General features: G+C 70.5%; 99 protein-coding genes and 4 tRNA genes. 50 read left to right on the top strand and 53 right to left on the bottom strand.

Annotated elements, in window-relative coordinates:
- On the top strand, positions 1 to 506 hold a 506-nt coding region (rsmD, locus tag ME121_RS13835; protein WP_491892837.1), incomplete at its 5' end, for a 16S rRNA (guanine(966)-N(2))-methyltransferase RsmD.
- 7 nt (positions 507 to 513) lie between these two features.
- Here rsmD and ME121_RS13830 read toward each other — a convergent pair.
- From ME121_RS13830 to ME121_RS13815, 4 genes are all read right to left on the bottom strand, one after another.
- Positions 514 to 888 carry a cupin domain-containing protein gene (locus ME121_RS13830; protein ID WP_059409014.1) on the bottom strand — a complete coding sequence of 125 codons (375 nt, stop codon included), beginning with the start codon at positions 886 to 888 and terminating at the stop codon, positions 514 to 516.
- Positions 889 to 943: 55 nt separating this feature from the next.
- A complete protein-coding gene (locus ME121_RS13825) occupies positions 944 to 1,384 on the bottom strand; it encodes a helix-turn-helix domain-containing protein (protein WP_012317093.1) in 441 nt (146 codons plus the stop codon).
- A 396-nt stretch (positions 1,385 to 1,780) separates the two neighbouring features.
- Positions 1,781 to 2,719, bottom strand: coding sequence for an alpha/beta fold hydrolase (locus ME121_RS13820; protein ID WP_043072898.1), 939 nt, complete (start codon positions 2,717 to 2,719; stop codon positions 1,781 to 1,783).
- Complete coding sequence (locus tag ME121_RS13815) at positions 2,716 to 3,255, bottom strand: phasin family protein (protein WP_012317091.1); 540 nt, start codon at positions 3,253 to 3,255, stop codon at positions 2,716 to 2,718. The genes ME121_RS13820 and ME121_RS13815 overlap by 4 nt, the downstream gene beginning before the upstream one ends.
- Before the next feature lie 218 nt (positions 3,256 to 3,473).
- Here ME121_RS13815 and ME121_RS13810 point away from each other — a divergent pair, with 218 nt between their 5' ends.
- Positions 3,474 to 5,126: an AMP-binding protein gene (locus tag ME121_RS13810; protein WP_059409013.1), complete on the top strand. Its 1,653-nt coding sequence runs from the start codon at positions 3,474 to 3,476 to the stop codon at positions 5,124 to 5,126.
- Positions 5,127 to 5,166: 40 nt separating this feature from the next.
- Here ME121_RS13810 and ME121_RS13805 read toward each other — a convergent pair whose 3' ends face one another.
- From ME121_RS13805 to ME121_RS13770, 8 genes are all read right to left on the bottom strand, one after another.
- A complete protein-coding gene (locus ME121_RS13805) occupies positions 5,167 to 5,934 on the bottom strand; it encodes an SDR family NAD(P)-dependent oxidoreductase (RefSeq protein WP_059409012.1) in 768 nt (255 codons plus the stop codon).
- 186 nt (positions 5,935 to 6,120) lie between these two features.
- Positions 6,121 to 8,067 carry a DNA mismatch repair endonuclease MutL gene (mutL, locus tag ME121_RS13800; protein WP_059409011.1) on the bottom strand — a complete coding sequence of 649 codons (1,947 nt, stop codon included), beginning with the start codon at positions 8,065 to 8,067 and terminating at the stop codon, positions 6,121 to 6,123.
- A 59-nt stretch (positions 8,068 to 8,126) separates the two neighbouring features.
- On the bottom strand, positions 8,127 to 8,480 hold the full coding sequence (locus tag ME121_RS13795; protein WP_012317087.1) for a hypothetical protein: 354 nt from the start codon (positions 8,478 to 8,480) through the stop codon (positions 8,127 to 8,129).
- A gap of 145 nt (positions 8,481 to 8,625) precedes the next feature.
- Positions 8,626 to 9,612 carry a branched-chain amino acid ABC transporter permease gene (locus tag ME121_RS13790; RefSeq protein ID WP_024827894.1) on the bottom strand — a complete coding sequence of 329 codons (987 nt, stop codon included), beginning with the start codon at positions 9,610 to 9,612 and terminating at the stop codon, positions 8,626 to 8,628.
- Positions 9,613 to 9,632: 20 nt separating this feature from the next.
- A complete protein-coding gene (locus ME121_RS13785) occupies positions 9,633 to 10,520 on the bottom strand; it encodes a branched-chain amino acid ABC transporter permease (RefSeq protein ID WP_024827895.1) in 888 nt (295 codons plus the stop codon).
- A gap of 28 nt (positions 10,521 to 10,548) precedes the next feature.
- Positions 10,549 to 11,766: an ABC transporter substrate-binding protein gene (locus tag ME121_RS13780; protein WP_043072895.1), complete on the bottom strand. Its 1,218-nt coding sequence runs from the start codon at positions 11,764 to 11,766 to the stop codon at positions 10,549 to 10,551.
- 93 nt (positions 11,767 to 11,859) lie between these two features.
- Positions 11,860 to 12,600, bottom strand: coding sequence for an ABC transporter ATP-binding protein (locus ME121_RS13775; protein ID WP_012317083.1), 741 nt, complete (start codon positions 12,598 to 12,600; stop codon positions 11,860 to 11,862).
- Positions 12,593 to 13,312 carry an ABC transporter ATP-binding protein gene (locus ME121_RS13770; RefSeq protein ID WP_373866298.1) on the bottom strand — a complete coding sequence of 240 codons (720 nt, stop codon included), beginning with the start codon at positions 13,310 to 13,312 and terminating at the stop codon, positions 12,593 to 12,595. The genes ME121_RS13775 and ME121_RS13770 overlap by 8 nt, the downstream gene beginning before the upstream one ends.
- Positions 13,313 to 13,562: 250 nt before the next feature.
- On the opposite strand from ME121_RS13770, the gene ME121_RS13765 reads away from it, so the two are divergent.
- Both ME121_RS13765 and ME121_RS13760 read left to right on the top strand, forming a co-directional pair.
- Entirely contained in the window at positions 13,563 to 14,441 is an 879-nt protein-coding gene (locus tag ME121_RS13765) for a 2-dehydro-3-deoxygalactonokinase (protein WP_059409010.1), read from the top strand.
- Positions 14,438 to 15,073, top strand: coding sequence for a 2-dehydro-3-deoxy-6-phosphogalactonate aldolase (locus ME121_RS13760; RefSeq protein WP_029359143.1), 636 nt, complete (start codon positions 14,438 to 14,440; stop codon positions 15,071 to 15,073). The genes ME121_RS13765 and ME121_RS13760 overlap by 4 nt, the downstream gene beginning before the upstream one ends.
- A gap of 136 nt (positions 15,074 to 15,209) precedes the next feature.
- Here ME121_RS13760 and ME121_RS13755 read toward each other — a convergent pair whose 3' ends face one another.
- The 5 genes from ME121_RS13755 to ME121_RS13740 all read right to left on the bottom strand — a co-directional run bounded on the left by ME121_RS13755 (position 15,210) and on the right by ME121_RS13740 (position 18,069).
- Entirely contained in the window at positions 15,210 to 15,452 is a 243-nt protein-coding gene (locus ME121_RS13755) for a hypothetical protein (protein WP_012317079.1), read from the bottom strand.
- A gap of 143 nt (positions 15,453 to 15,595) precedes the next feature.
- The gene (locus ME121_RS33635; RefSeq protein ID WP_012317078.1) at positions 15,596 to 15,769 is read right to left on the bottom strand and encodes a hypothetical protein; all 174 of its coding nucleotides are present in this window, start codon (positions 15,767 to 15,769) and stop codon (positions 15,596 to 15,598) included.
- Positions 15,770 to 15,953: 184 nt separating this feature from the next.
- Positions 15,954 to 16,874, bottom strand: coding sequence for a histone deacetylase family protein (locus ME121_RS13750; RefSeq protein WP_179239926.1), 921 nt, complete (start codon positions 16,872 to 16,874; stop codon positions 15,954 to 15,956).
- On the bottom strand, positions 16,871 to 17,773 hold the full coding sequence (locus tag ME121_RS13745) for an NAD(P)/FAD-dependent oxidoreductase (protein ID WP_059409016.1): 903 nt from the start codon (positions 17,771 to 17,773) through the stop codon (positions 16,871 to 16,873). The genes ME121_RS13750 and ME121_RS13745 overlap by 4 nt, the downstream gene beginning before the upstream one ends.
- Before the next feature lie 211 nt (positions 17,774 to 17,984).
- Positions 17,985 to 18,069 (bottom strand) — tRNA-Leu (locus tag ME121_RS13740).
- 126 nt (positions 18,070 to 18,195) lie between these two features.
- On the opposite strand from ME121_RS13740, the gene ME121_RS13735 reads away from it, so the two are divergent.
- Together ME121_RS13735 and ME121_RS13730 are read left to right on the top strand one after the other, a co-directional pair.
- Positions 18,196 to 18,777 carry a YqaA family protein gene (locus ME121_RS13735; protein ID WP_012317075.1) on the top strand — a complete coding sequence of 194 codons (582 nt, stop codon included), beginning with the start codon at positions 18,196 to 18,198 and terminating at the stop codon, positions 18,775 to 18,777.
- A 2-nt stretch (positions 18,778 to 18,779) separates the two neighbouring features.
- A complete protein-coding gene (locus ME121_RS13730; RefSeq protein WP_012317074.1) occupies positions 18,780 to 19,268 on the top strand; it encodes a disulfide bond formation protein B in 489 nt (162 codons plus the stop codon).
- A gap of 23 nt (positions 19,269 to 19,291) precedes the next feature.
- On the opposite strand, the gene ME121_RS13725 is transcribed toward ME121_RS13730, so the two are convergent.
- The 4 genes from ME121_RS13725 to cpdR all read right to left on the bottom strand — a co-directional run bounded on the left by ME121_RS13725 (position 19,292) and on the right by cpdR (position 21,355).
- On the bottom strand, positions 19,292 to 19,744 hold the full coding sequence (locus tag ME121_RS13725) for a DUF1178 family protein (protein ID WP_012317073.1): 453 nt from the start codon (positions 19,742 to 19,744) through the stop codon (positions 19,292 to 19,294).
- Between the two features lie 20 nt (positions 19,745 to 19,764).
- A complete protein-coding gene (locus tag ME121_RS13720) occupies positions 19,765 to 20,622 on the bottom strand; it encodes a carbon-nitrogen hydrolase family protein (protein ID WP_012317072.1) in 858 nt (285 codons plus the stop codon).
- Positions 20,615 to 20,884, bottom strand: coding sequence for a glutaredoxin 3 (gene grxC / locus ME121_RS13715; RefSeq protein ID WP_012317071.1), 270 nt, complete (start codon positions 20,882 to 20,884; stop codon positions 20,615 to 20,617). Before grxC ends, ME121_RS13720 begins: the two co-directional genes overlap by 8 nt.
- Before the next feature lie 114 nt (positions 20,885 to 20,998).
- Positions 20,999 to 21,355 (bottom strand): cell cycle two-component system response regulator CpdR, encoded by a 357-nt coding sequence (gene cpdR / locus ME121_RS13710; protein WP_003603128.1) that lies wholly within the window; start codon positions 21,353 to 21,355, stop codon positions 20,999 to 21,001.
- Between the two features lie 206 nt (positions 21,356 to 21,561).
- On the opposite strand from cpdR, the gene ME121_RS13705 reads away from it, so the two are divergent.
- Entirely contained in the window at positions 21,562 to 22,464 is a 903-nt protein-coding gene (locus ME121_RS13705) for an N-formylglutamate amidohydrolase (protein ID WP_012317070.1), read from the top strand.
- A 391-nt stretch (positions 22,465 to 22,855) separates the two neighbouring features.
- Here ME121_RS13705 and galU read toward each other — a convergent pair whose 3' ends face one another.
- Complete coding sequence (galU, locus tag ME121_RS13700; protein WP_024827903.1) at positions 22,856 to 23,725, bottom strand: UTP--glucose-1-phosphate uridylyltransferase GalU; 870 nt, start codon at positions 23,723 to 23,725, stop codon at positions 22,856 to 22,858.
- A gap of 171 nt (positions 23,726 to 23,896) precedes the next feature.
- On the opposite strand from galU, the gene galE reads away from it, so the two are divergent.
- From galE to ME121_RS13685, 3 genes are all read left to right on the top strand, one after another.
- Complete coding sequence (gene galE, locus ME121_RS13695) at positions 23,897 to 24,889, top strand: UDP-glucose 4-epimerase GalE (protein WP_012317068.1); 993 nt, start codon at positions 23,897 to 23,899, stop codon at positions 24,887 to 24,889.
- Positions 24,890 to 24,893: 4 nt separating this feature from the next.
- Positions 24,894 to 26,084, top strand: a complete 1,191-nt coding sequence (locus tag ME121_RS13690; protein WP_059409009.1) for a lytic murein transglycosylase — start codon at positions 24,894 to 24,896, stop codon at positions 26,082 to 26,084.
- Between the two features lie 87 nt (positions 26,085 to 26,171).
- Positions 26,172 to 27,602: an SGNH/GDSL hydrolase family protein gene (locus ME121_RS13685; RefSeq protein WP_029359140.1), complete on the top strand. Its 1,431-nt coding sequence runs from the start codon at positions 26,172 to 26,174 to the stop codon at positions 27,600 to 27,602.
- A gap of 24 nt (positions 27,603 to 27,626) precedes the next feature.
- Here ME121_RS13685 and ME121_RS13680 read toward each other — a convergent pair whose 3' ends face one another.
- Together ME121_RS13680 and gltB are read right to left on the bottom strand one after the other, a co-directional pair.
- Positions 27,627 to 29,060, bottom strand: a complete 1,434-nt coding sequence (locus ME121_RS13680; RefSeq protein WP_012317065.1) for a glutamate synthase subunit beta — start codon at positions 29,058 to 29,060, stop codon at positions 27,627 to 27,629.
- A 102-nt stretch (positions 29,061 to 29,162) separates the two neighbouring features.
- Positions 29,163 to 33,878, bottom strand: coding sequence for a glutamate synthase large subunit (gene gltB, locus ME121_RS13675; RefSeq protein WP_059409008.1), 4,716 nt, complete (start codon positions 33,876 to 33,878; stop codon positions 29,163 to 29,165).
- Positions 33,879 to 34,452: 574 nt separating this feature from the next.
- Here gltB and ME121_RS13670 point away from each other — a divergent pair.
- The gene (locus tag ME121_RS13670) at positions 34,453 to 35,265 is read left to right on the top strand and encodes a hypothetical protein (RefSeq protein WP_059409007.1); all 813 of its coding nucleotides are present in this window, start codon (positions 34,453 to 34,455) and stop codon (positions 35,263 to 35,265) included.
- A gap of 23 nt (positions 35,266 to 35,288) precedes the next feature.
- On the opposite strand, the gene fdhD is transcribed toward ME121_RS13670, so the two are convergent.
- Positions 35,289 to 36,062, bottom strand: a complete 774-nt coding sequence (fdhD, locus tag ME121_RS13665; RefSeq protein ID WP_244632920.1) for a formate dehydrogenase accessory sulfurtransferase FdhD — start codon at positions 36,060 to 36,062, stop codon at positions 35,289 to 35,291.
- Positions 36,063 to 36,431: 369 nt separating this feature from the next.
- On the opposite strand from fdhD, the gene coxB reads away from it, so the two are divergent.
- The 10 genes from coxB to ME121_RS13615 all read left to right on the top strand — a co-directional run bounded on the left by coxB (position 36,432) and on the right by ME121_RS13615 (position 45,830).
- Positions 36,432 to 37,271, top strand: coding sequence for a cytochrome c oxidase subunit II (gene coxB, locus ME121_RS13660; RefSeq protein WP_012317061.1), 840 nt, complete (start codon positions 36,432 to 36,434; stop codon positions 37,269 to 37,271).
- A 50-nt stretch (positions 37,272 to 37,321) separates the two neighbouring features.
- Positions 37,322 to 38,950 (top strand): cytochrome c oxidase subunit I, encoded by a 1,629-nt coding sequence (ctaD, locus tag ME121_RS13655; protein WP_012317060.1) that lies wholly within the window; start codon positions 37,322 to 37,324, stop codon positions 38,948 to 38,950.
- 215 nt (positions 38,951 to 39,165) lie between these two features.
- Entirely contained in the window at positions 39,166 to 40,116 is a 951-nt protein-coding gene (locus ME121_RS13650; protein ID WP_059409006.1) for a heme o synthase, read from the top strand.
- A gap of 5 nt (positions 40,117 to 40,121) precedes the next feature.
- Entirely contained in the window at positions 40,122 to 40,286 is a 165-nt protein-coding gene (locus tag ME121_RS13645; protein WP_012317058.1) for a cytochrome c oxidase system small membrane protein, read from the top strand.
- A gap of 10 nt (positions 40,287 to 40,296) precedes the next feature.
- A complete protein-coding gene (locus tag ME121_RS13640; protein WP_012317057.1) occupies positions 40,297 to 40,908 on the top strand; it encodes a cytochrome c oxidase assembly protein in 612 nt (203 codons plus the stop codon).
- 147 nt (positions 40,909 to 41,055) lie between these two features.
- Positions 41,056 to 41,919 carry a cytochrome c oxidase subunit 3 gene (locus ME121_RS13635; RefSeq protein WP_012317056.1) on the top strand — a complete coding sequence of 288 codons (864 nt, stop codon included), beginning with the start codon at positions 41,056 to 41,058 and terminating at the stop codon, positions 41,917 to 41,919.
- 148 nt (positions 41,920 to 42,067) lie between these two features.
- Complete coding sequence (locus ME121_RS13630; protein WP_012317055.1) at positions 42,068 to 42,442, top strand: DUF983 domain-containing protein; 375 nt, start codon at positions 42,068 to 42,070, stop codon at positions 42,440 to 42,442.
- Complete coding sequence (locus tag ME121_RS13625; RefSeq protein ID WP_012317054.1) at positions 42,439 to 43,203, top strand: SURF1 family protein; 765 nt, start codon at positions 42,439 to 42,441, stop codon at positions 43,201 to 43,203. The genes ME121_RS13630 and ME121_RS13625 overlap by 4 nt, the downstream gene beginning before the upstream one ends.
- 212 nt (positions 43,204 to 43,415) lie before the next feature.
- Positions 43,416 to 44,531 carry a dimethylsulfone monooxygenase SfnG gene (gene sfnG / locus ME121_RS13620; RefSeq protein ID WP_059409005.1) on the top strand — a complete coding sequence of 372 codons (1,116 nt, stop codon included), beginning with the start codon at positions 43,416 to 43,418 and terminating at the stop codon, positions 44,529 to 44,531.
- A 42-nt stretch (positions 44,532 to 44,573) separates the two neighbouring features.
- Entirely contained in the window at positions 44,574 to 45,830 is a 1,257-nt protein-coding gene (locus tag ME121_RS13615) for an SfnB family sulfur acquisition oxidoreductase (protein WP_029359133.1), read from the top strand.
- Positions 45,831 to 45,838: 8 nt separating this feature from the next.
- Here ME121_RS13615 and ME121_RS13610 read toward each other — a convergent pair whose 3' ends face one another.
- The 3 genes from ME121_RS13610 to ME121_RS13600 form a co-directional block, all read right to left on the bottom strand.
- Entirely contained in the window at positions 45,839 to 46,726 is an 888-nt protein-coding gene (locus tag ME121_RS13610; protein ID WP_012317051.1) for a cation diffusion facilitator family transporter, read from the bottom strand.
- Positions 46,727 to 46,823: 97 nt separating this feature from the next.
- A complete protein-coding gene (locus ME121_RS13605) occupies positions 46,824 to 47,042 on the bottom strand; it encodes a hypothetical protein (protein ID WP_012317050.1) in 219 nt (72 codons plus the stop codon).
- Positions 47,039 to 47,296 (bottom strand): hypothetical protein, encoded by a 258-nt coding sequence (locus ME121_RS13600; RefSeq protein ID WP_024827911.1) that lies wholly within the window; start codon positions 47,294 to 47,296, stop codon positions 47,039 to 47,041. The genes ME121_RS13605 and ME121_RS13600 overlap by 4 nt, the downstream gene beginning before the upstream one ends.
- A 98-nt stretch (positions 47,297 to 47,394) precedes the next feature.
- Here ME121_RS13600 and queA point away from each other — a divergent pair, with 98 nt between their 5' ends.
- Together queA and tgt are read left to right on the top strand one after the other, a co-directional pair.
- Positions 47,395 to 48,459, top strand: coding sequence for a tRNA preQ1(34) S-adenosylmethionine ribosyltransferase-isomerase QueA (queA, locus tag ME121_RS13595; protein ID WP_059409004.1), 1,065 nt, complete (start codon positions 47,395 to 47,397; stop codon positions 48,457 to 48,459).
- Positions 48,456 to 49,592 carry a tRNA guanosine(34) transglycosylase Tgt gene (gene tgt / locus ME121_RS13590; protein WP_059409003.1) on the top strand — a complete coding sequence of 379 codons (1,137 nt, stop codon included), beginning with the start codon at positions 48,456 to 48,458 and terminating at the stop codon, positions 49,590 to 49,592. Before queA ends, tgt begins: the two co-directional genes overlap by 4 nt.
- A 7-nt stretch (positions 49,593 to 49,599) precedes the next feature.
- Here the strand turns inward: tgt and ME121_RS13585 are convergent, their stop codons facing one another.
- On the bottom strand, positions 49,600 to 50,643 hold the full coding sequence (locus tag ME121_RS13585; protein WP_059409002.1) for a hypothetical protein: 1,044 nt from the start codon (positions 50,641 to 50,643) through the stop codon (positions 49,600 to 49,602).
- A 291-nt stretch (positions 50,644 to 50,934) separates the two neighbouring features.
- On the opposite strand from ME121_RS13585, the gene ME121_RS13580 reads away from it, so the two are divergent.
- From ME121_RS13580 to ME121_RS33630, 5 genes are all read left to right on the top strand, one after another.
- The gene (locus ME121_RS13580; protein ID WP_083374250.1) at positions 50,935 to 51,813 is read left to right on the top strand and encodes a methionyl-tRNA formyltransferase; all 879 of its coding nucleotides are present in this window, start codon (positions 50,935 to 50,937) and stop codon (positions 51,811 to 51,813) included.
- 4 nt (positions 51,814 to 51,817) lie between these two features.
- Positions 51,818 to 53,119 (top strand): glycosyltransferase family protein, encoded by a 1,302-nt coding sequence (locus tag ME121_RS13575; RefSeq protein WP_179240046.1) that lies wholly within the window; start codon positions 51,818 to 51,820, stop codon positions 53,117 to 53,119.
- A gap of 145 nt (positions 53,120 to 53,264) precedes the next feature.
- A complete protein-coding gene (locus tag ME121_RS13570; RefSeq protein WP_043072881.1) occupies positions 53,265 to 54,017 on the top strand; it encodes a class I SAM-dependent methyltransferase in 753 nt (250 codons plus the stop codon).
- Between the two features lie 514 nt (positions 54,018 to 54,531).
- Entirely contained in the window at positions 54,532 to 54,876 is a 345-nt protein-coding gene (locus tag ME121_RS13560) for a hypothetical protein (protein WP_143739318.1), read from the top strand.
- A gap of 298 nt (positions 54,877 to 55,174) precedes the next feature.
- Positions 55,175 to 55,456, top strand: a complete 282-nt coding sequence (locus ME121_RS33630; protein ID WP_024827918.1) for a hypothetical protein — start codon at positions 55,175 to 55,177, stop codon at positions 55,454 to 55,456.
- Between the two features lie 219 nt (positions 55,457 to 55,675).
- Here ME121_RS33630 and ME121_RS13550 read toward each other — a convergent pair.
- Positions 55,676 to 55,752, bottom strand: a tRNA-Pro gene (locus ME121_RS13550).
- A gap of 85 nt (positions 55,753 to 55,837) precedes the next feature.
- Complete coding sequence (locus ME121_RS13545) at positions 55,838 to 56,554, bottom strand: 4'-phosphopantetheinyl transferase family protein (RefSeq protein ID WP_012317041.1); 717 nt, start codon at positions 56,552 to 56,554, stop codon at positions 55,838 to 55,840.
- Between the two features lie 128 nt (positions 56,555 to 56,682).
- Between ME121_RS13545 and ME121_RS13540 the strand changes: the two genes are divergently transcribed.
- From ME121_RS13540 to ME121_RS13530, 3 genes are all read left to right on the top strand, one after another.
- On the top strand, positions 56,683 to 57,975 hold the full coding sequence (locus ME121_RS13540) for an MFS transporter (protein ID WP_059408999.1): 1,293 nt from the start codon (positions 56,683 to 56,685) through the stop codon (positions 57,973 to 57,975).
- A 64-nt stretch (positions 57,976 to 58,039) separates the two neighbouring features.
- Positions 58,040 to 60,472: an NAD-dependent DNA ligase LigA gene (gene ligA, locus ME121_RS13535; RefSeq protein ID WP_059408998.1), complete on the top strand. Its 2,433-nt coding sequence runs from the start codon at positions 58,040 to 58,042 to the stop codon at positions 60,470 to 60,472.
- Positions 60,473 to 60,544: 72 nt separating this feature from the next.
- The gene (locus tag ME121_RS13530; RefSeq protein ID WP_059408997.1) at positions 60,545 to 61,414 is read left to right on the top strand and encodes a 3'-5' exonuclease; all 870 of its coding nucleotides are present in this window, start codon (positions 60,545 to 60,547) and stop codon (positions 61,412 to 61,414) included.
- Between the two features lie 6 nt (positions 61,415 to 61,420).
- Here ME121_RS13530 and ME121_RS13525 read toward each other — a convergent pair whose 3' ends face one another.
- Positions 61,421 to 62,479, bottom strand: a complete 1,059-nt coding sequence (locus tag ME121_RS13525) for a GntG family PLP-dependent aldolase (protein WP_059408996.1) — start codon at positions 62,477 to 62,479, stop codon at positions 61,421 to 61,423.
- Between the two features lie 15 nt (positions 62,480 to 62,494).
- Positions 62,495 to 63,379 carry an amino acid ABC transporter substrate-binding protein gene (locus tag ME121_RS13520; RefSeq protein ID WP_059408995.1) on the bottom strand — a complete coding sequence of 295 codons (885 nt, stop codon included), beginning with the start codon at positions 63,377 to 63,379 and terminating at the stop codon, positions 62,495 to 62,497.
- 185 nt (positions 63,380 to 63,564) lie between these two features.
- Here ME121_RS13520 and ME121_RS13515 point away from each other — a divergent pair, with 185 nt between their 5' ends.
- The gene (locus ME121_RS13515) at positions 63,565 to 64,527 is read left to right on the top strand and encodes a LysR substrate-binding domain-containing protein (protein ID WP_245297693.1); all 963 of its coding nucleotides are present in this window, start codon (positions 63,565 to 63,567) and stop codon (positions 64,525 to 64,527) included.
- Here ME121_RS13515 and ME121_RS13510 read toward each other — a convergent pair.
- Complete coding sequence (locus tag ME121_RS13510; RefSeq protein ID WP_029359121.1) at positions 64,497 to 66,698, bottom strand: 3-hydroxyacyl-CoA dehydrogenase NAD-binding domain-containing protein; 2,202 nt, start codon at positions 66,696 to 66,698, stop codon at positions 64,497 to 64,499. The genes ME121_RS13515 and ME121_RS13510 overlap by 31 nt on opposite strands.
- Before the next feature lie 113 nt (positions 66,699 to 66,811).
- Here ME121_RS13510 and ME121_RS13505 point away from each other — a divergent pair, with 113 nt between their 5' ends.
- On the top strand, positions 66,812 to 67,591 hold the full coding sequence (locus ME121_RS13505) for an EAL domain-containing protein (protein WP_059408993.1): 780 nt from the start codon (positions 66,812 to 66,814) through the stop codon (positions 67,589 to 67,591).
- 30 nt (positions 67,592 to 67,621) lie between these two features.
- On the opposite strand, the gene ME121_RS13500 is transcribed toward ME121_RS13505, so the two are convergent.
- The 6 genes from ME121_RS13500 to ccmA form a co-directional block, all read right to left on the bottom strand.
- Complete coding sequence (locus ME121_RS13500; RefSeq protein ID WP_053620406.1) at positions 67,622 to 68,137, bottom strand: hypothetical protein; 516 nt, start codon at positions 68,135 to 68,137, stop codon at positions 67,622 to 67,624.
- A 120-nt stretch (positions 68,138 to 68,257) separates the two neighbouring features.
- Entirely contained in the window at positions 68,258 to 69,466 is a 1,209-nt protein-coding gene (locus tag ME121_RS13495) for an acetyl-CoA C-acetyltransferase (RefSeq protein ID WP_024827925.1), read from the bottom strand.
- 269 nt (positions 69,467 to 69,735) lie between these two features.
- Positions 69,736 to 71,232 carry a chromosomal replication initiator protein DnaA gene (gene dnaA, locus ME121_RS13490; RefSeq protein ID WP_024827926.1) on the bottom strand — a complete coding sequence of 499 codons (1,497 nt, stop codon included), beginning with the start codon at positions 71,230 to 71,232 and terminating at the stop codon, positions 69,736 to 69,738.
- 477 nt (positions 71,233 to 71,709) lie between these two features.
- Entirely contained in the window at positions 71,710 to 71,976 is a 267-nt protein-coding gene (rpsT, locus tag ME121_RS13485) for a 30S ribosomal protein S20 (protein ID WP_012317029.1), read from the bottom strand.
- A gap of 311 nt (positions 71,977 to 72,287) precedes the next feature.
- On the bottom strand, positions 72,288 to 72,956 hold the full coding sequence (gene ccmB / locus ME121_RS13480) for a heme exporter protein CcmB (RefSeq protein WP_012322650.1): 669 nt from the start codon (positions 72,954 to 72,956) through the stop codon (positions 72,288 to 72,290).
- Positions 72,953 to 73,591, bottom strand: a complete 639-nt coding sequence (gene ccmA / locus ME121_RS13475; protein ID WP_059408992.1) for a heme ABC exporter ATP-binding protein CcmA — start codon at positions 73,589 to 73,591, stop codon at positions 72,953 to 72,955. Before ccmA ends, ccmB begins: the two co-directional genes overlap by 4 nt.
- Positions 73,592 to 73,718: 127 nt before the next feature.
- Between ccmA and ME121_RS13470 the strand changes: the two genes are divergently transcribed.
- The gene (locus tag ME121_RS13470; protein ID WP_053620404.1) at positions 73,719 to 73,904 is read left to right on the top strand and encodes a hypothetical protein; all 186 of its coding nucleotides are present in this window, start codon (positions 73,719 to 73,721) and stop codon (positions 73,902 to 73,904) included.
- Here the strand turns inward: ME121_RS13470 and ME121_RS13465 are convergent, their stop codons facing one another.
- Positions 73,905 to 74,690 carry an RNA methyltransferase gene (locus ME121_RS13465; protein WP_059408991.1) on the bottom strand — a complete coding sequence of 262 codons (786 nt, stop codon included), beginning with the start codon at positions 74,688 to 74,690 and terminating at the stop codon, positions 73,905 to 73,907.
- A 206-nt stretch (positions 74,691 to 74,896) separates the two neighbouring features.
- Between ME121_RS13465 and ME121_RS13460 the strand changes: the two genes are divergently transcribed.
- Positions 74,897 to 76,111, top strand: coding sequence for an NADP-dependent isocitrate dehydrogenase (locus tag ME121_RS13460; protein ID WP_012322646.1), 1,215 nt, complete (start codon positions 74,897 to 74,899; stop codon positions 76,109 to 76,111).
- A 78-nt stretch (positions 76,112 to 76,189) separates the two neighbouring features.
- Here the strand turns inward: ME121_RS13460 and ME121_RS13455 are convergent, their stop codons facing one another.
- The 3 genes from ME121_RS13455 to ME121_RS13445 form a co-directional block, all read right to left on the bottom strand.
- Complete coding sequence (locus tag ME121_RS13455) at positions 76,190 to 76,369, bottom strand: hypothetical protein (protein ID WP_024827929.1); 180 nt, start codon at positions 76,367 to 76,369, stop codon at positions 76,190 to 76,192.
- A gap of 2 nt (positions 76,370 to 76,371) precedes the next feature.
- Positions 76,372 to 76,995: an acyl-homoserine-lactone synthase gene (locus ME121_RS13450; protein WP_012322644.1), complete on the bottom strand. Its 624-nt coding sequence runs from the start codon at positions 76,993 to 76,995 to the stop codon at positions 76,372 to 76,374.
- 174 nt (positions 76,996 to 77,169) lie between these two features.
- A complete protein-coding gene (locus ME121_RS13445; RefSeq protein WP_234741185.1) occupies positions 77,170 to 77,862 on the bottom strand; it encodes a LuxR family transcriptional regulator in 693 nt (230 codons plus the stop codon).
- A 186-nt stretch (positions 77,863 to 78,048) separates the two neighbouring features.
- On the opposite strand from ME121_RS13445, the gene ME121_RS13440 reads away from it, so the two are divergent.
- Positions 78,049 to 78,279 carry a hypothetical protein gene (locus ME121_RS13440; protein ID WP_012322642.1) on the top strand — a complete coding sequence of 77 codons (231 nt, stop codon included), beginning with the start codon at positions 78,049 to 78,051 and terminating at the stop codon, positions 78,277 to 78,279.
- A gap of 37 nt (positions 78,280 to 78,316) precedes the next feature.
- On the opposite strand, the gene ME121_RS13435 is transcribed toward ME121_RS13440, so the two are convergent.
- Positions 78,317 to 78,754: a DUF3429 domain-containing protein gene (locus ME121_RS13435; RefSeq protein WP_012322641.1), complete on the bottom strand. Its 438-nt coding sequence runs from the start codon at positions 78,752 to 78,754 to the stop codon at positions 78,317 to 78,319.
- Between the two features lie 139 nt (positions 78,755 to 78,893).
- Positions 78,894 to 82,139 (bottom strand): SEL1-like repeat protein, encoded by a 3,246-nt coding sequence (locus ME121_RS13430; protein ID WP_059408990.1) that lies wholly within the window; start codon positions 82,137 to 82,139, stop codon positions 78,894 to 78,896.
- A gap of 300 nt (positions 82,140 to 82,439) precedes the next feature.
- Between ME121_RS13430 and ME121_RS13425 the strand changes: the two genes are divergently transcribed.
- On the top strand, positions 82,440 to 84,227 hold the full coding sequence (locus ME121_RS13425; protein WP_059408989.1) for an acyl-CoA dehydrogenase C-terminal domain-containing protein: 1,788 nt from the start codon (positions 82,440 to 82,442) through the stop codon (positions 84,225 to 84,227).
- Between the two features lie 203 nt (positions 84,228 to 84,430).
- Here the strand turns inward: ME121_RS13425 and ME121_RS13420 are convergent, their stop codons facing one another.
- From ME121_RS13420 to ME121_RS13410, 3 genes are all read right to left on the bottom strand, one after another.
- Positions 84,431 to 85,711, bottom strand: coding sequence for an O-acetylhomoserine aminocarboxypropyltransferase (locus tag ME121_RS13420; protein ID WP_012322638.1), 1,281 nt, complete (start codon positions 85,709 to 85,711; stop codon positions 84,431 to 84,433).
- Positions 85,712 to 85,798: 87 nt separating this feature from the next.
- On the bottom strand, positions 85,799 to 86,014 hold the full coding sequence (locus ME121_RS13415) for a hypothetical protein (RefSeq protein ID WP_012322637.1): 216 nt from the start codon (positions 86,012 to 86,014) through the stop codon (positions 85,799 to 85,801).
- A gap of 35 nt (positions 86,015 to 86,049) precedes the next feature.
- Entirely contained in the window at positions 86,050 to 86,292 is a 243-nt protein-coding gene (locus ME121_RS13410; RefSeq protein ID WP_029361116.1) for a hypothetical protein, read from the bottom strand.
- A 191-nt stretch (positions 86,293 to 86,483) separates the two neighbouring features.
- Between ME121_RS13410 and ME121_RS13405 the strand changes: the two genes are divergently transcribed.
- From ME121_RS13405 to ME121_RS13395, 3 genes are all read left to right on the top strand, one after another.
- Positions 86,484 to 86,684, top strand: a complete 201-nt coding sequence (locus ME121_RS13405) for a hypothetical protein (RefSeq protein ID WP_012322635.1) — start codon at positions 86,484 to 86,486, stop codon at positions 86,682 to 86,684.
- Positions 86,685 to 86,938: 254 nt separating this feature from the next.
- Complete coding sequence (locus ME121_RS13400) at positions 86,939 to 88,777, top strand: ATP-binding protein (protein ID WP_059408988.1); 1,839 nt, start codon at positions 86,939 to 86,941, stop codon at positions 88,775 to 88,777.
- Positions 88,774 to 90,447 (top strand): putative bifunctional diguanylate cyclase/phosphodiesterase, encoded by a 1,674-nt coding sequence (locus ME121_RS13395; protein WP_012322633.1) that lies wholly within the window; start codon positions 88,774 to 88,776, stop codon positions 90,445 to 90,447. Before ME121_RS13400 ends, ME121_RS13395 begins: the two co-directional genes overlap by 4 nt.
- Positions 90,448 to 90,517: 70 nt before the next feature.
- Here ME121_RS13395 and ME121_RS13390 read toward each other — a convergent pair whose 3' ends face one another.
- The gene (locus ME121_RS13390; protein ID WP_059408987.1) at positions 90,518 to 92,389 is read right to left on the bottom strand and encodes a Hint domain-containing protein; all 1,872 of its coding nucleotides are present in this window, start codon (positions 92,387 to 92,389) and stop codon (positions 90,518 to 90,520) included.
- 493 nt (positions 92,390 to 92,882) lie between these two features.
- A tRNA-Ser gene (locus tag ME121_RS13385) sits at positions 92,883 to 92,969 on the bottom strand.
- A 178-nt stretch (positions 92,970 to 93,147) separates the two neighbouring features.
- Here ME121_RS13385 and ME121_RS13380 point away from each other — a divergent pair.
- The 10 genes from ME121_RS13380 to ME121_RS13335 all read left to right on the top strand — a co-directional run bounded on the left by ME121_RS13380 (position 93,148) and on the right by ME121_RS13335 (position 103,888).
- Positions 93,148 to 93,221, top strand: a tRNA-Gln gene (locus ME121_RS13380).
- 211 nt (positions 93,222 to 93,432) lie between these two features.
- Positions 93,433 to 93,744 carry a hypothetical protein gene (locus tag ME121_RS13375; protein ID WP_106427884.1) on the top strand — a complete coding sequence of 104 codons (312 nt, stop codon included), beginning with the start codon at positions 93,433 to 93,435 and terminating at the stop codon, positions 93,742 to 93,744.
- A gap of 39 nt (positions 93,745 to 93,783) precedes the next feature.
- Complete coding sequence (locus ME121_RS13370) at positions 93,784 to 95,163, top strand: PepSY-associated TM helix domain-containing protein (protein ID WP_059408986.1); 1,380 nt, start codon at positions 93,784 to 93,786, stop codon at positions 95,161 to 95,163.
- A 19-nt stretch (positions 95,164 to 95,182) separates the two neighbouring features.
- The gene (locus ME121_RS13365) at positions 95,183 to 95,581 is read left to right on the top strand and encodes a DUF2946 family protein (RefSeq protein ID WP_012322544.1); all 399 of its coding nucleotides are present in this window, start codon (positions 95,183 to 95,185) and stop codon (positions 95,579 to 95,581) included.
- A gap of 56 nt (positions 95,582 to 95,637) precedes the next feature.
- Complete coding sequence (locus tag ME121_RS13360; RefSeq protein ID WP_059408985.1) at positions 95,638 to 97,947, top strand: TonB-dependent receptor family protein; 2,310 nt, start codon at positions 95,638 to 95,640, stop codon at positions 97,945 to 97,947.
- 137 nt (positions 97,948 to 98,084) lie between these two features.
- Positions 98,085 to 99,062 carry an ABC transporter substrate-binding protein gene (locus ME121_RS13355; protein ID WP_012322542.1) on the top strand — a complete coding sequence of 326 codons (978 nt, stop codon included), beginning with the start codon at positions 98,085 to 98,087 and terminating at the stop codon, positions 99,060 to 99,062.
- Positions 99,059 to 101,101, top strand: coding sequence for a sensor histidine kinase (locus ME121_RS13350; RefSeq protein ID WP_029359684.1), 2,043 nt, complete (start codon positions 99,059 to 99,061; stop codon positions 101,099 to 101,101). The genes ME121_RS13355 and ME121_RS13350 overlap by 4 nt, the downstream gene beginning before the upstream one ends.
- Positions 101,098 to 101,496 (top strand): response regulator, encoded by a 399-nt coding sequence (locus tag ME121_RS13345; protein WP_012322540.1) that lies wholly within the window; start codon positions 101,098 to 101,100, stop codon positions 101,494 to 101,496. The genes ME121_RS13350 and ME121_RS13345 overlap by 4 nt, the downstream gene beginning before the upstream one ends.
- Positions 101,493 to 102,758: an adenylate/guanylate cyclase domain-containing protein gene (locus ME121_RS13340; protein WP_012322539.1), complete on the top strand. Its 1,266-nt coding sequence runs from the start codon at positions 101,493 to 101,495 to the stop codon at positions 102,756 to 102,758. The genes ME121_RS13345 and ME121_RS13340 overlap by 4 nt, the downstream gene beginning before the upstream one ends.
- 143 nt (positions 102,759 to 102,901) lie before the next feature.
- A complete protein-coding gene (locus tag ME121_RS13335) occupies positions 102,902 to 103,888 on the top strand; it encodes an ABC transporter substrate-binding protein (protein ID WP_012322538.1) in 987 nt (328 codons plus the stop codon).
- 47 nt (positions 103,889 to 103,935) lie between these two features.
- Here ME121_RS13335 and ME121_RS13330 read toward each other — a convergent pair whose 3' ends face one another.
- On the bottom strand, positions 103,936 to 104,412 hold the full coding sequence (locus tag ME121_RS13330) for a YidB family protein (RefSeq protein WP_012322537.1): 477 nt from the start codon (positions 104,410 to 104,412) through the stop codon (positions 103,936 to 103,938).
- A gap of 64 nt (positions 104,413 to 104,476) precedes the next feature.
- A complete protein-coding gene (locus tag ME121_RS13325) occupies positions 104,477 to 105,892 on the bottom strand; it encodes a TAXI family TRAP transporter solute-binding subunit (protein ID WP_012322536.1) in 1,416 nt (471 codons plus the stop codon).
- Positions 105,893 to 105,949 lie beyond the last annotated feature (57 nt).

Here is a 105,949-nt window from a genome sequence, read left to right as displayed (position 1 = left end):
CCGACGCCATCCGGCCGACCTCGGACCGGCTGCGCGAGTCGGTGTTCAACGTGCTCGCGCACGCCTATGACGACGCCGTGGCCGGCGCCCGGGTCCTCGACCTGTTCGCCGGCACGGGCGCCCTCGGCTTCGAGGCGCTGTCGCGGGGCGCGACCTACGCCCTCCTCGTCGACGAGGGCGCCGAGTCGCGCGCGGTGATCCGCGAGAATATCGAGGCCCTCGGTGCCGAAGGCGTGACGCGCCTGTTCCGGCGGGACGCGACCCGCCTCGGCCCGGCTTCCACAGCGGGCACCTTCTCGCTGGTCTTCTGCGATCCGCCCTACGGCCGCGATCTCGCGCCCCGCGCCCTGAGAAGCGCCGCCGAGGGCGCGTGGCTCGCGCCGGGGGCTCTCATCGTCGTCGAGGAAGTCGAGGCCGCTCAGCTCGTCTGGCCGGCCGGCTTCGCGGAGCTGGAGCGGCGCGTCTACGGCGACACGGCCGTAGCGATCGCCCGATACGCCGCCTGAATTGCCCCTAGTCCCGAATGCTCGGGGTCGGATCGGCAGCGCCGACCTGGGGCCCGAAATGGATCGCCAGCCAGACGGTGGGCGAGTCGGTCCATTCGACACGGTGCCGACGATGGGGCGCGATCAGCACGGCGTCGCCCGCGACCAGGCGACGGGCCTGAGCTTCATCGGCGAACCGCAAGTCGGCCGCGCCCGTCAGGACAGCGACCCATTCGGCATGCGGCTGGTCGTAGTAGAAGCCCGGCGGGCTCGCCTGACCGGTTGAGACGATGCGCTCCACCCGCAGGCCCGCATCCGAGACCAGGACCGACACGATCTCGTCGTCCGCCCGGAGCGGCAGATCGGCGAGCAGACGGGTCACGCGTGTCGGGAGTGGATCCATGACCCCGCCTGGAGGGCGCGCGTGACGCCGGTTCGGCGCCAGGCGACGCCGCATGTCATGCGTTGCGCGACGGGCCGGGCGCCTGCGCTGCCGCCTCGTCCGCCGACCGGGTATGGCCGATCCGCGCCGCGGACTTCACGAGCGAGAGCACGTCGCGGCGCATCTGATCGTCGGCGATCTGATTGTACGCCCGGAGCAATTCGACGGCGCCGGCAACGCGCAGGAGCGCGGGACCGCTATCGGTCGTCGCCTCGGGCTCCGGCTCGAAGAAGCTCGAGACCGGAACCCCGAGCCGCTCGGCGATGGCCTGGAGGCGACCGGCACCGACACGATTCTTACCGGTCTCGTATTTCTGGACCTGCTGGAAGCTGACGCCCAGCGCGCTGGCCAGCGCGGACTGGCTCAGCCCGTTCGCCGCCCGAAGGAACGCGATGCGGCTGCCGACCCCGTGATCGATGGCTGTGGTCTGCTTCGGCTTGGGGGTTGGGTTCGCCATAGTTGGTAGTCCGGATGTTCTTGCTGTTGGCAGGCTTGCTCGCCCGGATCCGGGGCGCCAATCACAACCGACAGGTGCAACATTGCGCGGCCAAGATCCAGACCTGACATCTGTTAGTGCCACAGGTCAGCCGCGCGCGCAACGAATGGTTACGCTTTCGAAATCTTAGGTCCGGAAGACCGCGATCCGGGCCCTCCAATGCCCGCCAGCGGAACAACTCAAATACCATGCCTAGTCAAATATAAGTGAGTGGGATCGGCCAAAAAATCACTTTCTAAGACTGTAGGGCGCGATCGGGTTGCCTACGCCGCGCTCGCCCATGGCGACGATCCCTTCGAAGCCTGCGTGATGGGAAACGGTCGATTCACGGCGCGACGCCGCGCGATGCCGGCGGACTTACGCCGCCGGGCCGAGCCAGTCGGCGACGATTCGCAACTGCTCGTCGTCGAGCAGTGCCGGCGCGTGGCCGCAATCGGGGATCTCGACACGCCGCGTCGGCGGTCCCCGCCGGGTCATCTCGTCGGCGGTCGAGGCGAGGAGCAGTTCCGAGTGCGCACCGCGCAGGAGCAGGACCGGACAGGTGATCGCGTCCCAGTCGCGCCACATGCTCACGCTGTAGACGCGGCCCGGACGGAACGCGTCGCCGATACCGGGATCGTAGTGGGGTCGCCAGCCGCCGTTCGGCTCCTGGAAGAAGCTGTGCTTGGCGATGTGTCGCCACTGCTCGTCGGTGAGCGGCCCGAAGGCACCCAGCACCGTGCGCAGGCGCGACTCGCCCGATGCGAGGTTGTGGTGGAGCCGGGGCGCGTCGCGCAGGCGCGATCCGATCTCGCGGATCGGCGCCCAGGGCAGGAACGGGCCGATATCGTTGATCACCATGCGGCGGATCGGGGACCGGGCGGCGGCGGCCAGGACCATACCGGTCAGGCCACCGAGGGAGGTGCCGACCCAGTCGATCTTCCCGGGAACCCGGAGATGGGCGATGAGCGCGGCCATGTCGGCGGCGTATTGCGGCAGGCCGTAGAGTTCCGGATCCTTCAACCAGCCGCTCAGGCCGCGCCCGGGCAGGTCCGGGCAGATCACCCGGTAGCCGAGCTTCGCCAGCCGGTAGCCCAGGGCGTCGAAATCGCGGCCCTGGCGACTGAGGCCGTGGACGCAGACGACGACGTGCGGGCTGTCCGGGTCGCCCCACTCCACGTAGGCGATGCGGTGGAAATCGTGGGGTGCGTAGGCCTGGAAATGGCCGGTCCGGAACGGCACGTCGGCGCGGCATAGGTCGTCGAGCCGCGGCATGGTCTCGGGTCCGGTATCCGGCGCCGCGGTGCCGGCGGTCACGGGGTCTCCGTGCGCGCGGCAGCCTCGCGGGCGAGACGGCCGGTCGTCTGGTGGAGGTCGACCATCTGGTCGGTCAGCCGACGGGCCTGCTCCTGCAGGAACGCGATGTTCAGCGCCGCGACCTCGCGGGCGTCGGCCGCCTTGGCGACGCGGTCCGCGAAGTCCAGACTCGCGCGGACATTGGTGTCGGACGCGACGAGCATCCGGTGACCGATCTCGCGCATCGCCGCCATGGCATGGACGGCGTTGTCCTCGAAGGCGTTGTAGAGCCGGGCGCCGGCGGCATCCCACTGCTCGCGCATCCGGCGAGCACCCGCCACGTTGCTGTCGGTGAGCTGGTGCGCGGTCTCGCGGCTGGATCCCATCACCGAGCGCCAGCCCTCGAAGCTCTGCGCCATCGACGCCTCGAAGGCATTCAGAGCCATCTCGCCCGCCTCGGCGAAGCGCTCGTACGCCTCGCGCGCGCGGGCGACGCCGCTCTCGGCCACGGCGCGGCCGGTCTCCCCGGAAATCGTCGGCAGGTTGTCGTTCCCCACAATGGTCTCCCGGATGGGCCGGTCGCACGCGGCCTCGACGACGCATGGCTGGGATACGGGCATCCGCCAGCGCCGTTCCCCCGTCAACCGGGCCCTGTAACAGAATCCGCCCCCGGCCCACATCGTCCCGGCGACCGCGATTGACAGGCGGGGCGGCCGCGAAATCATCGTCGCGCGGAGCGCACGCCACGCCCGCCGCCCGATCAGAAGGCTGCACGATGACGGGAACCCGTCCGACCCGAGCCGAACTCCGTGAGAACGGCTCCCACCCGTTCGAGGCCGGGCTCGCGCGCCGGGCGGCCAACTACGTGCCCCTGACCCCCGTGAGCCTGCTGGCGCGGGCCGCCGCCGCGGCGGGCGCGCGGACCGCCGTGATCGACGGCGACCGGCGCCTCACCTACGCGGACCTCTACGCGCGCTGCCGGCGCCTGGCCGCGGGCCTCGCGGCCCGGGGGATCGGGCCGCTCGACACCGTGGCGATCCTTGCGCCGAACGTCCCGGAGATGATCGAGGCGCATTTCGCCGTGCCGATGCTCGGCGCGGTACTGAACCCGCTCAACACCCGCCTCGACGCAGCGACGATCGCGTTCTCGCTGCGGCACGGGGGCGCCCGGGCGCTCCTCGTCGAGGCCGAGTATGCCGGTCTGGCCGCGCGCGCCCTGGCGGATCTCGCCGAGCCGATCCTCGTCGTGGCGATCGGCGATTCCGGGATCGACGGGGCGCTGTCCTACGGGGATCTGCTGGCGGAGGGCGATCCGGACTACGCCTGGGCCGGCCCCGAGGACGAGTGGCAGTCGCTCTGCCTGCTCTACACGTCGGGGACGACCGGCGACCCGAAAGGCGCCGTCTACAGCCATCGCGGCGGCTATCTTCAGGCCCTGGGCAACGCCGTGACCTTCGGCCTGACCGGCGAGAGCGTGTATCTCTGGACGCTGCCGATGTTCCACTGCAGCGGCTGGTCCTACCCCTGGGCGAGCGTCGCGGCCTGCGCCACGCAGGTTTGCCTCCGCAAGGTCGAGCCGGCGGCGATCTTCCGGCTGATCGCCGAGCACGGGGTGACGCATCTGTGCGGGGCGCCGATCGTCCTCTCGATGATCGCGCACGCCCCGGCCCAGGACCGGGTGCCGTTCCCACAGCGGGTGCGCTGCGCGGTCGGCGGCGCGGCGCCGTCCTCCACGATCATCCGCACCATGGAGGAGCTGGGCTTCCAGGTGACTCATCTCTACGGCGCCACCGAGAGTTACGGTCCCGCGACGGTCTGCCTGGCGCAGCCGGACTGGACCGATCTCCCCGATACCGAGCGCTACGCCCGCATGGCCCGGCAGGGCGTGCCCCTGGCGACGCTCGAGGCGGTGAGCGTGGCCGACACCGCGACCGACGCGCCGGTGCCCCGGGACGGCACGACGGTCGGCGAGATCCGCCTGCGCGGCAACACGGTGATGAAGGGCTACCTCGGCAACCCGGGGGCGACCGAGGCGGCCCTCGCCGACGGCTGGTACCGGACCGGCGACCTCGCGGTGTGGCATCCCGACGGGTCGGTGGAGATCAAGGACCGGGCGAAGGACATCATCATCTCGGGCGGCGAGAATATCTCCAGCCTGGAGGTGGAGGAGGTGCTCATGCGCCACCCCGCAGTGATGCTGGCGGCCGTCGTGGCGCGGCCGGATCCGACCTGGGGCGAGAGCCCGTGCGCGTTCCTGGAGGTGAAGCCCGGCACGAGCGTGCCGAGCGAGCAGGAGTTGATCGCGTTCTGTCGCGAGCACATGGCGCGGTTCAAGGTGCCGAAGACGGTCGTGTTCGGGCCTTTGCCGAAGACCTCGACCGGCAAGATCCAGAAATTCGTCCTGCGCGAGCAGGCGCGGGATCTCTGACCCGCGTCGGACCCGAGGACGAGCTCGTCCGGGGCGATCGCTACAGGCCGGAGACGAGGTGGCCGCCGTCGACCGCCAGGACGCTGCCGGTCATGTAGGCGCCGGCCTCCGAGGCCAGGAGCAGGAGCGGTCCGTCGAGCTCGGCCGCCTCCCCGAGCCGGCGCTGCGGGATGCGCCTGATCAGCGCCCGGCCGGCATCGGACTCGAAGAAGGCGTCGTTCAGCTCGGTCTTGATGTAGCCCGGCGCGAGGGCGTTCACCCGGATTTTGTAGCGGGCCCATTCGAGCGCGAGGCTCTTGGTGAGCTGGACCACCGCCGCCTTCGACGTGGCGTAGGGCGCGAGCCCGCCGGTGACGCGCAGCCCGAGGATCGACGCGATGTTGACGATGCTGCCGCCCGCGCCGTGCCGGACCATGCGCCGGCCGGTGGCCTGGGCGACCTGCCACACGCCCTTGAGGTTGGTGTCGAGCACCGCGTCCCAGTCGGACTCGGCAAGGTCGAGGGCCGGCTTCGTCGCCGTCACGCCGGCATTGTTCACCAGCACCGCCACCGGTCCGAACCGTTCCTCGGCGGCGCCGAGCGCGCGCTCGACGCTCGCGGCGTCGGTGACGTCCATGACGACGGCGTGGACTTCACCGCCCGCCGACGCGACGCGGGCGACGGTCTCGGCGAGGGCATCGGCCCGGCGGGCGCCGAGCGACAGGCGCGCACCGGCGCGTGCCAGGGTGCCTGCGAAGTGACGGCCGAGGCCGCTGGAGGCGCCGGTGACGAGGACGTGGCGGCCGGCGAGATCGAACGGGCCCGCCATCTCAGCGCACCGCGGCGAGGGCCGAGGCGACGCGCCGCGTGGCGGCCCGGCACGCGCCGGTGATGACGGGATCGGTCATGGCTCTGCGCCTCCCCTGAACGCGCCGCCTCCCTTGGACTGCGGCGTCGAAACCTGTTGTGGACCGGCGCCGTCCAGTCCGCCAGCCGGGCCGGTGCGCCCGCCCGCTCAACGACGTCCGAACAGCCGCTCGATGTCAGCGAGCTTCAGCTCGATCGAGGTCGGGCGCCCGTGATTGCACTGTCCGGAATTGGGCGTCGCCTCCATCTCGCGCAGGAGGGCGTTCATCTCCTCCGGCCGGAGGCGGCGCCCGGCCCGGATCGAGCCGTGGCAGCTCATGCGCGACAGGATCGCGTCGAGACGCCGCCCGAGCGGGCCGCCCTCCGTCGCGGCGACGCCGCTCTCCTCGTCGCCGCTGGCCTGCAGGGCGTCGAGAATGTCTGTGACGAGATCGCGCGTCGAGGCACCGATCAGCGCGGCCGGCACCTCGCGCACGAGCACCGCCCCCGGCCCGAACGCCTCGATGGACAGGCCCAGCCGGTCGAGATCCGGGGCGGCCGCGACGAGCCGGTCGGCCTCCTCGGGGCTCATCTCGACGACGTCCGGGATCAGGAGCCCCTGCCGGGCGATGCCGCCGGCTTCCCGCTCAGTCTTCATCCGCTCGTAGACGAGGCGCTCGTGGGCGGCGTGCTGATCGACGATCACGAGGCCGTCGCGGGTCTGGGCGAGGATGTAGGTCTCGTGGATCTGCGCGCGGGCGGCGCCCAGTGGATGATCGAGCGCCTCCGCGACCTCGTCGGCGACGCGGGTATCGGCCTGGGGCGGGGCCGCCACGGCGACGGACTCAGGCCCGCTCCAGACGGCCTGAGCGGACTCGCCGAAGCCGGCCGGCTCGACCCGCGCCGGCTGCGGCGCCGGCCGCCACGCTGTGGACGGACGGTAACCGGACGGCGCCGCGACCGAGGGCGCGCCGCTGGGGAACGGGCCGGGACGGGTCGGCCGGAACAGGCTCGGTGCGGTGGCGCCGCTGTGGGTCGCGAGCGGTGGGCCGGCCGGCCGCAGGGCGTCGAGTGTCCGCGCGGCGCCCGTGGTGGCCGAGCGGGCACCACCGCGGCGCAGGGCGTCGTGGATCGCGCTCACGATCAGCGCCCGCACGAGGCCCGGCTCGCGGAAACGCACCTCGGTCTTGGCCGGGTGGACGTTGACGTCGACGAGGCCCGGGTCGCACGCGACGGTCAGGCCGAGGACCGGGTGCCGGTCGGACGCCAGGGTATCGGCGTAGGCGCCGCGGATCGCCCCGAGCAGGAGCCGGTCGCGCACCGGGCGGCCGTTCACCGCGAGGTGGACGTGGGTCGCCGCGCCGCGGTGGTAGGTCGGCAGGCCGACATGGCCGGTCACCGCGAAGCCCTCCCGGGTCAGGGAAACCGGCAGGGCGTTGGCGAGGAAGTCCTGTCCCAGCACCGCGGCGAGCCGGCGCAGCTCCGCTTCGGCTCCGGTCTCGGCCGGCAGGACCAGGGGCTGCCCGGCATCCGCCCTCAGGGTAAAGCGGATTCCGGGCTGCGTCGCGGCGAGGCGGCGCAGCGTCTCGGCGATGGCGGCGTTCTCGGCCCGGTCCGACTTGAGGAACTTGAGCCGCGCCGGGGTGGCGGCGAAGAGTTCGGTCACCTCGATCCGGGTGCCGCGCTGGGCCGGCGCCGGGCGGACCTGACCCTTCAGCCCCGCCTCGACCGTCAGGCTCGCCCCCGCCTCGGCCTCCGGCGTCCGCGTGACGATAGCGAGCCGCGACACCGCGCCGATCGACGGCAGGGCCTCGCCGCGGAAACCGAGGGTGTCGATCGCCGTGAGGTCGCCGCCCGGAAGCTTGGAGGTGGCGTGCCGCTCGACCGCGAGGTCGAGATCGTCCGGGGTCATGCCGCGGCCGTCGTCGACGACCCGGATCAGCCGGCGCCCTCCGGCCTCGACGGTGACCTCGATCGCCCGGGCCCCGGCATCGATCGCGTTCTCGACCAGCTCCTTCACGGCCGAGGCCGGGCGCTCGACCACTTCGCCCGCGGCGATGCGGTCGACGAGCACGGGATCGAGGCGGCGGACGGACGGCGCGGACAGGGATGTCATCGGCGCGCAGGATAGTCCCTGCGCGGCGACGATCCAATCGCGGCGGCCGAGCCGTCTATTCAGGCGCGGCGCTGCGACCCGCCCAGGGAGATGCGGCCGGTGCCGCCGCGCGCGCCGCGGCTCGCCGCCGCCACGGGACGGCGGGACAGGTCGTAGAGGACGTTTCCGACGAGGCCCGCGGTCCGCCGCAGGGTCGCGCCCTCGCAGGTCGCGGCGACGCGGACGCCGATCGCGTGGGTGTGGCTGCGGCCGTAGAGCCAGACGGCGAGTCGGGCGCGGGTCGCCTCCGGGATCCCGTCGAGCAGGAACGCGGCCCCCTCCGGATCGGCCTTGATCAGGCGGCCCACCACGTCCGGCTCGACCGGACAGTCGAGGGCGGGATCGTCGATGCTGAGCGTTCGATCCTGGTTCATGGCAGCCCCTGACAGTGCGGAGCCGTCAGGGTGGGCAGTCTTGGTTAACGAAAGCTCACCAGGGGTTGTGAGCCTTCATACCCTGGTGCAAGTCTCGACAGTGGCGTTGCGGCGGTGCAACCGGCACCTGCCCGGAAGCCCGACCCTAGAGCGGCCGGCGGATCATCCGGGCGATCAGTCCGACGATGCCCTCGCGGAACAGCAGCACGCAGAGCACGAAGACGCAGCCCTGGATGATCGTCACCCAGGCCCCGAACTGCGCGAGGTACGTCTCCATCGTGACGATCACCAGCGCACCGACGATCGGACCGAACACCGTCCCCATGCCACCGACGAGGGTCATGAGCACCACCTCGCCCGACATCGACCAGTGCACGTCGGTGAGCGAGGCGAGCTGGAAGACGATCGCCTTGGTGGAGCCCGCGAGCCCGGCGAGCGTCGCCGAGAGGACGAACACGGCGAGCTTGTACTGGCTGGCGCGGTAGCCCAGCGAGATCGCCCTCGGCTCGTTGTCGCGGATCGCCTTCAGCACCTGCCCGAAGGGCGAGTGGATGATCCGGTAGATCAGCAGCATCCCGGCCATGAACACCACGGCCACGACCGCGTACATCACCCGGTCGTCCGCGAGGCTGATCGCGCCGAACAGGTTGCCGCGCGGCACCGCCTGGATGCCGTCCTCGCCGCCGGTGAACTTCGCCTGCAGGGAGAAGAAGAACACCATCTGGGCGAGCGCCAGGGTGATCATCGAGAAGTAGATGCCCTGCCGGCGGATCGCCAGGGCGCCGAAGACCAGCCCCAGCAGCGCGGCCGTGACCGTGCCGGCGAGGATCGCCAGCTCGGGCGTGAAGCCCAGGCTCTTGGCCGTGTAGGCGCAGAGGTAGCTCGCCATGCCGAAATAGGCGGCGTGGCCGAAGGAGAGCAGGCCGCCGTAGCCGAGCAGCAGGTTGAAGGCGAGCGCGAACAGCGCGAAGCACAGCACCTTCATCAGGTAGACGGGGTAGAGGACCAGCGGTGCTACGACGAGCAGCACGGCGATACCGACGAAGATGAGGCGGTGGAGCGCCTTGTCGTCCCGGCTCGTCGGCAAGGCGGCGGCGATCGGGGCGGCGTCGAGGGCGGCGGTGTCGGCCATGGGGGTGCCTCAGATCGCGATCAGGCCGTGCGCCCGAACAGGCCGGCGGGTTTGACGAGCAGCACCAGCACCATGATCACGAAGATCACGGTGGCCGACGCCTCCGGATAGAACACCTTGGTGAGCCCCTCGACGAGGCCCAGGGTGAAGCCCGTGATCACCGAGCCGATGATCGAGCCCATGCCGCCGATCACCACCACGGCGAAGACCACGATGATGATGTCGGCGCCCATGTTGGGATTGACCGAGTAGATCGGCGCCGCCAGCACCCCGGCGAAGCCCGCAAGCGCGACGCCGAACCCGTAGGTCAGCGTCAGGAACAGCGGCACGTTCACCCCGAAGGCCTGGACCAGGGTCGGGTTCTCAGTGGCGGCCCGGAGGTAGGCGCCCAGCTTGGTCTTCTCGATGACGAGCCAGGTGGCGATGCAGACGGTGAGCGACGCCACCACCACCCAGGCCCGGTAGTTCGGCAGGAACATGAAGGGCAGGCGCTGACCGCCGGATAGCTCGGCCGGGATCGCGTAGGGCAGACCCGAGACGCCGTACTGGTTGCGGAAGAGGCCCTGGATGATCAGCGCGAGACCGAAGGTGAGCAGCAGGCCGTAGAGGTGATCGAGCTTGTAGAGCCGGGCGATGAGCACCCGCTCCAGCACGATGCCGAACGCGCCCACCACGAGCGGGGCGAGCCCCAGCGCCCACCAGTAGCCGAGTCCCACGTAGGTGAGCAGCATCCAGGCCACGAACGCGCCCATCATGTAGAGCGCGCCGTGGGCGAAGTTGATGATGTTCAGGAGCCCGAAGATGATCGCGAGCCCCAGCGACAGGATCGCGTAGAACGAGCCGTTGATCAGGCCGAGCAGCAATTGCCCGAAGAGGGCCTGCGTCGGCACACCGAAGATCGTGGTCATGGCCGTTCTCCGCGCCCCGATCCCACCGTCAGCCCTTCACCAGCGGGCAGTTGCCCTCGTTGAGCGGCCGGAAGACCTGGTCGCCCGGGATGGTCTCGAGCTTCTTGTAGAGGTCCCATTCGCCCTTCGACTCGGCGGGCTTCTTGACCTCGAACAGGTACATGTCGTGGATCTTGCGGCCGTCCGCGCGGATCACGCCCTTGCCGAAGAGCGGGTCGTCGGTCGGCATCGCCTTCATCTTGGCGACCGTGGCGGCCCCGTCGGCGGTCGACTTCAGCTCGGCCACCGCTTTCAGGTAATGGAGCACGTCCGAGTAGACGCCCGCGTGGTTCGCGGTCGGCTTCGAGGCGTTCTTCATCTGCTTGGCGAACCGGTCCGAGAAGGCGCGGGTCTGATCGTTCAGGTCCCAGTAGAACGGCTCCGTCAGGACCAAACCCTGGGCGACCTTGGTACCCAGCGAGTGCACATCCGACGAGAAGACCAGGAGGCCGGCGAGTGCCTGCCCGCCCTCGGTGATGCCGAACTCACCCGCCTGCTTGATCGCGTTGATCGTGTCGGTACCGGCATTCGCCAGCCCGATCACCTTGGCGCCCGACCCCTGCGCCTGCAGCAGGAAGGACGAGAAGTCGGAGGTCGGGAAGGGCGTCTTCACCGAGCCGACGACCTTGCCGCCGTTCTTGGTGATCACCGCGCTGGTGTCGCGCTGAAGGGTCTGGCCGAAGACGTAGTCGGCGGTGAGGAAGAACCACGTGTTGCCGCCGCGCTTGACCATCGCGCCGCCGGTGCCGTTGGCGAGCGCCACGGTGTCGTAGACCCAGTGGACCGTGTTCGGCGTGCATTGCGGCCCGGTGAGATCCGCCGTGCCGGCGCCGGTGTCGATGAAGACCTTGTTCTTCTCCTTGGTGACCTGGCTGATCGCCAGCGCCACCGAGGAGGTCACCCCGTCGGTGATCATGTCGACGGCGTCGCGGTCGTACCATTGGCGGGCGATCGCCGCGCCGACATCCGGCTTGTTCTGGTGGTCGGCGGAGACGATCTCGACCTTCAGACCGTGCTGCTCCGGCTTGAAATCCTCGACGGCCAGCTTCGCGGCGACCACCGAGCCCTCGCCGCTGATGTCCGAATAGGCGCCCGAGCGGTCGCCCAGGATGCCGATCTTCACGTTCGTCTGCGCGGCCGCAGTACCCATCATCAGGGCACCTGCGAGGGCAGCGAGGGTCACGGGCCGGGCGATGCGTCCGAACATTTCGTTTCCATCCTCCAGCGGCGCGGCGGATCTCCGCCGGCCGAGTATCGGGGCGCCGTTTTCTGGCGCTTCTACGGTTTTCGCGTACGGGATTCAGACGCCGAGATAGGCGTGCAGCTTGTCGATATTGGCGTCAAGCTCGGCATTGGGGATCATGTCGACCACCCGTCCCTGCTCGATCACGAAATGCCGGTCCGCCAAAGTCTGGGCGAAGCGGAAATTCTGCTCCACCAGAACGATGGTATAGCCCTGGGCCTTCAATTGCTGGATGGTCCGGCCGATCTGCTGGACGATGACCGGCGCCAGACCTTCCGTCGGCTCGTCGAGCAGGATCAGCTTGGCGCCGGTGCGCAGGATGCGTCCGATCGCCAGCATCTGCTGCTCGCCGCCCGAGAGCTTGGTGCCCTGGCTGCCGGCGCGCTCCTTGAGATTCGGGAACAGCGTGTGGATCTCCGCCACCGACATGCCGCCGGGCTTCACCCGCGGCGGCAGCATCAGGTTCTCGTGGACCGTCAGGCTCGCGAAGATGCCGCGCTCCTCCGGCACGTAACCGATTCCGAGCCGCGCGATGTTGCGCGAGGCCATTCGGACCGTCTCGACGCCGTCGTAGACGATCGAGCCCGAACGCTTGCCGAGGATGCCGATGATCGCCCGCAGGGTCGTGGTCTTGCCGGCGCCGTTGCGGCCGAGCAGCGTGATCACCTCCCCTGCGCGCACGTCGATGTCGATGCCGTGGAGGACGTGGCTTTCGCCGTACCAGCCTTCGAGGCCGCGGACGGTCAGCAGCGCGCCGGTCGCGGCCGCCGGAGGTACCTTGAGAGCCGCCTCAGGCATGTCCCGCCCCGATATATGCTTCGACCACGCGCGGGTCCTTCGAGACCGTGGCGTAGTCGCCCTCGGCCAGCACCTGGCCGCGGGCCAGCACGGTGATCCGATCCGACAGGGAGGCGACTACGGAGAGGTTGTGCTCCACCATCAGGATCGTCCGATCCTTCGAGACCCGGCGGATGAGGGCCGCGGTCCGGTCAACGTCCTCGTGGCCCATGCCGGCCATCGGCTCGTCGAGCAGCAGCATCTCGGGATCGAGGGCGAGCGTCGTGGCGATCTCCAGCGCGCGCTTGCGCCCGTAGGAGAGTTCGACCGCCAGCACGTCGGCGAAGTCCGAGAGGCCCACCGCCTCGACGAGGGCGAGCGCCTCGCCGTTCAGCGCGCGCAGGACCCGCTCGGCCCGCCAGAAGTCGAAGGAATCGCCGCGCCGCCGCCGCTGCAGGGCGATGCGGACATTCTCCATCACCGTCAGGTGCGGGAACACCGCCGAGATCTGGAAGGAACGCACGAGACCGAGACGGGCGACGTCGGCCGCCTTCAGACCGGTGATGTCGCGATCCTTGTAGCGGATCGTGCCCGCGGTGGGGATCAGGAACTTGGTCAGCAAGTTGAAGCAGGTGGTCTTGCCGGCGCCGTTCGGCCCGATGAGGGCGTGGATGGTGCCGCGTTCCACTTGCAACGCCACGCCGTTGACGGCCCGGAATCCGCGGAATTCCATCGTCAGGCCATCGGTCGCCAGGATTACATCCCGTGCCAAGCGTGTCCCTCCCGGGTTTGATTTCTTGCCGCCATATCGCCGATCCGCGACGGCACAGTCCATCGCAAACGCTCGTGGCGGCGCGACAATCCCCCGGGAGTGATATCAGTCGCGGCCCGTGTCATGCGGGCGGCGGGACCGTGCTTGACCGCGCCGCGGGTCCCACTTAACTCAGACAATTCGAGACCATGGTCGTTAGAGGGATTTCAGCATGGTCGGTCGCGCGGCCTACATCGCCGTCGACTGGGGCACGACGAACCGGCGGGCCTTCGCCATGTCGGAAGCGGGAACCGTCCTCGACAGTTTGGGCGACGACCGCGGCATCCTTGCCCTGACGCCCGACGCGTATCCGGGGGAGATCGCGGCCCTGCGCGCGCGGTTCGGGGCGCTTCCCATCATCGCCGTCGGCATGGTCGGCTCCAACCGCGGCTGGCAGGCGGCGCCCTACGTGGCCGCGCCGGCGACCCTGGCCGCCCTGGTCGATGCCTGCCTGGAGCCCGCCCCCGACGTCCGGATCGTTCCGGGGGTGGCCCTGCGGGACGGTGCGCGTCCCGACGTCATGCGGGGCGAGGAGATCCAGGTCTTCGGAGCGATCGGAGCGGGGGCGGCGCCCGCGACGGCCCTGTTCTGCCAGCCCGGCACGCACAACAAGTGGATCGAGACGGTCGACGGGGCCATCACCGATTTCACCACCGTGATGACCGGGGAATTCTTCGCCCTCCTCCGGACACGCGGCATCCTGGCGGGAACCCTCGACGGCGCCGTCGAGGACGGGACGAGCTTCCGCGCGGGCGTCCGCCGCGGTCTCGCGTCCCGGAACCTCGCCGCTACCCTGTTCGAGGTCCGCTCGGGCCTGCTGCTCGAACGGCTCGGGCCCGGCGATGCCGCCGCCCATGCCAGCGGCATCCTGATCGGCGCCGATCTCGGCACCCGGGACGACCTGCAGCGGCGCCCGGTCCACCTGCTGGGCGGCGGCCACCTCGCGGCGCTCTACGCGGCCGCCATCACCGAAGCGAATGGGGATCCGGTGATCGTCCCCGACGGTTCAACCACGGCCGGTATCCACGCCATCTGGAGTCTGCGGGCATGACGATCCTCGAGCGGTTCGAGGCGGCCTTCGTGGCCTGCCCGCTCGTCGCGATCCTGCGAGGCCTCACGCCGGACGAGGCACCGGATGTCGGCGAGGCCCTGGTCGGAGCCGGGTTCACCCTCGTCGAGGTGCCCCTCAACTCGCCCGACCCGCTGCGGAGCATCGCCGTGCTCGCCGAGCGCCTGCACGGGCGGGCGCTGGTCGGGGCCGGCACGGTCCTGACCCCGTCGCAGATCGGCGAGGTCGCCGCCGCCGGCGGGACCCTCGTGGTGTCGCCGAACGTCGATCCGGCCGTCATCGGCGCGACGGTCGCGGCGGGACTCGTCTCGCTACCGGGCTATCAGACCCCCACCGAGGCCTTCGCGGCCCTGGCGGCCGGCGCCACCGCGCTGAAACTGTTTCCGGCGGACGTCGCGACGCCGCTGGCGCTCAAGGCGCATCGCGCGGTCCTGCCGCCGGACACGCGGGTCCTGGCCGTCGGCGGGGTGATGCCCGAGAGCATCGCGGGCTGGCGGCAGGCGGGTGCCGACGGATTCGGGCTCGGGTCCAATCTGTACCGGCCCGGCAAAGCGGCGGCCGACGTCGCCCGCGACGCCGCGACCTACGTGGCGGCGTTCGAGCGCTCGATCTGAGAACACGGTCGGCTGTCCGCCCGAAGGTCGGCTCGTACGGTCGCAGCCGCCCGAACACGCCTGCGCGACGGGTCTATCGAAGGATCAGTGATAACCGGTCGCGGTCGGCCACGTCGCCGGCAGGAGAGGCGCCGCGCTATCGGCGATTCGCGATCTCGCGTGCCGGCCGCTCGGACCGGTCGACGACCGTCCGGCAGGCACCGCTCAGCGCCCCCCGCTTCTCGCGCAGGCAGAGGGTGATCGCTCCCGCGTTCGGGATCTGTGCCGCGCACAGGCGCATCACGTCCGGCGTGCAGGCAGCCCGGTCGGCGCTCGTCTCCGCCAGCGTCGGTGACGCGCCGACGAGGACGGCGACCAGAGCGAAGGGGGCAGATTTCATCGCGGTAGGTCTCCTGAGCGGATCGGGTGCAGCGAGCGGCCAAGCCTCGGCGTCCGGCGAGAACGCCGAGGCCGGAGAAGATATCCCGTCGCGCTTGTTTCAATCTGACGCAGGGCGTCGCCAGCGGCCCGGGACCGGCACCCTCAAGGCCGTCCGGCCGGTAGGATCGCTCCGGTCGTCGCGGGCTCGACCAAAGCTGCGCCGACGACCGCCTGTGTTTTCTGACGATCGAGCTTGTCCGCCGAGACGAGCGCGGCAGCGATCAGGGCCGACACTGCCAGCGTCGCCTTCACCACATCCCAGACCCGCGCCAGCATGGTCGAACCTCAACGGCGTCATCGAATGCGAGCGGCGGATCCGCCTCATCTATCCGCCCGACCTGCATCCTCGAACGCAGCCCTTCCCAAAACCTTTCTCGCGGAGCCGGAGACTGCATATCGACCATCGCGTGATGCAATCAGGTCTCACTCCACATCTCACGCAGGCGCCAGGCGCGGGGTCTCACCCGACCGTCGACTCCGCGGCCGCCTCGGCGGCCAGAGCCTCGAAGACCAGGGCGTGGCGTCGCGCCAGGGCATCGACATCGTGCGTGTAACCGCCGCCGATCACCGCGGCGAGGGCGATCCCGCGGGCACGAGCCTGGGCCACGACGAACCGATCGCGGGCGAGCAGGCCGTCATCGGTGAGGCAGAGACGGCCGAGGCGGTCGTCGCGATGGGGATCGACGCCCGCATTGTAGAAGACGAGATCCGGCGCGAACGCGTCGAGGAGCGGCGGCAGTCGGGCGCGCAGGACATCGAGGTAGCCGGCATCGTCGAGCCGGTCGGGCAGACCGATGTCGAGGTCGCCGGCGATCTTCTGGGCGGGATAATTGTTCTCGCAATGGATCGAGAGCGTGAACAGGTCGGGACTGAGCGCGAGGCAATCCGCGGTCCCATCGCCCTGATGCACGTCCAGATCCACCACGAGGACGCGCCGGACCAGACCTTCGGCCTGGAGGGTGCGGGCCGCCACCGCGACATCGTTCAGCACGCAGAAGCCGGCGCCCTGCTGGCGCCGCGCGTGGTGGCTGCCGCCGGCGGCGCTGCCCGCCAGCCCTTCCGCGAGGGCGAGGCGCCCGGCCAGGAGTGTGCCGCCCACCGACGCGCGCGAGCGACGGACCAGGGCGGCGTCGACCGGCAGGCCGATGGCCCGTTCGATCTCGCGGCCGACATCGCAGGCGAGCACCGCGTCCACGTAGGCGGGATCGTGCGCGCGCAGCAGGATGTCCGCGCTGGCCGGCTCCGGCGTGACGAAGCCCAGGGGTGCCAGGCCCTTGGCGACCAGCGTCTCGGCGAGCAGACCGTACTTGCGCATCGGGAAGCGGTGGCCGGACGGGAGCGGCGCCTCGTAGGCCGGGTGAAAGGTGATCGGCGGAATCACGCGGGGCAGCCCAGATCGGCCATGAGGCCCCGGGCCAGCGCCTCGCCGCTGTCGTAGGCCGCCTCGATCCGGGCTCCGAGGCACCAATCCCCGGCCGCGCCGACGCGCAGGTCCGGATCGTACAGGCAGGGCTTCTGGAGCGCCGTCTCGACCTGGGCGTAGCGCCAGCGATGCGCCTCCGCGTGCGACGGCCGGAGCCCGGTACCGAGAACGTCCTCGGCCGCCTCGAGAAGTTCGGCGACGACCGCCTCGCGCGCGGCCTCGAGGTGTCGGCGGGACCATTCCGGCGTCGCGTGCACCGTCAGCCGGCAACCGGCAGGTCGCCCGGGCTTCGAGGCATCGTGCGCGATCAGGCCGATCGGATCTGTCCGGGGCTCGATCAGGACATCCGGCGGCGACGCGTCCGTTGCCACCATGAGGGACCAGCAAGGCGCGTAGGAGGCGCGGCCGATGCCGGGCAAGGCGACACCCGACGCGTCGAGCAGCGTCGCGACCTGAGGGGCCGGGAAGGTGATCGCGATGCCGTCGAACGGGCCGTGGACGGTGCCGGACGCGTCCTCGACGTGCCAGCGCGGGCCCGCGCGTCGAAGCCGCACGACGGTCGTGGCGCTCGAGACCGGAAGCCCCCTGAGCAGGGCGTGGACGGGCTCGGTCATACCGGGCACACCCACATACCGGTCGGCGCCGGCCCAGGGCTTGACGATGCCCCGCTGCGCCCAGCATTCGAGCTGAGCCGCGAAGGCGGGACCGCGCGCCCGCATGAACTGCGCGCCATGATCGAACTGCATGTCACCGGCCCGCCGGGTCGCCATGCGCCCCCCGACCCCGCGCCCTTTATCGAGGACCTGGACGCGGAGCCCTGCCTGAGAGAGCCGGCGCGCTGCGGCCGCGCCGGCCATGCCGGCGCCGAGGACCGCGACAATTCCGTGCTGGTTCACGCCCTGCCCCGCCTCGCCGAACGGCCCTGACGACCGCGCGGCGGCGAAGATAGAGGACGCGATGCGCGACGTCAGAGCGACGGAATCGCGCCGCACGACGGATCGATCGATGCGTCGCGACGCGGATCCGGTCGAGAAGTCCGACAGCGTCCCGCGTCGATCGGTGGCGCTCTGGTGCGGGTAGAGGGAATCGAACCCCCACGCCTTGCGGCTGGCGATTTTGAGTCGCCCGCGTCTACCAATTCCGCCATACCCGCGTGCCAGGGGCTCTTCGCATAGGTCGGCAGCTCCGGCCAAGTGTTGTTTTTGCGCGGGTCGTCGATCTGGCCAAGGTCTCGCACCTATGCTCAAAGGGCGGCCGATCGCTCAAATCGGGACCTTGAATGCTCCGCCGGCTCTACGCGTGGATCCTGGCCCTCAGTGACCGGCCGTCCGCGCCCTACGCGCTCGGCGCCGTGGCCTTCGCAGAAAGCTCCTTCTTCCCGGTTCCGCCGGACGTGATGCTGGTGCCGATGGCGGTTGCCCGGCCGGACCGGGTCTGGCTCTACGCCACGATCACGACGGTCGCCTCGGTCCTCGGCGGCCTCGTCGGCTACGCCATCGGGGCCCTGCTGTTCGACTCCGTCGGCGAGTGGCTCATCCGCCTCTACGGCCTGCAGAACTCGGCCGCGACGTTCCAGGATTCCTACGCGCGCTACGGCCACTGGGTGATCCTGCTGAAGGGACTCACGCCGATCCCCTACAAGCTCGTCACGATCACGTCGGGCTTCGCGCACTACAGCCTGTTCTGGTTCACGATCCTGTCGATCGTGACCCGCGGCGCCCGCTTCTTCATTCTCGCCGGATTGCTCGGGCGCTACGGTGTGCAGATCCGCGGCGTGCTCGACCGACACCTGAACGCGGTCGCGGCGATCTCCGTCGCCGTCATCGTCCTCGGCTTCCTGCTCTTTAAGGTAATCCTGTAGCGATGAACACGGCGGCTGCCCTGCGCCTCAAGACCGCTGGCCTCTGGCTCGCGATCGCCTCCGCCCTCACGGTCGGGGCCGCGCTCGTGCTCCAGTACGGATACGGCTACGCGCCGTGCAAGCTCTGCCTGACCGAGCGTCTGCCCTACTACGCCGCCGTACCGCTGGGCCTGCTGGCCCTGTTCCTGCCGGAGCGTCTGGCGCGGATCGCCCTCGGGCTCGCCGCTCTCGGCCTCCTCTACGGGGCCGGGATCGGGGTCTACCACGCCGGCGCGGAATGGGGCTTCTGGCCCGGACCCGCCGATTGCGGCGGCGGCACCGGCGCCAATCCGGGTCAGATCGGCGACTTCCTCAACAGCCTGCAGACCACGAAGGTCGTCGACTGCTCGGTGGCCGCGCTCCGGGTGCTGGGCGTGTCGCTCGCCGGCTGGAGCGCCGTGATCTCGGCCGTGCTGGCCTCGTTCGCGGGGACCGCCGCCCTGCGTCCCTGACGCGTCCCGGCCGGCGGAACCGCTCAGTTCCGGTCGTCGGGCAGGATCGGGATCGCCGCCACCTCGATGCCCTCGTCGATCAGGGCGCGCGCCTCCGCGGGGCTCGCCTCGCCGTAGATCGAACGCCCCTCCGCCTCGCCGTAGTGGATCTTGCGCGCTTCCTCGGGAAAGCGCGCCCCGACATGCTCGGAATTCGCCACGACGTGCTCCCGGAACGCGCGCAGCATCGCCCGCATCTGACGCTCCGGCTCGGCGACCATGGTCACGGGTGCGTCCGCCCTGGGAACCGGCGCGGGCGCGCGGTCCCGATCCGTGCGGGCGACGCTCGGCACCATCAGGGCCTTGCTGACCTTGGCGCTGTCGCAGACCGGACACGTCACGAGGCCGCGTGCGACCTGGGTGTCGTAGGAATCGGAGGACGGGAACCAGCTCTCGAAGCCGTGCCCGGTGTCGCAGACGAGACTGTACCGGATCATTCTGTTGCTTGCTGGGGTGCCTATTGCGCGGCCTGAACGCGCGGACCCACGCGGTCGACGGTGAACGGCCGGGCGTGCTGCAGCGCGGGGATGCGGGCGCGGGCCTCGGCGACCTGCGCGAGGTCGATTTCCGCCAGGATGATCCCGGGCTCCGCCCCGCCGGCATCGGCGAGGACGCGGCCCCAGGGATCGACGATCAGCGAGTGCCCGTAGGTCTCGCGCCCGTCCTCATGCTGTCCGCCCTGCGCCGCAGAGATCACGAAGGCGCCGGTCTCGATGGCCCGGGCCCGCTGGAGCACGTGCCAGTGAGCCTCGCCAGTCTGCCGGGTGAAGCAGGCGGGGGCCGTCAGAACGTCGGCGCCCGCCTCGGCGAGGGCACGGTACAGGGCCGGGAAACGGATGTCGTAGCAGATCGTCAGGCCGAGCGTGGCCCAAGGCGTCTCGGCGAGCACCGCGCAGGCGCCCCCGGAATAGGTCGCCGATTCCCGCCAGCGCTCGCCGCTCGGCAGGTCGACGTCGAAGAGATGCAGCTTGTCGTACGACGCCAGGATCTCGCCGTCGGCGCCGATCAGGTAGGCGCGGTTGGCGATCTTGTCGCCGGACTTGACCGCGATCGAGCCGATCTGGACGAGTGTCCCGGTCTGACGCGCGGCCTCGCGGAGCGCCGCCAGGGTTTGGTCCTCCTCCTCGGTGGTGACGTGCGCGAACAGGCGCTCGCGGCTCCGCTCGACCAGGGAGGTCATCTCGGGGGTCTGCACGTAGGCGGCGCCCCGGGCCGCCGCCTCGCGCACGCCCGCCACGGCCGCGTCGCGGTTGGCGACCGGGTCCCGCCCCGACCGCATCTGCACGCAGGCCGCCGTGAAGCGGGACTCAGGCATCGGCCGTGTCCTTGAGCAGCGGGTCGAGCTTGCCGGCCCGGTCCAGGGCGTAGAGGTCGTCACAGCCGCCGACATGCGTGGCGCCGATGAAGATCTGGGGAACGCTGGTGCGGCCGCCGGCGCGCTCGACCATCGCGGTCCGGGCGCCCTGAACGCGCTCGACGTCGATCTCCTGGAAGGCCGCGCCCTTCTCCTTCAGCAGGCTCTTGGCCGCCGAGCAGTAGGGACACCAAGCCGTGGTGTAGATTGTGACCGGCTGCATCGCGATCGTCGCCCCGCCCGTGAACGCCCGACATATAGGAGCGCGGGGCGCGGCTTGCCTATGCCCCTGTGGTCACAGGGCAACGCGCGCGCCGTCGGCGACGCGCGGGCAGGATCAGGCGGCCAGGAGCTTCTCGACCTCGTTCACGAGATCGCGGAGGTGGAAGGGCTTCGACAGGACCTTGGCGTCCTTCGGGGCCTTCGAATCCGGGTTGAGGGCGACGGCCGCGAAGCCGGTGATGAACATCACCTTGATGTCGGGATCGAGTTCGGTGGCGCGGCGGGCCAGCTCGATGCCGTCCATCTCGGGCATCACGATATCGGTCAGCAGCAGCTCGAACGGCTCCTCGCGCAGCCGGTTGTAGGCGGAGAGGCCGTTGTCGAAGGACAGGACATCATAGCCCGCGTTCTGCAGCGCCTTGGCCAGAAACCGGCGCATATCGTTGTCGTCTTCCGCCAGCAGGATTTTCATCGGCCGGATCCGAGCCTTCGAGTCGAGAAGTTGATCCCATAAAGGGAGGCGATGGTAAACAAGGTGTTAGGATGGAGCGCGCAGCCGGCGCCGCGTGTCTCCCGGGCGACTGCGTCAGCCGCCGGTGCGGAGTGGACAGGCGATCGTTCGCGCACCACAGTGAGCGCCTGCCGTCCTCGTTCAACCGCTGGGGTGCCCAACAGCCGATGACTGCAACCGAACCGGTACAGCCAGACGCCTTCGGATTTGCCCCGGCCTTCGCGGTCGACGAGCCCGCGGCGCACACCCTGCCTTTCGTCTTCAATACCGGTCATTCCGGGGCCGTCTACCCCCCCGACTTCATCGCGGCCTCGCGGCTCGACGCGCTGACCCTGCGCCGCTCCGAGGACGCCCACGTCGAGCGCCTGTTCGCGTCGGTCGTCGAGTTGGGGGCGCCGCTCCTGCGTGCCAACTTCCCCCGCGCCTTCCTCGACGTGAACCGCGAGCCCTACGAGCTGGACCCGCGCATGTTCGAGGGGCGTCTTCCACCCTTCGCCAATACCCGGTCGATGCGCGTCGCCGGTGGCCTCGGGACGGTGCCGCGAGTCGTCGCCGACGGCCAGGAGATCTACGCCCGCCGCCTGCCGGTCGCCGAGGCGACCGCCCGGATTGAGAATCTGTACAAGCCGTATCACCGCGCGCTGCGCGGACTGGTCCAGCGCACGGCGCGCACCCACGGCCACTGCATGCTCGTCGACTGCCACTCGATGCCGTCCTCGAGCCTGGGCCGCGATCCAGACATGAAGGCGGACGTAGTCCTGGGCGACCGCTACGGAACGGCGTGCGCCCCCGTCCTGATCGACGGGTTCGAGGCTGCGTTCCGGGCGCGGGGTTTCCGCGTGGTGCGCAACAAGCCCTACGCCGGCGGCTTCATCACGGAGCATTACGGCGAGCCGAACCTCGACCGCCACGCGCTCCAGATCGAGGTGAACCGGGGCCTCTACATGAACGAGGCCAGCCTCGCGACGACGGCCGGATTCCCGGGCCTGGTCGAAGCCCTGCGCGCTGTCATCACCGACGTCGCCAGGGAGCTCGACGAGCTGGTCCCTCGCCAAATGGCCGCGGAATAGCGGTCCCGGCCCACCCGCTCCTAGAGAAGAGTGACGCTGTACCGGACAGAAAAAAGGCCACTCCCGAAGGAGCGGCCCGAAGTCTAGGGAGGAAACGCCCAAGAAGGGCAACGAGACCGCGACGCCATCGCGATCTCGCAACGCACAAATTAAAGTGCGCCGCACAAGAAGCAAGCGCAAAACGTCCGGACCGGCCGCACTGCGCGCATACCTGAACCGCGTTCGCCGTGAGCGTCGCCCCCAACGCCGCGAAGAGCGGGCTGATCTTTCGATCGATAGTGAAGAACCCTGACCGCCGCGGCCGGCGACCGGGGTTCCGAACCGTCGGAGCTGTCGCCGGAACGTGCCGGCGGCGGGCCCGCAATCGTCGGACCTGCGCCCGGCGTGCCGATCAGCCGTGATGCTTCAGCAGCTTCTCGATCTCGGCCCGCAGGGGACCCGCGAGATCGTTCCGCTCCAGGGCGTAGGCGAGGTTCGCCGTGAGGAAGCCGAGCTTCGAGCCGGTGTCGTAGGTCCGGCCCTCGTAGCGCATGCCGAAGAACGCCTGCGTCGCCATCAGGTCGATCATGGCGTCGGTGAGCTGGATCTCGCCGCCCGCGCCCTTCTTGCCGTGCTCCAGGATCCCGAAGATCTCGGGCTGCAGGATGTAGCGCCCGGAGATGATGAAGTTCGACGGTGCCGTGCCCTGCTTGGGCTTCTCGACCATCCCGGTGATCTGGAACGACTGGCCGTAGGTCTCGCCGACGCTGACGATGCCGTACTGGTGCGTCTCCTCGGGAGCCACCTCCTCGACCGCGATGATGTTGCCGCCGTGGCGATCGTAGGCGGCCAGCATCTGCTGCATGCAGCCGCGGCTCAGCATGTCGGGGAGCAGCACCGCGAACGGCTCGTCGCCGACGATCTCGCGGGCACACCACACCGCGTGGCCGAGGCCGAGCGGCGCCTGCTGGCGGGTGAAGCTGGTCTGGCCGGCCTTCGGCAGGTCCTTCTTGAGCTCCTCATAGGCGGCCGTCTTCCCCCGCTCCTGCAGGGTGTGGTCCAGTTCGAACGCGATGTCGAAGTGGTCCTCGATGACCGCCTTGCCGCGGCCAGTGACGAATATGAAGTGCTCGATCCCCGCCGCGCGGGCCTCGTCGACGACGTGCTGCACCACCGGCCGGTCGACGACCGTGAGCATCTCCTTCGGGACCGCCTTGGTGGCGGGCAGGAAGCGCGTGCCGAGGCCCGCGACGGGGAGGACGGCCTTGCGGATCGGTTTCATCGAGCGGTAACCCCGGAACTGGATGGAACGACGTGGTCAGCTGTGCGGTCAGTGAGATAGCTTAACGCGAGCCGTCGCAAGCATGTACGTCGATAGTATGAGGTGGCGGGGCGTAAATTTCCCGTCTGCAAAAGCGTATGCCGGTGCCGGGGTGGGGGCAGAGGGGGTGAGATGGCGGTTCTGGTGACGGGTGGTGCCGGCTACATCGGCAGCCACATGGTGCTGGCGCTCCTCGACGCCGGCCATGAGGAGGTCGTCGTCCTGGACGATCTGTCCACCGGTTTCGACTGGGCGGTCCCGGAGGGCGTGAAGCTCGTCGTCGGCGACGTGGCCGACCAAGCCCTCGTGACGCAGACGATCCTCCAGCACCGCATCGACGCCCTGGCCCATTTCGCCGCCAAGATCGTCGTGCCCGATTCCGTAGCCGATCCCCTGGGCTACTACCTGGCCAACACGGTGAAGACCCGCTCGCTGATCGAGGCCGCGGTACGCGCCGGCGTCAAGCACGTGATCTTCTCCTCGACCGCGGCCGTCTACGGCGAGCCCGACGTCACGCCGGTTCCCGAGGATCTGCCGCTCAACCCGATCAACCCCTACGGCCGCTCGAAGCTGATGAGCGAGTGGATGATCGCCGACGCCGCCGCGGCGCACGGCTTCTCCTACGTGGTCCTGCGCTACTTCAACGTCGCCGGCGCAGATCCGGAGGGGCGGTCCGGCCAGTCGACGCCGAATGCCACACACCTCATCAAGGTGGCCACCCAGGCGGCGCTCGGACAGCGCGCCCGGCTCGACGTCTTCGGGACCGACTACCCGACCCCGGACGGGTCGTGCCTGCGCGACTACATCCAGGTGTCGGACCTCGCCGAGGCGCATCGCCTCGCCCTCGACCACCTGCGCTCCGGCGGCGAGAGCCTGACGCTGAACTGCGGCTACGGGCGCGGCTACTCGGTGCTCGAGGTGGTCGAGGTCGTGAAGCGGATCTCCGGCCGCGATTTCGAGGTGCGCCTGTGCCCGCGCCGAGCCGGCGATCCGGCCCAGATCGTCGCCGAGGCGGCGCGCATCCGCGAGCGCCTGGGGTGGCAGCCCCGGCACGACGACCTCGACGCCATCGTCGACCAGGCGCTCGCCTGGGAACAGCGCCTGGAGAAGCGCAATCGGATCTGACCGGATGCTCTCCCGCCGATGGTTTCTGGCCGCGGCGGCGTCCCTCGCCACCGGGGAGGCCCGCGCCGAGGACGCCTTCCGGGCGTTCATCGAGGCCCTGCGTCCGGACGCGGCGGCGCGGGGTGTCACCGCGGCGACTTTCGACGCGGCGTTTCGCGGGATCACGGGACCCGATGCCGGCATTCTGGCGCGCACCCGCCGCCAAAGCGAGTTCGTCCGGCCGGTCTGGGAGTACCTCGTCGGCGCGGTCTCGGCCGGCCGCATCGCGCGCGGACGCGCCCGTGCGGCGGCCCTCGCGTCGACCCTGACGGCAATCGAGGGCCGCTACGGCGTTCCGGGGCGGATGGCGATGGCGTTCTGGGGCGTCGAATCGGACTTCGGAGCGAGCGCGGGCAGCGTTCCGACGGTCCGGGCGCTGGCGACGCTCGCCGAGGCGCGGCACCGCGGCGGCCTGTTCCGCGACGAGCTCCTGGCCGCGCTCACGATCCTGCAGCGCGGCGACATCGCGCCGGACCGGATGAGCGGCAGCTGGGCCGGCGCGATGGGTCAGGTGCAGTTCCTGCCCTCCACCTACCTGGCCCACGCGGTCGACTTCGACGGCGACGGCCGCCGCGACATCTGGACCAGCGAGCCGGACTCGCTGGCATCGATCGCGGCCTACCTCAAGGATCTCGGCTGGAATCCGGCGCTCTCTTGGGGCTACGAGGTGCTCCTGCCGAAGGACTTCGACCTGAGCCGCTACGCGGGCGATCTCGGCAGCTTCGCCGAGCGAGGCGTTCGCCGCACCGACGGGAAGCCGCTGCCGGGGACCGGACGTGCCAGCCTGTTCCTGCCCGGTGGCCTGGGGGCGCCGGTCTTCCTGATCACCGACAACTTCGAGGTGATCCGAGGCTACAACACCTCGGATTCCTACGCGCTGGCGGTGGGACACCTCGCAGACCGACTCGCCGGCGGTCCGCCGCTGGCCGCGCCTTGGCCAGCCGCCGGCGCCCGCCTCGACGGGCCGGGCCTCCGCGCCCTGCAAACCGGCCTCGCGGCGGCCGGCTTCTACGACGGGCCGACGGATGGACGGGCCGGCCCGAAGCTGCGCGAGGCGGTGCGGCGCTACCAGATCAGCGCCGGATTGCCGGCCGACGGCTACGCCACGCCGGCCCTGCTCGACCGCGTCACCGGCAAGGCGGCACCGCGACGCTGAGCCCGTCGAGAGGTTTAGACCCGCGTGCTGCTTCCGCCTATAGTGGCCGCGTTCCGAACGGGTCCGGTTCGGCGTGAAGCGTACGGAATGCGCATGGTCCTCGCTCGTCGGCGTCACTCGGAGCGTCCGCTGCTCCTCGGGCTCGCAGCCCTGCTGGGGCTGGCGGGGCTGGCGGCCATCGGCGGTCCGGCCCGCGCGCAATGGGGCGACAGTTACCAGCAGCAGCAGGGCGGCACCTACTACGAGGCACCGCCGCGTCGGCGGCCGCGGGACGCCTATTACCGCGACGACGGGACGTACGGGCGTCAGCCCCGTTACGCGCCGCAGCAGGAGGCGCCGCGCCAGTTCTACTGGCCCTGGGAGGACAGGCCGCAGCCGGTGGCGCCGCAGCCGGAGCGCACCTACCGGGCGCCGCGCCAGCGCAATCCCTACGCGACCGGCGAGGCGCAGCGACCGGCCCCCGCGGTGAAACGGCGGGTCCGTCCGGCCCGGGCACCGACGCCGCCGAAACCCGCGGTCGCCAAGACCGAGCCGAACGTCCAGATCGCCGTCTTCGGTGATTCCCTGGCCGACCACCTCGCCAAGGGCCTCGACGACGTGTTCGAGGACAATGCCGACGTCGCCGTGATCGACCGCGCGAAGGGCGACAGCGGTCTGGTGCGCAAGGACGTCGTCGACTGGCCGAAGGTCGCGCAAGACTACCTCCAGAGCAACGGGAAGGTGCGCTACGCCCTGGTGATGATGGGCGCGAACGACCGACAGCCGATCCGCGAGGGCGACGAGACGGCCGAGCCTCTCACGGACCGCTGGCGCGCGCTCTACCGCGCGCGGGTGGAGGCGCTCGTGAAGGTCTTCACCGACCGCAAGATCCCGCTGATCTGGGTCGGGTTGCCGCCCGTCCAGAGCGAGACGCTCAGCCGGGATCTCGCGTCCCTGAACGACATTGTCCGCGACACCGTCGGCAAGGCCGGCGGGACCTACGTCGACATCTGGCCGGGCTTCGTCGACGACCGGGACCGGTACGCCGCGTCGGGCCCGGATCCGGAGGGCCAGATCGCCAAGCTCCGCACCGCGGACGGCGTGCATTTCACCAAAGCGGGCGACCGGAAGCTCGCCCACTTCGCCGATGTCGAGCTGAAGCGGCTGATGGGCGCGGTGCCGGGCACGACCGAGCCGTCGCCGACCGCGACCGTGGCGCCGACCGCGCCGTCCTCGACCCCCGGGCCCAGCCTCGACGGCACCGCGCCGGCCACCGACACCGCGGCGATCGATCGTCAGATCACCGCGATGCTGCCGAGCCTGCCCGAGCCGCCCGGCGTGCCGGCGCTTCCGGTGAAGCCCGCGGCCGGCCCCGTGGTGCCGCTGAGCCGGAGCGAGGTGTCGCCCGGCGGCGCGCTGCTCAACGGACGGCCGCGCGACCCCGACAATTCCGGGACCGTGGAGCGGACGCTGCTGCGCGGCAACGCACCGATGCCGCAGCCCGGCCGCGCCGACGATTTCCGCTGGCCGCCCGGCTAAGCCGGGTGGATCCTCCGTGCGCCCTCAGCGCGGCAGGACGCTGGCGCCCATCAGGGTCTCGTCGATGGCGCGCGCCGCCTGACGTCCCTCGCGGATTGCCCAGACCACCAGGGACTGGCCGCGCCGCATATCGCCCGCGGCCCAAATCTTCGCGTCCGAGGTGCGGTAGTCCTCCTCGTTCGCCTCGACATTGCCGCGCTTGCTGACGCCGATCCCGGATTGCTCGAGGAGCCCCTTCTGCACCGAGCCGGCGAAGCCGATCGCCATGAAGACGAGGTCGGCGGGCAGCACAAACTCTGTCCCGGCGATCGGCTGGCGCTTGGCATCGACCCGGGCGCAGACCACGCCGGTGAGCTGGCCCTTCTTGTTGCCCTCGAGCCGCAGGGTCGCGGCCTGGAACTCGCGCTCCGCACCCTCGGCCTGGCTCGACGAGGTCCGCATCTTGGTCGGCCAGTAGGGCCACACGGTGAGCTTGTCCTCCCGCTCGGGCGGGCGCGGGCGGATGTCGAGCTGCGTCACCGACAGCGCCCCCTGGCGGAAGGCGGTGCCGACGCAGTCGGAGGCGGTGTCGCCGCCGCCGATGACGACCACGTTCTTGCCCGAGGCCAGGATCGGCTGCTCGCCGTTGCCGCGCATCGGCTCGGCGCTCACGCGCCGATTGGACTGGACGAGGTAGGGCATCGCGTAGTGCACGCCCTCGAGGTCCTGGCCGGGCAGCTGCGGGTTGCGGGGATCCTCGGCGCCGCCGCAGAACATCACGGCGTCGAACTCGGCCTTGAGCTCGTCCACCGACTTCGTCACGCCGATGTTCTGGTTGTAGTGGAAGACGACGCCCTCGGCCTCCATCTGGCGCACGCGCCGGTCGATGTGGCGCTTCTCCATCTTGAAGTCCGGGATGCCGTAGCGGAGCAGGCCGCCCGCCTTCGGCTCGCGCTCGAACACGTGGACGTCGTGCCCGGCACGGGCGAGCTGCTGGGCCGCCGCCATCCCGGCGGGGCCGGAGCCCACGATCGCGACGCGCTTGCCGGTGCGGGCCTGCGCCGGCTCGGGCTTCACCCAGCCCATGTTCCACGCCCGGTCGGCGATCGCCTGCTCGATCGTCTTGATGGCGACCGGCTGGTTCTCGAGGTTCAGCGTGCAGGCCTCCTCGCAGGGCGCGGGGCAGACGCGGCCGGTAAACTCCGGGAAATTGTTCGTGGAGTGGAGGTTGCGGGACGCCTCCTCCCAATCCGACTGGAACACGAGGTCGTTCCAGTCCGGGATCTGGTTGTGGACCGGGCAGCCCGTCGGCCCGTGGCAGAACGGGATGCCGCAATCCATGCAGCGGGCGGCCTGTTTCGTCAGGTCGTGCTCATCGAGCGGCAGCGTGAACTCGCGGAAGTGCCGGACCCGGTCGGCAGCGAGCTGGTACTTCTGCTCCTGCCGGTCGAACTCGAGGAAGCCTGTGATCTTGCCCATTGGTCAGCCCCTGGGCCGGCCAGTCTCTGACTGCGCTGCCCGCGTCGTCGTCTCGTGTCAGTGCGTGACCGGGCGGCAGACCGCCCGGTCTGAGGAAGCTGCCTACTCGGCGGCCACCGGCATCCGCGCCATCTCCATCTCGCGCAGGGCCCGGCGGTACTCCACCGGCATCACCTTCACGAACTTGGTGCGGTAGCCGCTCCAGTCGTCGAGGATCGCCTTGGCGCGGGGGCTGCCCGTATACTTGAGATGGTTGGTGATGAGCTGCGTCAGCCGCTCCTCGTCGTGACCGGACATGTCGGCCAGGATGTCGACCCGCCCCTTGGTCTCCAGATCGCCGTCCTGGTGGAAGCGACGCATCAGGTCGTCCTCCTCCTCGACCGGCTCCAAGTCGACCATCGACAGGTTGCAGCGCGCCGAGAACGAGCCGTCCTCGTCGAGCACGTAGGCGATGCCGCCGGACATGCCGGCCGCGAAGTTGCGCCCGGTCTCGCCGATCGACACGACCACGCCGCCGGTCATGTACTCGCAGCCGTGATCGCCCATGCCCTCGACCACCGTGATGGCGCCCGAATTGCGCACCGCGAAGCGCTCGCCCGCGGAGCCGCGGATGTAGCACTCGCCGGCGATCGCCCCGTACAGCACGGTGTTGCCGACCATGATGGTCCGGTCCTGCGGCGACTTCAGCGCGTCGCTCGGCCGGATGATCAGCTTGCCGCCCGACAGGCCCTTGCCGACGTAGTCGTTGCCGTGACCGGTCAGCTCGACGGTCACGCCGGCAGCGACCCACGCGCCGAAGCTCTGGCCTGCCGTGCCGGCGAGCCTCACCACGATCGTGTCGTCGGGCAGGCCCTCGTGGCCGTGCGCCTTCGCCACCGCGCCGGAGAGCATCGCGCCCGCGGCCCGGTCCGAGTTCCGGATGGTGTCGGTGATCACCACCGGCTCACCGGTCTCGATGGCGCGCTGCGCCTTCTCGATCAGGCGCCGGTCGAGGACCGTGTCGATCGGGTGGTGCTGCACCTCCACGTGGCGGATCGCCGTGCCCTCGGCCACCTTGGGCCGGTGGAACAGCTTCGTGAAGTCGAGCCCGCGCGCCTTCCAGTGGGCGATGGCCTCGACCTTGTCGAGCACGTCGGAGCGGCCGACCGCCTCCTCCAGCTTCGTGAAGCCGAGCGACGCCAGGATCTCCCGCACCTCCTCGGCCACGAAGAAGAAGTAGTTCACCACGTGCTCGGGCGTGCCCTTGAAGCGCTTGCGCAGCACCGGATCCTGGGTGGCGACGCCCACCGGGCAGGTGTTCAGGTGGCACTTGCGCATCATGATGCAGCCGGCGGCGATCAGCGGCGCCGTCGAGAAGCCCATCTGGTCGGCGCCGAGCAGCGCCGCGATCATCACGTCGCGCCCGGTCCGGATGCCGCCGTCGGCCTGGAGGGCGACGCGGCCGCGCAGGCCGTTGAGCACCAGTGTCTGCTGGGTCTCAGCCAGCCCGGTCTCCCAGGGACCGCCCGCGTGCTTGAGGGAGGTCAGCGGCGCCGCGCCGGTGCCGCCGTCGAAGCCCGAGATCGTGATGTGGTCGGCGCGCGCCTTGGCGACGCCGGCCGCGACCGTGCCGACGCCGACCTCGGAGACGAGCTTCACCGACACGTCCGCCGACGGGTTCACGTTCTTCAGGTCGAAGATCAGCTGGGCCAGATCCTCGATCGAGTAGATGTCGTGGTGCGGCGGCGGGGAGATCAGGCCGACGCCCGGGGTCGCGTAGCGGACCTTGGCGATCTTGGCGTCGACCTTGTGGCCGGGCAGCTGACCGCCCTCGCCGGGCTTGGCGCCCTGCGCGACCTTGATCTGCATCATGTCGGAATTGACGAGGTATTCCGTCGTGACGCCGAACCGCCCGGAGGCGACCTGCTTGATCGACGACCGGCGCGAGCGCCCGTCCGGCAGGGGCTTGAACCGCTCGACCTCCTCGCCGCCCTCGCCCGAGTTCGAGCGGCCGCCGAAGGAGTTGAGCGCGATGGCGAGCGTCTCGTGCGCCTCCTTGGAGATGGAGCCGTACGACATGGCGCCCGTGGCGAAGCGCTTGACGATCTCGGAGGCCGGCTCGACCGCGTCCAGCGGGACCGGCGCGCGGCCGATCTCGGTGGCGGACTTGATCCGGAACAGGCCGCGCAGCGTCTTCAGCTGGTGCTCCTGGCGGTTCACCAGCTCGGCGTATTCCCGGTAGCGCTCCGGCACGTTGAGGCGCACGGCGTGCTGCAGCGTCGCCACCGTGTCGGGCGTCCAAGTGTGGGTCTCGCCGCGCAGGCGGTAGGCGTACTCGCCGCCGACATCGAGGGCGTTGCGGTAGACCGGCGCGTCGCCGAAGGCGTCTCGGTGACGGCGCGCGGTCTCCTCCGCGATCTCCGCCATGCCGACGCCCTCGATGGTCGTGGCCGTGCCGAAGAAGTCGCGGCCGACGAAGGTCGAGTTCAGGCCGACCGCGTCGAAGATCTGCGCGCCACAGTAGGACTGGTAGGTGGAGATGCCCATCTTGGACATCACCTTCAGCAGGCCCTTATCGATCGCCTTGATGTAGCGGTAGATGATCTCGTCGTCGGTGAGGTCCGGCGGGAACTCGTCCTTCATGTCGAGCAGCGTCTCGAAGGCGAGGTACGGGTTGACCGCCTCGGCGCCGTAGCCGGCGAGGCACGCGAAGTGGTGCACCTCGCGCGGCTCGCCGGACTCGACCACGAGGCCGACCGAGGTCCGAAGTCCCTTGCGGATCAGGTAGTTATGCACGGAGGCCGTGGCCAGCAGCGCCGGGATCGGGATCCGGTCCGGCCCGACCGCCCGGTCGGTGAGCACGATGATGTTGTAGCCGCCGCGCACCGCCGCCTCGGCGCGGTCGCAGAGCCGGTCAAGCGCCCCGTCCATGGCCGCCGCGCCGGTCTCGGCCGGGTAGGTCATGTCGAGTGTCTTGGTGTCGAACCGGTCCTCGAAATGCCCGATCGAGCGGATCTTCTCCAGATCCGCGTTGGTCAGGATCGGCTGGCGGACCTCCAGGCGCTTGCGCCGGGACGCGCCCTCCATGTCGAGCAGGTTCGGCCGCGGCCCGATGAACGAGACGAGGCTCATGACGGCCTCCTCGCGGATCGGGTCGATCGGCGGGTTCGTGACCTGCGCGAAGTTCTGCTTGAAGTAGGTGTAGAGGAGCTTCGACTTCTCGGAGAGCGCCGAGAGCGGCGTGTCCGTGCCCATCGAGCCGACCGCCTCCTGGCCGGTGACGGCCATGGGCTGCATGAGCAGCTTGAGGTCTTCCTGCGTGTAGCCGAAGGCCTGCTGGCGATCGAGCAGGCTGACGTCGCCCCGCGACTCGCGCGGCTGCACTGGGCGCAGATCCTCCAGCACGATCTGGGTGTTCTTCACCCAGTCGGCGTAGGGGTGCGCGGCGGCCAGCTCGCCCTTGATCTCCTCGTCGGAGACGATGCGGCCCTTCTGGAGGTCGATCAGCAGCATGCGGCCCGGCTGGAGGCGCCAGGACTGGACGATCTTCTCGTCCGGGATCGGCAGGGTGCCCATCTCGGAAGCGAGCACCACGAGGCCGTCGTCGGTCACGATGTACCGCGCCGGGCGCAGGCCGTTGCGGTCCAGGGTCGCGCCGATCTGGCGGCCGTCCGTGAAGGCCACGGCGGCCGGGCCGTCCCACGGCTCCATCAGGGCAGCGTGATACTCGTAGAAGGCGCGCCGTTCCTCGCTCATCAGCGGGTTGCCGGCCCAGGCCTCCGGGATGAGCATCATCATCGCGTGGGCGAGCGGGTAGCCGCCCTGCACGAGGAACTCGAGGGCGTTGTCGAAGCAGGCGGTGTCGGACTGGCCCTCGTACGAGATCGGCCACAGCTTCGAGATGTCGTTGCCGAACAGGTCGGAATCGACGCTCGCCTGGCGGGCCGCCATCCAGTTGACGTTGCCGCGCAGCGTGTTGATCTCGCCGTTATGCGCGACCATCCGGTACGGGTGCGAGAGCCGCCACGTCGGGAACGTGTTGGTGGCGAAGCGCTGGTGAACGAGGGCGATCGCCGAGACGAAGCGGTCGTCCTTCAGGTCGAGGAAGTAGCCGCCGAGCTGCGTGACCAGCACCATGCCCTTGTAGACGATGGTCCGAGTCGACACGGAGACCGGGTAGAACTCCTTCACCCGCGGGTCGTCGAGGCCGTAGACCTTGTTGGAGATCACCTTGCGGGCGACGTAGACCCGGCGCTCGAACGCGTCCTGGTCGGTGACCGAGGCGGGCCGGCCGATGAACACCTGACGGTGATGCGGTTCGGTGGCCTTCACGGCGTCGCCGAGATCCTCCGGGTCCACCGGCACGTCGCGCCAGCCGAGGAGCGGAAGGCCCTCGGCGGCCAGGGCCGATTCGACGATCTCCTGGATGATCGCCCGGGGCTCCTCCGCCTTCGGCATGAAGAACTGCCCGATGGCGTACGAGCCCGCGGGCGGAAGCTCGAAGCCGAGACGCGAGCACTCCTCCGCGAAGAAGCCGTGCGGGATCTGCGTGAGGATGCCGCAGCCGTCACCCATCTTGGGATCGGCGCCCACCGCGCCGCGGTGATCGAGGTTCTCCAGGATCTTCAGACCCTGCTCGACGATCGCGTGGGTGCGGCGGTCGTGCATATCGGCGATGAAGCCGACACCGCAGGCGTCGCGCTCGTGAGCCGGATCGTAGGAACCCTGGGCTTTCGGAAGGGCGGGGTCGCGCACGATGAGCGGCATGGCGCCGCCACGGGGGGCGGCAGCCTGGGCCGTGAACGCAGCAAACTCGTCGGCGGGTCTGCGTTGTGACATGCTTCGTCTCGTCCTTCCCTCGAACCCGTCCGCAGCCAAGAACCCGCGAGCATGTTTCATGCCCGCAAGCCGTCGGCGCCCCGCGCTCGGCCTCTTGCCGCAGGCCATCCGGCCGGTCCCGGAGGACCCGTCCGTCGGCTCGCGTTCATCGAGGACCCGGACCGCTCGAGGAGCGGCGCGCTGGCGCGCCCGTGTCCGTCTACCGTTCTCTCTCGCCCGCGCGCGAGACGGCGACGGCCGGGATGCACGGCCGATGGGACAGTTGTGCTGTCCTAAGTCGCGAAACTGCCAGATTGAAATGTTTTCAGCAAGAGACAGCTGACGGGCACGGTGTCGCCGCTCTGGATGACGGGTCGCGGCACGCATCGCGCCTCCGCAATCTCGCCCGAATCGCGGGGTCTACCGGGCAGGCCGAGCACAAGCGGCATGCGGGGCAACGACCTCGCCGGCATGGTCGAGGTCCGGGTCCACCGGCCCGGACCATGCCGGAACCGGACACTCTGCCGGGTCTCCAAACCCAGAACGCACAAGAGTGACGATGACGAGCAGAGTCGCTGCGCGCCTTCAATCCCCGATGATCAGAACGCTTCGCGCCGGCTTCATGTCGGTGCTCGCTCTCGTGGGAGTGAGCGCCGGCGCGCGCGCGCAGTTCGCCTTCGAGGACGAAGTCCTTCCGCCGCGCGTCGTGGCCTGGCGCCTCGCCGACCGCGGGTTCAGCGGCCTGAGCCGTCCGCGCTTCGACGGGCGGGTCTACGTGGTCGACGCCGTCGGTCCCGCCGGCGCGCCCGTCCGGCTGTTCGTCGATCCCATGACGGGTGCAATCGTGGGCCGCCGCCCGATCGGCGCGCCCGAGACGGTCGCGCGGCTGGAGCGGCCCGCACCGGGATTCGGCTGGACCGAGGACGAGGTGGTGCCCCGTCGCGCGATGCGCCCCGTCCCCTCCGAGGACGGCCCGGTGGCGCGGCCGCAGCGCCGGCCGGCCGGCGAGGCGATGCGGCCTGACGCCAACCCGGAAGGCGTGAATCCCGACAATGTCGGCCGGACCGCTCCGCCGAAGCGGGTCGCGCGCGGGGCGCTCGCCAGGACCCCGGAGTTGAAGCCGCCGCCCCGAACCTCCCCCCAGGCGCCGGCCCCCAAGCTCGCGCCGGCAGATGCGGCCAAGGCGGATCCGAATGCCGGGCCGGCGCCCGAGACCAAGGCGGCGTCGATCGAGAAGACGCCCGCCGCGGCTCCCGCGCCACCGTCCGCCACGCCGTCGAAGCCGGCCGACGCCGCCGTGGCAGGGGCGCCCAAGCCGGCCGCGAAGGATTGGAAGGACCCGCCCACCGACAAGAAGCCGGTCCGGGTGATCGGGGGCGCGACCGTTGTCCCGGGCCAGGCCGAGTAGTCTCGGAGACCGAGGCGAGCGCGTCACGCGCCGTCGGTCAGCCGCTCGGCGCCCGTGAACACCGTGACCGTGTCGGCCCGCGCGATGGCGCAGAGCGTCATGCCGTAGGAGCGGGCGCGCTCCAGGGCCAGGGACGTCGGCGCCGAGATGGCGACGATGACGGCCGCCCCGAGGCGCGCGGCCTTCTCGACCATCTCGAACGAGCAGCGGCTGGTGATGACCAGGAACCCGGCATCCACGGCCGTGTCCGTCCGCATCAGGGCGCCGATCAGCTTGTCCAGGGCGTTGTGGCGGCCGACATCCTCGCGGACCGCGGCGAGGCCGCCGTCGAGGCGAGCCCAGGCCGCGGCGTGGACCGCGCGGGTCTCCGCGCCGAGCCGCTGCGCGCTGTCGAGGTCCGCCAGGGCGCGCGCGATGGCCGACAGCGCGACCCGGACCTCGGAGGCCGCCCGGCCTCCGGCCCGCGGCAGCTGCGCCAGATCCTCGATGCCGCAGACCCCACAGCCGGTCCGGCCGCTGATGGCGCGCTTGCGCGCCAGATGCTCGCGGAGCCGTCCCGGCGCGAGATCGACGTGGAGGCGAAGGCCGTCCGGCCCGGCCTCCACCCGGGTCGCGCGGATCTCCTCCGCGCTGTCCACGATGCCCTCCGTCAGGCTGAAGCCGTAGGCGAAATCCTCGAGGTCAGCGGGCGTCGCCATCATCACGGCGTGCGGCACGCTGCCGTAGACGAGGTTGACCGGCGCTTCGACGGCGAGCGGCCGCGTGCCCGATCTCGGCGCCGAACCCGTATAGGGCATCACCTGCATGGGCGCCGGCACCGCGCAGGGCAGAGGACCGGACGTGAGGCTGCCGGTTTGCGTGGACATCGTGGACTCCGCAGGCGTGACACGAACGCGTCGCGACGCTTCATCCCCGGCGCGACGCGACGGGGAACAATTTTGCCGCCCCCTAGTGCGCCGACGCCACGAGGCGCCGTCAACTGGCTGGAAAGCGCGCGATGCGACGCTTGTGCGGTTGCACGTGGCCGGCCCTTGTGGTCTGAAGCGCCGGTCGGATAATGCCGGGTAACACAACCGGTACTCCGTCACGTCGGTACAATCCCGCACGCGGTCAAGACGGGAAGGTCCGGCGGCAGCCAGATAGTTCAGGGGAGCCACGAGAGGCAGATGCGGACGGTGCGGACGATCAACCGGTCACTCTGGAGCCTCGCCGCTCTCGGCGCCCTGCTCTTCCCGATATCCGGCGCGCAGGCCGCGGGCTTCGGTCAGCCCGTGCCGTGGGAGATGGACCGGCAGATCCCGGTCACCGAGAACGCGCGCGACATCCTGAACTTCGAGATCGGACTGCACTGGCTGTCCCTCGCCATCTCGGTCTTCGTCCTCGGACTCATCCTCTGGTGCGTCTACCGCTTCGGCGAGAAGCGGAACCCGACGCCCTCGCGGACCACGCACAACACCGCCATCGAGATCGCCTGGACGATCGTGCCGGTGCTGATCCTGGTCGCCGTGGCGATCCCGTCCTTCCGCCTGCTGCGCACGCAGCTCTCGGATCCGAAGGCCGACATGATCGTCAAGGTCATCGGCCATGCCTGGTACTGGTCGTACGAGTACCCGCAGACGGAGGCCGGCGGCGGCTTCACGTTCGATGCCAACCTCGACGAGGACAAGCAGCCGCGCCTGCTCCAGACCGACAACGAGATGGTCGTTCCGGTCAACAAGATCGTGAAGATCCAGGTCACCGCCGCCGACGTGCTGCATTCCTGGGCGATGCCGGCCTTCGGCTTCAAGATCGACGCCGTCCCCGGCCGGCTGAACCAGATGTGGTTCAAGGCCGACAAGGAGGGCACGTTCCACGGCCAGTGCTCGGAGCTGTGCGGACAGCGCCACGCCTACATGCCGATCGTGGTTCGCGTGGTCAGCGAGCAGGCTTACGCCGACTGGCTGAAGGAGGCGAAGACCAAGTACGCCCGCATCGACACCGGCACGAGCGTCGCCGAGGCGCGCTGAGCCCCGGCTGACCGACCCGAACCCATCAGATCCACAAGGCATCCGAATCCATGGCTACAGCCGCAGCCCATGCAGAGGCCCACGAGGTCCACGACCATAAGCCGTCGTTCTTCGCCCGCTGGTTCCTGTCGACGAACCACAAGGACATCGGCACGCTCTACCTGCTCTTCGCCTTCTGCGCCGGCATGATCGGCGCGTTCCTCTCCTTCGGCATCCGGATGGAGATGGAGGCGCCCGGCCTGCAGTACTTCTCGAATCCCGCGACCTACAACGTCTTCGTCACGGGCCACGGGCTCATCATGGTGTTCTTCATGGTGATGCCGGCGCTGATCGGCGGCTTCGGCAACTGGTTCGTGCCCCTCATGATCGGCGCGCCCGACATGGCGTTCCCGCGCATGAACAACATCTCGTTCTGGCTCACGGTCGCGGGTTTCTGCTCGCTGCTCTGCTCGCTGTTCGTCGAGGGCGCTCCCGGCGCGTCCGGCGCCGGCACCGGCTGGACCGTCTACCCGCCGCTCTCGACCGCCGGCCATCCCGGCCCGGCCGTCGACTTCGCCATCTTCGCCCTGCACCTGTCGGGCGCGGGCTCGATCCTCGGCGCGATCAACTTCATCACGACCATCCTGAACATGCGCGCCCCGGGCATGACGCTGCACAAGATGCCGCTCTTCGCCTGGGCCGAGCTGGTGACCGCGTTCCTCCTGCTGCTGTCGCTGCCGGTGCTCGCGGGCGCCATCACGATGCTGCTGACCGACCGCAATTTCGGAACGACCTTCTTCGATCCGGCCGGCGGCGGTGACCCGATCCTGTACCAGCACCTGTTCTGGTTCTTCGGTCACCCCGAAGTGTACATCATGATCCTGCCGGCCTTCGGCATCGTGTCGCACATCATCGCTACCTTCTCGCGCAAGCCGGTCTTCGGCTACCTCGCGATGGCCTACGCCATGGTGGCGATCGGCGTGGTCGGCTTCGTCGTGTGGGCCCACCACATGTACACCGTCGGTCTGTCGCTGCAGACGCAGTCCTACTTCGTGTTCGCCACGATGGTGATCGCCGTCCCGACCGGCGTGAAGATCTTCTCGTGGATCGCCACCATGTGGGGCGGCTCCATCCGCTTCACCGCCGCGATGCACTGGGCGGTGGGCTTTATCTTCCTCTTCACGGTCGGCGGCGTCACCGGCGTCGTGCTCGCCAACTCGGCGGTCGATAAGTACCTGCACGACACCTATTACGTGGTGGCGCACTTCCACTACGTCCTGTCTCTCGGCGCCGTGTTCATCATCTTCGCCGGTATCTACTACTGGTTCCCGAAGATGACCGGCCACATCATCCCGGAATGGGCCGGCAAGCTGCACTTCTGGCTGGCCTTCATCGGCGCGAACATCCTGTTCTTCCCGATGCACTTCCTCGGACTGGCCGGCATGCCGCGCCGCTACGCCGACTACCCGGACGCCTTCGCCCAGTGGCACAAGGTGTCGACCTACGGCGGCCACATCTTCGGTCTCGGCATGTTCGTGTTCGTGATCGGCGTGGTCCTGGCCTTCCGCTCGAAGGAGCGGGCCGCGGACAACCCGTGGGGTGAAGGCGCCACCACCCTCGAGTGGACGCTCTCCTCGCCGCCCCCGTTCCACCAGTTCGAGACGCTGCCCCGCATCGTCGACGAGCCCGGCGCGCACTGATAGACACCCCGCGAGGGCCGCATCCGCGGCCCTCGCCCTTACCCGGAGGCCGGTCGGCCGACCTCCCGGCAAGGGCGAGCGATGAGGGCGATCCGCACGGGCCGAGGTAGACTCCCTGGGCCCCGCTCACGCCGATCCTTGGAACACGTCGAATTCGAGACACGACTCGGCCGTGACGCGCGCGGCCGGGCGCCGACACAGCAGCGGCAGACGCGATGACGAGCCTGACGAACACGATCGGACCGGACGTTCCGGGTCCGGCCCTCACGACCGCCGGCGGCGACGTTCCGGACTACTTCGCCCTGCTGAAGCCCCGGGTGATGGTCCTCGTCATCTTCACCGCGCTGGTCGGCATGGTGGTCTCGCAGGGCCACGTGCAGCCGGCCATCGGCGCGATCTCGCTCCTCGCCATCGCGGTCGGAGCCGGGGCGTCCGGCTGCCTGAACATGTGGTGGGACGCCGACATCGATGCGGTCATGAGCCGGACCGCCACCCGGCCGATCCCGTCGGGCCGGATCACCTCGGAGGAGGCGCTGGGCTTCGGGCTGTTCCTGTCGGTCGCCTCGGTGGTCGTGCTCGGGCTCGCCGCCAATCTCCTGGCCGCCGCGCTCCTCGCCTTCACCATCGTGTTCTACGCGGTGGTGTACTCGATGTGGCTGAAGCGGGCGACCGCTCAGAACATCGTCATAGGCGGCGCCGCGGGCGCCCTGCCGCCGGTCATCGGCCAGGCGGTGGTGAGCGGGTCGATCGGCATCGAGTCGCTGATCCTGTTCGCCATCATCTTCATCTGGACCCCGCCGCACTTCTGGGCGCTCGCCCTGATCAAGGCCGACGAGTACGCCCGCGCCGGCATCCCGATGATGCCCAACGTGGCCGGCCCGGCCTCCACCCGCCGCCAGATCGTGTGGTACTCGCTGCTCCTCGCGCCGCTCGGCCTCGTCCCGGTGGCGCTGGGCTTCGGCGGGCTCGTCTACGCTGTGGTCGGCCTGGTGGGCGGCCTCGGCATGGTGGCCTTCAGCATCCGGGTGCTTCGGAACCCGGAGGGCGATGCCGAGCGGCGCGCCGCCATGGGCATGTTCGGCTTCTCGATCCTCTACCTGTTCGCGCTGTTCTCGGCGCTCCTGGCCGAGCAGAGCTTCGGCCTGTTCCGCCCGGTCCTGGGTTGAGCGCCATGGCGGATCCCGAGATCCAGTACCGGCCGCTCACGCCCGAGCAGGAGGCGCGGCGCCGCAAGCGGTCGATCGCGATCGCGCTGGCCCTCGGTGCCTGGGTTCTGCTGTTCTTCGTGCTGACGATCGTCAAGCTCGGACCGCAGATCCTGAGCCGGCCGATCTGAGGCGTTCGCGATGACACTTCCTCCTTCAGGACCGAGCCGGGCCGCGACGCGAACAGCCCTCGCCTGCGCGGGTCTCGCCATCGGCATGGTCGGCCTCGCCTTCGCGTCGGTGCCGCTCTACGACGCCTTCTGCAAGGCAACCGGCTACGACGGCACGCCCCGGCAGGGGCCGGCGCTCTCGGCCTCAGCGGCGCGGACCGACGACAGCATGGTCGTCCACTTCGACACGAACGTCGCGCCGGGCCTGCCCTGGAAGTTCATCCCGGAGGTGAGCAGCGTCGAGGCGAAGCTCGGCGAGACCAAGACGGTCTTCTTCCGTGTGCAGAATACCGGCAGCACGCCCTCGGCGGGGGTCGCCACCTTCAACGTCCAGCCGGGGCTGATGGGCGGCTATTTCGTCAAGATCGCCTGCTTCTGCTTCAACGAGCAGACGCTCCAGCCGGGCGAGACGTTGGACGTGCCGGTGGTCTTCTACGTCGATCCGGCCGTGCGGGACGACTCGAACACCGCGCATCTCTCGGAGATGACGCTATCCTACACGTACTTCGCCTCCAAGAACGGCCAGCCGGTCAAGGCGACGGTGGCGAAATCGTCTTCTCCGGGCACGAAGGGCGATTTCTGATCGCGGCCTCGTGACAACACGGGGCTGCACCGACTAAAGCTGCGGGCAAGCTTGGGTGTGGTGCGTGCCGCGCCCGGCCAAGAGCAAGCAACGAACAGCGTAAGGCCGGGAACGGCGCAGGGCGCGAGGGTGAGGAGCGACGGGACGATGGCCGAGGCGCACGCCAAGAATCACGACTTTCACATCCTGAATCCGAGCCCGTGGCCGTTGCTCGGGGCCTTCTCGGGCTTCCTCATGGCGTTCGGCGCTGTGTTCTGGATGAAGAGCCTCCAGATCGGCACCCTGAGCCCGGGACCCTACATCTTCGGGGCCGGCACGATCGGCGTTCTCTACACCATGTACGCGTGGTGGAAGGACGTCGCGCACGAGGCCAATTCCGGCGACCATACCCGCGTCGTGCAGTTGCACCACCGCTACGGCATGATGATGTTCATCGCCTCCGAGGTGATGTTCTTCGTCGCGTGGTTCTGGGCCTACTTCGAGGCCGCCCTCTACACCGCCGACCCGATCCAGGTCTCGCGCGTGGAGTTCACCGGCGGTGTCTGGCCGCCGAAAGGCATCGAGGCGTTCGATCCCTGGCACCTGCCGCTCCTCAACACGCTGATCCTGCTGACCTCGGGCACCACCGTGACCTGGGCGCACCACGCGCTGATCGAGGGCGACCGCAAGGGCCTGAAGTACGGCCTGTGGCTGACCATCATCCTCGGCGTCCTGTTCACCGCCTGCCAAGCCTACGAGTACAGCCACGCCGAATTCGGCTTCTCGGGCAGCATCTACTCGTCGACCTTCTTCATGGCGACGGGCTTCCACGGCGCCCACGTGATCATCGGCACGATCTTCCTGGCAGTGTGCCTGTTCCGCGCCTACGCGGGCCAGTTCACGCCCCGTCAGCACCTCGGCTTCGAGTTCGCCGCCTGGTACTGGCACTTCGTCGATGTCGTGTGGCTGTTCCTGTTCGCCGCCATCTACGTGTGGGGCTCCGGCGTGTTCCACGGTGGCGGCGCTCACTGAGCGGAACCATCTCGCCGCTGCATGGCGGACCTGCGAAGGGCGGCTCAGGCCGCCCTTCTGCATTTCCGACGCCGCGCGATCCCCATATCGAGGGGGCGGCCCCGACGCGGGGCATGGCGCCCGCGCGGAACAGGTCTGGAGTGTGCCCGTGGACGACCGAACCTATTCGCCGCCGCCGCCGATCCCCACCGGCCTGCGCGGCCGCTGCCCGCGCTGCGGCGAGGGTCATCTGTTCAAGGGCTTCCTGACCCTGCGCCCGTCCTGCGAGGCCTGCGGCCTCGACTACGCGCATTTCGACTCGGCGGACGGGCCAGCCTTCTTCGTCATGTCGATCGTCGGCCTGGTCGTCGTCGGCCTCGCCCTGTGGCTGGAGATCACCTACGAGCCGCCGATCTGGGTCCACGCCCTTGTGGCGCTGACGCTCTCGGTCGGACTCAGCCTGATCCTGGTGCGGCCCCTCAAGGGTCTGCTGATCGCCCTGCAGTTCAGCAACCGGGCCGAGGAAGGGCGCTTCAAGCCGTGACCGCGACCGAACCGCAACGGGCTGCCTGGCGCGACCTCGTCGCGCCGGGACTCGCCTCGCTGATCGCGCTGGCCATCTTGCTGGGCCTCGGAACGTGGCAGCTCGAGCGCAAGGCCTGGAAGGAAGATCTCATCCTCCGGCTCGTCCGTCAGACCCGCGCGGAGCCGGTAGCGCCGCCGGCCGCGGAGTCCTGGGATCCGGCACGCGACGAGTTTCGCCATGTCCGGGTCGCCGGTCAGTTCCTCAACGATCGTGAGACCCTGGTCCACGGATTGGCGCCCGGCGAGACGCCGGGGCGCGCCCTGCAGGGGTACTACGTGCTGACGCCGTTCCGCCGCGAGGATGGCAGCCTCGTGCTGGTCAACCGGGGCTTCGTTCCCACGGAACTGAAGGCGCAGGGCGATCGCCGGGACGGCCTGATCGACGGGCCGACGACGGTCACCGGTATCCTCCGCGCGAGCGAGGCCCGGGGGATGTTCGTGCCGGAGCCGGATCCCGCACGCGGGGAGTGGTTCAACCGGGATATCACCGGCATCGCGGCGGCGCGCGGTCTCGGAACGGTCGAGCCCTACCTGATCGAGGCGGACGCCGTTCCCGGACAGACGACCTGGCCGCGCGGCGGCCAGCTGCGGGTCGACCTGCCGAACAACCACCTGCAATACGCGTTCACGTGGTTCGGCCTCGCCGCCTGCCTGATCGGCGTGTTCTCGGTCTTCGCGTGGCGTCGCCTGCACGATTCGCCCGCGGCGCGCGCCGCCTAGAATAAAGCCGCACGCGCAGGATCTCGGCGAAGAAGAGTCTCGCCGGGATCAGCCCAAAAAAGGCAACCCGTTCCTTTGACCGACGGCCATCGCCCCGGAATACTTTCTGTGTTCTTGAGCGATCGGCCGCGCTCTGCATAGTGTATTCAGTTCGCGGCGATCATCCGAAGACGTCACGGCGCCTGACCGCCGTGCAACTGAGGTAACGCCGGATGACCAGCCATCTCGCCAACTCGGCGGCGCGCGCGCCGATCCGCTTCGCCTACTGGGTGCCCAACGTCTCCGGGGGCCTCGTGATCAGTAAGATCCCCCAGCGCACGAGTTGGGACGCCGCGTACAATCGGAAGCTAGCCCAGATCGCCGAGGAAGCGGGCTTCGATTACGGGCTGACGCAGATCCGGTTCACCGCGGGTTACGGCGCCGAGTACCAGCACGAATCGGTCGCTTTCAGCCACGATCTGCTGGCCGCGACCACCAAGCTCAAGGTGATCGCCGCCCTCCTGCCCGGGCCGTGGCATCCCACTCTCGCCGCCAAGCAGATCGCAACGATCTCACAGCTCACCGAGGGCCGCATCGCGGTGAACATCGTCTCTGGCTGGTTCTCGGGCGAATTTCGGGCGATCGGCGAGCCATGGCTGGACCACGACGAGCGTTACCGCCGGTCTGAGGAGTTCATCCGGAGCCTGCGCGGGATCTGGACGCGGGACAATTTCACCTTCCGCGGCGACTTCTACCGCTACAGCGACTACACGCTGAAACCCAAGCCCGTCGATCCGCTGCCCGAGATCTTCCAGGGCGGCTCGTCGCGCGCCGCGCGCGACATGGCGGCCCGGGTCTCCGACTGGTACTTCACCAACGGCGGCACGCCGGGGACCATCCGCGCCCAAGTGGACGACATCCGCGCCAAGTCGGCCGAGACGGGCAATCATCCGCGGATCGGCGTGAACGCCTTCGTGATCGCCCGCGACACCGAGGAGGAGGCCCGCGCCGTTCTCCAAGAGATCATCGACAACGCCGATCCGGACGCCGTGAAGGCCTTCGGCCACGAGGTGAAGAATGCCGGCAAGGCCTCTCCCGAAGGTGAAGGCAACTGGGCGAAATCGAGCTTCGAGGATCTCGTCCAGTACAACGACGGCTTCAAGACCAATCTGATCGGCACGCCCGACCAGATCGCCGAGCGGATCCTCGCGCTGAAGGATGCCGGTGCCGACCTCGCCCTGCTGGCATTCCTGCATTTCCAGGAGGAGGTCGCGTATTTCGGCGCGCACGTGATCCCGCGGGTCCGCGCCCTCGAGGCCGCCCGCGACCGGCGTGCCGAGGCGGCCTGAGCGCCGCAGACTCGATCGAAACTTGCCTGACCGGAGTGAGCCATGAACATCGCCGTGGATGCGCGCGCACTCGAGCCGGAGCGCCGCCCGGGCGCCCCCGGCCCCGCGCGGCCGCCCTCCCCCGCCCACGTGATCCGTGACGACGCCGAGGCGCTGGCCGCGGCTCACCGGCTCGCGGCCGATTTCCGCGCCGGCGCCTCGGAGCGGGACCGCCACGCCGTGCGGCCGCTGGCGGAGCTCGACGCCTTCTCGCAGAGCGGGCTCTGGTCGATCAACGTGCCGCGAGCCTATGGCGGCCCCGAGGTCTCCTACCGGACCCTCGCGCAGGTGATCGCCATCGTGGCGGCCGCCGATCCGGCCATCGCGCAGATCGCCCAGAACCATCTCGGCATCCTGGCAGCCATCCGGACGGTGTCGGACGAGGCGCAGAAGCACCTGCTGTTCGGCGAGGTGCTGCGCGGCGCGCGCTTCGGGAACGCCTTCTCGGAGCGCGGCACCAAGCGGGCCGCCGATTTCGATACCCGCTTCACCGATCACGGCGACCACGTCGTGGTCCGGGGTCAGAAGTTCTACGCCACGGGCGCCCTCCTCGCGCATCTGGTACCGATCGTCGCCCTCGATGAGGAAGGGCGCGCCTGGTACGCTATCGCCGAGCGGGACGCGCCCGGGCTCACGGTGATCGACGACTGGTCGAGCTTCGGCCAGCGCGGGACCGCGAGCGGGACCGTGCTGATCGACGACGTGCGCGTGCCCAGGACGCATCTCGTGCCCGCCTGGAAGGGCTACGCGGCGCCCAGCGCCGACGGCGCCGTGTTCCAGATCATCCAGGCGGCGGTCGATGCCGGGATCGGCCGCGAGGCCCTCGACGACACCATCGGCTTCGTCCGCGAGAAGGCCCGGCCCTGGATCGACAGCGGGCTGGAGCGGGCCGCCGACGATCCCTACACGATCCAGGCGATCGGCGACCTGACCATCCGGCAGCACGCCGCCGAGGCGCTGCTCGACCGGGCCGGACTCGCCCTCGACGCGGCCGTCGCGCGGCCGGACGCCGAGACGGTCGCGGCGGCGCAGATCGCGGTCGCCGAGGCGAAGGTGCTGACCACCGAGGTCGCCCTGGCGGCGTCGAACAAGCTGTTCGAGCTGTCGGGGACCCGCTCGACTCTGGCCGCCGAGAATCTCGACCGTCACTGGCGGAACGCGCGCACGCACACGCTGCACGACCCGGTCCGCTGGAAATACGCGATCGTCGGCAACCACGCCCTCAACGGCGTGAACCCGCCGCTCCACGCCTGGAGCTGATCGGCGGCCTACAGCACCGGCAATCCCCGCGCCTTGGCCTCCTCGCCGGGCTCGACATGGATGGTCACCACCGCCCCGGGGATCGTCGTCTCCAGGGCGGATTCCAGCCGGTCGCAGATCGCGTGCGAATCCTCGACGGTCATCGCGCCGGGGACGACGAGGTGGAAGTCGATGAAGGTCGCCTGACCGGCAGAGCGCGTGCGCACGTCGTGCGCCTCCAGCGCGCCCTCGCCGTGCTGGGAGATGAGCGACCGGATCTGGCTAACCATCTCGGCCGGGGCGGCCCTGTCCATGAGGCCGTCCACCGACTCCCGAACCATGCGGAAGCCGGACCACAGGATGTTCAGGGCGACCAGCCCGGCCACCACGGGATCGAGGACGGGGTAGCCCGTCAGCACGACGGCGCAGACGCCGGCAAGCACGCCGCAGGACGTGACCACGTCGGCGAAGACGTGGCGCGCGTCTGCGATCAGGGCCGGCGACCGCCACCGCCGGCCCCAGCGCATCAGCGCCGCCGCCCAGACCGCGTTGACGATCCCGGCCGCGAAGTTGATCGCGAGGCCGATCGCGGGCGCGTCGAGGGGCTTCGGGGCGAGCAGGCCGAAATAGGATTCGCGCAGGATCAGCAGCGCCGCCACCACGATCAGCGCGCCCTCGATCACCGCCGAGAAGAACTCGGCCTTGTGGTGACCGTAGGGGTGGTCCTCGTCGGCCGGTCGCGCGGCGACCTTCAGGGCCACGAAGGCGCCCACCGCGGCGACCACGTTGATGATGCTCTCCAGCGCGTCGGAGTAGAGGGCGAGGCTGCCGGTGAGCCACGCTGCGTAGAACTTCATCGCCGTGACGGCGAGGCCGATGCCCGCGCTGAAGAGGGCAGCTTTCTGGGTGCGGTCCATGGTTCGCGCCGTTGGGGTGTCGCCGCGCCCATACGGCACCGGCCATGGGCAAGGCCACGGCAAAGGTTCGACGCCGTCGAAAACGTGTTAGCCGCGGCTAAGTCTCCGACGAACCACCGTTGTCCCGGGCGGCTTCGCGTCGGCGGCTCGGCTCCGCCCTGGCGCGCGCGGCCTCCGCCTTGCGCAGGTAGCGACGGCGCTGCCAGGCGAAGCGCGCTCCGGCGGCGAGGGTCTCCAGCCGGGCGGCCTCGCGCTCCCAGAACCCGAGGAGCTGCCCGTCGAGGGTGACCCGCCGGGGGCGACCGCGGGGCGTCACGCGTCGCTCCCCCGCGGCGCCGGCGGCACGCCCGTCTCGGCCACGACCAGGGCGTCCGGATCGCCGCGGAAGCTGCCGGCGCCGGTATTCGGCACCGGGATTCCGGGGCTGCCGAAGGGCTGGCTCGGATAGGCCGATTCGAACTTCGCGCGGGCGGTGTCGGGATCCTCGGCCTTCAGCACGATCTCGGACGTGCCGGGGAGCGGCCAGCGGGGATCGGCGACGTCACGGGGGCGAACGGCGTACCAGGGCATGGATCGGGGGCCTCGCGTCTCGGTGACGCTGGAAACGGACGCGCTCCCCGGCGGTTCCGCGGTTGAAACCGCGTGCTGTTCGGTGCAGGCAGCCGGCGATGCGCGTGGACCTCTTCGATTTCGAGCTGCCGGAGACCAGCATCGCCCTGCGCCCGGCCGAGCCGCGCGATGCCGGGCGGATGCTCGTGGTCCGCCCCGGCGCCCCGCTGGCCGACCGGACCGTGCGCGACCTGCCGGACGCCCTCCGGGCGGGCGACGCCCTGGTCTTCAACGACACGCGGGTGATCCCCGCCCGGTTGAACGGCGTGCGCACCCGCCCCGGCGCCCCCGGCCAGCGCACGGAGGTGATGCTCCACCTGCGCGAGGCCCCCGACCGGTGGCGCGCCTTCGCGCGTCCGGCCAAGCGGCTCACGGCGGGCGACGCGCTGCGCTTCGGCGATCTGACGGCGACCGTTCTCGAGAAGGCCGAGGCCGGCGAGATCGTCCTGGCCTTCGACCGGGCCGGGCCCGAGCTCGACGCGGCCATCGCCGCGGAGGGCGCCCTGCCGCTGCCCCCCTACATCGCGGGCAAGCGCGCCACGGATGCCCGCGACGCCACTGATTACCAGACGGTCTACGCCCGCAATCCCGGGGCGGTGGCGGCCCCTACGGCCGGCCTGCACTTCTCGGACGCCCTGCTGGCCGATCTCGACGCCGCCGGTCTGCAGCGCCATCACGTCACGTTGCATGTCGGCGCCGGGACCTTTCTGCCGGTCAAGGCCGAGGACACCGACGGGCACCGCATGCACGCGGAGATCGGCATCCTCGACGCCGCCACGGCGGACGCCCTGAATGCCGCGCGGGCCGCCGGCGGCCGGATCGTCGCGGTCGGAACCACGGCTCTGCGCCTGCTGGAGAGCGCGGCCCGCCCGGACGGGACACTCGCACCCTTTTCCGGACCGACCGAGATCTTCATCACCCCGGGCTACCAGTTCCGGGCGGTCGACGCTCTCGTGACCAACTTCCACCTGCCACGCTCGACGCTGTTCATGCTGGTCTCAGCCTTCTCGGGCCTCGAGACGATGCGCGCGGCCTACGCGCACGCGATCGGCGCCGGGTACCGGTTCTACTCCTACGGCGACGCCAGCCTGCTCTTCCCGGGCCCGCGCGCGGACACCCCATGACCGACAGCGCTCCCTTCCGCTTCGACCTGCTGGCCCTGGACGGCACCGCCCGGACCGGCATGATCGCGACGCCGCGCGGCGAGATCCGGACCCCGGCCTTCATGCCGGTGGGCACCGCCGCGACGGTCAAGGCGATGTATCCCGGCCAGGTCCGTGACCTCGGCGCCGACGTGGTGCTGGGCAACACCTATCACCTGATGCTGCGGCCCGGCCCGGAGCGCATGGCCCGGCTCGGCGGCCTGCACCGCTTCATGAACTGGGACCGGCCGATCCTGACGGATTCCGGCGGCTTCCAGGTGATGTCGCTCTCCGCCCTGCGGAAGATCGACGAGCAGGGCGTGACCTTCCGCTCACACATCGACGGCACAGCGCACCACATGAGCCCGGAGCGCTCCATCGAGATCCAGGGTCTGCTCGGCTCCGACATCCAGATGCAGCTCGACGAGTGCGTCCGCCTGCCGGCGGATCACGCGGCCATCGAGAAGGCCATGCACCTGTCCCTGCGCTGGGCCGAGCGCTGCCGCGTCGCGTTCGGCGACCAGCCCGGGCGAGCCCTGTTCGGCATCGTCCAGGGCGGGGACGTGCCGGCCCTGCGCGTCGAGAGCGCCCGCGCGCTGACCGATCTCGATCTCAAGGGCTACGCGGTGGGCGGCCTCGCCGTGGGCGAGCCCCAGGCCGTCATGTTCGCCATGATCGAGACGGTGGAGCCGCACCTGCCGACCGCGAAGCCCCGCTACCTGATGGGCGTCGGCACGCCGGACGACATCCTCGGCGCGGTGGGGCGCGGCATCGACATGTTCGACTGCGTGATGCCGACCCGCGCCGGCCGGCACGGCCTCGCCTACACGCGCCACGGACGGGTCAACCTGCGCAACGCCCGCCACGCGGAAGACACCGCGCCGCTCGACGTGGCCTCGACCTGTCCGGCCGCGCGGGACTATTCTCGGGCCTACTTGCACCACCTCGTGCGCTCGAACGAGATTCTCGGGATGATGCTGCTGACGTGGAACAACCTCGCCTACTACCAGGACCTGATGGCCGGCGTCCGCGCGGCGATCCGCGACGGCCGCTACGCGGATTACTGCGCCGCGACCCGCGCGGGCTGGGCCAGCGCCGAGCGCGCCGCCGCTTGACCGGGCATCACGGGTGGGCGAGCACCCGGTAGACCCCATCCGGATCGTCGCGGCCGGTGGCGACGGCGCTCGCGAGATCCGAGGTGATGCGCGCCGCCACGGGCAGGCGGTAGTGCAGCGCGTCCCAGTAATTCGCGTCCCGGGTCGTGAGCGGCGAGATTCGGCGGAAATCCACCACGACCGCGCCGTGACGCGTCCCGATCATCGCGGCGCGCGCCTTGCAGGCTTCCTCGCGCAAGCCGACCGCCGAGCCCGGTGATCCCTGCGCCGCCGCGTGGACCGGCATGAAGGCCACGATCTTCAGGGCCTCGACGGGCACGCGGCCGAGAAGATCGTCCAGGCGGTCGAGGGCCGGCATCGGCGCGTCGGGCGGTTCCGCGGCCGACGAATCGACGGCACCGGCGCGGATGTGGGCCTGGGCGCGAACGAGATCGTAGTGCGCCTCAGGTGGCGTGAACACCGCGTAGCCGTCGCCGCGGATCCGCGCCTGCGCCAGTCCGAGATCGGCGAGCCCGATTCGGACGGCCGTCGTGACCGCGCGCAGGCTGACCTGGCGCAGGACGTCGCCGGGCGCCGGGTCCGCATAGAGCCAGTCGGGGAAGGCGTGGGCGGTTCGGGCCGGCGGATCGGCGGCGCACCAGGAGGCGTCGAGGCCGAACAGGACCGCGCGGACCGGCCGGCGGGCCAGGAACAGCGCGGCGAGGCGAGCCTGCTCATCGGGCGTCGCGGCATTCACCGCCAGATTGGCGAACCGGACGCCGAAGGCCGCGTCGAGCGCCTGCGGGTCGAGCAGCCGCGCGGTCGAAGTGCCGAAGACCGCCGCGTCGAACGGCCCGCCGCGGGCGATCTGCGGATAGGAGAGCCGCTGATTGGCGTCCATGATCGGTCCCGGCGGATGCCCGGGCGCCGCCCGCAGACCGTAGGGATCGACCGCGGCCACGAAAACGGCCAGCGCCACGCCCATGCTGACGGCGCTGACGAGGAAGCTGCGCGCGAAGCCGACCCATCCTGCGGGCCGGGAGCCGGCTTGACCGTGTGAAGGCGAATCCATCGGGCGGCTTCATACGCCGTTTGGCCGGCCACGTCGCAAGCGCGCAACCGGCCGGGCGCCAGACACCGTGCGCAGACCCCTGATACAACGGCTGGGTGTAGAGCCTGCGACAAAAGGGCAACGGAAACATGTTGTTCCGGCGCGACAGCGCTTCCTGCACTTCTGCTGCTATGTATATGAGTACGGGTCGATTGCCGGCGCTTGACGATTTGATTTCGATGAAATTGATGATGATCACGGCACGCAGCCCGCGCGAACAATCTAGCAACGACACTCAGTGATCCAGTAGCGATGTCGAAGACGCCGTCGATCCTCGTGTGCGGGAAAAACAAGGTATGCGCCGACACACTCGAGGTCCTTCGTCGTAAGCTGCCAGATCACACGATCGTGTACGTTTTCGCCGACAAGGACGAGACTTCCGCGCGGGTCGCGCGCGACGTGGCGCACCGCCTCGGGATCGAGAGCCGCGGCGTCCGAAATGCCGAGGCCTTCGCACGCACCTATTTCGAGATCGATCCCACCCTGCTCCTGTCGGTTCAGTTCTCGATCATCTTGAGACACGACATCATCGAGCACGGCGGCGACCGACTCATCAACCTCCACTTCTCGCCGTTACCGCGCTACCGCGGGATGGCGCCCATCACGCTCGCCATCCTTAACGGCGACGCGACCTTCGGCGTGTCGCTCCACATCATCGATGCCGGGATCGACACGGGAGCCCTCGTGGATCAGGAGACCTTCGCGATCGAGGGCCGATCCAATCGCGAGGTCTACAGCCTCTGCGAGCAGGCCGGCGTGCGACTGATCGAGCGGAACGCGGCCATATTCGGGGCCGTTACCGCGACGCGCGGCCTGTCGGGTATGGCCGCCGTCCAAGACGACGCGGCGGCGACCTATTTCAGCAAGACGGATATCGACTACGCGCGGACAGAGATCGACTTCAACCGAACGGCGGCCCAGATCGACCGGCACGTGCGCGCCTACCTGTTCCCGCCCAACCTGTACGCGCGTATCACGGTCAGCGATCGGCGCTTCCGGGTCTTGCAGCCTCCGGAGGTCGGCGCGCGCTGCACGGATCGCAAACCCGGTCTGGTAGTGCAGAGCGATCCGCTGACCGTGACGACGCGCGACCGGATCCTGATCTTCAGACAGACAGAAGAAGATGCCTGAGCGCATGTCGAAGCCCACCCTGTTGCTGATGGATGTCTTCGGCATCCTCGATGCGAGCCGCAGCGGGCTTATCGACGCCTTCGCGGCGGCCGGATGCGACGTCGTCGTCGCGAACTTTGCCTATACCCACCTCAGCCAGTCGGAGGAGCTTTCCGAGACCCTGCTCGCCTTCTTGGAGGCCGACGGCGTTGCGATCGACGGCGCCCTGAGCATCAATGCGGTCGGGCTTTCCGCGCCGATCTATGAGGGTCTCGCGCGGCGCGGCGCGGCGCACGCGGCGTGGTTCGTCGACAGCCCCTTTTACTTCTCCGGCCTTGAGATCCCCGAGAGCGTATTGCTGAGCGTCGCGTGCAGCAACTTCGCAGAGCATCCGCAGGCGACCCGGGCCGACTGGCTGCCCTTCGCGGGCTTCGAGCCCCGGCCATCCCAGAACCGAGCCGCGACCTCGGTCGGCTTCCTCGGGTCGCTGCATCACATCGCGCTCTACGCGGCGCGCTCGCAGGACGGCCTCGTCGGTTCCCGCACCGGCCCTCTCCCGGTGGGGGTCGAGCTCCGTGATCGTATGCGTTCGCCATTCTTCATGATCGACGAGACGTGGAGTCTACCCGACGGCACGCCGGTGAACGCGATGGAGTACTTCAATTTCCAGTCATCGATGCACCGACTGGAACTCCTCTCCTACTTCTCGGCGACCGATCTGGAGATCCAAGGACCGCCGAGCTGGTACAAGGAACTCTGGACGGCAGCCCCTCACCTCCTTCACAAGTTTTCCGTGAACAGCGTCGCCGGCGAGCGGGAGATGCGGGCCTACATGGCCCGCTACCGCATCTGCCTGAATATCTTTCACATTCAGAATATGAACGGTGGCCCGAACTTCAGAAGCTTCGACGCCGCTTCGCACGGCGTCCCGTGCCTGTCCCAATATAACCGCGACTGCACCGCCCTCTTCCCGCACGGTGAGGCGGCCCTGTACTTTAATAACCCTGCCGAGGCGCTTCATCTACATCGGGAGCTCGACGGCAGTAGTCGGCTGAGACAGAAGCTCGCGGCGGCAGCCGCGCGGGTCGTTCGCGACGGGAACACGTTCAGCCATCGCGCCAGCCGCTTCCTCAACACGCTGGCGCTGAGACAGCGGGCCGGTACCGCCAGGGGCACAATCCGGCATCTGCGCTGGCAGGATGGCTGGACCGCCGAGCCGGAGGATGCAGCGCTGGCGGCAGCAGCTTCTCAGGAGCCTTCGCAGGCCGGAAGAGAGTTCCTGGCCCGAAATCCCATCCGTCGCTTCTTCGAACGGGCGCGCCGCTAACGCGCGCCGCCGCGCGCGCATTTCGAATCCGCGCGCGGGCCGTTCCACACGGGCAAATCGACAAACCACGTGAACCGATCGGCCGCGGCCCATATAGACTCAGGGCGTCCCCGCTCGGTGAGGGTGTGCGGCGTGGAAAGGCGGCATGACGTTCACGGCACACAACATCCGCCTCGCAGACGGGTCCGAGACCTTGCCAGAGGCGGGCTGGTTGATCGCCGACAGCCCCTGGACCCAGGCGGCGCTGCGCTCGCTCCGGCTGTTCTACGGGCACAGGCTGGCCGGCCGCTCGATCGTCGATCTGGGCTGCCTCGAGGGCGGGTACACGCTCGAGTTCGCCCGCGCCGGAATGCGCGCCACGGGTGTCGAGGTGCGCCGCTCCAATTTCGAGAACTGCCTACGGGTCAAAGATGGGGCCGGCGTCCCGGACCTCGGCTTCGTCAACGACGATGTTTGGAACCTCGCGGCCCACGGTCCCTTCGATGCCGCGTTCTGCTGCGGGCTGCTCTACCACCTCGACAGACCGGCCGCCTTCATCCGCCTCATGGCTGACTGCGTGCGCGACGTGATCATCCTGCACACGCATTTCGCGACTGACGAGAACCGAGACCTGTTCCAGCTCTCGCCGCCGGCGGAGAACGAAGGCCTGCCCGGCCGCTGGATGCACGAGCACGATCTCGACGACACCAGCCAGCTCGAAGCTCACAAATGGACCTCGTGGAGCAACAAGCGCTCCTTCTGGCCGACCAAGCCGGCCCTGATCCAGCTCCTGAAGGCGTGCGGCTTCGACATGATCTACGAGCAGTACGACATGCTCGGGCTCGACATCCGCGGTTCGATGGAGAGTGGCTACTACCACCAGCAGGGCCGAGGCATGTTCGTGGCCATGCGGACCTGAGCGGCGCAGTCGCCCGCGTCGATTCTGAGCTTCCTATCCACGAAGACTTGCGCCACCCGGGCTACCACGAACCTGATCAGCGATGTCCGCTTGATTACTGCGGCGAGTGAATCGCAGCATCATCCTTATTTCGCGAAGTCCCGCAGTCGTGTTCGCGACGAGCGTCGCTCTGTGGGTGACAGCCATCCTGCTTCTGCTTGCTTGGCCGCATCTTCGCGTGCGCGTGAGGGAGCGGTGTCGCCGCACGACCCGAACGCAGATTGAGCGCCTGCTCGTCGAGAACCGTTGGATGGAGCGCCTTGCCCGGGATGCGGCCGCGTTCGAGGCGCTCTGGTAACGGGTACTGGTCCGGCTGCACCGCGCCCATCTCTCGCGGCCGCTCCGCGCCGTCGTCCGGATCGGCAGCTTCGGACGGCTGGTCCGGGCGGAATTCGCGTCCTTCCTGCCGGCCGGGATCGCGTCCTGGACCTTTGTCGACCGCGCCAGCTCCGCGCAAGCAGGCTACCAGGCGCCGATGCTGCGGCGCCTGAAAGCGGCGGCCTGGGGTGTGGAGTACCAGGATCAAAAGTCCTTCGTCCTCCTCCGGGCCCGGACGCGCGTCGGGGTGTGCCTGCAATCGGCGGATCGCGACGTCGCGTACCTCCCGATCTCGGGCGACGCGGCGGCGGCGGCGCGTGCCGGATCGGCCGAGGCGTGCGTGATGGCCAACGGCCGCTTCAGCGTCGCGGCGCGCGCCCTGGCGGAAGAGCAGACCGTCCTGGCGCTGCACTGCTCGCAGATGGACCTGCTGCCGCCTCGGGACAGGTCGATGGTCGTGCCTCGCAGCGTCCGCGGCAGCGGGCACCAGTGCGCAGCCTGACCGCGCTCAGGCCCGCGTGGGAGCGCGTGAAATGTGCCGCGCGAGACCGATGACAGCTCTCGGAGCCGCAATCGTGAGAGACCCGCCGTCAAGCGCCCCGATCTGTCACGCCGACGGGCTTACCGGTTCGCCTGTCGCTGTTGGGAAGAGTCGCGGTGCTCGCCAACGCATCGAGCGCCCCTGACCTCGCCCGCCCGGTTCGCCGTGGCGGGCACATTTTTCCCCGATCGGGGCAACGCGCGCTTCACCATCCCGGGCAGACGCTGAGGCCGAATCGTGGTCCGCGCCGTTGAGGCGCATGGACCAGTCCGCGTTGCCCAGAACGGACCACCCCGCAACCGACCAGGACACCCTCGCCGAGTTGCCGGCGGGCGATTTCGTCAGGCGATGGCGGCAGATCACCGGCGAGCCGCCGGCCATTCTCCTGAATTCGCGGTCCGAGATGATAGCGCTTCTCGTGGAGAGCGTGCCCATCGCGCCGCTCACGCCGCCGGAGAGGATCCCAAGAATTGCGGAGGTCGACGAAGTGCCGTCTCAGAAACGCGGCCCGGCTGGTCCCGGCACACCTGATCCGGAATGAGACGCGCCCGATGACCTCCGGAGGCGCGACTGCGAACCGATCCGGGATGACGCGGTACCGGCGAGCCTCGACGCCCTCGGACCTTTGCCGATGGCCGCGTTCTCGAGCACTTCGGAGCAGTGGCATCGTCGCGCGATCTGAGCTGGACGGTCGCGCATCACCTGCACGCGGACGCAGGGCAGCTTTCCGTTCTCACCGAGCTTGAGATCGCGGGAATTTTGGTCGGAGTGGCAGGATTTGAACCTGCGACCCCCACGTCCCGAACGTGGTGCGCTACCAGACTGCGCTACACTCCGAAGGCCGCCCCGCGTGTCCGTCAGGGCCGGCGAGCGGGTGTATAGCCGCGCCTTTGCCCCACCGCAAGCGCGGTCTCGCGCCTTTTCAGCCCAGATGATCGGGCCAGTCGTCCGAGAGCCGGTGGCAGGTGATCTCCGCCCCTGCGGATCGGACCGCCACCGTCGCCACGTGATCACTCCCGCAATCGATCTCCGCCAAGCTCCACGGACCGTCCAGGTTCCAGGACGCGTCGCCGGAAGCCCGGAGAAGGCGCGGCGGTTCGGGGGGGACGCTGACGCTGAAGCGGTCGAGCGGTAGCGACAGGCCGCTGCCCAGCGCCTTCACCACCGCCTCCTTGCGGGTCCAAAGTCCGAAGAAGCGACGCTCGACCGCGCCATGGGGGGCTCCGGCGAGGGCCGACACTTCGTCGGCGGCGAAATGGGCCGCCGCGATCCGCAGCGCGTCGGCGATCGGCCGGACGGCCTCGACATCGACACCGATCGACGCGTCACGGGCGAGCCCGATCAGCGCGCGCGCGCCGGAATGGGACAGGTTGAAATCTGCGGCCCCCCGCGCCCCGCCCGCGAGCTCCGGCTTGCCGCCGGCTCCGGCCAGCAACTCCACGTCGGCCGGCGCGAGACCGAGCGCGTCGCCGAGGATCAGCCGCAGCGCGGCGTGGCTGGCGCGGAACCGCGCCCGATCCACCGGGCGCAGGAACCGGTCCGCCCGCCCGCGCTCCGCGGCGTCGAGAACGGCCTCGCACCGGTCGATCTGGCCCGGGGTCAGGGCGAGGTCGACGATCCAGACCTCGACCGCGCTCACGCGCCACCTCGCGAGGCGAAAGCAGTGGCGCTAGCGTCAGGGGAGCGAAACGGCACGGGCGGCGATCCGATGGAAGGAAGGAGCAGCATCGGATCGCCGCCCGTCTCCCGCAAGGAGCGCCGCGCTCCGTGACGGTGTCCGGCACGGATCTCCGCGTCGGCCTGTCCGGCAGACCGAGCCTCGGCCTGCGGCCGGTCCGCTACGGGGTATTCTTCGCCACCTATCTCTATCAGGGCCTCATCGCGGGCTTCTCGCTGACGGCGCTCGCCAATCATCTCGCGGCGCAGGGCGTCTCCTCCACGGAGGTGGGGACGCACTTCGCTCTGGCGGGCCTGCCGTGGACGTTGCAGCCCCTGCTCTGGGGGCCCTGGGTGGACCGGGCCGGGGACACGCGGATGGGACGGCGCCGCCCCTTCGCGGTCGCCGCCCTGGTCGGATGCCACGCGACGCTGGCGCTCCTCCTCGTCCCCGGGGGCCACGCCGTCGGAGCGCTCGGCCTGGTTTTCCTCGTCCACAGCCTGTTCGCGTCGCTCCTCGATACCGCCTGCGACCGGATGATCATGGATCACGTCCCGGCCCGTGAGCTCGGCCGCGTCAGCGCCTGCACCCGGGCGGGCTTCACGGCCGGAACGAGCCTCAGCGCCGCACTCTTCGGCTGGTCGCTCGCGAATTGGGGCTTCTCCGCGAGCGCCCACTGGCTGTTCGCCGCCGCGATCGTCGCGAGCTTGCCGATGCTGCTGGTCCGCGAGGCGCCGAGCGATCCGATCTGGTCGTTCGATCGCCGCGGACCGCCGCCGCGGCGCGTCCCGTTCCGCCGCTTTCTGCGCCGGACGGTCGTGGCTTTGCGCCGTCCGCGCGCCCTGCGGCTGCTCGCCCTGTGCTTCGGCGTCGACGCGGCGCTCGGCCTGTTCGAGTTGCCCTTCGCGATCGACCTCCTCCAGCGGCAGGGCTGGGAGGCCGCCGGCCTGTCGCGACTGCAGGCCGTGCTGACCCTGGTGAGCGGCACGGCGGGAGCCGTCGCGGTGGGTGTCTGGTCGGACCGCGCGGGAGCGGCGTCGCCGTTGCGCGCCCTGCTTCTGGGCAGCGCCGTCACCTTCGTTCTGGCCGGGATCCTGATCGCTGCCGGGCTCGTCGGGGCCGCGGCACCGGCCATCCTGGCGCTCACCAGCGTGCTGCCCGGCCTGCTGATCGTCGCCCTGATGCCGGCGCTGCTCGCGGCGAGTCGGGGCCGTCCGGGCGCGGCCACGCAGTTCGAGGTGTACATGGCGTCCATGAATCTCGGCTCGGTCTCCGGGACCGCGGTCGCGGGCTGGCTGGCCCCGGCTCTGCCGCTGCAGGCAGTCGCCGCGCTGGTCGCCGCGACGTTCTTCGCGGCCTTCCGCATGGCGAGGCGCGGCGATCTGCTCAGCCCCCGCCCGTGAGGGAATCGGGGACTGCGCGCCGCGGCCGGCTCCCCGCCGGCCGCCGATGCGTTAGAACCCCGGCATGGCCGCAACGAAATCCGAACCGCTCGATCTCGACCTCACCGCCGAGGAGGCGCGCGCCGAGTACGCGCGCCTGTCGGACGCGATCCTGGAGGCCGATCGCCTCTACTATCAGGAAGACGCGCCCGAGATATCGGACGCCGAGTACGACCGGCTGCGCCGCCGCCTGGAAGACATCGAGGCCCGCTTCCCCGATCTCGCCGGTACCGGCGCCGCCAGCACGTCGGTCGGCGCGAAGCCTTCGGAGAAGTTCGCCAAGGTGCGGCACGCGCTGCCGATGCTCTCGCTGGGCAACGCCTTCGACGACGCGGAGGTGGCCGAGTTCGTCGCGCGCGTGCGCCGCTTCCTCGGCTGTCCGGACGACACTCCCCTCGCCTTCACGGCCGAGCCGAAGATCGACGGCCTGTCCCTATCGCTCCGTTACGTGAACGGCCGGCTCGACACCGCCGCCACCCGCGGCGACGGCGAGGTCGGCGAGAACGTCACGGCCAATGCCCGCACGGTGCAGGACATCCCGGCGGTGCTCGCGGGGGCCGGCTGGCCGGAGATCTGCGAGGTGCGCGGGGAGGTCTACCTGTCCCACGCCGACTTCGCCGCCATCAACGCCCGGCAGGAAGCGGCCGGCAAGCCGGTCTTCGCCAACCCGCGCAACGCCGCCGCCGGCAGCCTGCGCCAGCTCGATCCCGCGATCACCGCGTCCCGGCCGCTGCGATTCTTCGCCTATGCCTGGGGCGAGCTGTCGGCGCCGATCGCCGAGACCCAGACCGGCGTGCTGGAGCAGTTCGCGACCTGGGGCCTGCCGGTGAACCCGCGCACCGAGACCTTCACCGACACGGCGGCGATGCTCGCCCATTACCGCCGCATCGAGGCGGACCGGGCCGGGCTCGGCTACGACATCGACGGCGTCGTCTACAAGGTCGATGACCTCGCGCTCCAGAAGCGGCTGGGCTTCGTCTCGCGCTCGCCCCGCTGGGCGCTCGCCCACAAATTCGCCGCCCAGGAAGCCACGACGGTCGTCGAGGACATCGTCATCAATGTCGGCCGCACCGGCTCGCTGAACCCGCTCGCCAAGCTTCGTCCCGTGACGGTGGGCGGCGTCGTCGTGTCGAACGCCACCCTGCACAACGAGGGCTACGTGAAGGGCGTCGGCGCCGACGGCGAGCCGATCCGCGACGGCCGCGACATCCGCGTCGGCGACACCGTGACGGTGGTCCGGGCCGGCGACGTTATCCCCAAGGTCATGGACGTCGACCTCACGAAGCGCCCGGCCGACTCGCGGCCCTACGCGTTCCCGGAGTCATGCCCGGCCTGCGGCAGCCGCGCCGTCCGCGCCATCAACCCGCGCACCGGCCGGCCCGACGCGGTGCGCCGCTGCACCGGCGGCCTGATCTGCCCGGCGCAGGGCGTCGAGCGGATGAAGCACTTCGTGTCGCGCAACGGCTTCGACATCGAGGGCTTCGGCGAGACGTATATCGAGGTCCTGTTCGAGGCCGGACTGGTGCGCCAGCCCGCCGACCTGTTCCGCCTGGACTTCGAGGAACTCAAGGCCGCGATCGTGGCGCGGCGCGAGGCGCTGTCGGCCGAGCGGCGCGCGGAAGCGGGGACGGCCGAGCCGCCCAAGAAGGCCGCCAAGAAGAAGGGCGACGAGGACGACAAGGCGATCAAGAACCTGCTCGCCGCCGTCGAGGCACGGCGCGCGGTGCCGATGAACCGCCTGCTCTTCGCCCTCGGCATCCCGCAGATCGGCGAGGCGACCGCCAAGGCGCTGGCGAAGCGCTTCGCCGACATGCCGACGCTGATCGCGGCGATCCGCGAGGCCGCGGCGGCGCAGCCGGGTCCCGACTGGGTCGAGCTCACCGCAGTGCCGCGCGTCGGGGGCACCACCCGGGACCGGCTCCTCGATCTCGGCTTCCCGGAGGACGACGCGGCGCCGGCCAAGGAGCGGGCGCGCCTGAGCGCCGTCCAGCGCGAGAACCTCCTCGCCCATTACGGCGACGTCGACGCGGTGCGCGCCGCGATCGCGCGGGCTGCGGCGCAGCGTCCCGGCGATGCCTACCGGGTCTTCGCCGACGACGGCGAGATCGGCCCGGTGGCGACCGATGCCCTGCTCCTGTTCTTCTCCGAGCCGCACAACGCCGACGCCGTCACCGCGCTGCTCGACGCGGTCGCGGTGCAGCCGATGGAGCGGGCCGCCGCGGCCTCCACCTTCGCGGGGAAGACCGTGGTCTTCACCGGCGCCCTGGAGAAGATGACCCGCAACGAGGCCAAGGCGGTGGCCGAGCGGCTGGGCGCGAAGGTCTCGGGCTCGGTCTCGGCCAAGACCGACCTGGTCGTCGCCGGCCCGGGAGCGGGCTCGAAGCTGAAGGACGCCCAGAAGCACGGTGTCCGGGTCGTCTCGGAGGACGATTGGCTGGCGATGGTGGCGCAGGGTTGAAGCCCGAGTCCGGCCGGCCTAGACCTCTCGGGGAACACCCCGAGAACTTCCACCCGGTATGGTTGAACCGCGATGACGGTCCTGGCCCTCGACTTCGAGACGGCCAACGAGCGGCGTGACAGCGCCTGCGCGGTGGGGCTCGCCTGGATCGCGGATGGCCGGGTCGTGCGCCGCGAGAGCCACCTGATCCGGCCCCCCGAGATGCGCTTCGCGCCGGGCAACATTCGCGTCCACGGCATCCTGCCGGCCGACGTCGCCGACAAGCCCGACTTCGCCGCCGTCATGGCGCCCTATCTCGGCGATCTCGCGCGCGGGCTGATCCTGGCGCACAACGCGAGCTTCGATATCGGCGTCCTGCGCGCCGGCCTGACCCGGGCAGGCCTGCCGGTGCCCGATCTCGCCTATCTCTGCACGGTCCAGGTGTCTCGCCGGGTCTTCCCGGCGCCGGAGGGCTGCGGGCTCGGCAAGGTCGCGCGGCGCCTCGGCATCCGCTTCGAGCACCACGATGCCGGCGAGGACGCCTATGCGTGCGCGGAGATCGCGCTGGCCGCGATGCGCGAGCGGGCGGTCGCGGACATGCACGCCCTCGCGGCCGCGCTCAGCCTTCCGGTCACGCGGGCGGTCGGCGGCCCCGCCGTGCCGCGCCGCGCGCCGGGTGCGATCAGCGGCCGGGCCCTGGCGGGCTTCTCCGACGCGCCGGCGGCCCTGCGGTTCGCCATGCGCGGCTCGACCGGCAACCGCTACCACGTCAGCCTGGAGGAGCGGCCGGGGGGCCCGGAGCTGCGCTGCACCTGCACGGCCGGCCGCTACGGCATGCGCTGCCGCCACGTGAAGGCGCTGGAGGTCGGCGACATCACCGACCTGCTCTCGGACAATGCCGGCGACGTCGTGCTCCTCGCCCGCATGCTCGGCGCGAAGACCCGGGTCGCGGGCGCGGCCTGACCGGGCTCAGGCCGCTTCGAGGCAGGCGCGGAAGGCCGCGACGGCGCGGTCGATGTCGGCCGCCGCGATGTGCCGGTGCGTGACGAGCCGCAGCCGCCGCGCGCCGAGCGGGCGCGCGCGGATGCCGGCCGCGTCGAGATCCGCGACCCAGCGCGCGCTGTCCCGCCCGGTCCGAGACAGGTCGACCTGCACGATGTTGGTCTGCGGCAGGTTCGCCGCGAGGCGCGGCAGGGCGTTCAGCCCGGCGCTCAACTGCCGGGCCCGGTCGTGGTCCTCGGCGAGGCGCGCGCCCATGACGGTGATCGCCTCGAGGCCGGCGGCCGCCACGATGCCCACCTGACGCTGCGTCCCGCCGATCATCTTCCGCAGGCGCCGTGCCGCCGCGATCACCGGCCCGTCGCCGGCGAGCACGGCGCCGACCGGGGCGCTGAGGCCCTTCGAGAGGCACAGCGACACGGTGTCGACGTGGGCCGCGAGGTCCGCCGGCGCGACCCCGAGATGGGTCGCGGCATTGAACAGGCGGGCCCCGTCGAGATGAACCCTTATGCCGCGCGCGCGGGCGATCTCCGCCACCGCGGCCATATGGTCCGGCGGCAGCACGGTGCCGCCGGCGGCGTTGTGCGAGGTCTCCAGCGCGATCATGGCCGTCGGCAGCGGGCTCGCGCCCGGCCGGAGGGCGTCCTCCAGCCGGTCGAGATCCATGGCACCGTCGGTCCCGGCGATCCCGTCCAGGAACGCCCCGGTCAGGGTGGCGGCCCCGCGCTCGGTGTGGAGCATGTGGGCCTGGGCCTCGAGCAGGACCTGCTCGCTGCGCTGAACCTGGGCCAGGATCGCCAGCAGGTTGCCCATCGTGCAGCTCGGCACGAACAGGGCCGCCGCCTTGCCGAGCATCGCGGCGGCGGTCTCCTCCAGCGCGCGGGCGGTCGGGTCGGCGTCGAGCCCGTCGTCGCCCAGCGGCGCCGACCGCATCCGGGCGTACATCGCCTCGGTCGGCCGGGTGACCGTGTCGCTCCGCAGGTCGACCGCGGACGGCGCGTCCGTCGCTTCGCCGTGATCGTCTCGCATGTCTGTCTCGCCGCCCTACCGGTAGGCCGCCTCGTCGCCAGAATCGGTCGGGTTGGCGAGGGCCCGCTTGAGCACGTCGCTCATCGGCAACTCCAAGTTGATGCCCTTCGGCGGGATCGGCTGCTCGAAATACTTGCCGTAGAGCCGCGTCACGGTCCCGTCCTGGATCAGCTCGACCACCGCCTTGTCGACGGCCGCCTTAAAGGCCGCGTCGTCCTTCGGCTCCAGGATCCCGTAGGGGGCGAATTCGAGGCCCTTGGTGCCGATCTTGTAGTCCGCCGGCCGCTTGGCCCCCGCCACCGTGGCGTGGGCCAGGGCGTCGTCGTTGATGGCGCCCGCCGCGCGGCCGGTCTCCACGAGCAGGAACACCTCGGCGGTGTCCTTGGCCGGCATCACTAGGATGTCGAGCTTGTCGCGGACGTTAATCCGGGTGGCGACGCGCTGGGTCTCGCCGCCGGCCTGCGCCGAGATGGCCTTGCCGCGGAACGAGGCGATGTCGTCGACGTCCACCGGCGTGTCCTTCTTGGCCACAAGCACCACCTGCGCCACGAAGGTAGTCGGCGCGAACGAGACCAGCTTGTGCCGCTCGGGCAGGTTGCTGGCGGTGCCGCATTCGAGGTCGATCGTACCGTTGTTGATCAGCGGGATCCGGGTCGCCGACATCACCGGCACGTGGCGCACCTCGAGCTTGTTCATGCCGAGAACGGCTTTGAGCTTCTGCGCGACGTGCTCGCATATCTCCAGAGAATAGCCCACCGGCTTGGCGTTCTGGTCGAGGAAGCCGAAGGGGGGCGACGCGTCCGGGAAGCCGAGGCTGATCTGCCCGGTCGCGCGGATCTTGTCGAGGCGCCCCTCGGCGGCCGACGGCGCGGCGAGCCCGGCCCAGCACAGAGTGGCCAACAGAAGCGGCAGCGTCCTCGACACGATCCGAACCCCCTCGCTATGTCTGAACCGGATCAGCACCGGGCTGTCCCGACGGGGAGTCGGCCCGAAGCTTTGCCGACTGATCCTAGGAGCGGCCGCGCGCGGGCGTCCAATGCCGATTCACCTGCCGAGCATACGGATCTGATATGGCCGAGCGGCGCATGACCTTCCGGCACATCGAGGCGTTCCGGGCCGTGGTCGCCACCGGATCGATGACCGAGGCGAGCCGCCGGCTCCACACCTCGCAGCCGCAGGTCAGCCGGCTGATCGCCCAGCTGGAGTCCATCACGGGCCTGCCCCTGTTCGATCGGAGCGGGAGCCGGGTCGTGCCCTCCCTCGACGGAACGCGGTTCCACGCGGAGGTCGAGCGCGCCTTTGTGGGTCTCACCAGCCTGGAATTCGCGGCCGCGCGGATCCGCGCCTTCGGGACGGAGCGGCTGCGGGTGGCCGCGATGCCGCGGCTGGCGGGCGGGCTCCTCGCGCGGGCGGTCGTGCGTTTCCGCGCGGCGCATCCCGACGTGATCGTGGCGATCCATTCCGGCGACGACGAGACCGTGAACCACTGGCTCGCGACGGGCTCCTGCGACGCCGCGCTGACCATGCTGTACGGCGACGCTCCGGAGGCGCGCGCCGAGCACGTCGAGACCCGGGCCTGCGTCGCCGTCCTGCCGCGCGATCATCCCCTCACCGCGCGGGCCGCGCTCGCGCCCGCGGATTTTAACGGCGTACCGTTCGTCGCCGCTTCGCTCGGGAGCGCCCTGCGCGGCCGGACCGAGGCCATCTTCGAGGCGGCCGGGACCGGCCTGACCATCACCGCCGAGGCCGGCCTCGGCGCCTCGATCTGCACGCTCGTCTCGGCCGGGCTCGGGGTCAGCGTCATGAATCCGCTGGCGGCCCACGAGGAGGCGAAGGTCTCGCCGATCGCGATCCGGCCCTTCGCCCCCGCGCTCCCCGTGCATTTCGCGCTGCTGTTCCCCCCGGATCACGCCCGGGGCCGCCTGATGCGGGCCTTCGGGGCCTGCGCGCGGACGGTCCTGCTGGAGGAACTCGCCCAGCTACCGGACGCCGCGAGCGGGCGTCCGGCCGACGGTGCTCAGGCGGCGCGCTTCTCGGCGCCGGCGTAGAACGTGCCCCCGCGCTCGGCCATCGCGGCCAGGTTGTCGGGCACGTGGAAACGGGGCCCGTGCTTGGCCTCGAGCGACCGCGCGAGGTCGACGAAGGCCGCCGCGCCCATGAAGTCGATGTACGACAGGGTCCCGCCGGTGAACGGCGCGAAGCCGAAGCCGAGGATCGAGCCGACATCGGCCTCGCGCGGATCGGTGACCACGCCCTCACCGACCGTGCGGGCGGCCTCCAGCGCCTGGACCACCAGGAGCCGCTGCTTCAGCTCGGTGAAGTCGACGGCGTCGGGATCGAGGCGGTTCGGCTGCAGGTCCTTCAGGCCGGGCCAGAGGCGCTTCGGCGCGCCCTCGGGGTAGTCGTAGAAGCCCTTGCGGTTCTTGCGGCCGAGCCGGCCCTGGTTCTCGACCATCTCGGCGAGGATCGCCTTCTGCGCCGGGTCGACGGCGCCCTGCCCCACCTGCGCCTCGGTGGCCTTGGCGATCTTGAGCACGAGGTCGAGGGCGACCTCGTCGTTGAGCGACAGCGGCCCGACCGGCATGCCCGCCTGGCGGCCGGCGCTCTCGATCATCGCGGGCGGCACGCCCTCGGCGAGCATCTTGTGGCCCTCGAGGATGTAGGCGCCGACGCAGCGGTTGGCGAAGAAGCCGCGGGCGTCGTTGACGACGATCGGGGTCTTCTTGATCAGCCGCACGTAGTCGAGAGCGGCGGCGAGCGCCGCGTCCCCGGTCGCCTCGCCCTTGATGATCTCGACGAGCATCATCTTCTCCACGGGCGAGAAGAAGTGGATGCCGACAAACTGCGCCGGCCGCTGCGACGCCTTGGCCAGGCCGGTGATCGGCAGGGTCGAGGTGTTGGACGCGAAGATCGCGTCGGCGCGGATCACCGCCTCGACCTTCTGAATCACCTCGGCCTTCACGCGCGGATCCTCGAAGACGGCCTCGATCACCAGATCGCATTCGGCGAGCGCGCCGTAATCCGCCGTGGCCTGGATCCGGCCGAGCAGCGCCTCCCGGTCGGCGGTCTTGGCGCGGCCCTTGTTGATCTGGCCGGTGATGAGCGTGTGGGCGTAGGCCTTGCCCTTCTCGGCCGCCTCCACCGACTGGTCGACCAGCACCACCTCAATCCCGGCCTGGGCGGTGACGTAGGCGACGCCCGCGCCCATGAAGCCGGCGCCGATCACGCCGACCTTGCGCAGGTTCGTCGCCGGCACGTCCTTCGGGCGACGCGCGCCCTTGTTCAGCTCGCCCATGGAGATGAACAGCGTGCGGATCATCGCCGCCGCCTCGGTCGAGCGCAGGATATGCGCGAAGTACCGGCTCTCGACCCGCAGGGCGAGGTCCATCGGCAGCTGCAGGCCCTCGTAGACGGAGGCCAGGATCGCCTTGGCGGCGGGGTAGTTGTCGTGCGTCTCGCGGCGGTAGATGGCGTTGGCCGGCGGCCAGATCATCATGCCGGCGGGCGAGTAGACCTTGCCGGACGGGGCCTTGAACTTCGGCACGTCCCAGGGCGCCACCGCGGAGCCGCCCTCGCGGATCCAGGCCTTGGCGCGCTCGACGATCTCGGTTTGCGGGGCCACGGCGTGGATCAGTCCCATGCCCTTGGCCATGGGCGCGCGGATCTGCTCGCCCTTGAACAGCATCTGGAGGGCGTCGCCGGTCTGCATCAGGCGCGCGACCCGCTGCGTGCCGCCGCCGCCCGGGAACAGGCCGACCTTGATCTCCGGCAGGCCGACGCGGGTCTTCGCGTCGTCGGACGCGACCCGGTAGTGGCACGACAGCGCCAGTTCGAAGGCGCCGCCCAGGCACAGGCCCTGGATGGCCGCCGCGAAGGGCTTGCCGCAGGTCTCCAGCCGCCGGAACAGCAGCGACAGGCGCCGGGAGGCCTCGAAGAAGTGGCGCATCGCCACCTCCTCGCCCTGCTCGGCCTTCAGCTGCTCGTAGGCCCGGCCGAGGCCCTGCAGCATGGTGAGGTCGGCGCCGCCGGAGAAATTGTCCTTGCCGGTGGCGATGACGCAGCCCTTGATCGTCGGATCGGACGCGACCTGCTCGATGATCTGCTCGAGCTGGTCCATCACGCCTTCGGTGATGACGTTCATCGAGCGGCCGGGCATGTCCCAGGTCGCCAGAGCGATGCCGTCGGGATCGGTCTCGAAGCGGAAATCGGTCAGCGTCACGGTGCCGTCCTCCCTGGATTCCGCCGACGATCCGCCGGCGCGCTTGCGTTAAGGTTGTGTTGAGCGCGGCCGCCCATTGTCCGCCGGCCGGGGTCACTCACCGAAAGCCGCACATGACGAAGGATTCCGGCTGCCGCGCCTGTCGCGCCGGCACCAAGCTCGACTTCGACTTCACGATGGCGTTCCAGCCGATCCTCGACCTCGCGGACGGCAGCGTCTGGGCCTACGAGGCGCTGGTGCGCGGTCCGAACGGCGAGCCAGCCTACACGATCCTCGACCGGGTGACCGACGACACCCGCTACCAGTTCGACCAGGCCGCCCGCGTGAAGGCGATCGAACTCGCCGGTACCCTGTTCCCCCGCGACAGCGCCACGCGGCTGTCGATCAACTTCATGCCGAACGCGGTCTACGAGCCGAATGCCTGCATCCGCGCCTCGCTCGAGGCGGCCCGGCGCATCGACTTCGCCCACCGGCGCATCATGTTCGAGTTCACCGAGCAGGAGCGGTTCCGCGACCTCGAGCACGTGAAGGGCATCGTCGCCGCCTACCGGAAGCAGGGATTCCTGACGGCGCTCGACGATTTCGGCGCCGGCTTCGCGGGCTTGAGCCTGCTCGCCAACTTCCGCCCCGACCTGATCAAGATCGACATGGACGTGCTGCGCGGCCTCGACAGCGACGCCGGGCGCTACGCCATCGTCTCGGGCGTGGCCGCCATCGCCCGCGCCCTCGACGTCACGGTGCTCGCCGAGGGCGTGGAGACCGCCGGGGAGCTCGACGCCCTGCGAAACATCGGGATCACGCTCGTGCAGGGCTACCACTTCGCCAAGCCCCTCCTGGAGGGACTGCCCCCGGTCGCGGGCTTCGCCCCCGTGGCTGCCGCGCGCGCAGCCTGACGCCGGACCGACGCGCGCGGCCTTCATCGCCTACTTCGGAGCCGGGGTCGGCGCCGCGGCCGGCGGCACGGCCGGCACCGGCGGGGTGCCGGGCTTCGGCGCGTTGTCGGTCGCCGCGGCGACCGCCAGCATGTTGAGCAGCTTGGTGACGGAGTTCTGCGAGATCGCGGTCACCGACGAGTTCGGATCGGCGTTCATCGTCTGGAACTTGAGATAGGTCGGGTCCGAGTAGATCTCGTCGAGGTGCTTGAGCTCGGCGAGGCTGAACTTCTCGGCGTAGTCCTTCGAGAGTCCCTGCACCATGAGGGCGCGCTGCTTCTCGAACTCGTCCAGCAGTTCCTTGCGCACGGCCTCGGCGCGGGCCTCCGGCATCGGCGCCACGGTCTTCTCGAGGGCGACGTTGAACCCGGTCTGAAGGTTCTTGATCAGGGTCTTGTTGACGAGGTTCGTGGCCGCGGCGACGCGGTCCGCGGCGTCGTCGGCGCGGGCGGCCACCGGCAGGCTCAGGGTGACGCCCAGACAGAGCGTCGCAATCAGGCGGTTCAAGGGCTTGTCTCCCGTTGTTTTATCGTCCGGACCGCGAAAGGGCCGAGCGTCGCCCGCGCCTCTAGCAGCGTTCCCGGACTTTGGGGAGCGGCGCCGCGCCGCTCCCGGGCGCGCGGCGGTTCAAACCCGCTCGATGATGGTCGCGGTGCCCATGCCGGCGCCGATGCACAGCGTGACCAGCGCGCGCTCCTTGCCGGTCCGCTCCAGCTCGTCGAGGGCGGTGCCGAGGATCATCGCGCCGGTGGCGCCCAGCGGGTGGCCGAGGGCGATGGCGCCTCCGTTCACGTTGACCGCCTCCGGGTCGAGGTCGAAGGCCTGGCAGAAGCGCAGGACCACCGCCGCGAAGGCCTCGTTGACCTCGAACAGGTCGATGTCCGCGAGGCTCAGGCCCGACTTCGCCAGCACCTTGCGGGTGACGTCCACCGGCCCGGTGAGCATCAGCGCCGGATCCGACCCGATATTGGCGAAGGCGCGGATCCGGCCGCGCGGGCGCAGGCCCGCGGCCTCGCCGGCCGCCCGGGAGCCGATCAGCACGGCGGCGGCGCCGTCGACGATGCCGGAGGAGTTGCCGGCGTGGTGGACGTGCTCGACCGTCTCGACGTCCGGATGCGCGTCGGTCGCCACGGCGTCGAAGCCGCCCATCTGGCCCATCTGCACGAAGGACGCCTTCAGCGCGGCGAGCGACTGCATGTCGGTGCCGGGGCGCATGTGCTCGTCGCGGTCGAGGAGCGTGATGCCGTTCACGTCGCGGACCGGAACCACGGACCGATCGAACAGGCCCTCGCCCCACGACTTCGCCGCGCGCTCCTGCGAGCGCACCGCGTAGGCGTCGCACTCGTCGCGGGTGAAGCCGTACTTGGTGGCGATCAGGTCGGCCGAGACGCCCTGCGGCATGAAGTAGGATTTGATGGCGATCGCCGGGTCGACCGGCCAGGCGCCGCCCGAGGCGCCGATGCCGATGCGGCTCATCGATTCGACGCCGCCGCCCACCGCCATCTCGTGCTGGCCGCTCATGACCTGCGCGGCGGCGAAGTTCACCGCATCGAGGCCAGAGGCGCAGAAGCGGTTGATCTGCACGCCCGGCACGTGCGCCCCGTAATCGGCCACCAGGGCTGCGGCGCGGGCGATGTCGCCCCCCGCCTCTCCCACCGGATCGACGCAGCCCAGCACCACGTCGTCGACCAGGGCCGTGTCGAGACCGTTGCGGTCCTTGAGGGCGCGGAGCGCGGTCTCGGCGAGTCGCAGGGCGGTGACTTCGTGGAGGGAGCCGTCCGCCTTGCCGCGCCCGCGCGGCGTGCGAACGTGGTCGTAGATGAAGGCGTCCGTCATCAGCACTCCCCCGGGGCGTCGGTCTTCGCCGGTCGGCGACGCGGCCTTACAGGGCCGTCTCGGTTCGCGCCAGTCTGCCACGGCGCGCGCGCCCTCGGCCAGCCCCGGAAGCGGGAGCCGGCGAAGGGCGCGTGACAGCGTCGGAGTTTTGGCAGTGATCGTCCGGGACCGGCGCCGATCAGGTCGACGCCCGGACCGCTCCGGCGGCCATTCCGGGACGGACCCGATCCACTTTGAGCGGGTTGCTCCGGTGGATCGCCCGGTCTCGACTAGTCCTGAAGCATCCGCTTCAGCAGCTCGACTTCATCGCCGAGCACCGAATCTTCGCCGATCTGCTTCTCGATCTTGCGCACGGCGTGGAGCACCGTGGTGTGATCGCGCCCTCCAAACCGGCGGCCGATCTCCGGCAGCGAGCGCAACGTCAGGACCTTGGACAGGTACATGGCGATCTGACGCGGCTTCACCACCGCGGCGGTGCGCCGTTCCGACAGGATGTCGGACCGCGAGACGTTGTAGCGCGAGGCGACCAGCTTCTGGATGTCCTCGATCTTGATCCGCTTCGGCTCGCGGTTCTTCACCAAGTCGCGGATCGCGCTCTCGGCCGTCTCCATCGTCACGGCGGTGCCGGTGAGCGTGGCGTGGGCCAGCAGGCGGTTCACGGCGCCCTCGAGGTCGCGGCCGTTGGCGGTGATCGCACGGGCCACGTAGGCCGCCACCTGCGGCGAGACGTCGAAGCCCGGATGGGACGCCCGCACCGCGGCGAGGCGGGCGGACAGGATCGAGACGCGCAGGGCCTCGTCGAGGGCCGTGATCTCGACCACGAGGCCGCCGCCGAGCCGCGAGCGCACCCGCTCGTCCAGGGCCTCGAGCTCGGTCGGGGGCCGGTCGGAGGCGACGACGACCTGACGTCCGGCATCGATGAGCGCGTTGATCGTGTGGCCGAACTCGGCCTGGATCGACTTGCCCTGGATGAACTGGACGTCGTCGAGGATCAGCAGGTCGATGCCCCGCAACCGCTCCTTGTAGGCAAGCGCCGACTGGGTCTTCAGGGCGTTGACGAAGCCGTACATGAACCGGTCGGCGGTCAGGTAGATCACCCGGCGCCCGGCCTCGCGGGCGGCGTGGCCGATCCCGTGCAGCAGGTGGGTCTTGCCCAGCCCGACGCCCGCGTGGAGATAGAGCGGGTTGTAGAGCGCGCCCTCCCCCTGGTGATTGGCGACCCGCTCGGCGGCGGCGTGCGCCAGGGCGTTCGAGCGTCCGATCACGAAGCTCGCGAAGGTCAGCCGCGCGTCGAGCGGCGTGCCGCTGAGATCGCCCCCGGCCTCGCCGCCGCGCGCCTCGGGCGTCGGCGCGACCGCGGCGACCGGGATCGGCGCGCTGGTCGCGTGGAGGCGGGCGAGCGGTCCGCTGGCCGGGCCGGCCTTGGCGACCCCGGCGGCGACCGGACGGACCGGCGCCCCGGTCCCGCGCACGCCGACCTCGATCCGCGCGATCTCCTCGACCTCGGCCTTGAAGGTGTTGAGCACGCGGTCGAGGTAGTGCGACTCGATCCAGCTCTTGAGGAAGCGGGTCGGGACCGTCAGACGGGCCGTTCCGCCAGCCACGGTCTCCAGCTCCAGGCGGGCGAACCAGCTCGCGAACACGTCCTCGCCGAGCTCGGCCCGCAGCCGGCGCTTCACCCGGGCCCAGGCAGACCCGTAATCCGTGTTGCCGCCACCGTTGCGGCCCCCGTCGTCGTCGCTCGCCACCGTTCCGTCGACACGCATCACTGGCTCTCCCGACGCTGCCCACGGAGACCCGCAGGCGGCGCGTACGCACGATTTACGCCCTCAGCGTCCCGCAAGAACGGGCGGGACAGAGTCCTCTCAACGGAGTCAACCCCACCGCGAGGAACTTTTGCCGATTGGGAGAGCCTATCAACAATTACCTACGGTTCCTTTAACAGTGGGACTTGTGGGGACGGCGCGGATTCCCATTCGCAAGTGTTCCCGCCCGGGCTGAACACGGCCGCTAGAGTCTTGGCGAATCAGTTCGATTCGCTGGAGTCCCGAAATCGGCGTGTTTTGCTTGTCCAGGGTCAGTTTCTGTTAAGCTACACGCCGTTTCTGGACTCCGCAATCGCGTTGATTCTTGGACAGGGTTAACGCTTTCGCGCCGAGACGAGGCGGCGGGCCCGGACAGCGCGCACGAAAAAGCCCGGCGCGAAGGCCGGGCTCGAGACCGTCTCGGTGGTGCGTGGCGGTTTAGGCGGCGAGCGCCTTCACGCGGGCGGCGAGGCGCGAGACCTTCCGCGAAGCGTTGTTCTTGTGAACGATGCCGTGCTGGGCGGCGCGCATCATCTCGGGCTCGGCGGCGCGGAGGGCGGCCAGCGCGTCCTGCTGGTTGCCGCTGGCGATGGCCTCCTCGACCTTGCGGACGAAGGTCCGCATGCGCGAGCGGCGCGAGCGGTTGATCGCCGTGCGCTTGGCGATCTTGCGGGTCATCTTCTTGGCCGAAGCGGTGTTGGCCATGTACGTCCTCGTGTTTCTCGTCGGGCGATGCCGACGGGCCGGCTGGGCCGGAAATCGGTCGTCGCGTCAGGTTGTCTGGCGATGGCCGAGACGCAGCGCGCGCGAAAGCGCGGCCCCTCGGCGAAGCGGCTTCTATAGTCAGGGGGGCGCCGCGCGTCAACGCGCTCGGAGGCAAATCCGGAGCGCGGGCTTCGGCCTCGGCCCGGGAGCCGGGAAGCATTCGGCAGGCTTCAGCGAAGACGTCCGGCCGCGCGAGGCAGCATCGCCGGGACGATGACGAGCGCTGGCCGCCTCGTGCAAGAGAGCGTCGGCTATTCCGGCCAGCGCAGAGCCGCCGCCGCCGCCAGCGTCCCGACCACGGCGGCGATCAGCGTCAGCGCCGCCAGCACCGCCAGCGGCACGAGGAACGGCACCGTCCCGCCGCTCGCCGCCTGCGCGGCCGAGACGCCGAAGATCAGCGTCGGGATCATCAGCGGCAGGACCAGCACGGCCAGGATCAGGCCGCCGCGGCGGATCGAGGCGGTCAGCGCCGCGCCCACCGCGCCGATGAAGCTCAGGGCCGGGGTGCCGGCCAGGAGCGTCAGGGACGTTGCGCCCATGGCGGTGCCGTCGAGGGCCACCAGCAGGCCGAAGAGCGGCGCGGCCAGCGCCAGCGGCAGTCCGGTTGTCAGCCAGTGCGCCGCGACCTTGCCGAGCACCACCAGTTCGAGGGGCACCGGCGCCGCGGTCATCAGGTCGAGGGAGCCGTCCTCCTCGTCGGCCTGGAACAGGCGATCGAGGCCGATCAGCGTCGCCAGCACGGCGGCGAGCCAGAGGATCGCCGGGCCGATCCGCGACAGCAGATTGAGATCGGGCCCGAGGGCGAAGGGCACGAGCGCGACGATCATCAGGAAGAAGACCAGCGACAGGGCGCCGGACCCGCCGACCCGGCCGGCGAGGCGCAGGTCGCGGGCGATGAGGGCGAGGACCGCGCGAATCACGCCCACTCCTCCAGCACGTCCGCGACCGGTGCCGCCAAGGCGGTCTCGATGCGCAGCTCGGCCGCGCCGGCGAGGCCGAGGGACTGGTGGGTGGCGGCGATCACGAGGCCGCCGCCGGCCCGATGGCCCTCCATCAGCTCGGCGAGCACCGCCTGCGAGGCCGTGTCGAGGGCGGCGGTGGGCTCGTCCAGGAGCCAGAGCGGGCGGGCGCAGACCAGCAGCCGCGCCAGGGCCACGCGCCGCCGCTGACCCGCCGAGAGGTAGGCCACCGGCAGGTCGTGCGCGTGTCCGAGGCCGAGCCGCTCCAGCGCGGCGCGCGGGTCCAGACGCGGCGCGCCCAGGAGCCGCTGGGCGAACAGGAGGTTCTCGCCCGCCGTGAGAGAGCTCTTCAGCCCGTCGCGGTGGCCGACGGCGTGGAGGCACTCGGGCAGACTCGCCTCGCCGACATCGGCGACGTCGATCCGCCCGGCATCCGCCCGCAGTCGGCCCGACAGGATGGCGAGGAGGCTCGACTTGCCCGCGCCGTTCCGCCCGGTGATCGCGAGGGCGTCGCCGGGTCCGAGGGCGAAGGACAGGTTGGCGAAGATGCGGCGGCCGGAGCGGCGGCAGGCCAGATTGTCCACGCTGAGCCGCACCCGATACCCCGCCCTCGTTCCGCCACCGCGCGGCCGCTCCGCGAATCGCCGACTCCATGCCCGATCGCGGCGCGGAACGGAACCGCACGGCTCAGCTGCGCTTTCGTTCTGCAACGGAGGATTGCCGATGGCCGAGGCGAGGAACCCGAGCGAGACCGAGGTGGCCGCGACAGCCGACGCGGTGGCCGGACGCGCCAAGGTCGAGGCGCGCATGGCGCAGTGCACGCCCGAGGAGCGGACGGCGTTCTGGGAGGCGGTCGGCCGCTGCTTCGGCGGCGGCAAGCCGCCGGAGATGAAGCCGGCCTCCGGCTGATCAGCCGCCCTTCCGCGTCAGGGCCCGCAGCGCCCCGCGGAACGTCCGCACGTCCTGCTCGGTCAGGCTCATGCGGTGGAGCATGTCGCGCATGTTGCGGGCGATGATCTCCTTCTTCTCCGGCGGGTAGAAGCCGGCCCCGTCGAGCGCCGACTCCAGGCTGCCGAAGAGCGCGATCAGCGCCTCGCGGTTCGCTGGCGGCGAGAGCAGTTCGCCCGTGAAGGGCAGCTGCGCCCGCCCGCTCGCCTGCCGCCACGCGTAGCCGACCAGCAGGACGGCCTGCGCGAGGTTGAGCGAGGGAAAGTCCGGGGAGACCGGGAAGGTGACGATCGCGTCGGCGAGCGACACCTCGTCGTTGGTGAGCCCGACCCGCTCGCGGCCGAACATCACCGCGGTGCGCTGCCCCTCCCGGGCCACGAGCTCGCCCATGGCCTCCTCGGGCGCGAAGACCCGCTTCATCTGCCCGCGCTCGCGCGCCGTGGTTGCCAGGACGTACTGGCAGTCGGCGATGGCCTCGGCCACGCTGCCGTAGATCGCGGCCGCGTCCAGGACGTGCGTCGCGCCCGAGGCCGCCTCTCGGACGCCCTTCTTGGGCCAGCCGTTCTTCGGGTTGACGAGGCGCAGCTCCGACAGGCCGAAATTCGCCATGGCCCGGGCGGTCATGCCGATATTCTCGGCGAGCTGCGGCTCCACCAGGATCACCGCGGGGGCGATCCCGGGCGGCAGTTCGGTGACCTTCCTGGGGGCAACCTCGGGGGCGGCGCCCTGTGCGTCTCGGCTCGTCATGGCGGCCGTCTGGCACGGCGGGCCCGCGCCCGTCGAGGGGCGAGTGACGATGCCGCCCGGATGACAGCGCGCGCCTTCCGTCGCCGGAAGGGCCGCGCTATGTCGCGGGGCGATTCCGGCCCGGGGCGCCCCACAGGTCTCCCGGGACAACGACCGCACGGCCCTTGCATGCCGTGCGCGGGGACAACGCGGGAAGGCAGCGGTCCATGGCGAAGATCAAGGTAGCGAACCCCGTCGTCGAGCTCGACGGCGACGAGATGACCCGGATCATCTGGGCCGAGATCAAGAACAAGCTCATCCACCCCTATCTCGACGTCGACCTCGAGTACTACGACCTCGGCGTCGAGCACCGGGACGCCACCAACGACAAGGTGACGGTGGACGCCGCCGAGGCGATCAAGCGCCACGGCGTCGGCGTGAAGTGCGCCACCATCACCCCCGACGAGCAGCGGGTGCAGGAATTCGGTCTCAAGGAGATGTGGCGGTCGCCCAACGGCACCATCCGCAACATCCTGGGCGGCGTGATCTTCCGCGAGCCGATCATCTGCAAGAACGTGCCCCGCCTCGTGCCCGGCTGGACGCAGCCCTTCGTGATCGGCCGCCACGCCTACGGCGACCAGTACCGCGCCACGGACTTCAAGGTGCCCGGCAAGGGACGCCTGACCATCAAGTTCGAGGGCGATGACGGCACGGTCATCGAGAAGGAGGTGTTCAAATTCCCCGAGGCCGGCGTCGCCATGTCGATGTACAACCTCGACCAGTCGATCATCGACTTCGCCCGCGCCTCGATGAACTACGGCCTCGCGCGCAAGTACCCGGTCTACCTGTCGACCAAGAACACCATCCTCAAGGCCTATGACGGCCGCTTCAAGGACCTGTTCCAGAAGGTCTACGAGGACGAGTTCGAGGCCAAGTTCAAGGCGCTCGGTATCACCTACGAGCACCGTCTGATCGACGACATGGTGGCCTCGTGCCTGAAGTGGTCGGGCGGCTACGTCTGGGCCTGCAAGAACTACGACGGCGACGTGCAGTCGGACACGGCCGCGCAGGGCTTCGGCTCGCTCGGCCTGATGACCTCGGTGCTGATGACGCCGGACGGCCGGACCGTGGAGGCCGAGGCCGCCCACGGCACCGTCACCCGCCATTACCGCGAGCACCAGAAGGGCCGCGAGACGTCGACCAACTCGATCGCGTCGATCTTCGCCTGGACCCGGGGCCTGTCGCACCGCGCCAAGCTCGACGGCAACGACGATCTGGCGAAGTTCTCCGCCACCCTGGAGAAGGTCTGCGTCGACACGGTCGAGGCCGGCTACATGACCAAGGATCTCGCCCTCCTCGTCGGGCCGGACCAGAAGTGGCTCTCGACCACCGGCTTCCTCGACAAGGTCGATCAGAACCTGAAAACCGCGATGGGCGTCTGAGGCATTAGCCACAACGTGGAGAGCGGCGGGCGTCCTACGGGACGCCCGCCGTTCCCGTATCCGCCTGCCGCCGGCGCCTCAGGCGCCGCTCGCGCGGTCCTGCAATCCATTCTGGGCCAGGGCCCGGGCGACCTCGAGGAGCAGGAGATCGATGGCGGCCCGCATCAGCGGATCGCCGACCGTGTCGATGAGTTCGCGAACCCGCAGGCACTGCGCGGCGAGCGCGTCCAGCGCGATATCCTTGCTGTCGAAGATCATGGTCAGGCCACCAGGTAAGCGGGTTCGGAGACGAGGACCGAGCGACTGTCGCCGCGGACCGCGCGGAGCTTGGCCAGGGTGCGGGCGTCGAATCGGGCGGTCGCCGCCATGATCTCCTCGCCGGCGATCTGGACCGGCAGGCCGAGCGGCTGCGGGCGGAAATGCAGCTGGATGACGTGGATCATGTAGAGGGTCGGCATCTGCAGCAGCAGGCTGTGGACCCCGTGGGCGAGGCCCCACTCGACGATCCCGGTAAGCAGGGCGATCGAGACCGGATTGACGACGCGGCCCTTCGCCCGGTGCGAGCGGGCGACGCCCTGGCGGGTCCATTCCCAGATCTGCGGTCCGACCGGCCGCTCGCCCTCGCAGAGCTGCGGGAGCACGTCCGACAGGAGATGCGGGCGCGTGGTCGGCAGGAGTCGGCTGTAGCCGACGACAGTGTCGTCCTCCATAGCGAGGAAGTGGACCGCGTGCGGCGTGTCGAACTGGTCGATCTCGCGGCCGTCCGGACGGGCCAGCTCGCTCCAACCCTTCTCGCCGACGAAGATGGCGTGGCGCAGGCGCCAAGCCTGCTCCATCGCGTCGGCATAGCGATCCGCGTTGGCGGGTGTGACGATATGGATCACGGGAAAACCTCACGTTGGTCTGACGCGAGTTTTCGTCGTTTCACCGAGGGCTGTGTACTACGAGAAACCGTAGGGTCTGTGAGCCCGCCCTGCTGTGGCACCAAGGACTTGCTGCCATCCGGAACACGTCCGCCCGTGTTAGCCGAGACGGGCGCGGATCGGGTGGCGTGGTCTCTAGGTTATCAGACCGGACCGCAGCGCCTGCGCCACGGTGTGGGCGCGGTTGACGGTGTCGAGCTTCGCGCGGGCCGAGCGCAGATGGTAGTCGACGCCGGCGGCCGTGATGCCCATGACCATGCCGATCTCGACGTCGGTCTTGCCCTCCGCCGCCCACTGCAGGGCTTCGCGCTCCCGCGGCGAGAGGCGCGCCGGCGCCGGGGCGGCCGGCCGGCTGTTCATCAGCAGCAGTTGACCGACCGCGTAGGTCGCCACGAGGTTGACCGCGACGCGCTCGGCCGGATCGATCTCGATCCGCTCCCCCGAGACGCTGATCCCGCCCGGCTCGCCGTCGAGGGTCACGAACGGAACCGTGATGCCCGCGCGGATGCCGAATTCACCGGCCTCGTTCATGACGCGCCCGGCCGTCGGGGTATCCGGCAGCACGGCGTTCCAGTCGAAGGGCGTCGCCGTGGTGCACAGCCGCCGGACCGTGGGATCGTGAAGCGCGTAGCCCTGCGTCACGTACCGGCGGGCCCAGCCCTCCGGCATGGTGCTGGCGAGCACGAACCCGGCGTGCCGCCGCTTCGGCAGGCCGGGGTCCGGGACGATCCCGGCCATGATGTACGAGACTCCGTAGCGGCTGAACGCCTCGACCAGGAGCCGCGCGATCTCGTCGGGCGTGGCCGCACGTTCCAGGTCGCGCAACACGCTGAAGGTCCTGTCCAGGTGCTTAGAATGCGGCATGCCCTAACTCGAAATTGATGCACGCACTGCGACAAATGATGAGTCGAACGCAACCTGAGGATGGCATCGTCGCCCCTGAAAGGCTAGGCTGTCCGCGGAAAGCTCTGCCGTTCAAATCGGTCCAGCGGGCGGAGTGCGAGTTTCAACGGTATGACAGACGATGCGACCCCGCCGACGACACGCTGGCTACTGGAACGGATCGCAGCCACGCTGAACGTCTGTCCGACCTACTTTCTGCAGCCGGACCGGCCGGACGAGACCGCGGCGGATCAGGACGCGCGGGACTGCGCGGAAGTCGCCGCGCTGTTCCGTTCGATCAAGTCGCCGGCGCGCCGCAACGCCGTCCTGAACCTCCTGCGCGAGATGAGCCGCGAGACCTGACGGCGCTCGCCGCGCGGCTGCCGGTTCGCGCGACCCGTCAGGCCGCCACGAGGAGCGCGGCCCCGGCGACGCCCGAGAGAACCAGGCGCAGGCGACCGAGCCAGAGAGGCGCGAGCCCGCGGCGGGGCAGATCCTGATCGATGAGGCCCCAGGCGAGCACGAGTCCGCCGAGGATGCGCAGGTCCCACGGTGCGGGCGCGGCCATCGCGGCCCAGGCCACCAGGGACGGCACGATGGCCACGAGATAATCGCCGTTGCCGGCGTTGCGCGCCGCGGCGGCGCCCCAACGGATCCCGCCCAGGAACGAGGCGATCACGGCGCCGTAGGCCGACAGGATGGTGCGGGGCGACAGGCCGATGCTGCTCAGGCCGCCGTCGGTGCCCGACACCGCCAGGGCCGCGAAGCCCAGGAACGGGATGAGCCCGGCGACACCGAGGACGATGGCGCCGAGCGGGACAGAGTTCCGGTGCGCCATCCATCCTCCGGGCATCGGCAAGGGTTGGCGACCCGTGCGATCCGACCCCCGGTCCGACGCCGCCCTGCCGCAGCGTTCCCGCATCGCGGCGTGGCGGTCAAGGTCGAAGCCGCGGCCGGGCCCCGCGCCGAGACCGGCCTCAGCTCCGACGCGGCGGGGCCGTGAACGGAACGGCGCCGGGCATCGGCGCGCCGAGCAGGGACATCGGCGCGCTGGCCGGCAGCTTCGGCGCGGGCGGCTCGTTGACCGCCGCGTCGATCTTTCGCGGCTTGAAGTTCGCCGCGAGGCTCTTGGCGCTGGCGAGATCGGCAGGGCTCAGCTTGTTGGCCACGTCGTCGCGCTTCTTGCCGGCATCGTCGTCACCCTGGCTCGCGGCGGCGGAGAACCACGCGTAGGACTGGATCAGGTCCTGCGTCAGGCCGAGGCCGCGCGCGTAGAGGACGCCGAGATTGTACTGGCTGTCGCGGACACCGAACTCGGCGCCCTGGCGGAACCACGAGGCCGCGGAGGCGAAGTCCGGCTTACCGTTGGCGGCCGGGTTCTCGGCGTAGAGCACAGCCAGATTGTGCATGGAGCGGGCGTGGCCCTGCTCGGCCGCGCGGCCGTACCAGAGCTTCGCCTTGTCGAGGTCGCGAACGACGCCCGAGCCCTTCTCGTAATGTCCCGCGAGCTTGTACTGGGCGGGCGCGTAACCGGCCGAGGCCAACTTCTCGTAGAGCTTGGCGGCGATCGACAGGTCGCGCGGCATGCCGCGGCCGTCGGCCTCGCGGGTGGCGAGGTCCCAGATCGCCGCGCCGTCGCCGTCGAGGGCGGCGAGCTTCACCTTGGCCAGCGCCGGCGGAAGGTTGCCGAGTTCGGCCTGCAGGGTGTTCATCCCGGAGACTTGCGGCACCGCCGACTTGGCGTTGGGCCGGGCTTCCGCAGGAACGGGGCTGGGCAGGGCCTGGGTCGTCGTGGGATCGGCCGGGGCCGGCTTCGCTTCCGCGCTCTCCTTGACTGAGTCCTTGGACACGTCCGGAGCGTCTCTCTGGACAGTCGCCGCATCCCCGCGGGACGGCGCCACCTGGCTCGTCGGAGCCGCGGGCCGCGGCTCGTCCGCGCCGCGCATGGTGATCGCCTGGAGCGCCCCCAGGGCCAGCACGATGGCGGCGAGGCCGAGCAGCAGAGGTCGGCGCCGGCGGTCGATCTCGGCGCGCAGGCGGCCGAGGCGTCCGGTCGCGGCACCCTGGAGGGCCGCCACCCGGTCGCCCCTGGCTTCGCGGCGCTCGGCCGGTGCCTCGGCGGCCAGCTCCGCCTGCGCGGCCTGAGCCGCGCGGCGCGCCGCGGCGATGAAGCTGGTCTTGATGTCGGTCTCGGACTTGGCATCGGTCGCGGACCGCGCGGCGGCGACGTCGCCGAGACGCTCCTGCGCGGGTCGGCGGGCGGACGGCTCGCGGGCCGAGCGCGGCTCGCGCGGCGGCCGGCCGCTTCCGGGCTCCAGCAGGTCGTCGGCGAGGCGGGATGCCTCGGCACCGTCGCGCCGCGGCTTGGGGCGCGCCTCGACGGGCGCGAGCGCCACCTCGGGGCTCGTCGACGACATCAGTCGCTCGTCGAGGGACGGAGCCCGCGCCGGGACGGCCTCGGCGGGGCCGAGCCGGACCAGGAGTCGCTCCAGGGCCGACTGCACACCCTCCAGTGTGGCGCCGAGGCGCTGATCGGAGGCAACCTGCCGGGCCTGCATGTCCGCGAGGCTGGCGCGCAGGAGGCCGATCTCCCCGGACTCGGCCGTGCCGAGGCCGGACGTCTGGAGGGTCTGAGCGACCGCGTTGCGGGCGGCCCGCTCCACCACAGCCTCGCTCGGTGCCGTTTCCCGGAGCGCCGTCACCTGCCGCAGCAGGTCGCCCATGGTGCGCTCCAGCCCGGCCAGCGCCGGATCGGCGCTGTGCGGCGCGTCGAGGCGACCGGCTAGGGAGACCACCTGCCGCTCCAGGGCGTCGAGGCCCTCCTGCTCGGAGCGGGTGCCGACCTGATCGACCTTCTCGGCGAGGCTGCGCAGCATGGCGTGGATGGAGGCCATGTCGCCCGAGCGGGCGACACTCGCCTCGCCGGCGCGCTCGGACCAGTCGTCCCGCGCGCAGAGCACGTCGACCTTCTCGGCGAGCGCCTGGATCTGCTCCGCCAATGCCGCAGGCGCGGCGATCTTCACGTCGCTGCGGATCTCCTCCAGGAGCGGACGCAGATCCGGAGCGGCGGCCGTCCGCTGCAGCTGGGCGATCTGCGCGCTCACCGCCTGCAGGCTCTGCGCGAGGCCCTGGATTCGCTCCGGACCGGCGAGCGCGCCGATCTGGCGGCGGATCTCCTCGAGTTCGGCGAACAGGCCCGCGAGCGTGTGGTCATCCGGGCCGGCGGCGCCGGTCGCGGCCGCGGTGTCGAGGCGCTCGGCGAGGCGCCGGACATCCTCCGCGACGCGGCTGTGAACGTTCTCGGCCACCTCCTCGGCGAGGCGCTCGACCTGAGCCCGGACCTGCTCGATCGGCACCGCGATGGCGGTGAGATCGGTCCCCGCCTGAGCGCGCTCGATGCCGCTCGCGAGAGTGACGACGGCCTGCTCGAGGGCGCCGATATCCCGGCTCGTGGCCAGCTGGTTGATCGCCTCCCGCAGGCGCGTGGTCTCCTCCTGGAGTTCGAGCAGCGCGGTCGACGGGGCGATGCCCTCCTCGATCCGCGCCTCCAGCCGGCGGGCGAGGTCCAGACGCATGCTGGCGACGACGCCACCATCGGCCGGAGCGGCGGCCGGCGCCGCCTCGGCGCTCTGCGCCAGTTCGCGCTGCCGCTGGCGGATGTCCTGGACGGCGCTGCGGATGTCGGCGGCGGCGGGGCGCGGGCGACGGCCGGGCTGGCGGGTCGCGGCGACCTGCTCGCCGAGCTGGGACATGCGGCGCTCGATGTCGCCGAGCCGCTCGGTCACCTGCTGGACGGGCGCCGCCTTCAGGGCGCGCTCGATGCGCGACTCGATCTCCGCGAGGCGCCGCGCCTCGGCCTCCTGGGCGGCGCGCCGCTCGTGGTCGAGGGCGCGGTCGAGGCCGTCGAGGCGGTCCATCAGAGCGGCGATGCCGTCGCCGTAGCCGTCGGCGCCCTGCGCCGTGCCGTGAGGCCGGTGATCGGGCGAGGCCGGCGGCGGGGATCGCTCGACCGACGCCTCGGGCCGGCTCCCGCCGAGGGCGAGCTGCTCGGCGCGGTGACGCCGCCGGTGCCGGCGATTGCCCTGGCCGGCCGATTGCTGCTGCGGCACCACCGACGCGATCCAGGTCTCGAGCGGCACGCCCGCCCGCGCCGCCACGTCGCGGGCCGCGTCGAGCACCTCGGGATCGAAACTGTCGAGCTGCGGCATCGCGTTGCGGGTCATCGGTGGCCTGTCGTCGGCAGCGTTCGGCGTCCGTTTCCTCGGCGCAGAGCGGGACCGGAATTCGGTATCCACGGACGCACGCGTCGGATCGTTCGAGCGTGACCATTAACTTTCTTGGTAAACACGAAGTTAAGGTTTGCTGGGCCCGGTAATGGCTGCGACCAACCCGCTGCGAGGAACGGCCGCGCGTGTCGCGCGATGGGCGGGCGGAGCCGTTGCTCCGCGGGCAGCGTGGCGTTTACATGCGGCCAACGCGGCGGGCCGTTCCGACAGGCCCGCACCAGACGGGGGAAGCCAGAGATGCCGCAGTATCGCGCTCCGGTCGAGGATACGCTGTTCTTGCTCACCGACGTCCTCGGCTTCCACGCCCGGGACAACTTGGCGGGCTTCGCCGACGCCTCGCCCGACGTGGTCGAGGCCGTCCTGCGCGAGGGCGCGAAGCTCGCCGAGGAGGTGCTCGCCCCGCTCAACCGCACGGGCGACGTCGAGGGCTGTCGCCGCGAGGCCGACGGCACGGTGCGCACGCCGAGCGGATTCAAGGCCGCCTACGACACATACGCCAGCGGCGGCTGGATGGGCCTGTCGGTGCCCGAGGCCTATGGCGGCCAGGGGCTGCCCCACACCCTCAACACGGCGATCCAGGAATTTGCCTCGGGCGCGAACCTCGCCTTCGGCATGTATCCCGGCCTGACGCAGGGCGCGATGGCGGCCCTGCTGGTCCACGGCTCGGAGGAGCAGAAGGCGCTGTACCTGCCCAAGATGGTCGAGGGCGCGTGGACCGGCACCATGAACCTGACCGAGCCGCATTGCGGCACGGATCTCGGCCTGCTCAAGACCAAGGCCGTGCCGAACGGCGACGGCTCCTACAGCATCACCGGCACCAAGATCTTCATCTCGGCCGGCGAGCACGATCTCGCCGAGAACATCGTGCACCTCGTCATCGCCCGGATCGAGGGGGCGCCCGCCGGCACCAAGGGCATCTCGCTCTTCGTGGTGCCGAAATTACTCGTGAACGCCGACGGGTCCCTCGGGGCGCGCAACGGCGTGTCCTGCGGTTCCCTCGAGCACAAGATGGGCATCCACGGCAACGCCACCTGCGTGATGAACTATGACGGGGCGACGGGCTGGCTCGTGGGCCAGGAGAATCGCGGCCTCAACGCCATGTTCGTGATGATGAACGAGGCGCGGCTCGCCGTCGGCGTCCAGGGCCTCGGCCAGTCCGAAGTCGCCTACCAGAACGCGGCCGCCTACGCGAAGGACCGGCTGCAGGGCCGGGCCCTGACCGGCGCCAAGGCGCCCGAGAAGGCCGCCGACCCAATCATCGTCCACCCCGACGTGCGCCGCACGCTGATGCAGATCCGCGCCTTCAACGAGGCGGCCCGGGCCCTCATGCTCTGGACCGCGCTCCAGGCCGACATCCTGCACCGCTCCGAGGACGCCAAGGAGCGGCAGGCCGCCGACGACCACCTCGGCCTGATGACCCCGGTGGTGAAGGGCGTGTTCACCGATCGCGGCTTCGCCAACGCGGTCGAGGCCCAGCAGCTCCTCGGCGGCCACGGCTACATCGAGGAATGGGGCATGTCGCAGTTCGTGCGCGACGCCCGCATCGCCATGATCTACGAGGGCGCCAACGGCATCCAGGCCATGGACCTGATCGGCCGCAAGCTGCCGAAGGACGGCGGCCGGGCAATGATGACCTTCCTGGGCGAGGTCCAGACCTTCCTGAAGGACCACGGCGAGGATCCCGCCATGGCGCCGTTCACCAAGCCGCTCCAGGCCGGGCTGAACGACCTCCAGGGCGCCGTGATGTGGCTGATGCAGAACGCGTTCAGCAAGCCCGACAATGCCGGGGCCGGCGCCACCGACTTCATGCACCTCTTCGGCCTCGTGGCCCTGGGCTACATGTGGGCGCGGATCGCCAAGGCGGCCCAGGCCAAGCACGCGGAGGCACCCTCCCCGCGCTGGGAGTCGAAGCTGACGAGCGGCCGGTTCTTCATGGAGCGGATGCTTCCGGAGACCGCCCTGCGTCTCGGCCGGATCAAGGCCGGTGCGGACAGCACCATGGCGCTGGAGGCGGAGGCCTTCTGAGCGTCGCCGGCCGTCGCGCCACACGCGACGGCCGGCGACGCGGCGTCAGCTTCGTTCCGCCGGCACCGTCGTCGCGCGCGCAGCGAACATCGCGCACGCCGCGAGACCCGGGCGGCGGGCGACGTCGGGCCCGGACGCGCCGCCGGGGTCGCCTCGCGGCGATCGCCGGTCTCGGCGCGGCCGGGCCATCCGGCGTCGGCTCGTCAGCCCCCGAGAGCGGCGTCGAGATCGTCGATCAGGTCGGCCGGATCCTCCAGGCCGATCGACAGCCGCACCACGTCGGGTCCCGCGCCCGCGGCGGTCTTCTGCGCGTCGGTGAGCTGGCGGTGGGTCGTCGAGGCCGGGTGGATGATCAGCGAGCGGGTGTCGCCGATATTGGCGAGGTGCGAGAACAGCTGGAGACTCGAGACGAGCTTGACCCCCGCGTCGTAGCCGCCCTTCAGCCCGAAGGTGAAGACGGCGCCGGCGCCGTTCGGCGTGTAGCGCCGCGCGAGCTGATGGTAGCGGTCGGTCTCCAGGCCGGGATAGCTCACCCACGACACCGCCGGATGCGTCGACAGGTGCTTGGCTACCGTCAGCGCGTTGTCGGAGTGCCGCTGCATGCGCAGCGGCAGCGTCTCGATGCCGTTCAGGATCAGGAAGGCGTTGAACGGCGACAGCGCCGGACCGAGATCGCGCAGGCCCAGCACACGGCAGGCGATGGCGAAGCCGAAATTGCCGAAGGTCTCGGCCAGCACCATGCCGGAATATTCCGGCCGCGGCTGGCTCATCATCGGGTAGCGCGCGTCACCGGCCCACTGGAACGTGCCGCCGTCGACGATCAGGCCGCCGATCGAGTTGCCGTGGCCGCCGAGGAACTTGGTGGCCGAGTGCACCACGATGTCGGCGCCGTGCTCGAAGGGTCGGATCAGGTACGGCGTCGCCATGGTGTTGTCGACGACGAGCGGGATGTTGTGCCTCTTGGCGATCTGCGAGAGCGCCGCGAGGTCGGTGATGACGCCGCCGGGATTGGCGATCGATTCGCAGAAGATCGCCTTGGTGCGCGGCGTGATCGCCGCCTCGAAGGAGGCGGGGTCGTCGTTGTCGGCCCAGGCCACCGACCAGCCGAAGTTCTTGTACGAGTGGTTGAACTGGTTGATCGAGCCGCCGTACAGCTTGTTCGAGGCCACGAACTCGTCGCCCGGCTGCATCAGGGCGTGCATGGTCAGAAACTCGGCCGCGTGGCCGGAGGCGACCGCCAGGGCGGCGGTCCCGCCCTCCAACGCCGCGATGCGCTCCTCCAGCACGGCGTTCGTCGGGTTGGTGATCCGCGTGTAGATGTTGCCGAAGGCCTGAAGACCGAACAGCGACGCGGCGTGGTCGACGTCGTCGAACACGAAGCTGGTGGTCTGGTAGATCGGCGTGGCCCGTGCGCCGGTGGCCGCGTCGGGGGCGGCACCCGCGTGGATCGCCAGCGTGTTGAAGCCGGGCAGGCGGTCGGACATCGTCGGGTCTCCTCAGAGCACCCGAGCCTGTACGCCCGCCCGGGTTTGCGGCGCAAGACTCGCCCGCGGCCGCGCGCGCCGCAATCCCTAGGCGTCCGGCCGATGGCCGATATCGATATGCGGCTGACCCGCATCGACCAGGGCGCGGTCCACGGCCTCGATGGCGAGCAGGGTCCGGGTCAGGTCCTCCGCCATGGAGATCGGCGCCAGGTCGAGGCCGCCCAGGCGCCGCGCGATGGCGTTCCGCTGGCGGGTCAGAGCGGCACGCGCCCGGTTCAGATCCTCGATCTCGTCGGCGGTCATCCGCGCTCCATCTCGTCAGGGGTCCCGTGCCGTGCTCAGGCGCCCGGCGTCCAGTCGATGTTCGGCCGCTGGGCCAGCATGCGCTCGAAGTAGTTGGCGACGGCCTGCGCTCCGTCCGTGTGCATCATCGCGACGGGATGCGCGAGATAGGCGCGGGCGAGATCGACGGGGATCCGGCCAGCCTGGAGCGCGCTCAGCACCTCGTCGATGAAGGCGTCGTTGGCCTCGTTGAAGTCGTTCGACAGCTTCTTGCGGTCGTTGAGGGCCTTGATCGGCATGCAGCATCCTTGTCGCTCGGCGCCGGGGCCACGCCCGGCCGGAAGGCTCGGCCCGAACCGGGCCGCGGCGGGAAAGGCCCCGGCCACAGAGCCCGACAAACAGGCCCGATCCGCGTGCGCGGCCACACCGCTCGGTAACCGTCCACACGCGAGGTGTGGAGCGGAGTCGCGCCCTCGGGCGTTTATCGCGCATGACGACCGAAATCACGCGCTCTCACACCGTCGAGATCGTTCCGTGCGTGGACGATCCCCGCTGTTTCCGCTGGGTCATCCGCAGTCGCGGCGGCGCCGTGGTCGAACACTCGCCCTACGCGTTCGTAACGCAGAACGGGGCCCGGATATCCGGTGAATGCTGGATGCGCGAGCATTTCGCCGACGGCCAGCCGGCCTAGGCGCAAATCCGGCTCGCGGCACACAGCCCATGCCGCGTATCTCTCGGCGCGGCTCCCGGGGGTGCGCCGCCCGGCGCGGCGGTTGGCTTGCCGCGCGCCGTCCTCCGATCCGGACGCAGAATACAACCTCGCCGATGCTCAAGAACCGTAAGGCATCGGTTAAGCATTGTTTCGTCGCGCGCGTTCCTTTGTCAGAACTTTAATCACGGTCACCCAGTATCGCACCGTTTCTGTTTCGGGCCAGGGTGCGAATGATGTTGAGCGGCGACGGAACGGTCCGGCACGACGATGCCGCGTCGCATATGGGCGCCGTGACGTCCATCGAGGGATCGAAGGTCCATCTGGAACTCACCGTACTGAACGGGCGGCCGCGGGTGCGCGTCACCGTCGGGAATCTGGTCCGGATCCGGGCCGGCGACGCTGTCCTCGTCGGCATCGTCACCACGCTCTCCTCGGGCAGCGAGCGCGGCCATCGGCCGGGTGCCTACGCGAGCCTCGACCTGCTCGGCGAGATCGTCGCGGGACGCGACGCGCGCCGCTTCAGCCGCGGCGTGACCTGCTACCCAGCGATCGGCGACACCGTCGAACTCCTGTCCGCCGCCGACCTCCGGATCGTCCACCAGGTTTCTGCGACCAACACGGCGGCCGTCGGCGCGCTCTATCAGGACCCCGACACCCCGGCCTGCATCAAGATCGACGACCTGCTCTCCAAGCACTTCGCGGTGCTCGGCGCCACCGGCGTCGGCAAGTCCAGCGGCGTGACGGTCATCCTGGACGAGGTGATGCGGGCGCGGCCAGCCGTGCGCGTCTTCCTGCTGGACGTGCACAACGAGTACGCTGCCAGCTTCGGCGACCGCGCGAGCGTCATCAGCCCGCGGACCCTCAAGCTGCCGTTCTGGCTGTTCAACCTGGAGGAAATCGCCGACGTCATCTACGGCGGACGTCCGGCCGTGGACGAGGAGATCGAGATCCTGGCCGAGGTGATCCCCCTCGCGAAGAGCAAGTACGGGCAGTACAAGGAGGCGAGCGACCGCCAGATCGTCAAGCGGTCGTTCGGCAAGGGCGCCGGCTACACGGTCGACACGCCCGTCCCGTACATGCTGCAGGACCTGCTCACGCTCATCGACGAGCGGATGGGGCGGCTCGAGAACCGCGTCTCCCGGATGCATTATCACCGGCTGATCAGCCGGATCGAGGCGATCCGGAACGATCCCCGGCACGGCTTCATGTTCGACAACGCCAATGTCGGCGGCGACATGATGGGCGAGATCCTGGCGCACCTGTTCCGGCTCGATCCCGACGGGCGGCCGATGACGATCATGCAGCTCGCCGGCTTGCCGATGGAGGTCGTGGACGCCGTCGTGTGCGTCCTGTGCCGCCTCGCCTTCGAGTTCGGCATCTGGAGTGAGGGCGCCGTCCCGCTGCTGTTCGTCTGCGAGGAGGCACACCGGTTCGCCTCGGCCGACCGCTCGGTCGGCTTCACGCCGACGCGTCGCGCCCTGGCGCGGATCGCCCGCGAGGGCCGCAAACACGGCGTCCATCTCGGCCTCGTCACCCAGCGCCCGGCCGAGCTCGACGCGACGATCATGTCGCAGTGCAGCACCCTGTTCGCCATGCGGATGACCAACGCGCGCGACCAGGCGTTCCTGGCCGCCGCGGTGTCGGACGCCACCAACCTGCTCACCTTCGTCCCGTCTCTGGGCACCGGCGAGGTCATCGCCTTCGGCGAGGGAGTCCCGATTCCGGCCCGCATGACCTTCCGGCCGCTGCCGTCGGCGCGTCACCCGCGCAACGACGCGAGCGGCCGCGCCGCCGAGGACGGCGCCACCGTCGCCGGCGCGGCCTTCGTCGGCGCCGTGGTCGAGCGCTGGCGGGGCGCCACCATGAACAAGCTCGCCGGACACGATGCGGATCCCGGCGCGGCGGCGCGCCTCGGTCGCGAGACAGGCCCGGACGGCGGCCAGGGCGCCGCCCTCGAGCAGATGCACCGCCGGCTGCTCCGTCGCCCCCCCGAGACCGGCGATCAGGCCCCGACCGGCGGCCAGGCCGGCGCCCCGCCTGCCAAGTCCCTGTGGCAGCAGGGCGGGGCATGAGCGAGCCCGATTACCCGGAGCGTCAGACCCTGCTCGAGGCCGCCATCCAGGCGCTTCCGGTCGGCGTCGTGGTCCGTGATGGCCAGGGTCACTGCATCCTGGCCAACGCCGCCGCGCGCGCCCTCGGGGACAGGGCCGTCGCGGCGCTGCCCGCCGCGCCGTGTGACGCCCGGGATACCGCGGCCGTCGAGGCCGTCGACGACCGGATGTTCGAGGTGCGGACGCGGCCGGTCGCCGGGGGCCGGGACGCCTTCACGCTCACGACCCTGACCGACGTCACGCACCATCACCGGATCCAGCGTGAGCTGATCACCAAGGCCTTCATCGACGCCCTCACCGGCCTGCCCAACCGGACGATGTTCGAGCAGAGCATCGCGGATGTCCTGGCAGGATCGGCGCCGGGGGACCGGTTCGCCCTGGCGTTCATCGATCTCGACAACTTCAAGCACATCAACGACTACTACAGCCACGCCGCGGGCGACGCCCTGCTGCGCAAGATGTCCGACCGGATCGGCGGCGCCCTGCGCCCGAGCGACCTCCTGGCCCGGATCGGCGGCGACGAGTTCGTGCTCCTGCTCGCCCCGATCACCGATCGGGACGAGGCGCTGTCCGCCGTGCGCGCCATCTCGGAGCGCCTGAAGCAGCCGTTCTTCATCGACGGGCACGAGATCTTCGCCTCCGCCTCCATCGGACTCAGCCTCTTCCCGGAGCACGGCGACAGCTACGAGACCCTCGCCCGGCAGGCCGACAACGCGATGTACCGGGTGAAGGGCGAGTTGAAGGGCGGCGTCAGCCTCTTCGACGACGCGATGAGCCAGGCCGCCACGGCCCGCATGGCCGTGGAGCAGCGCCTCCGACTGGCGATCCGCGACCGCTGCTTCTGCTGCGCCTTCCAGCCGAAGGTCGACATGCGCTCCCACGCGGTCACGGGCGTCGAGGTGCTGCTGCGCTGGCGCGACGAGCTCGGCATGATCCAGGCCCCGGGCGACTTCATCGCCCTGGCCATCGAGCTGGGGCTGATCAACGAGATCACCCTCCAGCTCCTCTCCGAGACCGTTCAGGCGATGCCCGACATCGACGAGGTGTTCGGACCCGACGTCACCGTGAGCCTCAACATCGCCGCTAAGCAGGCCTGCGACGTGCCGTTCATGACCGCCTTCTGCGCCTCGCTGGGCGAGACCGGCCTCGCGGAGCGCTTCGTCCTCGAACTGACAGAGGAGGCCTTCTTCACGACAGGCCGCTTCCAGAGCGAGGTTCTGCCGAAGATCCGGGCGATCGGCGCGCGGGTCTCGATCGACGATTTCGGCGTCGGCTACTCGTCCCTCGCGGCCCTGGCCGACATCACCGCGGACGAGCTCAAGATCGATCGCTCGTTCATCACCGACATCGATAAGCGACCGCGCAGCCAGATCGTCCTGAAGGCGATCGAGTCGCTCGGCGCGGCGCTCGGCATGACGGTCGTCGCCGAGGGCGTCGAGACCTTCGAGGAAGTCGCCTACCTGCTCGGCGCGACGCAGATCCGCTGCGCCCAGGGCTACTACTTCGCCCGCCCGCTCCTGCTCGACCAGATCCGGCAGGCCCAGCCGCCGCGCGTGTCCGGGACGCGCGGCCCCGCCACGCGCAGCCGCGCCTCGGACCTGCGCGCACCCGGCCTGATGCGGCGCGCCTGACTTCCGCCCCGCGGCGCGACTGCCGACAGCCTCCGACCGGCGGCCGGATCAGCTTGCCGCTGGCGGCGTGCTACGCGGCCAGCAGCGGTCGCCACACGCCCGCCGCGTCGGCGGCTATGGCGCAGATCACCGCCTCGTCGGCCGAGCGGCGCACCTCGACCACGTGCGGCACCCCGGGGGCGAGGGGTGCCTCGACGCCGAGGTCGAAACCGTGTCGACCGTCGCCCACCCCCGCCGCAGCGATGTCGGCGCGGTACTCCGCCGCCACCGTCACCGCCACGATCGCGCCGTCGACCACGATGTCCAGGCACACGGGAGCGTCGGGCTGTGCCGGGTCGTGGGCCCAGCCGGCCACGCGCAGCGCACCGTCCGCGCGGAGGGCACAGCGATCCAGCCACGCCCGCACGGCGCCCGGAGGCGCGTGCGCGAACGACGCGCCGGCCCGCCGGATCAGGCGCCTGCGCAGCGCGGCGAGCTGGGGACCGAGCTCGGTGCGCTGCGCGTAGGGCTGCGGGACGATCGACGGATCGTCCGCGCCAGGGCCGTCGAAGAGCCGACGGATGCCGGGAGCGGGCAGGAAGCTCTCGGCCGGCGTGCCCTCCGCGATGAGGAGGTCGTGGCTTTCGAGCTCGACATGCCAGTAGGTGAGATCGGTCACGACCTCCCCGCGGGTGATGCTGGTGCCGTTGACGAGGTGGCCGGCGGCGACGAACAGCCCGTCCAGCCACACGGCGTGGTCCGGCGAGACGAGCAGGTCGCGGGCCGGAACCCCCTCGTGCAGAGCGCTGGCCCGGATACGCACCGGCCGCTCGCTCGGCGGGGCCGAGGATCCGGGATAGGTGCGCCGTCCGATCCATCGAATCGGGCGGCGCAGGCCCGCGGCCGTGACGACGCTGTCCCCGACCACGAGCCGCTCGACAGCCACGTCGCCGCGGTCGGTCCGGATGGTCGTGCCGGTGCAGTAGCACGGGGCGCTGTTCGGCGATCCGCTCGATTGAGCCGTTCCCGCGGGCGATGGGGTCGATCCGCTCGACCCGGTCGCGCCCGATGCGGGCCCCGTGGAGCCGGTCGCGCCCGCCTGCGTTCCGGCCGCGCCGGCGCTGGACCGAACACCGGCCGTCGCTCCGTACAGGCCCGGATCCCGGCCGTCCGGCGAAGACACGCGGTCCTGCGGTACCGCGACGGCATTGGGGTTGTTCGAGTAGACGCGGATGTAGTCGATGCTCGAGCTGAACCGGGTGCCGGTCGCCGCCGTGCTCTGCACGGCCAAGTTGGCCAACAGATACATGGGGCTGTGCAGGTCGGACGGCGTCGCCTGCGAACCGACGAGCTGACCGTCCACGTAGAAGCTGATGCGATCCGCCTGCCAGTTCATGCCGTAGGTATGATACCCGCTCGGGTTGGGCATCTCGCTGTAGACCTGGCGGGTCTGCTGCCACGTCGTTCCGGCCGCCTGCGGATCGGTCGTGTGAATCGTGCTGTAGACGCCGCGGTCGTTGTTTCCGTAATGCTCGACGACATCGAGTTCCTGGTGGCCGTTGGCGCTGCTCGACTGCGGGCTCTGCTGATTCGGCAGCAGCCAGAAGGCGTCCCAGGCGTCGGGATTGTTGGAGAAATCCGCGCGGATCTCGAAGTAGCCGTAGGTCTGCGAGAAATTGCCCTGCGTGCTGATGAGGCCGGACTGCCAGCTCCCGGGATATCCGGACGCGCTCGTCCCGGGCGGCGCCGCCGTGATCGTCAGGACACCGTTCTGGACGTTGAAGGGATCGTAACCGGACGCGGAGTCGAGGAACGAGGACCGGCCGAAGCCGATGTCGGAATTGGCGTCGTACCGCCACTCGGCGCGGATGTCCCGGTACGTGGTCCCGACGCCGTTCTGCGAGATGCTGCGCGCGTTGAACTCGTCGTCGAAAGTCAGGCGGTAGCCAGTCAGATCAACCATCGACGCCGTCTCATCACCGTTCTGGTTCGCCGGACGTGGCGCGCTGTCAAATCAAGATTGCCTTCAAGCAATCCGGGTGTGGTTAATAATGCGTTGTTTCTCGCGGCACTGAAGTGAGCACCGGCAGCTCCAGACCGCTGCCTGACCTCCCGCCCACCGCGGGGCGCGATCGAACACGGACAGATGACACGGTTAAGGCTGACTAACCGCATCGGCCGCGAGGCGCAAATCAGTCGCGGCGCCGCACGGCCGCACGCGATCTCACCGACGAACACTTGAGCCGCCGCGCTGGACGTCCGAAACCGGCCGGATCCGGCAGGCGCCGATCCGCGGCGGCCGGAGGGCTGATCCTAGCGCGCACGCCAAGTACCGGTGATCGCCTGCGACTTGGGGGAGGCGCAGCTCCGGCCGGACGGCGCGAACCCCGGCGGCGTGAGCGACGCGGGACCGCCCGCGATGTTCCGGCAACCGCATCGATCCCGCCCGGAGGCGGCGGAAGGGGTGGGATTCGAACCCACGGTGGAGTTGCCCCCACGGCGGTTTTCAAGACCGCTGCCTTAAACCACTCGGCCACCCTTCCTGGCGGCATCCGCGACCTCACGGTTACGGCCGCGGCGGAGGCTGCGTCAACAGCAGAACAACCGGTTGACCTCCCGAAGCATTCCGCCTATCTCACCGCCCACGCCCGGAGCCGCTCGATGCGCTGCGGGCTCTGCCCCGCCATCTCCGACACCGGATGCGCAGGGTTCACGGCTGATTGGGGGATAGTTTAACGGTAGAACGGTGGACTCTGACTCCTCTAGTCCTGGTTCGAATCCAGGTCCCCCAGCCACCGCGCCGGCCCGCCCGATCTCAGATCCGGCGGGTTTTTTCTTGCTTGCGGCCCAGCACGTCTCTCTCATCCTGCAGCGATCCGCAGAAATCGAGCGGGGTCGGGCACGGTCCGGCAGTCATCGCCCGTTGACGCGCCGCCGCGCGGTCGCCTAGATCGCCGGATGCGCCGGTGCCTGCCTCTCACGGTTCGAGGGCGCGCGATCATCGGCTTGGTCGCGCTCTACGCGCTGCTGCTCCAAGCGTTCCTGGGCTTCGCCACCCCGGCCCGAGCCTGGAACGATCCGGACGCGGTGATCTGCGCCGGGCACGCCTCGGGCGACCCCGTCGGCACGGTGGTGCACGTCCATCCCTGCTGCACGGTCGTGCAGGCCGGAGCGCTGGCGCTTCCGACCATCGACCCGACCGCTGCCGCCTGGCCCGCCGCGCCCGCGACGCGCTGCGCGTGGCGCCCCGAATCCGAGATCCCGACGACCGGGCCGCCGGCCTCGACCGGCACCGCGCGAGGTCCACCGGAAGCCTGACGATCCCGCTCCCGATCGTTCAGGCCCGGACCTCCCATCATGTCGATTGTTCTCCACGGCGACGCCCCCGCATACGGGGCGGCCGCCACGCGGCGGCTGTCCCGCGACGCCGTCTATCGGGCCGTCTGGCGGTGGCACTTCTACGCGGGCCTGCTGTGCCTTCCGTTCCTGATCAGCCTCTCTGCCACCGGCGCGCTCTACCTGTTCAAGGACGAGATCAACGGCAGCCTGTTCGCGTACCGGACCCGGGTCGCGCCGAGCGAGACGGCGCCGATGGGTCCGGACCGGCTGATCTTCAACGCGCTGCAGGCCGTGCCGGACGCCGCGCCCGTCACCTACACCGACCCGGCCTCGCCGGACGCCGCGGCACGCGTCACCCTCGCTTCGGGCGAGCGCCGGATCCACGTCTACCTGAATCCGTATAACGGCGACGTGCTCGACCGGGTCGACCGGGACCGCGAGCTCATGGCGGTGGTCCGCGGGCTGCACAGCCTCGTGCTGGTCGGCCCCCTGGCGAACGCCGTCATCGAGATCGTCGCGGGCTTCGCGATCATCCTGGTGGTGACGGGCGCGTACCTGTGGTGGCCCCGCGGCCGGATGGGCGGCGTCGTGACCCTGCGCGCCGGCCCGCGCCGGCGCGTGTGGTGGCGCGACCTTCACGCCGTCACCGGGTTCGTCGCCGGCGGCGGGCTGCTCTTCCTGGCGCTGACCGGCCTGCCCTGGTCGATCTGGTGGGGACAGGAGCTGCGCGCGTGGTCCAACGCCGCCGGCCTCGGCCAGCCGGCCGCGCTCTGGGCGAACCGGCCGGTCTCGACGATGCCTCTACGCGACCGGCTGGAAGATGCCGGCTGGACTCTGCAGGACGCGCCCGTGCCGCGCTCGGCGCCGGCCGCCGCGGCCGCGAGCGTCGGCATCGACGACGCCGTGGCGATCCTCCGAGGTCTGGGAATGCCCCGCGGCTTCGAGCTGGCGCTGCCCGTCGGCGCGGACGGCGTCTACGCCGCCGCAATCTACCCGCGCGACGTCACGCGGCAGCGGGTCCTGACCCTCGACCAGTATTCCGGCCGCCCGCTGGTGGACGTCCGCTTCGGCGATCTCGGACCCGTCGGCCGGGCGATTCAGTACGGGATCGGCATCCACAAGGGCGAGCACTGGGGCCGCGCGAACCAGTTCGCGATGCTGGGCTTCTGCCTCGCCACCATCCTGCTCGCCGTCACCGCCGGAACGATGTGGTGGAAGCGGCGCCCGGCCGGCGGCCTCGGCGTGCCGCCCTGGCCGCGCGACCGGCGGGTGGCCGCGACGGTGACCGTGATCATCCTCGGGCTCGGGGCGCTCTTCCCGCTGACCGGGCTCGCCATCGCCGCCATGATCGGCTTCGACCTCGCCGCGGGCCGGCTCCGAAGGCGGTGGGCGCACTGATCCGGTACGAGCGGGCGCCGTGCCCGTGCACAAGCCTCCGCGCCTGAGACGCGGGCGTCCGGGTCTTCCGGGCGCGGTGCTGATCGTGCTCGCGCTCTGGATCCAGGCGCTCGCACCGGCCGTCGCGCTCCGGATGGCGCAGGCGGATCGGGGCGTGCTGCCCGGCCAGATCCTGTGCGGGCACGCGTCGGATCAGGTCGGGGACGTCGCCATCGGCCTGCACGCGCCGGCAACGGGGTCCTGCGCCCTCTGCGGGCTGTGTCGCGCCGGCGCCGTCCCGCCGCTCCTCCCGGCCTCGCCCGGCCTCGCGCGCCGCCTGCGCTGGACAGCGGTGGCGTGGCCGATCCCGCCCCCTGTCCGGGCCGCGTCGGTCCCCATCATCGTCGGCCAGCCCCGCGGGCCGCCCCGCTCCGCCTGATCGCCCTTCCTCCGGGTGGCGCCGCCGCTCGCCCCTTCGATCAGACGAGACCTCCGATGACCTCCGACCAGACCGTCCTGTGCGGCGCCGCCCTCGCGCTCCTGCTCGCCGGAAGCCCCCTCCCCGCCCTCGGCCAGACCGCCGTGACCCTCGAGGAACTCTCCGTGGAGGGCGAGGCCGCGCCCGCCGCGGGCCGGAGTGCCGCGCCGCCCTTCGGCGTGGCGGCGCCGCCGGGCTCGGCGCCCGCGGTCATCGAGCACCCTGTCGGCGAGATCGTGACCGGTATCGGCCGGGACGACACGATCGCGAACCGCCCGGCAACCAGCATCGGATCGGTCCTGGTGAACAGCCCTGGCGTCACGGTGCGGCAGGGGAACGGCGGCCGCGACGTCGTCATCTCGATCCGCGGCAACAACGCCCGCTCCACCGGGGTGATCAAGAACACCGTCGTCCTGGAGGACGGCTTCATCCTCACCCAGCCGGACGGCGCGTCGCGCTTCGATCTCACGGACCCCCGCGCCTACGGCCGGATCGACGTGTTCCGCGGGCCGCAATCGCCGCTCTTCGGCAACTACGCCACCGGGGGCGCCATCGCGTTCCGGACGCGCACCGGTCGCGAGATCGACGGCTACGAGATCGGGGTGGATGCCGGCAGCTTCGGCTACCTCAGCAACTACTTCACCGTCGGCGGCGTCAGCGGCCCGTTCGAGATCAGCCTGTTCGCCAGCGACGTCCGCGCCAACGGCTACCAGGACCACGCCAGCTACGACACGCAGACCATCAATCTGCTCGCGAGCTACACTCCGACGCCGGACAACCGCTTCACCCTGAAGGTGATCAACAACACCCTCGACGCCAACCTGCCCGCCCGCGCGTCCCTGGCCCAGTACCGGATCAACCCGTACCAGCGCGGCTGCGCCGCCGCAGCGAGCGCGGCCCCGGGCTGCACCACCTTCAACCTGTTCCGGAACGGGGCATTCGGCGCGACCGTGCCGGTGACGGCCGACGAGGGCGGCTTCGGGCGCAACGACCGCCGGACCATCGTGGCCGCCCGCTGGGAGCACGACATCGACGCGTTCACCACCTGGCGCACGCAGCTCGGGTTCGACGAGCGCAACTTCGATCAGCCGTTCTACACGACCTCGTCGCGGGGCTCTTACCCGTCCTGGAACTTCTTGACCGACCTGACCCGGCGGGGCGACCTGTTCGGCCTGCCGGCAACCGGCTACGTCGCGCTGGCCTACAACACCATCGACAATCACATCACCACCTTCAACCGGGCCCCCTACGACGGCCCACGCCTGGGGGCGCTGATCGGCGATCAGGCGGCGGTGCAGTCGAATCTCGGCGGCCGGGCGCGGCTCGAGCTGGCGCTGTCGGATCAGTGGACCGGCATCCTCGGCCTGAGCGCCGAGACCACCTCGATCACCGGGCGCAACATCGCCTACGCGTACGCGGCGAGCGGCACGACGCGGACGGTGGCGGACGCGAACCGGTCCTTCCTCAACGTCGCCCCCGAGCTGGCCCTGGTCTACCGGCCGGACGCGGCCTGGGCGCTGCGCGGCCGGGTCGCCACCGGCTACACCACGCCGGCCGCCAGCAACCTGTTCATCACCCCGGCCGGGCTGCCCGGAAACAACACGCAGCTCCAGACTCAGGAGAATCTCGGCTTCGATCTCGGCGCCGAGTGGAGCCCGATGACCGATCTCCGCCTGAGCGTGACCGGGTTCTACGAGTTCTTCCGCAACGAGCTGGTCTCGCAATCGCCGGGGGCCGGCCTCCTCGCCTACACGTTCAACGCGCCCGCCTCGGAGCATCGCGGCGTCGAGGTCGGCGCCGACTGGGCCTTCGCGCCCGGCTGGCGCGGGACGCTGGCCTACACGTTCGACGACCAGATCTACACCCGCTACACCGAGCAGCTCAGCGCCGGCAGCCTGACCCGGTCGTTCGACCGGGCGGGGAACCGGATCCCCGGGGTTCCGGCCCACCAGCTCCTGGCCCGCCTCGGCTACGACGTGCCGAGCGGACCGCTCGCGGGTCTCGGCGCCTTCGTGGAGACGGTCGTCCAGGGCGACTTCTACCTCGACAACGCCAACCTGCTGAAGGCCCCGGGCTACGCGGTCGTCAACGCCAACCTGCACTACGCCACGGATCTGACCGGCGGCTACGCGAAGCGGCTCAGCCTGTACGTCGAGGTTCGCAACCTGTTCGACACGACCTACGTCGCCTCCGCGCAGAACCTCGCCAACGGGATCAGCGGCACCACCGGCCTCCAGAACGGCGCCGCCGTGCTGGCGACCACCACGGGCTCGGTCTTCGCGGGTGCTCCGCGGAACATCGTCGGCGGCATGCGGCTGGCATTTTGATAACCGCGCGGGATCTCGCGCGTGGTGTCAAAGTGGAGCTTGCACTATGCTCCGGCGATCGATCGCAGGGGCCGGCCGAGGCGCGCGGTCCGGTCCGCGCGGCGGGGCCGTCGGCAGGGATGTGGCGCGATAGTCGGATGAGGCGGCGAACCGTACTCGCTGGTTTGCCCCTGGCGCTCGCCGGGTGGCCGCACGCCGTGCGGGCGCAGGGTCAGGCCCACGTCGCGGCCCTCTGGCCCTTCGTGGAGGGCGATCCCGAGGGCCGGGTGCTGGCGGAAGCGTTCCACGCCGGCTTGCGCGATCACGGTCAGCCGGATCAGCGGGTCGACGATCGCTGGACCGGGGCCGACCGCGAGCGCACGCGCCTCCTCGCGGCCGACCTCGTGGCCACACAACCGCAGGTGATCTTCGCCTATCTCAGCGCGCAGCTCACGGCCGTGGCGTCCCTGACGAAGCAGATCCCCATCGTGTTCGTCGGCGCCTCGAACCCGGTCCGCTTCGGGTACGTGGAGAGTCTCCAGCGCCCGGGCGGCAACATCACCGGCTTCACGCTCTACGAGGCGCCTCTGGGCGGGAAATGGGTGGCGGCCCTCAAGGAGGCCGTCCCGAACCTCCGACGCGTCACGCTCCTGTCCAACCTGAGCACCGAGATCCGGGGCGAGAACCTCTACGCCGAGCCGTTCCGCACCACCGCGACGGCCCTCGGGATCGAGCCCGCGGTGGTGAAGATCGACAAGGCGGTCGAGATCGAGCCCATCATCGCGGATCTCGCGCGGCAGGGAGACGGTGGCCTGATCGTCGCCCCGGGCACGTTCAGCGAGGCCAACGGCGACCAGATCGTCGCGCTCACCACGCGCCTCAGGGTTCCGGCCGTCTTCGCCATCCGGCGCTTCGCCTATCGGGGCGGGCTGATGTCGTACGGGCCGGACCCGGTGGAGACGGTCCACCGGGCTGCCGCCTATGTCGGCCGGATCCTGCGCGGCGAGAACCCCGCGACCCTGCCGGTCCAGGCGCCCACGAAGTTCGACTTCATCGTGAATCTGAAGACGGCCCGCACCATGGGCGTGACCATCTCGTCGGCGCTCCTCGCCCAGGCCGACGAGATCGTCGAATGACGGCGCCGCGCCCGCTCGCCTCCCCGCCGGCCGCGGCAGCGCCGCCGCGCTGGTTCCGCCTGCCGCTCGCGGGGAAGTTCGCGGTGGCCTTCGTGGGCCTCGTCAGCCTGGTGCTGCTCATCAACGGCGCCGTCGACCTGACGCTGAACTATCAGGACGCCAAGCGGACCGCGATCGAGACGCAGCGCACCAAGGCGCGCGCCGCCGCCGAACGCGTCGACGCCTTCCTGTCCTCGATCGAGAGCCAGATCGGCTGGACGACCCGGGCCGAGTGGCGGCGGGTCTCCCCCGAGCAGCAGCGCTACGACTTCATCCGCCTGCTGCGCCAGGCACCGGCCATCACGGAGGTGGCGTACCTCGATCCGGCCGGGAAGGAGCAGCTGCGCGTCTCGCGGCTGGAGCCCGACGCCGTCGCCAGCGGCAAGGATTTCTCGGCCTCGCCGCGCTTCACCCAGGCGCTCGCCCAGAAGACCTGGTTCGGCCCGGTCTATTTCCGGCGCGGCTCCGAGCCGTACATGACCGTCTCGGTGGCCCATGCCGGACGCGACCCCGGCGTGACCGTCGCGGAAGTCAATCTGAAGCTGATCTGGGACGTGGTCAGCGCGATCAATGTCGGCGAGCACGGCTACGCCTTCGTGACCACGGCGACCGGGCGGCTGATCGCGCACCCGGATCTGAGCCTCGTCCTGCGCGACACCGACCTGTCGGGTCTGGCCGAGGTGGCGGCGGCCCTGCCCGGCTCCCGCATGGCGGGTCAGGACTACGAGATCACCACCGGCCTCGACGGCGGCTGGGTGCTGGCGGCCCATGCCACGATCCCGCGGGTCGACTGGATCGTCTTCGTGCAGGAATCGCTGCGCGACGCCATGGGTCCCGCCCTCGAATCCGTGATCCAGACCACATCGCTGATGGGTCTCGGCGTGCTGCTGGCAGCGGTGGCGGGCACCTTCTTGGCGCGGCGCATGGTCGTGCCCATCCGCGAACTCGAGGACGGGGCGGAGCGGTTCGGCGCGGGCGACCTGTCCGAGCGAATCGTGATCCGCACCGGCGACGAGATCGAGACCCTCGCGCACCGGTTCAACACGATGGCGAGCCGGGTTCAGGATTCCTACGAGACGCTCGAGGCCAAGGTGGAGGAACGGACCCGCGACCTCAACCGCTCGCTCGACGATCTCCAGCGGGCGCAGAGCCGGCTCGTCCAGTCCGAGAAGCTCGCCTCGCTGGGACAGCTCACCGCCGGCATCGCCCACGAGATCAAGAACCCGCTGAACTTCGTCAACAACTTCGCGTCGCTCTCGAACGAGCTGGTGGACGAGCTTCGCGAGGTGCTCGAACCGGCGGCCCTCGATCCGGACACGCGCGCGGAGGTCGAGGAGCTCGCCGGCCTGCTCAAGGGCAATCTCGCGAAGGTCGTCCAGCACGGCAAGCGCGCGGACTCGATCGTCAAGAACATGCTGCTGCACTCGCGCACCGGATCCGGCGAGCATCGACCGGTCGAGGTCAACGGGCTGGTCGAGGAGAGCCTGAATCTTGCCTATCACGGGGCCCGCGCGGCGAAACCGAGCTTCAACGTGACCCTCGTGCGCGATTACGATCCGGCGTCCGGTCTCGCCGACCTCTACCCCCAGGAGATAACGCGGGTCCTTCTGAACCTGATGTCGAACGGCTTCTACGCCACCGAGAAGCGGGCCGCCGACGGTGATCCCGGCTACGAACCGACGCTGTCGGTCGCGACCCGGGACCGGGGCGACAGCGTCGAGATCCGCGTGCGCGACAACGGTACCGGCATCCCCGACAGCGTCAGAGCCAAGATGTTCGACCCGTTCTTCACCACCAAGCCGGCGGGCGAGGGAACGGGGCTCGGCCTGTCGCTGAGCCACGACATCGTGGTCAAGCAGCACGGCGGGACGGTTGACGTCGCCTCGGAACCGGGTGCCTTCACGGAATTCATCATCACCCTGCCGCGCCAGAGTGTTACGCCGGCCGCGCCGCTTCGGCCGGCGACCGAGACGGCGGCCGAGACCGAGAGCCAGCCATGAACGTCCTGATCCTCGTCGTCGATGACGAACCCGACGTCACAGACCTGTTCCGGCAGCAGTTCCGCCGCGAGCTGCGCGCCGGACGCTTCGCGATGGCCTTCGCGCACTCGGCGGCGGAAGCCCTGGAGCGGATCAACGGCGCCAACGAGCCGAGCCTGATCCTGATGCTGTCGGACATCAACATGCCCGGGATGACCGGCCTCGAATTGCTGCCCCTGGTGCGCGCCGCGCGCCCCGACGTGCCGGTGATCATGATCACAGCCTACGGCGACGCCGAGACGCGCGAGAAGGTCCGCGCCGCCGGCGCCGTGGGCCTGATCACCAAGCCGATCGACTTCGCCGTGCTGAAGGCCGAGATCGATCGCCGGCTGTCCGCCTTCGCGGGGACCGAATGACCCCCGGCGCCCCGAACGCCAAGATCCTGGTCGTCGACGACGAGCCGGATCTCGAGGCGCTGATCACCCAGAAATTCCGCCGCCAGATCCGCCAGGGCCTCGTCACCTTCCTGTTCGCCCACGACGGGCAGGAGGCGCTGGACCGCCTCTCGGAGAGCCGCGACGTCGATCTGGTCGTCTCCGACATCAACATGCCGCGGATGGACGGGCTGACTCTGCTCGCCAAGCTGCAGGACCTCCCGGAGCGCCCCTCGATCATCATCGTCTCGGCCTACGGTGACATGGCGAACATCCGCACCGCCATGAACCGGGGCGCCTTCGACTTCCTGACGAAGCCGATCGACTTCGCCGACCTGGAGACGACGATCGAGCGGACGCTGCGCCACGTCGAGGACCTGCGCGAGGGGCGGCGCCGGCAATCGCTCGCCGAGCGGGCCCACGCCTCCCTGGCCCGGTACTTCTCGCCGAACCTCGCCGAGCGGCTCGCCGGGGACGCGTCCGGTCTCGAGCTCGGCGGCCACCGCCGCGACGTGGCCTCGCTGTTCACCGACATCGCCGGCTTCACAAGCTTGGTGGAGAGCCTCGACCCGGTGCAGCTCGCCGAGATCCTCAACGGCTACTTCGCCGAGATGACCGACGTTGTCTTCGCCCACGAGGGGACGGTGGCCAAGATCGTCGGCGACGCCCTGCACGTGCTGTTCGGCGCGCCGGGGGACCAGCCGGACCACGCGGCCCGGGCCGTGGCGTGCGCCCTCGCCCTGGACGAGGCGGCGGAGGCCTTCCGCGGGCGCTGGCGCGAGCGCGGGATCGAGATCGGCGTGACGCGGATCGGCGTCCATGCCGGGCCGGCGATCGTGGGCAATTTCGGCGGCGGCCGGTACTTCGACTACACGGCCTACGGCGACACCATCAACACCGCCGCCCGTCTGGAGAACGCCAACAAGGCGTTCGGCACCCGGATCTGCGTCAGCGACGCCGTCGTGATCCGCGCCGGTCAGTTCCGCGGCCGCCCCCTCGGCGACCTCCTCCTGCGCGGCAAGCAGACGGCCCTGCGCGCCTACGAACCCCTGACCGAGGCTGCCTACGCGGACGCGCTGCTCGCCCAGTACCAGGACGCCTACGCGAAGCTCGACGCCGGGGAGGCCGGCGCCCTTCCGGCCTTCGCGGCGCTGGTCGGGCTGCGTCCCGACGACGGGGTCGCGGCCTACCACCTGAAGCGCCTGCTGAACGGCAGCAGCGGCAGCCGGGTCGAGGTCCGCTGAGCCCTGCACCCGCGCCGGGCGCCCCGATCGGCGGCCGCGATAGCCCTGGCATGAGGCAGCGCCTATTACCGTCCCCGGGGCGAGCGATCGGGATCCCGCCCGATCGGCGATGCCCGGAACGCGTTCAGACAGGAGACCGGCGCATGAGACGGCGCGACGTCATCGCGGGCCTCGGCGGCGCGGTCGCGTGGCCGGCCTACGCGGCCGCGCCGGCGAAGGGTCAGCGTCGCCTGGGGATCCTGCTGGTCTACGGCGAAGCGCATCCGGACAGTCCCGTCATCGTCGACACGCTCAAGGAGAGTCTGAAGCGGGCCGGCTGGATCTGGGGCCAGAACCTGGCCGTGGACCTGCATTACGGCAACGGCGACGCCGAGCGGATGCGCGCCCAGGCGGAGGAGATCCTCGCGCGCCAGCCCGACGTCGTGCTCGCGCAGGGCGTCGTCGGCGCGACCGCGCTCCAGCGGGCGACCACGACGGTTCCGGTCGTCTTCATGATGCTTCAGGACCCGGTCGGCGGCGGCTTCGTGACCAACCTGTCGCGGCCTGGCGGGAACCTCACCGGCTTCACCAATTTCGACTTCGTCCTCGTCGGCAAGTGGCTGCAGCTCCTTAAGGAACTCAGCCCCGGCGTCACGCGGGCCCTCGCCCTGATCAACCCCGATTACCGGGCCCGACTCGCGGGCTACACGGCCGAGATGGCCCGGATCGGCCCCGAACTCGGCATCGAGGCCCGGATCGCCGGCGTGCACGACGCCGCCGAGATCGAGTCCGCGGTCACGGAGTTCGCCGCCCGGCCGGAGGGCGGCCTCATCGCCCTGCCCGACGCGGTGACCGGCGTGTACGGCCAGCGGATCGTCGATCTGGCGGCCACCTACCGCCTGCCGGCCGTCTACGCCTACGCGGCGCCGGTGCGCCTCGGCGGCCTCGCCGCCTACACGACCAGCGTCGAGCAGGATGTGCAGCGGGCGGCCGGGTACATCGACCGGATCCTGCGCGGCGCGGTGGTCGGCGACCTGCCTGTGCAGGCCAGCGAGCGCTTCATCACCCTGCTCAACCTGACGACGGCCGCTACCCTGGGATTGACCATCTCGCCCTCGCTGATGGCGAAGGTGGACGAGCTGGTCGAGTAGCGGCCGCCGGTCGTCGCGGCGCCGCCGCGACGACCTCGACGGACCGGTCAGCTGAAGGCCGGCAGACGTCCGTCCGGCGAGTAGCGGTCGATGGCCGAGGGCAGGTCGCGCGAGAGGCGCGCCAGCAGCTCGCTCTTGCTCAAGCCGGTGCGCTGCTCCAGGGCCGCCAGCGTGTCCGGCCCGATGGCACGCTCCAGGTCGGCGGCCGGGATGTCGCGGTTCGGGCCGTGATTGATCCAGGACTGCGCCGTCTCGGCGTGGCCGCCCTTGGTGAAATGATCGACCAGTTCGCTCAGGCCACCGGCGATGAGGCCTCCGACGCCCCCCGCGCTGGCGCCGCCGAGGAGGCGATCCAGGTTCGCCGGAATCGTCGATCCCGCGGGGGACGGAACCTGCGGGGCCGGCGACCGACCCGCCTCCTTGGCGTGGCCGCCGAGCCACTCGGCGATCCGGTCGCGATTCTGGTAGCCGGCCACTGCCAGCAGGCCCAGCAGGGCCGTCATCGAGGGGTATCCCTTGCTCATGGCGTCGTCCTTCCTTGATGCGGGCCGAAGCCCGGGTGATACGGCGGTGGGCCGCCGCAACGGGTCATGCCGGCGTCTGAGCGGCGTCGGCGGCGATGGCTCTGCCGGCCAGGGCCGATCCGTCATCCGCGCTCCGGCCGGCCGCGATGGCGCGCTTCACCGTCGAGCGGGCCGCGTCGATGGCGATGGCCGCCGCCGACATGGTCCGGGCCTCGGTCGGCCGCTCCAGGGCATGCTTGGCGATGTCGCCCGCGAGATCGTCGATCTCCCGGGCCAGGATCTCGAGACGCCCGGGATCCGAGGTCTCCTGCGCCTCCTGGCGGATCTGCAGCAGGCGGTCGGTCGCCTCTTCGACCCGCTCGCGGCGCAGGCGCGACAGGCGCTGGCCAATCCAGGCGAGCGCGGAGCCGATGCCGCCGCCCAGGAAGGCGAGCAGGTAGATCCAGGTCTCGTAGCGCTCGATGAAGCTCTGCTGCTCGCGCTCGTAATAGTCGACCGCGCCGGGATGGATCGGCAGCCTCGCGCTCGTCGCGCCGACGGTCCCATCGTAGGCGGGGGCCTGAACGTAGTCGGCGGCCGGCGTGACGTTCGCCATCGCGCTGCGCAGCTCGAACAGGTGCTGGGTGACGTCGGCCGCCACGGAGCGGGCGAGGTTCGAGCGCGCCATCAACCGGTAGGAGGCGCCGACCGTGTGTACGTCGTCGGCCGGCACCTTGGGGCTGCCGCCGAAGGTCTCGGCCGGCATGGTGACCACCTGCAGACGCGGCAGCCGGGCGACGATCGCGTCGGCGTTCTCGACATCCACGAAGGTGATCTTGCGAGTGCGGCTGGCGGCCTGAACGAGGCCGACGATCCGTTGGGCCGTCGGCGCGGTCGGCGCGATGACCGAGATCACCGCGTCGACCCGCTTGCGCGCGAGGGCCGCGCCCAGGTCGCTCTCGGCCATCTCGACCAGGGCGACGTGGCGCGGCGGGAGACCGCCGTCCGGCTCGGTGGTGACCAGCGTCAGCCCGTAGTGCTCCAGCATGGCGCGGATGAGCGCCTCGTCGGCGTCCCGATGGGCCAGGATCGCGAGGCGTTTGCGGTCGAGGTCGGGGAAGCGGTCGATCCCGGAGGCTTCCGGGGAGGCGATGATCATCGCCTGGTCGCGCAGGATGGCCAGCGTCAGGCCGTTGTCGGGGAGCTCGACGTCCGGCCGCACGATCGCCAGATCGACGCGCCCGTCGCGCAGCGCCTCGGCACTGTCGCGCACGTCGTCGAAGGGCAGGATCTTGAGGCGGATCTCCTTCTGGCGCTTGGCCAGGGCATCCGCGTAGGCCTGGATCAGGGCCGGCTCCGTCCCGTCCTTGGGAGCCACCGCGATGGTCAGGACAGTGGCGCGCGATACCCAGTAGGCCACCCCGGCGCCGACGCTCAGCAGAACGGCGAGCACCAAGAAGACGAGTTCCTGACGCAGGAAGAGGCTGGCGAAGCGCCGCATCGGCTCTGCTCTCGCGCGTTGACCGGTTCGGCAGACGTCGTGCCGAAGGCGGGCCGA

It is taken from the genome of Methylobacterium sp. ME121 (genome assembly GCF_000974725.1).
Taxonomy (GTDB): Bacteria; Pseudomonadota; Alphaproteobacteria; order Rhizobiales; family Beijerinckiaceae; genus Methylobacterium; species Methylobacterium radiotolerans.
This window is presented reverse-complemented; position numbering and strand designations above follow the sequence as displayed.

Bases quoted from the DNA above. Each gene is read 5' to 3' on its own strand.
- ME121_RS13525 (WP_059408996.1), bottom strand. From the start codon at position 62,479: ATGCGAGACGATCACGGCGAAGCGACGGACGCGCCGTCCGCGGTCGAC.
- grxC (WP_012317071.1), bottom strand. From the start codon at position 20,884: ATGCAGCCGGTCACAATCTACACCACGGCTTGGTGTCCCTACTGCTCG.
- ME121_RS13495 (WP_024827925.1), bottom strand. From the start codon at position 69,466: ATGACGGACGCCTTCATCTACGACCACGTTCGCACGCCGCGCGGGCGC.
- ME121_RS13645 (WP_012317058.1), top strand. From the start codon at position 40,122: ATGGCGGATCCCGAGATCCAGTACCGGCCGCTCACGCCCGAGCAGGAG.
- ME121_RS13745 (WP_059409016.1), bottom strand. From the start codon at position 17,773: ATGGCCGGCGCGGCCGCAGCGCGCCGGCTCTCTCAGGCAGGGCTCCGC.
- ME121_RS13570 (WP_043072881.1), top strand. From the start codon at position 53,265: ATGACGTTCACGGCACACAACATCCGCCTCGCAGACGGGTCCGAGACC.
- dnaA (WP_024827926.1), bottom strand. From the start codon at position 71,232: ATGCGTGTCGACGGAACGGTGGCGAGCGACGACGACGGGGGCCGCAAC.
- ME121_RS13670 (WP_059409007.1), top strand. From the start codon at position 34,453: ATGATCAGAACGCTTCGCGCCGGCTTCATGTCGGTGCTCGCTCTCGTG.
- ME121_RS13505 (WP_059408993.1), top strand. From the start codon at position 66,812: ATGACGAAGGATTCCGGCTGCCGCGCCTGTCGCGCCGGCACCAAGCTC.
- ME121_RS13530 (WP_059408997.1), top strand. From the start codon at position 60,545: ATGACGGTCCTGGCCCTCGACTTCGAGACGGCCAACGAGCGGCGTGAC.
- ligA (WP_059408998.1), top strand. From the start codon at position 58,040: ATGGCCGCAACGAAATCCGAACCGCTCGATCTCGACCTCACCGCCGAG.
- ME121_RS13790 (WP_024827894.1), bottom strand. From the start codon at position 9,612: ATGGCCGACACCGCCGCCCTCGACGCCGCCCCGATCGCCGCCGCCTTG.
- mutL (WP_059409011.1), bottom strand. From the start codon at position 8,067: ATGACATCCCTGTCCGCGCCGTCCGTCCGCCGCCTCGATCCCGTGCTC.
- ME121_RS13685 (WP_029359140.1), top strand. From the start codon at position 26,172: ATGCGCATGGTCCTCGCTCGTCGGCGTCACTCGGAGCGTCCGCTGCTC.
- gltB (WP_059409008.1), bottom strand. From the start codon at position 33,878: ATGTCACAACGCAGACCCGCCGACGAGTTTGCTGCGTTCACGGCCCAG.
- ME121_RS13470 (WP_053620404.1), top strand. From the start codon at position 73,719: ATGGCCGAGGCGAGGAACCCGAGCGAGACCGAGGTGGCCGCGACAGCC.
- galU (WP_024827903.1), bottom strand. From the start codon at position 23,725: ATGAAACCGATCCGCAAGGCCGTCCTCCCCGTCGCGGGCCTCGGCACG.
- ME121_RS13780 (WP_043072895.1), bottom strand. From the start codon at position 11,766: ATGTTCGGACGCATCGCCCGGCCCGTGACCCTCGCTGCCCTCGCAGGT.
- rpsT (WP_012317029.1), bottom strand. From the start codon at position 71,976: ATGGCCAACACCGCTTCGGCCAAGAAGATGACCCGCAAGATCGCCAAG.
- cpdR (WP_003603128.1), bottom strand. From the start codon at position 21,355: ATGAAAATCCTGCTGGCGGAAGACGACAACGATATGCGCCGGTTTCTG.
- ME121_RS13610 (WP_012317051.1), bottom strand. From the start codon at position 46,726: ATGGACCGCACCCAGAAAGCTGCCCTCTTCAGCGCGGGCATCGGCCTC.
- ME121_RS13435 (WP_012322641.1), bottom strand. From the start codon at position 78,754: ATGGCGCACCGGAACTCTGTCCCGCTCGGCGCCATCGTCCTCGGTGTC.
- ME121_RS13395 (WP_012322633.1), top strand. From the start codon at position 88,774: ATGAGCGAGCCCGATTACCCGGAGCGTCAGACCCTGCTCGAGGCCGCC.
- ME121_RS13400 (WP_059408988.1), top strand. From the start codon at position 86,939: ATGTTGAGCGGCGACGGAACGGTCCGGCACGACGATGCCGCGTCGCAT.
- ME121_RS13560 (WP_143739318.1), top strand. From the start codon at position 54,532: ATGCTGCGGCGCCTGAAAGCGGCGGCCTGGGGTGTGGAGTACCAGGAT.
- ME121_RS13830 (WP_059409014.1), bottom strand. From the start codon at position 888: ATGGATCCACTCCCGACACGCGTGACCCGTCTGCTCGCCGATCTGCCG.
- ME121_RS13615 (WP_029359133.1), top strand. From the start codon at position 44,574: ATGAACATCGCCGTGGATGCGCGCGCACTCGAGCCGGAGCGCCGCCCG.
- ME121_RS13340 (WP_012322539.1), top strand. From the start codon at position 101,493: ATGACCCCCGGCGCCCCGAACGCCAAGATCCTGGTCGTCGACGACGAG.
- ME121_RS13370 (WP_059408986.1), top strand. From the start codon at position 93,784: ATGTCGATTGTTCTCCACGGCGACGCCCCCGCATACGGGGCGGCCGCC.
- ME121_RS13760 (WP_029359143.1), top strand. From the start codon at position 14,438: ATGACGATCCTCGAGCGGTTCGAGGCGGCCTTCGTGGCCTGCCCGCTC.
- ME121_RS13455 (WP_024827929.1), bottom strand. From the start codon at position 76,369: ATGATCTTCGACAGCAAGGATATCGCGCTGGACGCGCTCGCCGCGCAG.
- ME121_RS13440 (WP_012322642.1), top strand. From the start codon at position 78,049: ATGACAGACGATGCGACCCCGCCGACGACACGCTGGCTACTGGAACGG.
- ME121_RS13410 (WP_029361116.1), bottom strand. From the start codon at position 86,292: ATGCCGATCAAGGCCCTCAACGACCGCAAGAAGCTGTCGAACGACTTC.
- ME121_RS13345 (WP_012322540.1), top strand. From the start codon at position 101,098: ATGAACGTCCTGATCCTCGTCGTCGATGACGAACCCGACGTCACAGAC.
- ME121_RS13825 (WP_012317093.1), bottom strand. From the start codon at position 1,384: ATGGCGAACCCAACCCCCAAGCCGAAGCAGACCACAGCCATCGATCAC.
- ME121_RS13705 (WP_012317070.1), top strand. From the start codon at position 21,562: ATGACTGCAACCGAACCGGTACAGCCAGACGCCTTCGGATTTGCCCCG.
- ME121_RS13335 (WP_012322538.1), top strand. From the start codon at position 102,902: ATGAGACGGCGCGACGTCATCGCGGGCCTCGGCGGCGCGGTCGCGTGG.
- ME121_RS13635 (WP_012317056.1), top strand. From the start codon at position 41,056: ATGGCCGAGGCGCACGCCAAGAATCACGACTTTCACATCCTGAATCCG.
- ME121_RS13770 (WP_373866298.1), bottom strand. From the start codon at position 13,312: ATGGAATTCCGCGGATTCCGGGCCGTCAACGGCGTGGCGTTGCAAGTG.
- queA (WP_059409004.1), top strand. From the start codon at position 47,395: ATGCGCGTGGACCTCTTCGATTTCGAGCTGCCGGAGACCAGCATCGCC.
- ME121_RS13390 (WP_059408987.1), bottom strand. From the start codon at position 92,389: ATGGTTGATCTGACTGGCTACCGCCTGACTTTCGACGACGAGTTCAAC.
- ME121_RS13795 (WP_012317087.1), bottom strand. From the start codon at position 8,480: ATGAACCAGGATCGAACGCTCAGCATCGACGATCCCGCCCTCGACTGT.
- ME121_RS13650 (WP_059409006.1), top strand. From the start codon at position 39,166: ATGACGAGCCTGACGAACACGATCGGACCGGACGTTCCGGGTCCGGCC.
- ME121_RS13515 (WP_245297693.1), top strand. From the start codon at position 63,565: ATGACCTTCCGGCACATCGAGGCGTTCCGGGCCGTGGTCGCCACCGGA.
- ME121_RS13640 (WP_012317057.1), top strand. From the start codon at position 40,297: ATGACACTTCCTCCTTCAGGACCGAGCCGGGCCGCGACGCGAACAGCC.
- ME121_RS13415 (WP_012322637.1), bottom strand. From the start codon at position 86,014: ATGACCGCCGACGAGATCGAGGATCTGAACCGGGCGCGTGCCGCTCTG.
- ME121_RS13465 (WP_059408991.1), bottom strand. From the start codon at position 74,690: ATGACGAGCCGAGACGCACAGGGCGCCGCCCCCGAGGTTGCCCCCAGG.
- ME121_RS13775 (WP_012317083.1), bottom strand. From the start codon at position 12,600: ATGCCTGAGGCGGCTCTCAAGGTACCTCCGGCGGCCGCGACCGGCGCG.
- ME121_RS13785 (WP_024827895.1), bottom strand. From the start codon at position 10,520: ATGACCACGATCTTCGGTGTGCCGACGCAGGCCCTCTTCGGGCAATTG.
- ME121_RS13735 (WP_012317075.1), top strand. From the start codon at position 18,196: ATGCTCCGCCGGCTCTACGCGTGGATCCTGGCCCTCAGTGACCGGCCG.
- ME121_RS33635 (WP_012317078.1), bottom strand. From the start codon at position 15,769: ATGCTGGCGCGGGTCTGGGATGTGGTGAAGGCGACGCTGGCAGTGTCG.
- ME121_RS13730 (WP_012317074.1), top strand. From the start codon at position 18,780: ATGAACACGGCGGCTGCCCTGCGCCTCAAGACCGCTGGCCTCTGGCTC.
- ME121_RS13350 (WP_029359684.1), top strand. From the start codon at position 99,059: ATGACGGCGCCGCGCCCGCTCGCCTCCCCGCCGGCCGCGGCAGCGCCG.
- ME121_RS13720 (WP_012317072.1), bottom strand. From the start codon at position 20,622: ATGCCTGAGTCCCGCTTCACGGCGGCCTGCGTGCAGATGCGGTCGGGG.
- ME121_RS13355 (WP_012322542.1), top strand. From the start codon at position 98,085: ATGAGGCGGCGAACCGTACTCGCTGGTTTGCCCCTGGCGCTCGCCGGG.
- ME121_RS33630 (WP_024827918.1), top strand. From the start codon at position 55,175: ATGGACCAGTCCGCGTTGCCCAGAACGGACCACCCCGCAACCGACCAG.
- ME121_RS13580 (WP_083374250.1), top strand. From the start codon at position 50,935: ATGTCGAAGACGCCGTCGATCCTCGTGTGCGGGAAAAACAAGGTATGC.
- ME121_RS13360 (WP_059408985.1), top strand. From the start codon at position 95,638: ATGACCTCCGACCAGACCGTCCTGTGCGGCGCCGCCCTCGCGCTCCTG.
- ME121_RS13680 (WP_012317065.1), bottom strand. From the start codon at position 29,060: ATGGGCAAGATCACAGGCTTCCTCGAGTTCGACCGGCAGGAGCAGAAG.
- ME121_RS13405 (WP_012322635.1), top strand. From the start codon at position 86,484: ATGACGACCGAAATCACGCGCTCTCACACCGTCGAGATCGTTCCGTGC.
- ME121_RS13575 (WP_179240046.1), top strand. From the start codon at position 51,818: ATGTCGAAGCCCACCCTGTTGCTGATGGATGTCTTCGGCATCCTCGAT.
- sfnG (WP_059409005.1), top strand. From the start codon at position 43,416: ATGACCAGCCATCTCGCCAACTCGGCGGCGCGCGCGCCGATCCGCTTC.
- ME121_RS13325 (WP_012322536.1), bottom strand. From the start codon at position 105,892: ATGCGGCGCTTCGCCAGCCTCTTCCTGCGTCAGGAACTCGTCTTCTTG.
- galE (WP_012317068.1), top strand. From the start codon at position 23,897: ATGGCGGTTCTGGTGACGGGTGGTGCCGGCTACATCGGCAGCCACATG.
- ME121_RS13805 (WP_059409012.1), bottom strand. From the start codon at position 5,934: ATGGCGGGCCCGTTCGATCTCGCCGGCCGCCACGTCCTCGTCACCGGC.
- ME121_RS13690 (WP_059409009.1), top strand. From the start codon at position 24,894: ATGCTCTCCCGCCGATGGTTTCTGGCCGCGGCGGCGTCCCTCGCCACC.
- ME121_RS13330 (WP_012322537.1), bottom strand. From the start codon at position 104,412: ATGAGCAAGGGATACCCCTCGATGACGGCCCTGCTGGGCCTGCTGGCA.
- tgt (WP_059409003.1), top strand. From the start codon at position 48,456: ATGACCGACAGCGCTCCCTTCCGCTTCGACCTGCTGGCCCTGGACGGC.
- ME121_RS13425 (WP_059408989.1), top strand. From the start codon at position 82,440: ATGCCGCAGTATCGCGCTCCGGTCGAGGATACGCTGTTCTTGCTCACC.
- ctaD (WP_012317060.1), top strand. From the start codon at position 37,322: ATGGCTACAGCCGCAGCCCATGCAGAGGCCCACGAGGTCCACGACCAT.
- ME121_RS13810 (WP_059409013.1), top strand. From the start codon at position 3,474: ATGACGGGAACCCGTCCGACCCGAGCCGAACTCCGTGAGAACGGCTCC.
- ME121_RS13585 (WP_059409002.1), bottom strand. From the start codon at position 50,643: ATGGATTCGCCTTCACACGGTCAAGCCGGCTCCCGGCCCGCAGGATGG.
- ME121_RS13765 (WP_059409010.1), top strand. From the start codon at position 13,563: ATGGTCGGTCGCGCGGCCTACATCGCCGTCGACTGGGGCACGACGAAC.
- ME121_RS13600 (WP_024827911.1), bottom strand. From the start codon at position 47,296: ATGCCCTGGTACGCCGTTCGCCCCCGTGACGTCGCCGATCCCCGCTGG.
- ME121_RS13725 (WP_012317073.1), bottom strand. From the start codon at position 19,744: ATGATCCGGTACAGTCTCGTCTGCGACACCGGGCACGGCTTCGAGAGC.
- ME121_RS13460 (WP_012322646.1), top strand. From the start codon at position 74,897: ATGGCGAAGATCAAGGTAGCGAACCCCGTCGTCGAGCTCGACGGCGAC.
- ME121_RS13420 (WP_012322638.1), bottom strand. From the start codon at position 85,711: ATGTCCGACCGCCTGCCCGGCTTCAACACGCTGGCGATCCACGCGGGT.
- ME121_RS13755 (WP_012317079.1), bottom strand. From the start codon at position 15,452: ATGAAATCTGCCCCCTTCGCTCTGGTCGCCGTCCTCGTCGGCGCGTCA.
- coxB (WP_012317061.1), top strand. From the start codon at position 36,432: ATGCGGACGGTGCGGACGATCAACCGGTCACTCTGGAGCCTCGCCGCT.
- fdhD (WP_244632920.1), bottom strand. From the start codon at position 36,062: ATGCCCTATACGGGTTCGGCGCCGAGATCGGGCACGCGGCCGCTCGCC.
- ME121_RS13430 (WP_059408990.1), bottom strand. From the start codon at position 82,139: ATGACCCGCAACGCGATGCCGCAGCTCGACAGTTTCGATCCCGAGGTG.